Source organism: Pseudomonas sp. Irchel s3h14 (assembly GCF_900187425.1).
Classification (GTDB): Bacteria; Pseudomonadota; Gammaproteobacteria; order Pseudomonadales; family Pseudomonadaceae; genus Aquipseudomonas.
The window spans coordinates 1-98,093 of the sequence record NZ_FYDJ01000019.1 but is presented as its reverse complement, the minus strand read 5'-3'; the positions used below and the strand labels follow the sequence as shown (position 1 = coordinate 98,093).

Annotated in this window: 102 protein-coding genes and 3 pseudogenes; 54 read left to right on the top strand and 51 right to left on the bottom strand. The window is 59.3% G+C overall.

Features of this window, described 5'->3' with window-relative positions:
* A partial coding sequence (locus tag CKW16_RS25945; protein WP_256580549.1) for a DUF5801 repeats-in-toxin domain-containing protein occupies positions 1–3,427 on the bottom strand: 3,427 nt, incomplete at its 3' end.
* A 777-nt stretch (positions 3,428–4,204) separates the two neighbouring features.
* Here CKW16_RS25945 and CKW16_RS25935 point away from each other — a divergent pair.
* The 3 genes from CKW16_RS25935 (at position 4,205) to CKW16_RS25925 (ending at position 5,498) form a co-directional block, all read left to right on the top strand.
* The gene (locus tag CKW16_RS25935; RefSeq protein WP_095131804.1) at positions 4,205–4,645 is read left to right on the top strand and encodes a hypothetical protein; all 441 of its coding nucleotides are present in this window, start codon (positions 4,205–4,207) and stop codon (positions 4,643–4,645) included.
* A gap of 52 nt (positions 4,646–4,697) precedes the next feature.
* Complete coding sequence (locus CKW16_RS25930) at positions 4,698–4,937, top strand: hypothetical protein (RefSeq protein ID WP_095131800.1); 240 nt, start codon at positions 4,698–4,700, stop codon at positions 4,935–4,937.
* Positions 4,938–5,165: 228 nt separating this feature from the next.
* Positions 5,166–5,498 carry a hypothetical protein gene (locus CKW16_RS25925; RefSeq protein ID WP_095131797.1) on the top strand — a complete coding sequence of 111 codons (333 nt, stop codon included), beginning with the start codon at positions 5,166–5,168 and terminating at the stop codon, positions 5,496–5,498.
* Positions 5,499–5,834: 336 nt separating this feature from the next.
* On the opposite strand, the gene CKW16_RS25920 is transcribed toward CKW16_RS25925, so the two are convergent.
* Positions 5,835–7,136: a hypothetical protein gene (locus CKW16_RS25920; RefSeq protein ID WP_256580548.1), complete on the bottom strand. Its 1,302-nt coding sequence runs from the start codon at positions 7,134–7,136 to the stop codon at positions 5,835–5,837.
* Between the two features lie 453 nt (positions 7,137–7,589).
* On the opposite strand from CKW16_RS25920, the gene CKW16_RS25915 reads away from it, so the two are divergent.
* On the top strand, positions 7,590–7,934 hold the full coding sequence (locus CKW16_RS25915) for a cupin domain-containing protein (RefSeq protein WP_095131792.1): 345 nt from the start codon (positions 7,590–7,592) through the stop codon (positions 7,932–7,934).
* 11 nt (positions 7,935–7,945) lie between these two features.
* On the opposite strand, the gene CKW16_RS25910 is transcribed toward CKW16_RS25915, so the two are convergent.
* Entirely contained in the window at positions 7,946–8,584 is a 639-nt protein-coding gene (locus CKW16_RS25910) for an FMN-dependent NADH-azoreductase (RefSeq protein WP_095131790.1), read from the bottom strand.
* A 105-nt stretch (positions 8,585–8,689) separates the two neighbouring features.
* Here CKW16_RS25910 and CKW16_RS25905 point away from each other — a divergent pair, with 105 nt between their 5' ends.
* Positions 8,690–9,544, top strand: a complete 855-nt coding sequence (locus CKW16_RS25905; RefSeq protein WP_095131789.1) for a LysR substrate-binding domain-containing protein — start codon at positions 8,690–8,692, stop codon at positions 9,542–9,544.
* A gap of 139 nt (positions 9,545–9,683) precedes the next feature.
* Here the strand turns inward: CKW16_RS25905 and CKW16_RS25900 are convergent, their stop codons facing one another.
* The 4 genes from CKW16_RS25900 to CKW16_RS25885 all read right to left on the bottom strand — a co-directional run bounded on the left by CKW16_RS25900 (position 9,684) and on the right by CKW16_RS25885 (position 12,603).
* Positions 9,684–10,346 (bottom strand): hypothetical protein, encoded by a 663-nt coding sequence (locus CKW16_RS25900; protein ID WP_095131787.1) that lies wholly within the window; start codon positions 10,344–10,346, stop codon positions 9,684–9,686.
* A 54-nt stretch (positions 10,347–10,400) separates the two neighbouring features.
* On the bottom strand, positions 10,401–10,715 hold the full coding sequence (locus CKW16_RS25895) for a hypothetical protein (protein ID WP_095131821.1): 315 nt from the start codon (positions 10,713–10,715) through the stop codon (positions 10,401–10,403).
* Positions 10,716–10,903: 188 nt separating this feature from the next.
* Complete coding sequence (locus CKW16_RS25890) at positions 10,904–12,097, bottom strand: Fic family protein (RefSeq protein ID WP_095131785.1); 1,194 nt, start codon at positions 12,095–12,097, stop codon at positions 10,904–10,906.
* Positions 12,098–12,330: 233 nt separating this feature from the next.
* The gene (locus CKW16_RS25885) at positions 12,331–12,603 is read right to left on the bottom strand and encodes a hypothetical protein (RefSeq protein WP_095131784.1); all 273 of its coding nucleotides are present in this window, start codon (positions 12,601–12,603) and stop codon (positions 12,331–12,333) included.
* A gap of 673 nt (positions 12,604–13,276) precedes the next feature.
* Between CKW16_RS25885 and CKW16_RS25880 the strand changes: the two genes are divergently transcribed.
* The 4 genes from CKW16_RS25880 to CKW16_RS25865 all read left to right on the top strand — a co-directional run bounded on the left by CKW16_RS25880 (position 13,277) and on the right by CKW16_RS25865 (position 18,539).
* On the top strand, positions 13,277–14,086 hold the full coding sequence (locus CKW16_RS25880) for a hypothetical protein (protein WP_095131782.1): 810 nt from the start codon (positions 13,277–13,279) through the stop codon (positions 14,084–14,086).
* A gap of 856 nt (positions 14,087–14,942) precedes the next feature.
* A complete protein-coding gene (locus tag CKW16_RS25875; RefSeq protein WP_218244129.1) occupies positions 14,943–16,124 on the top strand; it encodes an LssY C-terminal domain-containing protein in 1,182 nt (393 codons plus the stop codon).
* Between the two features lie 239 nt (positions 16,125–16,363).
* Positions 16,364–17,401, top strand: a complete 1,038-nt coding sequence (locus CKW16_RS25870; protein WP_218244128.1) for an LssY C-terminal domain-containing protein — start codon at positions 16,364–16,366, stop codon at positions 17,399–17,401.
* The gene (locus CKW16_RS25865) at positions 17,388–18,539 is read left to right on the top strand and encodes a hypothetical protein (RefSeq protein ID WP_095131776.1); all 1,152 of its coding nucleotides are present in this window, start codon (positions 17,388–17,390) and stop codon (positions 18,537–18,539) included. The genes CKW16_RS25870 and CKW16_RS25865 overlap by 14 nt, the downstream gene beginning before the upstream one ends.
* Before the next feature lie 74 nt (positions 18,540–18,613).
* Here the strand turns inward: CKW16_RS25865 and CKW16_RS25860 are convergent, their stop codons facing one another.
* Entirely contained in the window at positions 18,614–19,288 is a 675-nt protein-coding gene (locus CKW16_RS25860; RefSeq protein ID WP_141232778.1) for a hypothetical protein, read from the bottom strand.
* A 289-nt stretch (positions 19,289–19,577) separates the two neighbouring features.
* Between CKW16_RS25860 and CKW16_RS25855 the strand changes: the two genes are divergently transcribed.
* The 5 genes from CKW16_RS25855 (at position 19,578) to CKW16_RS25835 (ending at position 24,852) form a co-directional block, all read left to right on the top strand.
* Positions 19,578–20,936, top strand: coding sequence for an MATE family efflux transporter (locus CKW16_RS25855; RefSeq protein ID WP_095131772.1), 1,359 nt, complete (start codon positions 19,578–19,580; stop codon positions 20,934–20,936).
* A 290-nt stretch (positions 20,937–21,226) separates the two neighbouring features.
* On the top strand, positions 21,227–22,111 hold the full coding sequence (locus CKW16_RS25850; protein WP_095131770.1) for a universal stress protein: 885 nt from the start codon (positions 21,227–21,229) through the stop codon (positions 22,109–22,111).
* A 104-nt stretch (positions 22,112–22,215) separates the two neighbouring features.
* A complete protein-coding gene (locus CKW16_RS25845; protein ID WP_095131768.1) occupies positions 22,216–22,911 on the top strand; it encodes a phosphoribosyltransferase in 696 nt (231 codons plus the stop codon).
* Positions 22,912–22,991: 80 nt separating this feature from the next.
* On the top strand, positions 22,992–23,732 hold the full coding sequence (locus tag CKW16_RS25840) for a transporter substrate-binding domain-containing protein (RefSeq protein ID WP_095131819.1): 741 nt from the start codon (positions 22,992–22,994) through the stop codon (positions 23,730–23,732).
* An 88-nt stretch (positions 23,733–23,820) separates the two neighbouring features.
* Positions 23,821–24,852 carry an NAD-dependent epimerase/dehydratase family protein gene (locus CKW16_RS25835; protein ID WP_095131766.1) on the top strand — a complete coding sequence of 344 codons (1,032 nt, stop codon included), beginning with the start codon at positions 23,821–23,823 and terminating at the stop codon, positions 24,850–24,852.
* Here CKW16_RS25835 and CKW16_RS25830 read toward each other — a convergent pair.
* Both CKW16_RS25830 and CKW16_RS25825 read right to left on the bottom strand, forming a co-directional pair.
* Complete coding sequence (locus CKW16_RS25830) at positions 24,779–25,186, bottom strand: MerR family transcriptional regulator (protein ID WP_095131764.1); 408 nt, start codon at positions 25,184–25,186, stop codon at positions 24,779–24,781. The two genes, CKW16_RS25835 and CKW16_RS25830, sit on opposite strands and share 74 nt — an antisense overlap.
* A 133-nt stretch (positions 25,187–25,319) precedes the next feature.
* Entirely contained in the window at positions 25,320–26,075 is a 756-nt protein-coding gene (locus CKW16_RS25825; protein WP_095131762.1) for an SDR family oxidoreductase, read from the bottom strand.
* A 205-nt stretch (positions 26,076–26,280) separates the two neighbouring features.
* Here CKW16_RS25825 and CKW16_RS25820 point away from each other — a divergent pair, with 205 nt between their 5' ends.
* On the top strand, positions 26,281–26,850 hold the full coding sequence (locus CKW16_RS25820) for a YceI family protein (RefSeq protein WP_095131760.1): 570 nt from the start codon (positions 26,281–26,283) through the stop codon (positions 26,848–26,850).
* A 246-nt stretch (positions 26,851–27,096) separates the two neighbouring features.
* Positions 27,097–27,819: a GNAT family N-acetyltransferase gene (locus CKW16_RS25815; RefSeq protein WP_095131759.1), complete on the top strand. Its 723-nt coding sequence runs from the start codon at positions 27,097–27,099 to the stop codon at positions 27,817–27,819.
* Positions 27,820–28,071: 252 nt separating this feature from the next.
* Here the strand turns inward: CKW16_RS25815 and CKW16_RS25810 are convergent, their stop codons facing one another.
* Positions 28,072–28,752, bottom strand: a complete 681-nt coding sequence (locus tag CKW16_RS25810) for a TetR/AcrR family transcriptional regulator (RefSeq protein WP_095131757.1) — start codon at positions 28,750–28,752, stop codon at positions 28,072–28,074.
* A gap of 86 nt (positions 28,753–28,838) precedes the next feature.
* Here CKW16_RS25810 and CKW16_RS25805 point away from each other — a divergent pair, with 86 nt between their 5' ends.
* Positions 28,839–29,489: an NAD(P)H-dependent oxidoreductase gene (locus tag CKW16_RS25805; RefSeq protein WP_095131755.1), complete on the top strand. Its 651-nt coding sequence runs from the start codon at positions 28,839–28,841 to the stop codon at positions 29,487–29,489.
* Here the strand turns inward: CKW16_RS25805 and CKW16_RS25800 are convergent.
* Both CKW16_RS25800 and CKW16_RS25795 read right to left on the bottom strand, forming a co-directional pair.
* Positions 29,446–30,567 carry a P1 family peptidase gene (locus CKW16_RS25800; RefSeq protein WP_095131753.1) on the bottom strand — a complete coding sequence of 374 codons (1,122 nt, stop codon included), beginning with the start codon at positions 30,565–30,567 and terminating at the stop codon, positions 29,446–29,448. The genes CKW16_RS25805 and CKW16_RS25800 overlap by 44 nt on opposite strands.
* Positions 30,568–30,779: 212 nt before the next feature.
* Positions 30,780–31,883 (bottom strand): extracellular solute-binding protein, encoded by a 1,104-nt coding sequence (locus CKW16_RS25795; RefSeq protein ID WP_095131751.1) that lies wholly within the window; start codon positions 31,881–31,883, stop codon positions 30,780–30,782.
* Positions 31,884–31,994: 111 nt separating this feature from the next.
* On the opposite strand from CKW16_RS25795, the gene CKW16_RS25790 reads away from it, so the two are divergent.
* Entirely contained in the window at positions 31,995–32,768 is a 774-nt protein-coding gene (locus tag CKW16_RS25790; RefSeq protein WP_095131749.1) for a helix-turn-helix transcriptional regulator, read from the top strand.
* Positions 32,769–32,899: 131 nt separating this feature from the next.
* Here CKW16_RS25790 and CKW16_RS25785 read toward each other — a convergent pair whose 3' ends face one another.
* Entirely contained in the window at positions 32,900–33,835 is a 936-nt protein-coding gene (locus CKW16_RS25785; protein WP_095131746.1) for a class I SAM-dependent methyltransferase, read from the bottom strand.
* A gap of 169 nt (positions 33,836–34,004) precedes the next feature.
* On the opposite strand from CKW16_RS25785, the gene CKW16_RS25780 reads away from it, so the two are divergent.
* The 6 genes from CKW16_RS25780 (at position 34,005) to CKW16_RS25755 (ending at position 37,533) form a co-directional block, all read left to right on the top strand.
* Positions 34,005–34,625: a cytochrome b/b6 domain-containing protein gene (locus tag CKW16_RS25780; protein WP_095131744.1), complete on the top strand. Its 621-nt coding sequence runs from the start codon at positions 34,005–34,007 to the stop codon at positions 34,623–34,625.
* Complete coding sequence (locus CKW16_RS25775; RefSeq protein WP_095131742.1) at positions 34,622–35,407, top strand: molybdopterin-dependent oxidoreductase; 786 nt, start codon at positions 34,622–34,624, stop codon at positions 35,405–35,407. Before CKW16_RS25780 ends, CKW16_RS25775 begins: the two co-directional genes overlap by 4 nt.
* A 71-nt stretch (positions 35,408–35,478) precedes the next feature.
* The gene (locus CKW16_RS25770) at positions 35,479–35,775 is read left to right on the top strand and encodes a pentapeptide MXKDX repeat protein (RefSeq protein WP_095131740.1); all 297 of its coding nucleotides are present in this window, start codon (positions 35,479–35,481) and stop codon (positions 35,773–35,775) included.
* Between the two features lie 182 nt (positions 35,776–35,957).
* Positions 35,958–36,365: a response regulator gene (locus CKW16_RS25765; RefSeq protein ID WP_095131738.1), complete on the top strand. Its 408-nt coding sequence runs from the start codon at positions 35,958–35,960 to the stop codon at positions 36,363–36,365.
* A gap of 174 nt (positions 36,366–36,539) precedes the next feature.
* Positions 36,540–36,752 (top strand): DUF1059 domain-containing protein, encoded by a 213-nt coding sequence (locus CKW16_RS25760; RefSeq protein ID WP_008156959.1) that lies wholly within the window; start codon positions 36,540–36,542, stop codon positions 36,750–36,752.
* A 112-nt stretch (positions 36,753–36,864) separates the two neighbouring features.
* The gene (locus CKW16_RS25755; protein WP_095131736.1) at positions 36,865–37,533 is read left to right on the top strand and encodes an HAD-IA family hydrolase; all 669 of its coding nucleotides are present in this window, start codon (positions 36,865–36,867) and stop codon (positions 37,531–37,533) included.
* Positions 37,534–37,639: 106 nt separating this feature from the next.
* Here the strand turns inward: CKW16_RS25755 and CKW16_RS25750 are convergent, their stop codons facing one another.
* The gene (locus tag CKW16_RS25750; protein WP_095131734.1) at positions 37,640–38,299 is read right to left on the bottom strand and encodes an isoprenylcysteine carboxylmethyltransferase family protein; all 660 of its coding nucleotides are present in this window, start codon (positions 38,297–38,299) and stop codon (positions 37,640–37,642) included.
* A 45-nt stretch (positions 38,300–38,344) separates the two neighbouring features.
* Complete coding sequence (locus tag CKW16_RS25745) at positions 38,345–39,292, bottom strand: GlxA family transcriptional regulator (protein ID WP_095131732.1); 948 nt, start codon at positions 39,290–39,292, stop codon at positions 38,345–38,347.
* A gap of 123 nt (positions 39,293–39,415) precedes the next feature.
* Between CKW16_RS25745 and CKW16_RS25740 the strand changes: the two genes are divergently transcribed.
* Together CKW16_RS25740 and CKW16_RS25735 are read left to right on the top strand one after the other, a co-directional pair.
* The gene (locus CKW16_RS25740; RefSeq protein ID WP_095131730.1) at positions 39,416–40,207 is read left to right on the top strand and encodes an SDR family oxidoreductase; all 792 of its coding nucleotides are present in this window, start codon (positions 39,416–39,418) and stop codon (positions 40,205–40,207) included.
* 67 nt (positions 40,208–40,274) lie between these two features.
* The gene (locus tag CKW16_RS25735) at positions 40,275–41,207 is read left to right on the top strand and encodes a pyridoxal-phosphate dependent enzyme (protein WP_095131728.1); all 933 of its coding nucleotides are present in this window, start codon (positions 40,275–40,277) and stop codon (positions 41,205–41,207) included.
* Positions 41,208–41,259: 52 nt separating this feature from the next.
* Here CKW16_RS25735 and CKW16_RS25730 read toward each other — a convergent pair whose 3' ends face one another.
* The 7 genes and pseudogenes from CKW16_RS25730 to CKW16_RS25695 all read right to left on the bottom strand — a co-directional run bounded on the left by CKW16_RS25730 (position 41,260) and on the right by CKW16_RS25695 (position 48,187).
* The gene (locus tag CKW16_RS25730) at positions 41,260–41,577 is read right to left on the bottom strand and encodes a DUF2388 domain-containing protein (RefSeq protein ID WP_095131817.1); all 318 of its coding nucleotides are present in this window, start codon (positions 41,575–41,577) and stop codon (positions 41,260–41,262) included.
* Between the two features lie 119 nt (positions 41,578–41,696).
* Positions 41,697–41,846: pseudogene (locus CKW16_RS25725) on the bottom strand (Rid family hydrolase); the annotation flags it as partial.
* A gap of 67 nt (positions 41,847–41,913) precedes the next feature.
* Positions 41,914–42,684: a hypothetical protein gene (locus CKW16_RS25720; RefSeq protein ID WP_095131726.1), complete on the bottom strand. Its 771-nt coding sequence runs from the start codon at positions 42,682–42,684 to the stop codon at positions 41,914–41,916.
* 36 nt (positions 42,685–42,720) lie between these two features.
* Entirely contained in the window at positions 42,721–43,074 is a 354-nt protein-coding gene (locus tag CKW16_RS25715) for a DUF2493 domain-containing protein (protein WP_095131724.1), read from the bottom strand.
* Complete coding sequence (locus CKW16_RS25710; RefSeq protein WP_095131722.1) at positions 43,062–44,711, bottom strand: Na/Pi cotransporter family protein; 1,650 nt, start codon at positions 44,709–44,711, stop codon at positions 43,062–43,064. Before CKW16_RS25710 ends, CKW16_RS25715 begins: the two co-directional genes overlap by 13 nt.
* Before the next feature lie 185 nt (positions 44,712–44,896).
* Positions 44,897–47,617, bottom strand: a complete 2,721-nt coding sequence (mgtA, locus tag CKW16_RS25700) for a magnesium-translocating P-type ATPase (protein WP_095131718.1) — start codon at positions 47,615–47,617, stop codon at positions 44,897–44,899.
* A gap of 273 nt (positions 47,618–47,890) precedes the next feature.
* Positions 47,891–48,187, bottom strand: a complete 297-nt coding sequence (locus tag CKW16_RS25695) for a hypothetical protein (protein ID WP_095131716.1) — start codon at positions 48,185–48,187, stop codon at positions 47,891–47,893.
* A 766-nt stretch (positions 48,188–48,953) separates the two neighbouring features.
* Between CKW16_RS25695 and CKW16_RS25690 the strand changes: the two genes are divergently transcribed.
* From CKW16_RS25690 to CKW16_RS25675, 4 genes are all read left to right on the top strand, one after another.
* Positions 48,954–49,322, top strand: coding sequence for a DUF6124 family protein (locus tag CKW16_RS25690; protein ID WP_056741873.1), 369 nt, complete (start codon positions 48,954–48,956; stop codon positions 49,320–49,322).
* A 205-nt stretch (positions 49,323–49,527) separates the two neighbouring features.
* Entirely contained in the window at positions 49,528–50,466 is a 939-nt protein-coding gene (locus CKW16_RS25685; RefSeq protein WP_095131714.1) for a cyclase family protein, read from the top strand.
* 182 nt (positions 50,467–50,648) lie between these two features.
* On the top strand, positions 50,649–51,767 hold the full coding sequence (locus CKW16_RS25680) for an NAD(P)/FAD-dependent oxidoreductase (RefSeq protein ID WP_095131712.1): 1,119 nt from the start codon (positions 50,649–50,651) through the stop codon (positions 51,765–51,767).
* A gap of 237 nt (positions 51,768–52,004) precedes the next feature.
* Positions 52,005–52,601, top strand: coding sequence for a DinB family protein (locus CKW16_RS25675; RefSeq protein ID WP_095131710.1), 597 nt, complete (start codon positions 52,005–52,007; stop codon positions 52,599–52,601).
* Here the strand turns inward: CKW16_RS25675 and CKW16_RS25670 are convergent.
* Positions 52,522–53,442: a LysR substrate-binding domain-containing protein gene (locus CKW16_RS25670; protein ID WP_095131709.1), complete on the bottom strand. Its 921-nt coding sequence runs from the start codon at positions 53,440–53,442 to the stop codon at positions 52,522–52,524. The two genes, CKW16_RS25675 and CKW16_RS25670, sit on opposite strands and share 80 nt — an antisense overlap.
* Before the next feature lie 186 nt (positions 53,443–53,628).
* A complete protein-coding gene (locus CKW16_RS25665) occupies positions 53,629–54,528 on the bottom strand; it encodes a LysR substrate-binding domain-containing protein (protein ID WP_095131707.1) in 900 nt (299 codons plus the stop codon).
* 118 nt (positions 54,529–54,646) lie between these two features.
* On the opposite strand from CKW16_RS25665, the gene CKW16_RS25660 reads away from it, so the two are divergent.
* From CKW16_RS25660 to CKW16_RS25650, 3 genes are read left to right on the top strand one after another with little or no spacing between them, the layout of a single operon-like run.
* Positions 54,647–55,663, top strand: coding sequence for an aldo/keto reductase (locus CKW16_RS25660; RefSeq protein WP_095131705.1), 1,017 nt, complete (start codon positions 54,647–54,649; stop codon positions 55,661–55,663).
* A gap of 2 nt (positions 55,664–55,665) precedes the next feature.
* Positions 55,666–56,463: an SDR family NAD(P)-dependent oxidoreductase gene (locus CKW16_RS25655; protein WP_095131703.1), complete on the top strand. Its 798-nt coding sequence runs from the start codon at positions 55,666–55,668 to the stop codon at positions 56,461–56,463.
* Positions 56,464–56,490: 27 nt separating this feature from the next.
* On the top strand, positions 56,491–56,901 hold the full coding sequence (locus CKW16_RS25650; RefSeq protein ID WP_095131701.1) for an SRPBCC family protein: 411 nt from the start codon (positions 56,491–56,493) through the stop codon (positions 56,899–56,901).
* 125 nt (positions 56,902–57,026) lie between these two features.
* Here the strand turns inward: CKW16_RS25650 and CKW16_RS25645 are convergent, their stop codons facing one another.
* Positions 57,027–58,328, bottom strand: a complete 1,302-nt coding sequence (locus CKW16_RS25645; RefSeq protein WP_046055802.1) for a HAMP domain-containing sensor histidine kinase — start codon at positions 58,326–58,328, stop codon at positions 57,027–57,029.
* Positions 58,325–59,065 (bottom strand): response regulator, encoded by a 741-nt coding sequence (locus CKW16_RS25640; RefSeq protein WP_033060285.1) that lies wholly within the window; start codon positions 59,063–59,065, stop codon positions 58,325–58,327. The genes CKW16_RS25645 and CKW16_RS25640 overlap by 4 nt, the downstream gene beginning before the upstream one ends.
* Positions 59,066–59,370: 305 nt before the next feature.
* On the opposite strand from CKW16_RS25640, the gene CKW16_RS25635 reads away from it, so the two are divergent.
* The 3 genes from CKW16_RS25635 (at position 59,371) to CKW16_RS25625 (ending at position 61,291) form a co-directional block, all read left to right on the top strand.
* Entirely contained in the window at positions 59,371–59,634 is a 264-nt protein-coding gene (locus CKW16_RS25635; RefSeq protein WP_095131699.1) for a DUF2790 domain-containing protein, read from the top strand.
* 48 nt (positions 59,635–59,682) lie between these two features.
* On the top strand, positions 59,683–59,871 hold the full coding sequence (locus tag CKW16_RS25630; RefSeq protein ID WP_095131696.1) for a hypothetical protein: 189 nt from the start codon (positions 59,683–59,685) through the stop codon (positions 59,869–59,871).
* Positions 59,872–60,061: 190 nt separating this feature from the next.
* Complete coding sequence (locus CKW16_RS25625) at positions 60,062–61,291, top strand: cytochrome c biogenesis protein DipZ (protein WP_095131694.1); 1,230 nt, start codon at positions 60,062–60,064, stop codon at positions 61,289–61,291.
* A gap of 9 nt (positions 61,292–61,300) precedes the next feature.
* Here CKW16_RS25625 and CKW16_RS25620 read toward each other — a convergent pair whose 3' ends face one another.
* Positions 61,301–62,293, bottom strand: coding sequence for an AraC family transcriptional regulator (locus CKW16_RS25620; protein WP_095131693.1), 993 nt, complete (start codon positions 62,291–62,293; stop codon positions 61,301–61,303).
* Positions 62,294–62,485: 192 nt separating this feature from the next.
* Here CKW16_RS25620 and CKW16_RS25615 point away from each other — a divergent pair, with 192 nt between their 5' ends.
* Together CKW16_RS25615 and CKW16_RS25610 are read left to right on the top strand one after the other, a co-directional pair.
* The gene (locus CKW16_RS25615; protein WP_095131691.1) at positions 62,486–62,755 is read left to right on the top strand and encodes a DUF4242 domain-containing protein; all 270 of its coding nucleotides are present in this window, start codon (positions 62,486–62,488) and stop codon (positions 62,753–62,755) included.
* Between the two features lie 38 nt (positions 62,756–62,793).
* Complete coding sequence (locus CKW16_RS25610; RefSeq protein ID WP_095131689.1) at positions 62,794–63,606, top strand: class I SAM-dependent methyltransferase; 813 nt, start codon at positions 62,794–62,796, stop codon at positions 63,604–63,606.
* 167 nt (positions 63,607–63,773) lie between these two features.
* Here CKW16_RS25610 and CKW16_RS25600 read toward each other — a convergent pair whose 3' ends face one another.
* The 6 genes from CKW16_RS25600 to CKW16_RS25575 form a co-directional block, all read right to left on the bottom strand.
* Entirely contained in the window at positions 63,774–64,700 is a 927-nt protein-coding gene (locus tag CKW16_RS25600; RefSeq protein WP_095131687.1) for a universal stress protein, read from the bottom strand.
* Between the two features lie 184 nt (positions 64,701–64,884).
* Positions 64,885–65,325 (bottom strand): hypothetical protein, encoded by a 441-nt coding sequence (locus CKW16_RS25595; protein ID WP_095131685.1) that lies wholly within the window; start codon positions 65,323–65,325, stop codon positions 64,885–64,887.
* 184 nt (positions 65,326–65,509) lie between these two features.
* A complete protein-coding gene (locus CKW16_RS25590) occupies positions 65,510–65,710 on the bottom strand; it encodes a hypothetical protein (RefSeq protein ID WP_095131814.1) in 201 nt (66 codons plus the stop codon).
* Between the two features lie 148 nt (positions 65,711–65,858).
* Complete coding sequence (locus CKW16_RS25585; protein WP_095131812.1) at positions 65,859–67,076, bottom strand: DUF3422 domain-containing protein; 1,218 nt, start codon at positions 67,074–67,076, stop codon at positions 65,859–65,861.
* A gap of 177 nt (positions 67,077–67,253) precedes the next feature.
* Positions 67,254–68,933: a thiamine pyrophosphate-binding protein gene (locus CKW16_RS25580; RefSeq protein ID WP_095131681.1), complete on the bottom strand. Its 1,680-nt coding sequence runs from the start codon at positions 68,931–68,933 to the stop codon at positions 67,254–67,256.
* A 202-nt stretch (positions 68,934–69,135) separates the two neighbouring features.
* Entirely contained in the window at positions 69,136–70,386 is a 1,251-nt protein-coding gene (locus CKW16_RS25575; RefSeq protein ID WP_095131679.1) for a CynX/NimT family MFS transporter, read from the bottom strand.
* A gap of 206 nt (positions 70,387–70,592) precedes the next feature.
* Between CKW16_RS25575 and CKW16_RS25570 the strand changes: the two genes are divergently transcribed.
* The 4 genes from CKW16_RS25570 to CKW16_RS25555 all read left to right on the top strand — a co-directional run bounded on the left by CKW16_RS25570 (position 70,593) and on the right by CKW16_RS25555 (position 73,364).
* Positions 70,593–71,063, top strand: a complete 471-nt coding sequence (locus CKW16_RS25570) for an Lrp/AsnC family transcriptional regulator (RefSeq protein WP_095131677.1) — start codon at positions 70,593–70,595, stop codon at positions 71,061–71,063.
* Positions 71,064–71,196: 133 nt separating this feature from the next.
* A complete protein-coding gene (locus tag CKW16_RS25565; protein WP_095131675.1) occupies positions 71,197–71,463 on the top strand; it encodes a ParD-like family protein in 267 nt (88 codons plus the stop codon).
* Complete coding sequence (gene map, locus CKW16_RS25560) at positions 71,460–72,251, top strand: type I methionyl aminopeptidase (RefSeq protein WP_095131673.1); 792 nt, start codon at positions 71,460–71,462, stop codon at positions 72,249–72,251. Before CKW16_RS25565 ends, map begins: the two co-directional genes overlap by 4 nt.
* 99 nt (positions 72,252–72,350) lie before the next feature.
* Positions 72,351–73,364 (top strand): GlxA family transcriptional regulator, encoded by a 1,014-nt coding sequence (locus CKW16_RS25555; protein WP_176471602.1) that lies wholly within the window; start codon positions 72,351–72,353, stop codon positions 73,362–73,364.
* Between the two features lie 68 nt (positions 73,365–73,432).
* On the opposite strand, the gene CKW16_RS25550 is transcribed toward CKW16_RS25555, so the two are convergent.
* Positions 73,433–74,533, bottom strand: a complete 1,101-nt coding sequence (locus CKW16_RS25550; protein WP_095131669.1) for an alkene reductase — start codon at positions 74,531–74,533, stop codon at positions 73,433–73,435.
* A 147-nt stretch (positions 74,534–74,680) separates the two neighbouring features.
* Between CKW16_RS25550 and CKW16_RS25545 the strand changes: the two genes are divergently transcribed.
* Both CKW16_RS25545 and CKW16_RS25540 read left to right on the top strand, forming a co-directional pair.
* Positions 74,681–75,565 (top strand): LysR family transcriptional regulator, encoded by an 885-nt coding sequence (locus CKW16_RS25545; RefSeq protein WP_095131667.1) that lies wholly within the window; start codon positions 74,681–74,683, stop codon positions 75,563–75,565.
* A 352-nt stretch (positions 75,566–75,917) separates the two neighbouring features.
* The gene (locus CKW16_RS25540) at positions 75,918–76,793 is read left to right on the top strand and encodes an alpha/beta fold hydrolase (protein ID WP_095131665.1); all 876 of its coding nucleotides are present in this window, start codon (positions 75,918–75,920) and stop codon (positions 76,791–76,793) included.
* On the opposite strand, the gene CKW16_RS25535 is transcribed toward CKW16_RS25540, so the two are convergent.
* Together CKW16_RS25535 and CKW16_RS25530 are read right to left on the bottom strand one after the other, a co-directional pair.
* The gene (locus CKW16_RS25535) at positions 76,767–77,534 is read right to left on the bottom strand and encodes a metallophosphoesterase (protein WP_095131663.1); all 768 of its coding nucleotides are present in this window, start codon (positions 77,532–77,534) and stop codon (positions 76,767–76,769) included. The two genes, CKW16_RS25540 and CKW16_RS25535, sit on opposite strands and share 27 nt — an antisense overlap.
* 68 nt (positions 77,535–77,602) lie before the next feature.
* On the bottom strand, positions 77,603–78,814 hold the full coding sequence (locus CKW16_RS25530; protein ID WP_095131661.1) for a diaminopropionate ammonia-lyase: 1,212 nt from the start codon (positions 78,812–78,814) through the stop codon (positions 77,603–77,605).
* A gap of 139 nt (positions 78,815–78,953) precedes the next feature.
* Between CKW16_RS25530 and CKW16_RS25525 the strand changes: the two genes are divergently transcribed.
* Positions 78,954–79,427, top strand: coding sequence for an Lrp/AsnC family transcriptional regulator (locus tag CKW16_RS25525; protein WP_095131659.1), 474 nt, complete (start codon positions 78,954–78,956; stop codon positions 79,425–79,427).
* A gap of 32 nt (positions 79,428–79,459) precedes the next feature.
* Here CKW16_RS25525 and CKW16_RS25520 read toward each other — a convergent pair whose 3' ends face one another.
* From CKW16_RS25520 to CKW16_RS25510, 3 genes are all read right to left on the bottom strand, one after another.
* Positions 79,460–79,846: a DUF488 domain-containing protein gene (locus tag CKW16_RS25520; RefSeq protein WP_095131657.1), complete on the bottom strand. Its 387-nt coding sequence runs from the start codon at positions 79,844–79,846 to the stop codon at positions 79,460–79,462.
* A 15-nt stretch (positions 79,847–79,861) separates the two neighbouring features.
* Entirely contained in the window at positions 79,862–80,581 is a 720-nt protein-coding gene (gene pcsA, locus CKW16_RS25515; protein WP_056741835.1) for a phosphatidylcholine synthase, read from the bottom strand.
* A gap of 248 nt (positions 80,582–80,829) precedes the next feature.
* Entirely contained in the window at positions 80,830–81,255 is a 426-nt protein-coding gene (locus tag CKW16_RS25510) for an N-acetyltransferase (RefSeq protein ID WP_095131655.1), read from the bottom strand.
* 171 nt (positions 81,256–81,426) lie between these two features.
* Here CKW16_RS25510 and CKW16_RS25505 point away from each other — a divergent pair, with 171 nt between their 5' ends.
* Positions 81,427–82,152 (top strand): tellurite resistance TerB family protein, encoded by a 726-nt coding sequence (locus tag CKW16_RS25505; protein ID WP_095131810.1) that lies wholly within the window; start codon positions 81,427–81,429, stop codon positions 82,150–82,152.
* A 129-nt stretch (positions 82,153–82,281) separates the two neighbouring features.
* On the opposite strand, the gene CKW16_RS25500 is transcribed toward CKW16_RS25505, so the two are convergent.
* The gene (locus CKW16_RS25500; RefSeq protein ID WP_095131653.1) at positions 82,282–82,734 is read right to left on the bottom strand and encodes a cupin domain-containing protein; all 453 of its coding nucleotides are present in this window, start codon (positions 82,732–82,734) and stop codon (positions 82,282–82,284) included.
* Positions 82,735–82,984: 250 nt separating this feature from the next.
* On the opposite strand from CKW16_RS25500, the gene CKW16_RS25495 reads away from it, so the two are divergent.
* A complete protein-coding gene (locus CKW16_RS25495) occupies positions 82,985–83,977 on the top strand; it encodes a class I SAM-dependent methyltransferase (protein ID WP_095131651.1) in 993 nt (330 codons plus the stop codon).
* A complete protein-coding gene (gene ligD, locus CKW16_RS25490) occupies positions 83,974–86,565 on the top strand; it encodes a DNA ligase D (protein ID WP_095131649.1) in 2,592 nt (863 codons plus the stop codon). Before CKW16_RS25495 ends, ligD begins: the two co-directional genes overlap by 4 nt.
* Before the next feature lie 94 nt (positions 86,566–86,659).
* Here ligD and CKW16_RS25485 read toward each other — a convergent pair whose 3' ends face one another.
* From CKW16_RS25485 to CKW16_RS25460, 6 genes are all read right to left on the bottom strand, one after another.
* The gene (locus CKW16_RS25485; RefSeq protein WP_095131647.1) at positions 86,660–87,334 is read right to left on the bottom strand and encodes a DUF3313 domain-containing protein; all 675 of its coding nucleotides are present in this window, start codon (positions 87,332–87,334) and stop codon (positions 86,660–86,662) included.
* Between the two features lie 48 nt (positions 87,335–87,382).
* A complete protein-coding gene (locus CKW16_RS25480; RefSeq protein WP_095131645.1) occupies positions 87,383–88,645 on the bottom strand; it encodes an OmpP1/FadL family transporter in 1,263 nt (420 codons plus the stop codon).
* A 69-nt stretch (positions 88,646–88,714) separates the two neighbouring features.
* Positions 88,715–90,331, bottom strand: coding sequence for an arylsulfatase (locus CKW16_RS25475; protein WP_095131643.1), 1,617 nt, complete (start codon positions 90,329–90,331; stop codon positions 88,715–88,717).
* A 289-nt stretch (positions 90,332–90,620) separates the two neighbouring features.
* Complete coding sequence (locus tag CKW16_RS25470) at positions 90,621–90,902, bottom strand: DUF3303 domain-containing protein (RefSeq protein WP_095131641.1); 282 nt, start codon at positions 90,900–90,902, stop codon at positions 90,621–90,623.
* A 208-nt stretch (positions 90,903–91,110) separates the two neighbouring features.
* Entirely contained in the window at positions 91,111–91,668 is a 558-nt protein-coding gene (locus tag CKW16_RS25465) for an HD domain-containing protein (RefSeq protein ID WP_256580547.1), read from the bottom strand.
* Positions 91,661–92,062, bottom strand: coding sequence for a hypothetical protein (locus CKW16_RS25460; protein WP_095131639.1), 402 nt, complete (start codon positions 92,060–92,062; stop codon positions 91,661–91,663). The genes CKW16_RS25465 and CKW16_RS25460 overlap by 8 nt, the downstream gene beginning before the upstream one ends.
* A 118-nt stretch (positions 92,063–92,180) precedes the next feature.
* On the opposite strand from CKW16_RS25460, the gene CKW16_RS25455 reads away from it, so the two are divergent.
* The 5 genes from CKW16_RS25455 to CKW16_RS25435 all read left to right on the top strand — a co-directional run bounded on the left by CKW16_RS25455 (position 92,181) and on the right by CKW16_RS25435 (position 94,920).
* The gene (locus CKW16_RS25455; protein WP_095131637.1) at positions 92,181–92,951 is read left to right on the top strand and encodes a DUF2092 domain-containing protein; all 771 of its coding nucleotides are present in this window, start codon (positions 92,181–92,183) and stop codon (positions 92,949–92,951) included.
* A gap of 1 nt (position 92,952) precedes the next feature.
* Entirely contained in the window at positions 92,953–93,546 is a 594-nt protein-coding gene (locus tag CKW16_RS25450) for a hypothetical protein (protein ID WP_095131635.1), read from the top strand.
* 47 nt (positions 93,547–93,593) lie between these two features.
* The gene (locus CKW16_RS25445) at positions 93,594–93,986 is read left to right on the top strand and encodes a GFA family protein (protein ID WP_095131633.1); all 393 of its coding nucleotides are present in this window, start codon (positions 93,594–93,596) and stop codon (positions 93,984–93,986) included.
* Between the two features lie 33 nt (positions 93,987–94,019).
* Entirely contained in the window at positions 94,020–94,478 is a 459-nt protein-coding gene (locus CKW16_RS25440; RefSeq protein WP_095131806.1) for a metallophosphoesterase family protein, read from the top strand.
* Positions 94,479–94,539: 61 nt separating this feature from the next.
* A complete protein-coding gene (locus CKW16_RS25435) occupies positions 94,540–94,920 on the top strand; it encodes a RidA family protein (RefSeq protein ID WP_095131631.1) in 381 nt (126 codons plus the stop codon).
* 24 nt (positions 94,921–94,944) lie between these two features.
* Here the strand turns inward: CKW16_RS25435 and CKW16_RS32735 are convergent.
* Positions 94,945–95,190: pseudogene (locus CKW16_RS32735) on the bottom strand (aldehyde dehydrogenase (NADP(+))); the annotation flags it as partial.
* Positions 95,191–95,231: 41 nt separating this feature from the next.
* On the opposite strand from CKW16_RS32735, the pseudogene CKW16_RS32730 reads away from it, so the two are divergent.
* Positions 95,232–95,402, top strand: a pseudogene (locus CKW16_RS32730) (transcriptional regulator); the annotation flags it as partial.
* Here the strand turns inward: CKW16_RS32730 and lipA are convergent.
* From lipA to CKW16_RS25410, 3 genes are all read right to left on the bottom strand, one after another.
* A complete protein-coding gene (gene lipA, locus CKW16_RS25420) occupies positions 95,377–96,393 on the bottom strand; it encodes a lipoyl synthase (protein WP_095131629.1) in 1,017 nt (338 codons plus the stop codon). The pseudogene CKW16_RS32730 and the gene lipA sit on opposite strands and share 26 nt — an antisense overlap.
* A gap of 50 nt (positions 96,394–96,443) precedes the next feature.
* Entirely contained in the window at positions 96,444–97,700 is a 1,257-nt protein-coding gene (gene glyA, locus CKW16_RS25415; protein WP_095131627.1) for a serine hydroxymethyltransferase, read from the bottom strand.
* A 139-nt stretch (positions 97,701–97,839) separates the two neighbouring features.
* The coding region (locus tag CKW16_RS25410; RefSeq protein ID WP_141232775.1) for a hypothetical protein at positions 97,840–98,093 on the bottom strand (254 nt) is incomplete at its 5' end.

Below are 98,093 nucleotides of genomic sequence, written 5' to 3'. Positions count from 1 at the left end.
AATCGCCGGTCAACGTCCCTGCGAATTGGTACGCGCCGTCGCCATCCGGTGAGGGCACCAGCTCGGTGAGCGTGCCGGTCCCGGTCGCGGTCGTGTTGTCTGGCCTGACGATGGTGAACTGGCCATTTACCAACGAGATATTCAGACCGGTCGCACCCAGCCCGTCGGCTCCGGCCGTATTGTTCCAGAACCCGTATTGCGCAAGGACGCTACCGGTCCCGATCAGGTTGCCGAACGAGAGTGTTGGGCCGTCGTCCTTGAACACCAGGTTCTGTCCGATGTTGAGCGTCGCCTGGGCACTGTCACCGTCGCCATCGGTCTTGGTTGCTATCAGCGTCACCAGGTTGTCCGCCGATAGAGTCTTCGAATCATCGGGATTGTTGGCGTCGGGATGCACCACGGCGCGGATCTGGTCGAGCGTGACGTTGCCATTGGCAGCGACGCTGACCGTGAACACCAGCAGGTTGGAGGTGGCCGTGCGGCCTTCAACCACGCCGGCGTTGAGCGACAGGTTCACCGCTTGGCCCGAGGCTGTGTCCACGAGCCCCGATGCACCGGCAATCACGCCCAGCGCATAGGTCAGTGTGCCGGCGCCATCGGCGCCAAACGCCGAGGTGAAGTTGGCGGCAAAGCTCTGGGTGGCGTTGGTTGTCAGGGTTGTCTCGTCCACCGTCAGCGTCGGCTCGGCGCCGGTGGTGCTGATGCTCGGCCCATCGTCCTTGAACACCAGGTTCGACCCGATGTTGAGCGTCGCCTGGGCGCTGTCGCCGTCGCCATCGGTTTTGGTCGCTATCAGCGTCACCAGATTGTCCGCCGATAGAGTCTTCGAATCATCGGGATTGGTGGTGTTGGGATGCACCACGGCGCGGATCTGGTCGAGCGTGACGTTGCCATTGGCAGCCACGCTCACCGTGAACACCAGCAGGTTAGAGGTGGCCGTGTGGCCTTCGACCACGCCGGCGTTGAGCGACAGGTTGACTGCCTCGCCGGTGGCCGTGTCCACGAGCCCGGAGGCGCCCGCCACCACGCCCAGCGCATAGGTCAGCGTGCCGGCGCCATCAGCGCCAAACGCCGAGCTGAAGTTGGCGGCAAAGCTCTGGGTGGCGTTGGTGCCCAGGATTGTCTCGTCCACCGTCAGCGTCGGCTCCGCGCCGGTGGTGCTGATGCTCGGTCCGTCGTCCTTAAACACCAGGTTCGACCCGATGTTGAGGGTCGCCTGGGCGCTGTCGCCGTCGCCATCGGTCTTGGTCGCCGTCAGCGTCACCAGATTGTCCGCCGACAGACTCTTCGAATCATCGGGATTGTTGGCGTCGGGATGCACCACGGCGCGGATCTGATCGAGCGTGACGTTGCCATTGGCGGCGACGCTCACCGTGAATACCAGCTCGTTGCTCGTGGCCGTGCGGCCTTCCACCACTGTGCCGTTGAGCGACAGGTTTACCGCCTGGCCGGTGGCCGTGTCGGTCAGCCCGGAGGCACCTGCCACCACGCCCAGCGCATAGGTCAGCGTGCCGGCGCCATCGGCGCCAAACGCCGAGCTGAAGTTGGCGGCAAAGCTCTGGGTGGCGTTGGTCGCCAGGACTGTTTCGTCCACTGTCAGCGTGGGCTCGGTGCCGGTAGTGCTGATGCTCGGCCCGTCGTCCTCGAACAGCATCTTGGAGCCGATTTCGGTTTTCGAAAGAGAGGCCTGGACCAGCGTGAAACCACCGATATCAAAATCGGCGTGGTCATTGCCCCTGGCGTCGAGGGCCGCCCCGTTCTCGACGAGCACGCGGTTGTGATCCGACGTTGTGGTGTATTCAATCTGGTAGCCGGCTTTAACGCCGGTGATGGTTGCAACCCCACCAGCAAAGCTGATGGTAATGCTCGTGTCATTCACCGATCCGTCTGAATTCTCGATCACCTGTCCGGTGCTGATGTTGAAGACGCGAACATTAGTGATGGCAACCGACGCATCGTTCGCATAGCCGTTGATGAAATTCACGTCAGGTTCAGCAGCGGTAGTGAATGCACTGACTTTTACGACAGCACTCTTGCCGCTTTGCAACTGCACGACGTCGAAACTGGCCTTCTTCGCATTGAAGACGTTGGTAAAGTCGATGTTGGCTTCAACATCTGCTTCGTTTTGACTGAGGTTGGGAATGGTCACATCCTGCCTGGCACCCGTGACGAACGAAAAGCGGATGCCTTCCTGTTCCGTAATCATCTGGCTGTTGGTGCCAAAGGTGGTCGGGTTAGCCGCCTGACTGGTAATGATCGTGTCGCCAGTGTTTATATTGGCGCCGCTTGACTGGTCTGCGGGGTCCTTCCCGGTGGCGATGATCGTGGGATCGGTGATCCGCAAGACACCACCGTCGTCGACAACTGTCGGGTTCGCTTTCGTGAACATCAGGAAGAGGTTCGCACCGGAGGGCACGCCGGCCAGACTGAATTCCAGGTCCTGACTGGCTCCGACGAACACCTTATTCAGCAGATTGAGCGAGTCATCGGCGTTCGCAGTATCTGGATGCTGGAGCGGTTGGTATTCCACGGTCCAGATTTTGCCGCCCGAGACCGGCGATCCGGTTTCTTCGATATAGGCAGCGAACACGATCGCGCCGGTCGAGCCACCGGCTCGGCCCAGAACGATGTTGTCGTTGTTCGTATCCGTATAGAGAAGGATGCTGGTGCCATTGAGGGTGTCCAGTCCGCTGTCCACGCCATTGAGCGGTGCACCAGCGCTGTCGACGAAGCTGATATTGGTAATGCTGGCTCCGGGGTCAGCGGTGAGGGTGAACGCATTGCTGCCCGTGTTGCCCACGGCACCGGTATAGCCACTCAAGGCCGCACCCGTTGCGGCACCTGCCCCAAGTGCGGTCAAGCGGGTAGAGAAGACCTCGGGCAGGGACGCTACCAGAATGTCGTTGTCGTCAGCGTCTCCCGCAGGGCTTGGAGTGGCGGTGCCGTTCTGCAACCCGGCCGTTTCGTCCAGCGTAACGTTCACGCCAGTCGCCACGACGCTCAGATCGCTGTCCGTAAACGACGTTGTCGCCACTGAGTCGTCACTAGTGCCGAACACACGATCGTCGCCCGCAGAGGCCGCGGTGAGCAGAAACGTCGCGCCTGCCGAGTCGTCGGGATTCACGTACCACGAGGTCGTGACGCTGCCGTTGACTTGGCCGTCGAGATCGCCGGCGCCGCCGTCGGTCACGTACCAGGGCTCGTGTCCCTCGCCGGTGTCGGTATCGAGCACGTCGTCGGGCGTGCCCCATAGGTTATCCGCACCGGCGCCGGTGGCGTGGTCCACTTCGAACTTCACGGTGCTGCCGGCGGCGAAGCCGCTGGCCGTGATGGTGGCAGTGCTGCCGGGTGCGTAGTCGCTCAAGTCGGTGGTGACGGTTGGAGTAGGATTGCTTGTTAGCGCTGAGTTTTTCTTGTTAATAGCCATGATTTTCTCCAGAGCAACTCGGGCCATTGAGGCCTGACCGTAGACTTTGTACTGCCATAGGCTGCAACTATGTGTAAGCGCCGGGGATTGCGCATCGGCTGATACTCCCAAGCGGGGTGGGAGTTTCAGACTACTTGGGAGGGGAAAATGGGGTGAGGACGCGAAGGAGCGGTGACGCATATTCCGCTTGTGAATGAGGACATGCTGCGGGTGCTCAAAGCCGCCCGGGCTTTAACCACCAGCGCGACGAGCTGAATTTGAGCCGGCTCAGGCGGCCGGGTGCGGGGGCACAGCATCTGGCGGGGCGCGGGCAACTGGTCGGCATGGCCGCGGGCCTGCATGGCGTGCTGCTGCCGGAACTTCGCGCTCAGGATGAGCCCCATTGCAGGCGGCCTCGCTCGAGCGCGGGGTACATCCGCTCTCGCCGCTGTTTGCCAGCCCTGTGTCGGCAGCGTACGAGCGAACCGCAGAGCTCATTATGGCTATGCAGGCCTGACGACGCAGGAGATACATGAGGGGCTCGTATACTCACGGTAGCGATTCGGGAGCTAATTGATGAACGTAGAACCAGGGCCGGATAAGTTACTCGTGTCCTGCTTACGAACATTGAGTCGCTCCTGGTTTCGTAGGTACGTCTGAATGACTGCTTCTGGCCGATTGCTGTCTGTTGCATCGACCGAGTCCACAACCCAAAGCGGACGCTCAAAGCAATTAGAACACCGGGTATGATTCGAATTGGGGGTGGGGAATCCACCTGAAGTCATTGCGGAGTTGAGGATGGAATTTTCCACCACGCTTTGGGAGTGGTATGGACAGGATGAGTACAAGCGAGTTCTTGCAGTGTGCGAGGCAATTCCGGGGCTTACCTTCTTGGCGATGAACGCCGACGCGCAGCGAGACGCAATCCCTTATTGTCCGGCGTGTGAGGCGTGGTCGGAAACGATGCTGCCTCTGAATGAGGCACTTACAGTCTGTGGAGCCGCGATGCCATGTGAAGTTCGGACTGGACTACAGCAGGTCTGGGACTTGTGCAATTCGCTGCCTGAGACAGCTTTTCATTGCGATGATTGGTGGATCTTCGATCAATATGAATGGCAGCCTCTGCGGGAGGCCGCTGAGCAGGCTCTGGATTTGGTTGAAGCGGTGAAAATAGCCCCTTATCTGGATGAATTGATTTTGGATTGTCGAAATGCAGTGCGTGGATTGAAGAGGCAGTAAGGCTGCTGAAGGAAGGTTTCATCAAGGTAATAAAATAAGCTGAGGGTTAGCAATGAAACTCGAACAATTAGCCGAATGCTTTTTTAAATACGCAATTGAACAGGGGAATCCGTACGATAGATATCCTTTAGGGATTGAGGTTGATGAGTTTGGGGGAGCATATATTGAAATTTCTGAATCTGGGAAACTGGCCATCGTTGCGAAAGACCGCGGTGAAGAATGTCTAAGGAAGGAAACGACGTCGCCGGAAGTGTTGGCTAAATGGGTGTATGAAATTTTCAATAGGGAATAACAAGGAACAATTAATGACGCAAAGGCACGTTTCTTAAGCATATCGAATGACCGCTTCTGGCCGACAGCTGCCCGCCATGATAGGCGGCAGATGGACAGACGCTGACGCTCGTCGGTATCTGCTGGCCCTTTACCACTTCAGGGCTGACCCCAGCGACGCTTTACTACAGAGTCCGGCCATCCTGATAGAATCGATCAGGTTATAGATCACACCCTTCTGAGAAATGGTATGAATACAGAATTGATGGAAGATGAGATGCGCCGGGCGCTATTCGGTGATTCTGAGCCCTCTGCGCCGGCAATTAACTCAGACGTGCAGGACACAGTCCCGGATGTTGTGATCGTGCAACCGGTGAAGGCAGCGAAGAAAAAGACAGTCTCAAAAGGCTTCACACCTAGGTTGAGAGTCACGCTCCGTGTGGGAAACGAATTTGAAGGCGAGATGCACGAGATGGTACATGAGGCCGATACGCTGAGCTCCCTAGTTGCAGAACAAGAAGCTACTAAGACGGCCAGAAAAAAATTCAGATTTGTGGAAGTGGTCTCGGTCAAGTCGATGTAAGTGGGTACTCTCACTTAGCTCGCCCGCCTGGCATTAAACCGCATTGGTTACCGCGGGTCACCCAGCAGGTTCGTCTCGATTGAAGCCTCAAACATTAGGGGGTGGTAGTCGTATCCCGGACTGGATTTAACACCATCACTCCATCCAACTCTCAATGTTTAACTGGTCGCCAGCCCCAAGCCCCATAGCTGAGGGTGGCGACGGGCAGAAATCGAAAGCAGCCGTTTCAACATTGGCCGACTGCTCGATTCAATAGCTGCCCAAGCCCCAGAATCCCGGCGATTCCGGGGCGTGTCGATCAGGCTGGTCGTGAAGGTAAACCTCCGGGGTTGCGCGCTATTCTGCCGCCTTGAGCGTTTTGACCTGGACCAGGAGCATGGAAATATCAGAGGTTTCCACGAACAGGTCATAGGCCTCCAGGTAGAGGTACACACTATCTGTCTTCAGCCCGTTGTTTGCGGCGCAAGAAACATTACGCGCCATCCCTTGCAGCGAAGTGACTTTTTGGGTGGCAGGAAAGGATTCACTCACCGTACATTTAAAATGTTGCACAAACGGTTTGCCAGCGTTGTCAGTAAAGCTTTTGTTGTAGGCAATAGCAGACCCAGGTTTGAGGTTTTGCCAATCGCCATCCAGGTCAATGCTGTTGAGAGTGCTTGACTGGCCAGTTTTTCCAGCGACCGGAGCGCCGCTCGTCGCGGCAAGCTCGATCAGCCCGCGCCAGCGGATGCTCACATACTCCTTGCCCAAGGCACCCGCCGCCTGTTCACGCCATAGTCCACGGGCCGGTCCCGGTTGCAGATACAGGTCCAATGGGCTGTCGTTGATCACGGCGCCTGGCACTATTGGAGAGGAAGCGCTGTATGTGAGTTGCAAATGGCTGAGCGTGTGGGTCGGTTGTCCCTGAGGCAGTTTGGTTACCTGTGCCAGCAGTGATGTCGGAACCTCAGGCGTGCGCATGGTAGGCGGTAGTTTTTTCCGGATGACTGGAGTGGCGAGTTGCGCCAGATTGACGGGTTCGGCGCACACAGCGTCGATCAATCGAATGCGTTGCGCGTTGTCCAATGCACTGTCAAGCGGCTGAACGGACGCTGGCAGCACACTCTGGCCACTTAAACGATAGGCCAAGCGGTTGCTGGCCTGGCGGGTAGCACAGTCGACCTCGACACGCTCCAACTGTCGGTCATAAGGCTTCCCTTCGTTTTCATCGAGGCGGGTGCGGCCATAGTCGATACCCGCCCATATGGCGCGTCGGGAGTTATCCATTCCGAGGGTGCCGGGGTCTAACAACAAGATGTCTTCGCTGTCGCCGAGCAGTTGCTTCCAGGCGCTATTTCGGACTGCTAGGCACATCTGCTGGGCGATGATCCGCGCGGGTTCGGTCGGCAGGAAATAAGGACTGCTCAAGTCCTTTGCACGTCGATAGGTCATGGATACTTTCGCCGAATCGCAGTCAGCGAATAGCCGGGTTTGGGTGGCTGGCGCGGCGTCTTCAGAGGGTACATTCACTGTTAACACGGCAGTTCGGCCGAGTCCGAAAGTGCTATCCAGCGGCAGCGAGAGGGATTTTATACGGTTTGTCATGGCTTTATTTTCTACTTCGCGCTCGGCAGCGACGCGTTTGTAGTAATCGGCCATCCCATTGCCTTGCAGGACACAACCAGTCAGGGACACGGCAAGGGCTGCGCCCGTCAGGCGAAATAGTAATCTCACAGCAATCAGCTCCTTGGCGCACCACGAATTCATCGCGATAGCGGGCGCGTACTTTGTAGGGTTATCGAGGTTTGGAGGTTATTGCGGCGTAGCCGAGACGGTGCTCCGTTGTCGTTGGAGGCTAAGGAATAGTGAGGAATCTGCATTTCCGGTTTTACGAGGGGAGTTCATGGACGGTCCTTCGTCGATTTTGAGTACAAGTTCATTTTGAATCGGCTTAACAACCAAAACCTTTAACGCAGGCAAATTCCAGCACCGGCCGGGCGTTCAGCTTTTTTGTTGGAGGGGCGGCAATCGACCCTTTGTCGCCTCCCGACTGATCACACCTTTTAGTGTCTCTACTTCTAGTTAGGCCCTGTATATACAGAGGGGAGCGCGATGAGCAACGAACAGGTGGCACCTGAGACGAAAGGGGTAACGGTGAAGTTACTGGCAACGATTGACCTGGGTCCTGAGATCGAGGGTATGGCAGGGCGCCAACTTAGGATGCGCAGGGTGACCATCGAGCCTGGAGGCGTCTTCGGGCCGATTCACAACCATGTAGACAGACCGGGCACCGTCTACATTCTGCAAGGAACGATCACTGACCATCGAAATGGAGTCGCCACGGATTACGGGCCGGGAGTGGGCTGGCCCGAGGACAGGAACACCACACACTGGCTTGAGAACAGAGGCACGATTGCGGCGGTGGAGATCTCGGTCGATATTGTCAGGCAAGAGTGAGTTCATTTACTTCACTTGAACTTGTCTGCCAGGCTCCTGGCCTGCTGAGTCGCGTCCTCACGCGCGCGCAGATCAACGTCTTCCCCCAGGATGGTTTTCTCCACAATCACCGAATGCACATCCGTGACGCCGATAAATTTCAGCCAGGCTTCCACGTAGGGCTTCTGGAAGTCGAAGCGCTCCGCCGGTGTGCTCGACTGCGCCGAAAAATCCAGGCCGCGGGCGTACATCACCACGGCGAGTTTGTTGTGCAGCATGCCTTCCAGACCGCGTTCCGGGTCAACGCTGAACAGGATGTCTTTCTGTGATACCAGGTCGATGAAGTGCTTGAGTTTGTACGGGATGCTGAAATTCCACAGCGGTACGGACATCACGAGTACATCCGCGCGATGCAGGTGACTAGCCAACTCTTTTAACGTGTTCCAGGCGTCTTGTTGTGCGGCGGTCAACGGCGTGCCATTGAGCCCGGCGTATTTGGCCTCCATGGCCAGATCATCGAATTCCGGCAGCGCCATGTTCCAGAGGTCGAGGGTGATGATTTCGGTGTCCGGGGTGTTTGCTTGATAACGCGCAATGAAGCTGCGGGCGACTTCAAGGGAAGCCGAACGCTGCTTGCGTGGAGAACACTGAATATGCAGAAGAGTCGTCATGGCACACCTTGAATGATGGGGGGCAGGGCAGGTGAGAGCATTGCAACATAGTTGTATTTGAAATATAAATCGTAAATTCCTACTCGATTGATCACGTATAAAACTATGTTCGATGCTCTGCTGCTCAAGACATTTGTCACCGTCGTCGATGAAGACGGCTTCAGTCGTGCCGCCCAAAAGTTGCACCTGACTCAGTCGGCGGTCAGTGGCCATGTGCGGCGATTGGAAGAACAGATTGGTAAACCCTTGTTGACGCGCACCACCCGTTCCCAGCAACTGACGGCCGATGGCGAGCGCCTGGTCTCTTATGCGCGCACGATCCTCGCGCTGAACCGTGATGCCTGGACAGACCTGACACGCACACCGTTTCACGGGCGACTGCGGATCGGGGTGTCCGAAGATTTTGTCGAGTCTCGATTGCTGCGCACTGTTCAGGATTTCGCGGCGCAGTACCCCGGGATGAAGATCGAGGTGCAGGTGAACATTCCGGGTACGTTACTGGCGCTGATGAAGCAAGGGCATCTGGAAGTGGTCATCGGTTCGCTGTGCGAAACCAGCGAAGCGGGGCTGTTGCTATGGCAAGAACCGCTGGTGTGGGCCTGGTCGGCGCAACCCGTCGCCCGGTTACCCACGCCGTTGCCGCTGGCCCTGTTCCCCGAGCCGTGCCCTTATCGCGAGGCCGCGCTGACGAGACTGGCGCAGGCGGGAATCGCCCAACGCACAGCGATGTTGTGCAGCAGCACCGCCGGGTTGCGGGCGGCGGCCCTGGCAGGCTTCGCGGTAGCGCCCATGCCACTGAGTCAGTTGGGGCAAGGATTGGCGGTGATTGGGGTAGAACAAGGGTTGCCGGATTTGCCGGATGCGCAATGTCGACTGTTCACCTCGCCTGACGCGGATCAGGCGATTGTGGTTGCGGTCACTCAGCTCATTGTGGAGTATTGCTCTACGCGCAGGGCTTGATTGTCAATGGCGTAGCGATATCCATTCGAGTCAGTGACTGCGGGCTCGAACGACAGCATCGTAGGGCTGCAGCCTGAAGAGCAAAGGGGCACGGATTGATTTATAAATAGATCTGAGACTCATCTGGCGAAATAGACAATCAGCGCATCCAGGCACGAAGAGCTTCGAACTCGATGGGGTTTGGATGTTGCAGCCTGGCAGCTAACGCGTCCTCTTCTTCTTGAGAAATGAAGGCTTTGACAGTTTTCGGGATACTTCTTGGCCCTGCCTTGTAGCTCTTGTCAACGCATTGCCGGCTGAACAAATCCTTAAGAAATTCATAGTCTGAGGGCAGTAGCGCTGCCTGGATCAATGCCACTTCACTTATCAGTGCTGCACTGAAATCCGCTTGAGGCGATAGCCAGGACAGATTTGTTGCAATGCGCACGTATTCCCTGGCCACGAATGACGAGATATCGGCATGGGCGAGTGAAGATGGCTGTGCAAAATGAACTATCCGAGCAATCCCCGAAGCGCCGTTTTCCAAACGTACCACGCAGTAAGGCTCTCCACCGCCAGTAGTCGCAAAGGGAAGAAAGGTTCGACCTTGTTGATCATTTGGATTGAGCCACTCATTGATTTCTCGCTCGGCCTCCTCGGCGTCAAGCCATAGAAAATCTTCAAGGCTACTTAGTGCTGCCGCTGCTGGAAGCGTATGCGCTATCCCCATGAGTGTCGCGAGGCGTTCTGGAAACTCAATGTCAATACTGCGTGCAAGCTTTTGAAAGGCTTCTACAACAGTAACGTCTTGTCCGTAATTCAAAGCGATAGGCTCTCCATATCAGATTGCAGGAATTAAATGGGGGACAGATCTATTTTACTGCGCACGTTTTATGGCAGTGGCGAGCGCTGCGGCTTCGCTGCGTAACGCATCAAATCTTGTGTTCAACTCGACATACCCGGGCTTCCAGGCCCAAACACCATCGACGTGGTGTTGCCCAAGGACCAGGTCATTGAGCGAACCCATTCCGCCAAGGGCTGACAGAAAGTATTCAACCCCGTAGTAATCAGAGTTCATCAAATGCGCCTTGGCCTTGCGCATCCACTGGCTCCAGTGAGTAGCTCCATCGCTTTCAAGCACGGTGGCGAGCTGATCCAGAACGTCGATCAATTGTTCAGTCATTTGACCCATTTTGAATTCATCCAGACTGTGGAACGATGGATTTTCGGCCATTGAGCAGTTGACCGTGCGATAACCTCCGCTTCAGCCATTTGCGCACACAATCCTTGATTTCGCTCGGAGCTGGCAAGCCCGCACCTCTTTGTTTGTGGACACAAAAAAATGGGCGCCTTGATGGCGCCCGTTTTCATTAATTCCAATTACTGAAACCGTCGATGCAAATCCGGAAAAATATCTTGGGCAAACCAAGCGGGCAGGCCGGGCGTGACGATCCGGGATTTAGGCGTTTGGCTTTCCACCAGGCCGACTTTGATTAACCGCGAAAGCTCATCGATTGCCGGGCGTGGTGTAAGGCCGGTGAAGGTCTTTATTTCGTTGCGCGGCAGGCTTCCTTGGGTGATTAGCGCAATGATTGCTGGCGCACTTTCCGGGCGAATGCCTTGTTGTTTAAGTTTTTCGTTGTAGTGAAACGCGCGTATCACGCGCTCTCGAAGCTGAGACGGGTCCACCGCTGCGGTCATGTAATCGACCTGATCGTGACAAACCTGCAGCATGAACTCGATGAATTCGAAATAGCGTCGCTGGGATAGCTGACCTCGTCCGTCCAGATCACCCTCTCTTGGGCGGTCGGCCATGGTCAGGGCGGTGTAGTAATTCTGGTGTTGCCTTGCAAGGCCGCGAGACAGTGACCATAACGTTGGCTTCAGCCCCAAACGCACCAACTGAAGATGCGTGACCAACCGAGCAACCCGACCATTCCCGTCGGCAAAGGGGTGAACCCAAGCGAGGCGATGATGGTAGGCAAGCGCAGAAATAAGCTGACGGCGGGAGTCTGTCTGTCGGCCAAAGCCTGCCTGAAGGTGTCGCAGCATTCCGTCCACAGCACAGGCGCCCGGTGCATCATGATTGCCAACGACAACGTTCTGACCTGTGACCGACCGCAGGATACCGGGCTGCATAATCGAGCCATCTGACAGTGTTCGTTCCGCGTCACTGGCACCGCGAAAAAGCCGTTTGTGTGCTGTGCTCACAAGCTCAGGTGCGAACATGTCACCCCAGGCAAACGGCGCACGCTGGCGCAACGCCCGTTCGAGCAACGCTTGCACCGCCATCTGTTCAACCGCCAGGTTTTTAAGCTGTTTGCGATCTTTGACCGGCGCCGCTTGTGCTTTTTGCATTTCGGCGGGCTCGGTGTATTGCCCTTCGATCAGGTTCGAGTAGTACGTATTGGTGATTTGCAGCAGACGGCCAAGACGTGTGGCGGTTTCAGGCGGAAGCCGCCCGGCTAAAAATTGCGTCTTGCGAGGCAATGCATCCGCAAGAGCGATGATGGAGGGTGGCAACGTCTCGGGCAGAATCGGATCGAGCCAGGACTTCGATGTGATCAGCGACATAGCGGTCTGTACCGTCTTAAATTCTTCACATTTTATTTCACATATTTAATCGTCTAACAACCCTTATTTTATTGGGCTAAATACGATTTTATAGCGGTTTTTGACCGAATCATCTTCACATTTATTTTCACATTTTTTTTGAGGGGCTCTGGAGCACATTCCCGATAGCAACGGGTACTCGTAGATAACCACCACAATACAAAACGGGCGCCCGAATGAGCGCCCGTTTTCATTTACTCCGTAGCCTGCGCTCGCAAGCGTCTACCGATCACATCCATCAAATCACAGCCATCGCGCAACGGAATGGCCAGCAGTTGAGAAAAGTCCTTCAAAACCACCGTGTCGCAACCGAGCTCGGCGCGGAAGGCGATGTTTTCCAGCACCTGCGTGACCGTGCGGATGCGGTAGTCAGCCATGGCTTGCAGGACGTCGAGTGGGGCTTGGGTGTCGATGAGCAGGGAGGCCGGGATCAGGTCGATTCCGGTGAGGGGCATGTATCTTTCCATAGATGAAACTCCGATCAAATCAAAGGTTGACTGCCCCTCAATCGTCGCCAAACGAATGGGTGGCAGCTGTACGCAGGTTGGCGAACCGGGATCGGGAAACCGGCAGACCCGAGGGTCTCCCGCGCACAGCTGCCATAAAAACAGCTTTGCGGGCATGCAAAAGCGTCTGCATTAAAGCACACCGCTTTTGCATACCGATCGATCAGGTCGCCAAACCCGACTCGCCATTTAGGCGACGTGACGAACTATAAGCTTCGTCGGAACGGCGGGGAAGGTTACGGATTCCGAGGTTTGTGTAGGATTTTTATGGTCGCCCTAGGACCGTTACGCTCCTTATGTGAGCGACTGCTATCGGCTGTGGATTCAACCGGTCGATGCAACAGACAGCTATCGGCCAGGAGCGGACAGATCTAACCCTACTCGGACTTGCCACCTTGGGGGCTGTCTCAGTGATTGACTGCTTGGGTTTGACTATAAAGCTTGGCACTACTCAAACCGGGGGAGACGTCGCCATCATGCAAAGCCCGGCCAGGTTAGACACCTAGACTCGCTCAGTGACGAGTTTCTTTTGGAATCAAACAAAAGCAGCCAAGCAGCCTGGCTGGAACTTTCTAGCGAATTGGTCTTGACTGAGAACGGGGGTTTCCACTTAAGAATTAAAGGTGGCTGGAGCATGAAAAACGCACTCCTCTTCATCTTCGCCACACTTACAGTTGCCTTTGCCTCGACGTCCTACGTGCTGTACACCAATCAGCAAGGCAAACCTATCGGCAGCCTACCAGATCAGTTGGCCAAAACTCCTCAATTTGCACCATCCGCCAAGACTTACCAAGGCCAAATATTTGTAGTTGCGCGGGGCGGTGAAAGCATCCCACTTGGGGGTCTCTTCGTGTCGTTTCATTCCCTGCAAGTGATCAAAGACTATGAACTTAGAATGTACCAGGCATTGGCCTCCGATGTAGCCAAACACTCTGAAAAATTTGAAAAACAGTATATGAAATATGCGGCCACCGAAGCTATATACAACGAAGTAGTAGAGAAACAGCAATACAAAAAATATAAAACAATTCGCGGAATGTTGGATGATGAAGAGAGGTACCTGCGATATGCCTACGAAAATCTACTCTATGTATCCGGTGCTAAGCCCTACGCTGAGGCAGCGCCGGAGTCGGCGATCACCACTCAGACCGATGCCAGCGGCAAATTCAGCCTGACACTTCCTGCAGATGAGCCACTTGTTGCCGCCACTTGCGCGTCGCGGGAGGTTTCGGATAAGACCGAACGGTACTGCTGGTTCATCAACATGGATGGCTCAAAAGCGGTACTGATGAACAACCACAACGTGCTGGGGAAACGCTCGGACGATTCCGCTATCAAAACTCCAGGCCTGCCCCTGGATTGCAAACAATGGCAGGAATGCGCCGCCGCCGTATATGCGGTCAAACAGGCTTATGCGCTATACGCCGTGACCGCAGCAAAGTAAAGCGAAGCAAAAATTTAAGGTTATTCGCGGACTCTGGGGGTACGAGCGAGTTGACCGTCTGGGAAGCAGGTAAATCGGCAGTCCCCAAACACACCCTTCACCTGCCCCTGCTGTCGCCGTGCATCCTATTGATCTTGCCGCTTTCTGGTCAGGCTACGAAGTCGTCGCCTCTCGCCCCGCTGCTGACAACACCCTGCTGATTGAGTTGGAACCCCAAGCCATGCGAGTGCCCCAGTGTAGGGGCTGTCGGCAGCCAACTCCTTTGATCCACGAACGACGCCTGTTGGCCGTTTTCTGCCTGTCGTGAAGGGCAGAAATCTGATTTGACCGGCACGCGTTGCAACCATGAACGGCAGAGAACGACACAAAGCTGACGGTTACGAAAGTCAGAAATCGACCCAGGCTGTGTGAAAACGCCCTAAATACTGTCGGGAGTTTCTTGCATGGCACTGGGAGGTCTCAGCGGTACCCGGCAGCAGCGTGCCGAGAGGGGCGGGGCGGGAAAGGGCAACCATCGACGGCGCTGGAGCCATCGGTGACGTATCACCTGCAGAGGCCGAAGCGGCCTGCAATCGATAGTTCGACTATTCTTCCATGGCGGCGAAACTCACCCCAAAAAGCCTGCGCAATTCCCGGGGCGGTTCCTGATGAAAAGCTGCGACGTAGAAACCAATGTCCGTAGTAGCTACGGATTACGTAGACGCGCCAGCGAAGATTGGTAAAGCTCAGTTGATGAGGTTACGCGATGCATCGCATGGTGAGACACGTTCTCTCAGCAACGGCCGTCGCAGCGGCGCTCGCTGGCTGCGCCTCTCAGCCTCCGCCAACGGCGAGCCTTGACTACAAGAGCCGCGCCGTGACGCGCAGCGATGGTGGCTTGCGCGTGTCGACCGCCGTACTCTCGGCCGCCGAAAGCGAGGCGGTCTACGGCGTGCCTCTGGCGAATAGATCGATACAGCCGGTCTGGGTCGAAGTCAAGAATCAGGAAGACCGCGCCTACTATCTGCTTTCGCCGGGCCTCGATCCAAATTTCTTCCCCGCATCCGAGGCGGCCGAAGCATTTTTCTCAGGGGCCCCGCAGGACGAGCGGACTGCGCTTGACCGGCACTTTCGTCGGCTGGCCTTTCGCAACCCTGTCGCATCTGGCGCGACAACCTCGGGCTTCGTGTTGACCAATCTCGACGAGGGGTTCAAGTTCGTTAACCTCGATCTGGTGGCAGACGGGCGGTCGAGGCATTTCTCTGTCCTGGCCATCGTTCCGGGCCTGCGCACCGATTACCACATCAGTGAAGTGTTCAGGCAGGGCATCTATCCGCCCCAGGACATTGTGAACTACACGGATGACGCCAGCTTCCAGGCGGCGCTGGAGGCTCTGCCGTGCTGCGTCACCAACGAGGAGGGTTCCAGGAACGGCGATCCGCTGAACCTCGTGGTCGTCGGCGGGCTCGATGATGCCTTTCCCGCATTCGCACGTCGCGGCTGGCGTGGGACCGAGGAGAAGTGGTCGGGGTCGATCATGAAAGTGGTCAATTCGGCGCTTTCCGGCGAGCGCTATCCCTATGCGCCGGTGAGCGATCTCTATCTGTTCGGGCGGGCTCAGGACCTTGCCTTGCAAAAGGCGCGTGACAACGTCCACCAGCGCAATCACCTGAGGCTGTGGCTGAGTCCGATGCAATATCACGGCAAGCAGGTGTGGGTCGGACAGATCAGCCGTGATATCGGCAGCCGGATGACCTTGCATACCGCGACGCTGACCACGCACAAGATCGACCCTGACGTCGACGAAGCGCGCAGTGCGCTGACACAGGATATGGCGTATTCGGTGACGCTGGCCAAATTCGGTTTTGTGAAGGGGGTGGGGGCCGCGCCCCAGAGCGCGCCGCGCGAGAACCTGACGACCGATCCTTACTACACGGATGGGTTGCGCTGTGTCCTGGTATTCGATCACACGCACACCTCCCTGGCGCAAATCGAATTCTTTCTATCACAGGGCATCTACGAGAATGGCGGACAACCACCGGGGCGGGTCAAGCCATGAGCCGCTTGCCATTCGCGCCTCGCGCCAGGGGTACTCTGCGATGTGCAATACGCTGCTTGTGCACCCTGAGTTGTGCAGCGACTCTTGCGCTCGCCGTTGCTTGTTCGACCTGGCAGGCGCCTGCCGATTTCAGTACCTCCGGATTGCGTGAACGTGCGCAGACGGCCACCAGGCACGAGATACGCGTCAGCGCCGCGGTGCTCAGTGCCGAAGACAGGCGGCGCATGCTGGGAGTAGAGTTGGACAAGACGCGCGTGCAGCCCGTGTGGGTCGAAGTCCAGAACCAGACTGCCGAACCGCTCTTGTTGCTGCGGCCGGGAACCGATCCCGACTATTTCTCGCCACTCGAAGTCGCCTGGTCCATGCACGGGACATTCACCCCGGCAGCGAACGCGCGCATCAATGATCACTTAGACCAACTGGGGTTCAAGAATCCCGTCCTGCCAGGCGAAACGAAAGCGGGCGTGCTGTTCATCAACCCGGAGCGCGCTACGCGGCTGCTGAATATCGATCTGCTGCAGAGAAAGACGCTGATCCCGTTCTCTCTCGTCTTGCGGGTGCCGGACGATGCCGGGGAAAAATGGTTTGCCGAAGGCTTGTTCCAGCCTCACGGTTCCGAGATCAAGGACTATGACGATCTGGCCGCGTTGCGTTCCGCGCTGGAGCGCCTTCCCTGCTGCGCCGCTGACGCGAACGGCAGGGCGAACGGCGATCCGTTCAATGCGATTCTCGTCGGCGAGTTCGCCGATATCGCCACCGCCTTTGTGCGTCGCGGCTACCGGCGTTCCACGCACCCCGCGGATGCGGTCGAGCGTGCATTCGGCCGCATGCCCGATGCCGTGGTGCGCAAGCAATCGCAAGCCGGAGCACCGGCGACCTGGGTGCGTGTGTGGATCACGCCAATGCGCTTCGACGGTCACTCCGTCTATCTCGCGCAGGTCGCACGACCGACCGGCGGACGCTTTGCATCGCGCGAGGCGCAAAACCTTGTCTTGCATGAGGACGTCGATGAGGCGAGGAATTTCCTGATCCAGGACATGATGTATTCGGCCGGTCTGGACAAGCTCGGGTTCGTCACCGGCGTCGGTCCCGTATCCCAGGCACAACCGCGAACGACGTTCAGCGGAGCCCATTACTTCAGCGACGGTCTGCGTGCGGTCATGTTCTTTGCGACGCGGCCGCTCAGCCTGTCGCAGGTGCAGATGCTCGATTGGGAACCGTATCTGGACTGGCGCCAATCGCCTGCACGCAAGGAGATCGACGATGCCCGCAAGTAACCTGTTCGGCCGGCAGGATGACTCGGCCGGCTGTTTGCGCGGTGCCCACCCGTTGTTGCGCAGCGCTGGCATGGCATGGCTGATGATCGCTGGCTGCCATGCACTCACCGCCTGCGCACCCGCGCCGCTGATGGCCTACTCGACGGACACACCGCCGCTGGTGCTGGTCCCTGCGTCGCAGGCCGGCGTGCAGGACAAGCGGGGGCGCTTTCGCGAGATTTTTTGCTCGATCCTCAATACGCGAGGAAGCGAACTTCCCGATAGCCGCCCTTGCGAGGAGGCATTGACGCGCGTCGGTAGCGAACCGGGTGGCACTGGCAAACCCGTCGAACTCGGTCAATCGAAACGCCGTCTGATCGGCGCTGTGGTGGCCGGCGTCGGCTACGAATGCTTCGAGCAATGGCTGCAAGCGCCCGGCAGCGTAGGGATTCATCTGCGTCAGTTCGGCTATGACCTGGTGCAGATGAAGGTCGACGCCTTATCGAGTTCCGCAAAGAACGCTCGGCAAATACGCGACGCGATCATGGCGATGCCAGCCGAAGCCGGACCGCCGCGCCTCGTCCTGATCGGTTATTCGAAGGGCGCGCCCGACATTCTCGAAGCGATGGTGAATTACCCGGAAATCCGCGGCCGCGTGGCGGCAGTGGTCAGCGCAGCCGGCTCGGTCGGCGGCTCGGCGCTGGCCAACGATGCCGAGCAGTACCAGGCGGACCTGTTGCGACACTTTCCCGGTGCGACCTGCGATTCGGGCGACGGTGGCGCGATCGACAGCCTGCGACCCGCAACGCGCAAGAACTGGCTGGCGCAGCACCGGCTGCCGTCCGAACTGAACTACTATTCGCTCGTTACCTTCCCGCAGCCGGATCACATCTCGGCCATACTGAAATCGAGTTACAACAAGCTGGCGAGCATCGATGCGCGCAACGACAGCCAGGTGATCTTCTACGATCAGATAGTCCCTGGCAGCCGCCTGATGGGCTATATCAACGCCGATCATTGGGCCCTGGCAGTGCCGATCGCCCGAACGCATTCGACCCTGGGTTCTCTATTGGTGACACAGAATGCCTATCCGCGCGAGGCGCTGGCGGAGGCGATGCTGCGCTTCGTCGAAGAGGATCTGGCGGCATCTTCGCGCTGATCCGTTCTCTCCCAAACGACCGCTTTTGGCTGTGGATTCAACCGGTCGATGCAATGACTCGATAGTCCGCACTCTTACTGCTCAGCTTGAGTAACGCGGTACTCAATGGAGTTCGCGGATGCAGCGAGCACCTCTATGACGTAGCCAGAGACTGGTAGGCGTTTCTCTCCTGGGGCGAGACGGATGGCAACAGTATCGCTAGGTACGGCAAGGTGATAGTCAGTTCCTGAACTGACGGTTGTGGACGACGCCATGGTCTGCGCCCAGCCTGAGAGGTGAGTTGTGTTGCCCATACTGCTCGCGGTACCAGAGCCTGTTGTTGTGGCTGAACCGGATGTAACGGACATTGGGGTCCGAGTGAGGGTCGTTTCGTTGCTGAGAATGTCCACATCCTTCCGGTGTAGAACGACAACTCCGGATGGCTCTATGCCCGCGAAGCGGATCTCCGAAAAACCTTCCTTCGTTTTACGGCCCCACATGTCTGCTTTGCCGACAACGTTTTCGAGATTGCGCTCACGATCTATTCGCAATACGACATCACCCCTACCTGCAAGAAGTACCTTGTCAATCGACTGCGATGGTGTTGATGTGTGCTCGATTGAGCTGCATGCGGTAAGACACAGTAAGAGAGCGACAAAACCGAACCTCATCATGGATAACAACCTCCTATTGCAAAGTGGGATACGTGTAGCAAGCGCAAGCTTCTGAATCAGTGTAGGTGGCGGATCAAATGCCAGCAATTTGTCCATTGGCCGCTTCTGGCCGAGGCTGTGTAAAAACGGTTTAGAGCAGGTTTGACAGTCAGAACCAGAACAAAAATCGCGTTCCTACGAAAATTTCAGCTCCGCTGATACACCAATCATTGGCAGATTTTACGTAGCTACGCAGGCTTCAAAACAGTGTCTGCGTTTTTACACAGCCTCGGCCGAAATCAGACATTACTCATGCTACCCAAGACTGCGAAATCGAATCGGGTGGTGCCCAGTCCCCTAGCGTAGAATTTCCAAAACACGAGCCCACACCCGAGACGGACCCTCAATGCAAACCCCCGCCACCCAACACCCCCTCTGGAAAACCTACCTCCTTTTCCTCGCCCCCATGGTCCTCTCCAATTTCCTCCAATCCATGTCGGGCACCATCAACAGCATCTACATCGGCCAAATGCTCGGCACCCAAGCCCTGGCTGCCGTGTCCGGCATGTTCCCCATCGTCTTCTTCTTCATCGCCCTGGTCATCGGCCTCGGCGCGGGTGCGGGCGTGCTCATCGGCCAAGCCTGGGGCGCGCGTGAGCCGCATCTGGTGAAAACCATCGCCGGCACAACCTTGCTGTTAGGCGCAATGATCGGCCTGACAGCGGCAGTACTCGGCAGCGTGTTCGCAAGGCCTGCTCTGGAAGGCTTGGGCACACCGGCCGACGTTATCGACGACGCCGTGTCTTACGCCCACGTGATGATGTGGATCATGCCGTCGCTCCTGGTCTACGTGCTCTTCACCCAACTGCTGCGCGGGGTGAGCGATACGGTGTCGCCGCTGATTGCGTTGGTGGTGTCGACGTGTATCGGGTTGGCGCTGACGCCGGCGTTGATTCGGGGTTGGTTCGGGTTGCCGATGATGGGGATTCAGAGTGCGGCGTATGCGGGGTTGGCGGGTAACTTGTCGGCGATGGGGTGGTTGGCGTGGCGGTTGATTCGCAAGGGGCATCCGTTGGCGCCGGATCGGGAGATGTTTGCGGCGATGCGGCTGGACCTGGTGATTCTCGGCAAGGTGTTGCGCATCGGGTTGCCGACCGGGTTGCAGATGGTGGTGTTGTCGGTGTCGGAGCTGGTGATTCTGGCGCTGGTGAATCAGCACGGTTCGCAGGCGACGGCGGCGTATGGGGCGGTGACGCAGATCGTCAATTACGTGCAGTTCCCGGCGCTGTCGATTGCGATCACGGCGTCGATCCTCGGTGCTCAGGCGATTGGGGCAGGGCGGCTTGAGCGCATGGGGTCGATTCTGCGCACGGGGCTGTTGATCAATGTGTGCCTGACCGGTGGCCTGGTGGTGTTGGGTTATCTGTTGTCGCACTGGTTGCTGGGGTTGTTCCTCACGGATGATTCCACCCGGGCGAAGGCGGAGCATCTGTTGCACATCATGCTGTGGAGTCTGTTGGTGTTCGGCTTCCAGGCGATTGTCGGCGGCATCATGCGCGCCAGCGGCTCGGTGCTGGTGCCAATGGCGATTTCGATTGTTTGTGTGGTCGGGGTGCAGTTGCCGGTGGCGTATGTGCTGGACGGGCACTTCGGGTTGCAGGGTGTGTGGATGGCGTTTCCGGTGGCGTATCTGGGGATGCTGGTGTTGCAGACGGCGTATTACAAAATGGTCTGGCAGCATCAGAAGATCGAGCGGTTGGTGTAGGCAGCCAAACAATGGGCTGCCGTTAACACGGCGGCCCATTTGCTTTCTGGATTGAATCGGTTTGCGATCAATCCGCGAGTTTACCCATCAAGTATTGAGCGTTTCGGACTCCCGGAATCAACGGATGTCTATGCTTCATACAAATATCTGATGTAGATCAATTGGCGGGGAATGCTGGAGGAGGAATCTGGATTAACGCGGGCACTCGATCCTGCGAGGACGCAACCACTGGCCTCGGCAACGGTCGATGGACAGCTCGCGTCGAAGACCCACCTGACTGGAGGAAAATCATGAGCCAGTATCAACGGTTGTTACTGATCATCAACCCGGCCCTGCGCCATTCCCAGGCAATAAACCATGCCGCAGCGCTGGCCTTGGCCTGCGGTGCGAGTTTGCATATCGCCGCCTTGATTCCATCGTTGGATATGTTGTCGCTGCTCGAAGAAGGCGACCGGGAAAAGGCTCGGGAGCGCTACCTGCAGGATCATGGCGACTGGCTCAAGGCTCAGGCAAAAAGTCTGCGTGGCAGGGGCATCGACGCCACTACAGAGGTGGCATGGGCCGATGATTTACGCGAAGCAATTCTTGATCACGTCATGGAAATGCAGCCCGACCTGTTGATCAAGGAAGTTCAGCATGAATCAGCGCTTAAACGTGCTTTTTTCACGCCTTTGGATTGGCACTTGCTGCGCCATTGTCCGATACAACTTTATCTGGTGGGCGGGAGCGGTTACGTGTTGCCACGCAAGGTCGTCGCAGCGGTGGAAGTGTCGGATGCCGCGTCTGCCGACAACACACTGAATGACCGGATCATCCAGCAAGCGTGCGGCCTCGCCATGCAGTGTGATGCCGAGTTGCATTTGCTGTACGCCTGCAATATTTCGGCCGCGTTCCTGGCGGACATGGGCGGTTTTACGCTGGCTGAGCTCACTAAATCGCTGCGCACAGACCTGGAAAAATCATTCCTCAAGTTGGCCGGTCGGTTCGGTGTGCCCTCTGATCGTCGACATTTCATTGAGGGACACCCCGTCACGGTCCTGAGCGAGTTCGCCAACGCGCATCAAGTGGATGTGATTGTGATGGGCAGAGTCCAGTCCCATGGGGTGGACAAGCTTTTGGGCAGCACAACCGAACATATTCTGTATCAGGTGCCTTGCAGCGTTCTGGCGGTCTAGAGGGCGTCGAGGCTGAACTTGATGTCAGCCACCGTCAGACCGACAATCCGTGGGTGACCGTGTGATGCGAACCGACAGGCGCGATCGCCTGAGGAGGTTTTCAAATGAGTCCCTCATCGCCCACCATCCTGCAGGACCGGGCAGCAGCCGGGCGACGTCTGGTGGAACCGCTGCTCGAATATGCTCATCGCCCCGATGTCATCGTCCTCGCCTTGCCCCGTGGCGGTGTGCCGGTGGCCTATGAAGTGGCCGCTGCACTGGACGTTCGTCTGGACCTGATGCTGGTGCGCAAGCTGGGCGTTCCGTCTCATCAGGAGTTCGCCATGGGCGCCATCGCCAGCGGCGGCATCCAAATCCTCAATGAACATGCGCTGCGGGTTCACCCGATTGACCCGGCCACGTTCGATGACGTGGTCGCCCGGGAAACCCGGGAGCTGTTACGCCGCGAGAAGGTTTACCGGGGAACGCGCGCACCTGTGCAACTCAAGGATCAGGTGGTGATCCTGATCGACGACGGCCTGGCGACAGGCGCCTCGATGATGGCGGCGATCCACGCGGTGCGTGCGCAAGCGCCGTCTCGTATCGTCGTCGCCGTGCCGGTGGCGCCGATTGAGACGGCGGAGGCGCTGCGCAGCGAGGTGGATGAGCTGATATGCCCGATCATTCCCGACTGGATGATGTCGATCAGTCGTTGGTACATGGACTTTACCCAGACCTCGGATGCCGAGGTCATCAAGCTGTTGCAGCGGGCATGGCAGCGAGAGTCCAGTTCCGCGCAGCAGCGCTCCGGTCATCGTTGACAAAGATCAGAGCCCTCACTGGATAACGCGTTGCCCGGCGTGCTTCACTCAGCGTTCTCGAGTCAAGGATTCTTAAAATGATGAGTGCTATCACCCCGGCAGTTCTTGAAGATCTCGCCCCGCAAGGCGTCCTTCGCGCCGCGATCAATTTCGGTAATCCGGTATTGGCTCAGCAGGGCCAGGATGGATCGCCACAAGGCGTCTCCGTCGCGTTGGCCAAAGCACTGGCGCAAGAGCTTGGCGTGCGTCTGGAGATGGTGACGTTCGACGCCGCCGGTAAAGTGTTTGCCGCGCTGGAGGAGGGGGCCTGGAACCTTGCGTTCCTTGCCATCGAGCCCGTGCGCGAGCAACAGATCGCGTTCAGTGCGCCCTACGTGATCATTGAAGGTACTTACCTGGTAGCGGCCGATTCGCCCTTTGTGGCCGTCGAAGATCTCGATCAGCCAGGGTTGCGGCTGGCGGTCGGCAAGGGCGCGGCCTATGACCTGTTCCTCGCGCGCACCTTGAAACACGCGCAACTGGCGCGGGCGGAAACCTCCGCCGCTGCGGTCGATTTGTTCTTCGACAAGGACCTGGATGCCGCGGCGGGCGTGCGCCAACCGTTGCAGAAAGTGGCCGATGCGGACCCGCGTTATCGCGTGCTTGAAGGGGCCTTCACGGCCATTCGCCAGGCGATGGCTGTGCCTCGAGATCGAGAGGCAGGTGCTGCGTATGTGAGGGCATTTGTGGAGCGCAAAAAGGCCGAAGGCTTCGTGCGCGCAGCCCTGAAGGCCAGCGGTCAGGCGGATGTCACGGTGGCGCCGCAGGCTGCGATCTTTTGATCCGCTGATATTGACTCTGTCCCAAGGGACAGAGGCTAAGGTCGTCCTCGCCAAAACGGATGTTTGTTCAAGCGAGGGGGACAGTTGTATGAGTCAGTTATGTCTGGTCACAGGGGCTAATGGGCATCTGGGCAATACCTTGGTCAGAGCCTTGCTCGATCAGGGTTACCGAGTCCGCGCCGGGGTTCGTGATGTGAACGATTCGGCAGCGTTCGAGGGGCTGGATTGCGAAAGGGTGTATGCCGAACTGCTCGATGAAGCGGCCATGCTCGAGGCGTTGAACGGGGTGGACGTGTTGTTTCAGGTCGCGGCGGTGTTCAAGCATTGGGCGAGGCATCCGCACGCCGAGATTATTGAGCCGAACGTGGAAGGAACACGTCGCGTTTTGCAGGCAGCGGCGAAGGCCAGGGTCAAGCGCGTGGTGTATGTCAGTTCCGTTGCGGCCATCGGTCAGAACGGGCAGGCGCTCGATGAAGAGCACTGGAATGACGAGGAGGAGAATGCCTATTACGCGTCCAAGATCCTGTCGGAGCAAATGGCCTGGCGCACGGCTCAGGCCCTGAACCTTTGGATGGTGTCGGTGTTGCCCTCGGCGATGATCGGCCCCAACGCGGCCAAGCTGACTGACACCATGAGGTTTGTCGATTCGGTCAGACGGCGGCAAATGCCTCTGGACCCAGGCTTTCATTTCAATTTTGTCGACGTGCGAGATGTCGCCCTGGGGATGATCCTCGCGGTAGAAAAAGGCCGGTCAGGGCAGCGCTACATTCTGGCGAATGAGCGGTCCTCTTCACTGGCCGAAATCATTGATGCAGCGAACGTGGTTTCACCGGGCTATCGCCCACCACCGCCGACACCCAAATGGCTGTTGGTCGCGGTGGCGTGGGTGCAGGAGCGTTGGGCCGGGTTGACCGGTCGGCCAGCTCAACTGTTGCTCAGTCAGGTGAGGATGTTCCACGGCGTCAAACAGGAATACGCCATCACCAAAGCCAGGACCGAATTAGGCTTCTGTCCACGAGCGCCACAAGTCGCCCTGCAATCGGCGTTCATCTATCTAGGCCAGCGCTTGACGCATCGCTATGAGGCGTTATCACTGCGCCCGGCTCAAAGAGTGAATTGATCTCGCTTTTGAGTTCGCTGAGGTGATCAACCAAGGCTAGCAAGTCGGCTATTTTCTCGAAGATCTGTTGGCGCTTGAGGTCGATCGCCTCGTTGACCAGTTCCACGGGAAAGGCTTTCAATGTGTTCTTGGCAGCGATGAGAGGCACCATTTCGGCGAGCTTGAAACCGGCGATCTGTGCCCGGCGGATCAGGCGCACGAGCGTGAGGTGATGTGAGGTGTAGACGCGATATCGACCCTGGCGATCCGGTTCCGGGATCAACCCCATCTGTTCGTACAGTCGAATGGCTTTCGGGGTGCAGCCGGTGAGCCCGGCGAGTCTTCCAATGAACATCAGCAATCCTTCTCGCCACGCGAGTCGCTATCGAAAATCCGGGCGTCATCCTATCGCAGCCCGAATTGCTTGCAAGCCGTTGCCTGTGAAGTGCTGATACCTGAGCCCGCTGATCATCATCGCCACTGGCGACTCAAGAGGGATGCGCGATCTCTAGCCAATCTTCAAACCGGATCGCTCCAACAATGGGGTTATCGCCAGGCGTGAGGGACTTGTCATTGATCGGGGCGCCGAAGTAAGGAACCGTGTCGTCCGAAACGGCTTCGCGCGGGTCCTTGGTGTGTTTCAGGTATTCACTTACGAACTCGACAATGGGGCGGCGATCCGGCCCGGCCACTTCCACGGTCTGATTGATCGGCGCTTTTTGAGCGATAGCCGTCAGTGCGGCCGCGACATCGACCGAGGCCACTGGTTGCAACGCGGCGGACGATAAATGGATGGTGTTGCCGTCCTCGCGGCCTGAGTAAGCAATGGCACCAATGAATTCGAAGAACTGCGTGGCTCGCAGGATGGTGTAGGGAACCCCCGACGCCTTGATGAGTTTTTCCTGGGCCATTTTGGCCCGGAAATAACCACTGTCGAGCATCCTTTCGGTACCCACGACTGACAGGGCGACATGGTGTTTGGTGCCGGCTACCTTCTCGGCAGCGAACAGGTTATGCCCGGCGGTCTCAAAGAAATGCAACGCCGCGTGATCCTCGAATGAGGGGGAGTTGGCCACGTCGACCACCACGTCGGCGCCCTTGAGCGCGTCCGCCAGGCCCTCGCCGGTGATGACGTTGATGCCGGTACTCGGTGACGCTGATATGACTTCATGCCCCAGATCCTGGAGGTTCTTGCAGACTTTGCTGCCGATCAGCCCGCTTCCTCCGATGATGACGAATTTCATGGCCGGTCTCCCGATGCGGTGAGTTGGGACAGTCATTAAACACCCGGACAGCGGCCCTATCGGGCGGCCATTGGCGTGGGCCGACAGGTGGTCGGAAGTCTGAGCGGCAGGTGGAATTAACGACGTTTGTTTGCTTTAGTCCACCTATCGCTGGCTCACGTGTGCGGCGCCTCAGCTCAAGACGGGAGCCCGACCGGAGAATCCCATGAAACACCGATTCCCGACCTGCGCCGTGCTGGTGGCCGCCCTTGCATTCGGCGCGTTGCCTTGCGCCCAGGCGGTCGAATACACACAGGTGAATGAAACCGCCAGCACGATCGCCTTCACGTTTAAACAGTTCTCTTCCCGTGTGTACGGTACGTTCCGCAAGTTCGAGGCCACGCTTGATTTCGACACGGCGAACCCGTCGGCAGGCCGGGCCGCGCTCACCATCCAGCTCGACAGCATCGATGCCGGAAGCAGCGACGCCAACAGCGAATTGCAAAAACCAGCCTGGTTCGATACGGCAACGTATCCAGTGGCGACGTTTGAGTCGACCGGCGTGAAGGTACTGGGCGACAACCGTTACTCGATCACCGGCAAACTCACGCTCAGAGGGATCACGCGTGAAGTGGAGGTACCGGTCCTCTTGAAGGCCGACAACGCCATCGGGATCTTCGATGGCCAGTTAACGCTCAAGCGCAGCGACTTCAAAGTCGGTGAGGGTGAATGGGCTAGTGGTGTTGTCTCTGACAAGATCAATATCCGGTTTCGGATGGTTGCGCCGCAGCAGTGATTCGGTCAGGGGAGCGCGTGACTCGGTTGAAATGTCTTGCGACCGACGATCGTTCCCACGCTCTGCGTGGGAATGCCTCAACGGACGCTCTGCGTTCGGCTTCGGAAGGGACGCGGAGCGTCCCGGGCTGCATTCCCACGCAGAGCGTGGGAACGATCGTTACGTCACCTTCGGTCACGTCAGCACGTTATGATAGGCACGCCCGCGAACACACTCTTCACGTCCGCCCCAGAGTCAGAGCCACGAATGCCCCAGATCACCCATTTCAAAACCCCGTGCCCAGAGCACATCAATAGCCAGATCCTGCAGATGGTGGTCGATTACCTGACCGACATCAGCATGGTCGCTATCGCGCCGAGCAACCTGTTGTACAACGTGTACCAGTACGCGATCGGCTACGAGGTTCACCTCTATCTGGAGGCGTTGAACGGGGCGAAAGGGATTGCGGTGGAGTTACTCGTCGCGACCGACGAAGACGACCCGGAGAAGGTCGTCGGCTTCTTGCTGTACCTGCCGGTCAAGGACGATCCCGATGCATGCGGGGTGGCGTATATGGCGGTGCAGGCCAGCCATCGACGTCAGGGTATCGCCCGAAAGATGCTGCGGGAGATGGTAGGCCGCTATCCGCATGCCGAGCTGACGTGCGCTGTCGCCAAGGTTCCGTATTTTGAGGCAATGGGGTTTCAGGTAGTGGGCGTGCGTAGCACTCAGGTGCTGATGAACACCCTTGACCACAGCACCGATGGTTTGATGGCGCTGTTGGATACGGCGTCGATCTACAGCTCGCTCGAGGTACGGCAGATTCATACGTACCTGCTGCAAAAACACGGCAAGCGGGCCATGCTCGATGCGGAAAAACAGCGTGACCGGCATCTGGACCAGATGACGCGCAAGGCGAATGAGTTTGTTCGGGAGCAACTGGGTGAAGGGGCGGTGCCAGCCCCGTCCCCTCGACTGCGGCTGGTCTAGTCGCTTCGACTCAACGCAAAAAAAGCCCTTGGTGCGGACAACGCGCCAAGGGCTTTTTAGTGTCTGGAAATCGTGCAGATAAAAAAGAGCCTCAAAGCTCTTTGATGGGGAGGAAGTAGAGCCCTTGAGGCTCAAGATGCGCATGAAACAAGTGATGAGCTTGTTGGGGGTTCAGTTCACTCACCACCTACGCAACGGCTTGAGCAAACAAGCGGCTGCGTAGAATCATCGTAGAAAGTTGGGGGTTGGCGCTCAAGTACCGCTAGTCGAATCCATCGGTCCGGCGTCAGTTTTCGCGATGTTTTCAGCGTCGCCACGGGCACTTCTTTCGACCATGGCGATGATGGTTTCGTACAGTTCGTCCTGTGCCTGCACGGCGCTGATTTCTCCATTCGCGGCGGCGTGTGACAAGGCTTCCGCCGCACCGAGCATCGCCCGCAATCCCGCTGCCTTGATCTCACCCGCGCCAGCGAAAGGGGCGAGGGCGGCTCGGCACTTGTTCAGGAAAATCGCTTCGTACTCGCGCTTGATCTTCTCCAGTTCCGGAGAGCTGGCCAGTGCCGCGATAACGCCGGGGATCTCGTTGCCCTGAAGCAGCACGCAGTCGACGTACGACGAAGCGATCACCCTGGCGGTGCCGGGTAAAGTCGGTTCGCTGCTCTGAAGCGCAGCATCCATCAGCGCTGTCTGCCGGGCATCGAAGTCTTGATAGAGCGCCGCCAACAGCCCGGGGCGCGTGGTGAAGTGATCGTACACCACCGGTTTGGTGATCCCGGCTAGCTCGGCAAGTCGCCCCAATGTCAGCGCGTCGGTGCCTTCTTCCCGAACGAGTTGCCAGGCGACGTCCAGCAACTGGCGTTGGCGGTCCTCTCGGGACATCCGTCGTCGCGGCTGTGGGCTGGAATCCTGCTCGATTGTTTCGGTGGTTGACATGGCTATGTACCAAAAGTAACTTACTGATCGTAACTTACCAAGAGTATATAAGGTCCGCCTTGTGCTCTCAATCAGGAGTTTCCAGCATGCACGCGCTTATTGTTGTGGCTCATCACGATCCTCGTTCGCTTACCCATAGCCTGGTGGCGCAAGTCGCTCAGGGCATCGCCCTGGACGATCCCGGTCATTCCTTTGAAATCGCCGACCTCTCGGCCGAAGGGTTCGAACCGCGGTTCAGCGTCGCTGATCTGGCGGTGCATCACCGGGAAGCGCCGCCCCCTGCCGATGTGGTTGCCGAGCAAGCGCGGATAGACCGCGCCGATGCGGTGGTGCTGGTTTATCCCGTTTACTGGTGGTCGATGCCGGCGCTGCTCAAGGGTTGGATTGATCGGGTGTTCGCCAACGGCTGGGCGTTTGATTTCACGGCGGATGCCCATCTGGAGAAGAAGCTTGGTCACCTGCGGGTTCACCTGATCGGTGTGGGCGGTGCCGACGCTGCCACCTACGCCCGGCACGGTTATGCCGAAGCCATGAAGACGCAGATTGACCATGGGATTTTTGATTATTGCGGTGCGCGGGTGGTGACGTCCGAGTTGCTGCTCGAATCAGAAATTCAGGATCCGGCTGTGCATCTGGACGCCGCGAAAAGCCTCGGTCGCGAGCTCTTTGCGGCCTCCAGGCGCCTCCATCCTGTTAGACCTGCTCTCCCGGCCAACCCGCCCGACGCATGGCGTTGAGCAACGTCCCGGCGTCCAGCCCCGGCACCGCATGGCCATTGCCTTCGGCGGTGTCGGAGGCCAGCAAGGCATTGATGATCGCTTCCTCCACTGCCTCGGTTGCGGCGAGGAACAACTCGCTGATGTGGTCGTTGTTGACCATGCTCAGGTTGTCGGTGGTCGGCGCACGCTTACTCTCGTAAGCGGCCGGCGGCACGTGTTGGTTGCCGGTGGCGAAGGCAATGAAGATGTCTCCGCTGTGGTCTTCATTACCGCCGCCGGTGCGGGCCAGGCCGAGGCTGGCGCGCTGCGCGAGGCGCGTGCACTGGTGCGGCAGCAACGGCGCATCGGTGGCCAGGCAGATGACGATCGAGCCCATGCCCGGATGCGGTAACGACGCTTTGAGGAACGGCGAGTCAGCCTTTTCCATATATCGCCCGACCGGGTAGCCATCGACGCGCAATTCGTTGCGGATGCCATGGTTGGCCTGGACGATGGCGCCGACGGTCCAGCCGCCCTGAGCACTGTTCAGACGTCGCGAAGCGGTGCCGATCCCACCCTTGAATTCGTGACAGATCATGCCGCTGCCGCCGCCGACGGCGCCTTCGGTCACTGGACCGCCCACCGCCGTGCGCAGGGCTTCGGCCACATGTTCAGGCTTCACATGGAAACCGTTGATGTCGTTGAGCAGACCGTCGAAGGTTTCCAGCACCACTGGCATGTTCCAGTAGAGTCGCCCGTCATCGGGTTGCTCCTGACGATCCAGCGTCACCAGCGCATCACGCACCACGCCCAGGCTGTGGGTGTTGGTGAAGGCGATCGGGCTGGTCAACAGGCCGGCTTCGCGAATCCACTCAAGACCCGTGGCGTCACCGTTGCCGTTGAGCACATGGACGCCGGCAAAGCACGGTTGCAGGCTGGTGGAACCGGCACGCGGCTCGATCACGGTTACGCCGGTCAGGATGTCGCGGCCGTTGGCGGTGCGTCCTCGCACATTGCTGTGGCCGACCCGGACGCCGGGGACATCGGTGATGGCGTTGAGCGGGCCGGGTTGCAGTTGGCCGAACTGGATGTTCAGGTCGCGGGCACGTGGTTTCATCGTTTCTCTCATCTTCAATTTATTCAAAAAAGTTACTGGCTAACGCAATCCCTGTAGCAGCTGTCGAGCTTGCGAGGCTGCGTTCGGCTGCGCAGCAGTCGTGAATCCGGTTAACGCGATCCCCCTGAAGCACCGCGTACTTAGACTTTGCGACTGCTTCGCAGCCGAACGCAGCCTCGCAAGCTCGACAGCTGCTACAGATCCCATCGGGCTCACTGGCCGTTTTTGACTTTGCTCCAGATCCGCGTCCGCACGCGCTCGGTGGCGGGCGGCAGAGGCTGGAGGGTGAATAACGTGGCCATGGCTTCGGCCGACGGATACACGGCAGGATTGTTGCGGGTCGCTTCGGCCATCAGTGGCGTCGCACTGCGGTTGCCGTTGGGGTAGGAGAGGTGATCGCTGACCGGCGCGATGACGTCGGGGCGCATCAGGTAGTCGATGAAGGCCAAACCCTGTTCCGGATGTGGCGCGTCCTTGAGCAACACCAGGGTGTCGAACCACACCGGCGCGCCTTCTTTCGGCAGGCTGTAGGCGATTTTCACGCCATTGTTCGCCTGCTCGGCATTGGTCTTGGCTTCCAGCATCGCGCCAGACCAACCCACCGCCACGCAGATGTTGCCGTTGGCCAGGTCGCTGATGAACTTGGACGAATTGAAGTAGGCAATGTGTGGACGCAGCTTGAGCAGCAGCGCTTCAGCCTTCTTGTAGTCTTCGGGGTTGGTGCTGTTGGGTGGCAGGCCGAGGTAGTGCAGGGCGACTGGCAGCATTTCGGCCGGTGAGTCGAGCATGGCCACGCCGCACTGGCCGAGTTTGGCCAGGTTTTCTTCGTTGAACACCAGGTCCCAGGAATCCACCGGCGCCTTGTCGCCCAGCGCCGCGCGGACTTTGTCGATGTTGTAACCGATGCCGTTGGTGCCCCACAGATAGGGCACGGCGTACTGGTTGCCCGGATCGTTGTTGGCCAGTTTCGCCAGCAGATCAGCGTCCATGTTTTTGAAATCTGGCATCTGAGCGTGGGGCAGAGGTGCAAGGGCACCGGCCTTGATCAGGGTCGGCAAGCTGAAGTTGCTGGCCACCACCACGTCGTATCCGCTGCGGCTGGTGAGCAATTTGCCCTCCAGTACTTCGGCGCTGTCGAAGGTGTCGTAGACCGGCGCGATCCCGGTGTCACGCTTGAAATCCTGCAGGGTCGTAGGGCCAATGTAGTCATACCAGTTGTAGACGTGAACCGTCGGGCCCTCGGCGGCAATTGCCGATAGCGAGACTGACAGACAGGCGCCCAGTCCAAGATTGATATACGAGCGGTGACGACTCATGATGCGGCACTCCTGGCCTGCTGCAGGCCGGTGATGAACAGGTGCTTGCAGCGTATCGACCGGGAGTGAACTCACCCATTCCCATCATGGGTTACTCAAAAGGGGTAGTGCGTGGACGCGTTGTTGAAAGAGTTACCCGTGCACCAAGGGCTGGCGCGGGTATTTGGTGCCGTGGGGCAGGACGGGTTCTGGCGTGCGCTGGTCGACACTCTGCGGCTGCTGGTGCCGCTGGATAATGCGTTGGTCGCGGTGATGCGGGCCGGGCGGGTGCCGCGTCTGCTGATCGACTTTGACTCAAAGAGCGGTGCTGCCGAGCAAGAAGAACTGGCAGATTACAGCGCCGGCATGTACCTGCTCGATCCGTTTTATCAGGCCGCCTGTGCCGGCATTGCCGACGGTTTGCACAGCCTCGAATCGGTGGCGCCCGACCAGTTCCAGCAGAGCGAGTATTACCTGAGCTACTTCCGCACTGTGGTGGGCGGTGACGAGTTGCAGTTCATGATCAACGTCGATGGCGCCGTGCTCGGTTTGTCGTTGGGACGCTCGACGCGATTCACGCTTGAGGAACAGGGGCGCCTGCTTTGCGTGCGCGATTGGGTGCTGGCGGCGATGCGCCGTCACCTGCAATTGATGCCGCCGGAAGGACCGGCCGCCGAGGCGGTGGCCGGGGATCTGGCGACCCTGCTGGATCGCTTCGACGCGCGTCTGTCAGTGCGGGAAATCGAAACGGCGCGCCTGATTCTTCAGGGCTTCTCAAGCAAGGCCATCGCCCAGCAGATGGGCATTTCCCCGGAGACGGTGAAGGTGCACCGGCGCAATCTCTATCACAAGCTCAATGTGAATGGGCATGGTGAGTTGTTTGCGCTGGTGTTGCAGCCGCGTTGACTGGGTACATCTGAGAGAGATTGATCGGCTTTCAGGCCCCCTTCGCGAGCAAGCCCGCTCCCACACTGGTTCTGTGAACGCCCGAGATCAAATGTGGGAGCGGGCTTGCTCGCGAAGGGGGCGACCCGGACTTACTGCCGAAACACCAACGCCTTCAACCCGCATTCAACATCGGCGTCCGGAAACTCCGGCGGATTGTCCAGCCGTTGCTCGAAACGTAGGCTCGGTGCTTCGCGGGTGACGCCGTCGATGAGGAAGTCTGCACCGAACGCCGGATCGTTCATGCACGCCAGCACCGTGCCCTGAGGGCTGAGCAATTCCGGCAGTCGGCGCAGCACGCGCTGGTAGTCCTTGGTCAGCAGAAAACTGCCTTTCTGAAACGACGGCGGGTCGATGATCACCAGGTCGTAAGGGCCCTTGCCGATCACCTTGCCCCAGGACTTGAACAGGTCATGACCGAGGAACGTCACCTTGCTCAGGTCGTGGCCGTTGAGCCGGTGATTGTCGCGGCCACGGCTCAGGGCCGGGCTGGACATGTCCAGATTGACCACGTGCGTCGCACCCCCCTCGATGGCTGCCACCGAGAATCCGCAGGTGTAGGCGAACAGATTCAGCACGCGCTTGCCCTGGGCATTGGCCCGCACCCAGTCGCGGCCATAACGCATGTCGAGGAACAGACCGGTGTTCTGTTTGCGGCCCAGGTCCACCCGATAATGCAGGCCGCCCTCGGTGATCGTCATCTCGTCGATTGCTTCCCCCAATAGCCACTCGGTGGTGCTTTGCAGCAGGTAGCGATGTTGCAGCAAGAGTGTATGCGCGCCGGATTGCGTCCACGCGGGCGATTGCGTGACGTCCATCAGCTTCTGTTTCAACGCCTCCAGCTGCGACGCTTCGGGTTCCTTGAACAGCGACACCAGCACCACGCCTTGCAACCAGTCCACGGTCAATTGCTCCAGCCCCGGCCAGCACCGGCCACGGCCGTGGAACAGCCGGCGGGTTTCGGCGGGGGCAGCCGCCAGAGCCGTCAGTAAATGGTCTTGGAGGGTGGAGAGAGCGTCAGCGTTCATCGGGCAGGGCCAGCAATTTGTTGGGGCGGCATTTTAACCACAATTGAGCCAAGGGCGGACCACAGGTTGTTGGGGGGTAGTTATCACGTTTAATTTAACTTTACGTGAGGATTTGGCGATCTGTCGGCTCGCATACTCGGCTCCAACGATCAACCGCCGGGAGCCGAACATGTCGCAGTTACCTGCTTCACCCACAGTCAGCACTCATCCTCGCTGGCTACGGCTGACCCATTGGCTGAACGCCCTGGCGGTGCTGGTCATGGTCACCAGCGGTTGGCGAATCTATAACGCGTCTCCGCTTTATGACTTCAGTTTTCCCAAGGCAATCACGTTGGGTGGCTGGCTCGGCGGCGCATTGCAATGGCATTTCGCGGCGATGTGGTTTCTGGCCGTCAACGGTCTTGTCTACCTGATCATCAACCTCGTCAGTGGTCGTCTGAAACGGCGCTTTTTCCCGGTTTCGCCTAAAGGTGTCCTGCATGACCTGTGGGCCGCGTTGAGAGGGCGATTGGGGCATGCCGACCTGAGTCATTACAACCAGGTGCAACGGGTGGCGTACCTGTTCGTGATGGTCGACATCACGCTGCTGGTGATTTCCGGGCTGGTGTTGTGGCAGTCCGTCCAGTTTCCGCTGTTGCGTGAGTTGATGGGCGGCTACGAAGGCGCGCGGCATGTGCACTTCATCGCGATGTCGCTGTTGGTGGCCTTTGTCGCGGTTCATCTGGTGATGGTCGCGCTGGTTCCAAAAACGTTGTGGGCCATGATTGTCGGTCGCAAGGAGGTTGTATGAAAAAGCGCATTCAAGGCTCAGGGCTGGACGAGTCGTCCATCCTGACAGACGCCAGAAAGATCCTCGCACCACAGATCGAGGACCGCTCACGGCGCTCGTTCCTGATGCGCAGCCTGACCCTCGGCGGCGTGGCCATGTTGTCCGGCTGCAACATCACCGACAACAAAAGCGTCGAAACCGCGCTGTCCTCGATGTCCCGCTTCAACGACAGGGTGCAGGGCTGGCTGTTCAATCCCAACGCCTTGGCACCGACCTATCCCGAGTCGATGATCACCCGGCCGTTTCCGTTCAATGCCTTCTACGGCATCGACGAGGCGCCGACGGTGGAGGAAGAGAGTTATCGACTGGAAGTGACCGGCATGGTCGCCGACAAGCGCAGCTGGCGCCTCGAAGAACTGCGTGCCATGGCCCAGACCGATCAGATCACCCGGCACATTTGCGTCGAAGGCTGGAGCGCGATCGGGCGCTGGGGCGGCGTGCGGTTCAGCGACTTCCTGAAGCGGGTCGGTGCCGACACGGATGCCAAATTTGTCGGCTTCAAATGCGCCGACGATTACTACACCAGCATCGACATGGCCACTGCGCTGCACTCGCAGACTTTGCTGGCGCTGACCTATGACGGCGCGGTGCTGCCGCGCGAATACGGCTTCCCGATGAAGCTGCGCATGCCCACCAAGCTGGGCTACAAGAATCCCAAACACATACAGGCGATTTTCGTCACCAACACCTATCCGGGTGGCTACTGGGAAGACCAGGGCTACAACTGGTTCGGTGGTAGTTGATGGCGCCTGGTCACTTCTCTGCGCAGCGTCCGCTGCGCTCATTCGCAACCTGTGCTTCAAGGAGTTTCATCATGAAAAAGTTAGCGACCACCGTACTGTCCATGTGCCTGGCGTTCGGCGCCGCGAGCGTGTTTGCCGCCGATGCAACAACCAGTAACAGCATGAGCAACGACAGCATGAGCAAGGATTCAATGTCTAAAGACGCCATGCACAAAGACACGATGAAAAAGGACGCCATGTCCAAGGATTCCATGAGCAAGGACGCGATGAAGAAAGACACCATGTCCAAGGACGCCATGAGCAAGGACGGAATGAAGAAGGACGCGATGTCCAAGGACACCATGAAAAAAGACGCGCCGTCGTACTGATCCGCACACTCTTCTTCGGGGCTAGACCCTGGTTTGCAGGCGCCCATACAGCGCTGTATGGCGCCTGATTTCATTGCCCGGTTGTATCAAAAATGAATTTCCGCCGAGTCCGCTGCTCATACCTGATAGGTAGCGGATTTAAGCGCGCGAAATCATTTAGGCAATCAGGGAGTGTCACGGTCATGAGTCCAGTATCGACGGCGGGCGATCATCTCCTTGGCGGGTTGATTCTTGTGGTTGAGGACGACCCGCTGATCCTGGAGTTTCTCTGCGAAATTCTTCAGGAAGAAGGCTTTGTGGTCGAACCGCAGATCAGCGCGGATGCCGCATCTGCGTACCTGGAGCAACATTCGGACGGCGTCCGTCTATTGCTCACGGACATCACCATGCCGGGCAAACTCAATGGCGCGGACCTGGCCAATCTGTTTGGCGACCGCTGGCCCGACAAACCGATCATGATCATGTCCGGTTACGAAACGCCGGAAAGCGCCGGGGTCAGGCATTCGGTGTCGTTCATCAAGAAACCATGGGCGCTTGGGCAGTTGCTGGACTGTGTGGAAGGTGCCTTGAAGTCGAAACGTACCCTGTAAATCTGCGGCACATCAGACCACCACAACCTGTCACGATGCGCCTTGTGGCGGGCCTATACTTCAAGAGTCGGCACACTCGGTGCGACCTGCAAGCGTGTTTGATGTATGGGGTGGCGCGTCGAGTGATCGTTCACGCAGGCCACGGCCTGCCTTCGTCGTAGGGAAGAGAAGATCATGGCGCGTAAATACATCGACTGCCGCGAGTTTCCAAGCGATGCCAAATGCTCGGTCGCACTGTCCGCAGACTCTGAAAACGAACTGCTCGAGGCCGCCGCACAGCATGCGGTCAGTGTTCACAAGCACACTGATTCACCGGAACTGCGTGCTCAACTGAAGACGATGTTTCACGACGGCACCCCGCCTGTTGAAGCACCGCGTCCTGCTTAGCAAGGAAATCCTCTGCAGGAGTTGCCGAAGGCTCGGGCCGCGTTCGGCAGCTCCTCGCAAATGCTACATTGTTCGGCGAACCCGCCTGGCACTTGCGAGAGGAAGCTCCCCCTTGTCTGCTCAAAAATCTGTCTTCAACACCCCGCACCGCGCTTTTCTGTTCGACATGGACGGCACCGTCCTCAATTCCATTGCCGCTGCCGAGCGGATCTGGGCGGCCTGGGCCTTGCGCCACGGCGTCGATGTCGAATCCTTCCTGCCCACCATCCATGGCGTTCGCGCCATCGACACCATCAATCGTCTGGCGTTGCCCGGGGTGGATGCCGAGGCTGAAGCGGCGTTCATCACCGAGGCGGAAATCGAGGATGTCGAGGGGATCATCGAAGTGCCTGGCGCGGCGAATTTCCTGAAGTCGCTGCCCGCCAACAAGTGGGCCATCGTCACCTCGGCGCCGAAGGCATTGGCGCTGCGGCGGATGGCCGCGGCGGGTATCCCGCAGCCTTTGGTGATGGTCACTGCCGAAGACGTCAGTGCCGGCAAACCCGATCCCGCGGGCTATCGACTGGCGGCCAAGCGCTTGGGCGTTGAACCGGCCGATTGCCTGATTTTCGAAGACGCCACCGTGGGCATTCTCGCCGCCGAGGCAGCGGGTGCGAACCTGATCGTGGTGACCGCGACCCACGACCATCCGCTCCAGACTCCGCACGCCACATTGGCCAGCTACGACTCGGTCGAGGCCCGGAAAGACGCCGACGGTCTCATCCGTCTAATGAAGATCTAATGTGGGAGCGGGCTTGCTCGCGAAGGGGTCAGCACATTCAGCATTGATGTCAACTGATCCACCGCTTTCGCGAGCAAGCCCGCTCCCACATTGGGGTTGTGTTGTTTTAGTAAACCCCGGGAATCAACCGCCAACTGCGGGCGCAATAAGCCTCGTATTCGCTGCCGAACTGCGCCCTTAACAGCCCTTCTTCGGAGTGAATGCGAGCGATCAGCGGGATCAGCGTCACCGCGGCCAGCAACAGGCCAACGCCGGAGCGAAAGGCCAGTGCCCAACCCACCGCAGTGATCATCAACCCCAGATAACTGGGGTTGCGCAAGGTGCGATAAATCCCGTCGGTGACCAGCGTGTGCCCCGGCTGAATCGCCACCAGTCCACTGAAACGCTTGCCCAGCACAAACACCGGCCACAGCCGCAGCGTGCCGCCGATGATGAACAACAACGCCCCGAGCCAGCGCACACCTTCGCCACCAAAGGTCCAGAAGTCGATTCGGTCGGTATAGGCCGGCAAATACCCGCTCAATAAACCGATCACCCCGAACGCAGGCAGCACCCAACGATTGGCCCGATCTTCACGTTCGCCGGAACTCAGGTTGACCTCAGTGAACAAAGATGCGATGGCCATCACCAAAGTGGCAAACACAATGACCACCAACGGTGCATGAGAGAAAAACGCCGAGAATCCGCCAAGCCCCCACACCGCGAGCCCAAGGTAGGCGAGGGTGGAAACAACGGCGAAAAACGCCAGTTTGGCCGAGATTTTCATAAGCACCTCGTGCTGATTCTTTTCAGTTTAGAGGCCCGGCGCCCCTCACGCGTTCAACCCGGCCCTGGCATTACGCCGAATCACCTGCGGCGGCTGTCCGAATGCCCGCAGGAAGGCTTCGCGCATGCGGCGGCAGTCGCTGAAGCCGGATTCTTCGGCGATCTGATCGAGGGTCAGGCGACCGCGTTCCAGCATCTGCCGTGCCGTTTCCAGGCGCAGGTTCTCGATGGCTTTGGCCGGTGATTGACCGGTTTCCGCCCGAAAGGCCCGGCTGAACTGCCGAGGGCTGAGGCGCGCGACGTCCGCCAGTTGCTCCACCGACAACGTCTCGGTGAGGTGTTCTCGCGCATAACCGAGGACGGTTTGAATCCGGTCGGATTTCGCTTCCAGTTCCAGCAGCGCCGAGTGCTGCGACTGGCCGCCCGCGCGGCGGTGGTACATCACCAGTTTTTGCGCCACGGAACGGGCCAGCGCGGCGCCGTGATCCTTTTCCACCATGGCCAGCGCCAGGTCGATGCCGGCGGTCATCCCGGCGGAGGTCCAGATCGATCCGTCGACGACGTAGATGCGATCTTCTTCAACCTTGATCGACGGAAACCGCGCTTGCAGCTCCCGGGCATAAGCCCAATGGGTGGTGGCGCGCCGTCCGTCGAGCAAACCGGCCTGGGCCAGGACGAACGCCCCGGAGCAGATCGACGCCGTGCGCCGAGCGGTTTTAACGTTTTCGCGCAGGTAGTTCAGTACGCCCTCGGGTGCCTGCTCGAGGATGGCATCGCCGCCGACCACGATCACCGTGTCGAACACCCGCTCACCAAAGGCCTCGGTGCCGACGTTCAGCCCACCGGAAGCGCGCAATGTTCGGCCGTCTTCGGACACCACGCTCACCTCATAAAGCGCCTCGCCAGCGCTGAAATTGGCGTACTCGAACACTGGCATGGCCGCCAGCGCCATGGACTGGAACCCTTCAAACACTACAAATGCCACGGAAGTCATCGAGATGTCCTCAAAAGGTCATGTCTGAAAAACGTACTTTAAACGTCATTTGAGACGAGCGTTAGACCCTTTATAACGGTTCACACCCGGCGACGTTATCGCCTCACTGTGAAGGAAATCGACATGGCCCTCTCATCCAAAGGTACCGCTCTGATCACTGGCGCTTCTTCGGGCATCGGCGCGGTGTATGCCGACCGTCTGGCCCGGCAGGGTTACGACCTGATTCTGGTCGCCCGCAGCCAGGCGAAACTGAACGCCCTGGCCAGCCACCTGAGTAACGAAACCGGCCGCGCCGTGGAAGTGGTCGCCGCGGATCTGAAAGACAAGGCCGACGTGCGGCGGGTCGAAGAAATTCTACGCTCCGACGCCAGTATCACCCTGTTGGTCAACAACGCCGGGGTCGGCGCCGTCATGCCGCTGCTCGGTAGCCCGGTGGATGACATGGAAGACATGATCACCCTCAACGTGACCGCTTTGATGCGTCTGGCTTACGCGGTGGTGCCTGGCTTCGTCGCTCGCGGCACAGGAACTGTGATCAATATCTCCTCGATCGTTGCCATCGCCCCGGAAATTCTCAACGGCGTGTATGGCGGGACCAAGGCGTTTGTCCTCGGCCTGAGCCAATCCATGCACCGCGAATTGGCGGACAAAGGCATTCGGATCCAGGCCGTGCTGCCCGGCGCTACCGCCACCGACTTCTGGAGCGAGGCCGGAAACCCGGTGGAAAATCTGCCGCAAGAGATCGTGATGTCTGCCCAGGACATGGTCGATGCCGCGCTGACGGGCCTGGCGCAAGGCGAAGTGGTGACCATTCCGGGCCTGCACCAAGGCAACCAGTGGGACGCCTACGAAGCTCAGCGCCAGACGCTGTCAGGCTTGTTTGGCAACTCCACGGCAGCACCGCGTTATCGCTGAAGCGGTAGCCGCCAGGCAGGGTGAACTAAGCTTGGATAAGGACCGTTCACCCTTAAGGAGCACCACCATGCTTCATATCAGAACGCCCTTGATTCTGCATCCAGACCTGTCGACCCCAGCCCGACGAATCTGGCTCAAGCTGGAAAACCTGCAACCCAGCGGCTCATTCAAACTTCGCGGTATTGGGCTCTTGTGCAGTCAGGCGGCGCAGCAGGGTAAGCGTAAAGTGATCTGTCCTTCCGGCGGCAATGCCGGGTTCGCCACCGCCGTGGCTGCCGCCAGACTGGGGTTGAAAGCCTGCATTGTGGTGCCGAGCACCACGCCGGAAACCACCCGCGCACGGATCAGGAAAACCGGTGCCGAGGTGATCGTCCATGGCAAGGTCTGGGACGAAGCCAATCTACGGGCCAAGGAACTCGCGCAGGGCGCGGACACCGAATACGTGCCTGCCTTCGATCACCCGGTGCTGTGGGAAGGGCACAGCACGATGGTCGATGAAATCCTCGAGGATTGCCCTCAGGCCGATGCGCTCGTGATGTCGGTAGGGGGCGGAGGTTTGCTGGCGGGGATTCTCACCGGATTGATCCGTCACCATCGCATGGACTGCCGGATCATCGCGTGTGAAACCCAGGGTTCTGCGTCTTTTGCCGCCGCTGTCAGTGCCGGACATCCGGTCAAATTTCCCCGAATCGATACGGTCGCCAAGTCGCTCGGCGCGACGCAGGTGGCCGCCTGGCCGGTGCAGCATATCCTCGATTTCCCCCACGAGTGCGTGGTGCTCAGCGATGACGAGGCGATCATGGGCGTGGTCCGTTACGCCAACGACCTGCGTCAGTTGGTCGAACCAGCGTGCGGCGTTTCGTTGGCAATTGGATACCTGGACCATCCGGCGATTGCCGGTGCCCATGATGTGGTGATTGTGGTGTGCGGCGGCGTGAGCATCAGCGCGCAACTGGTGGCGGGTTGGGCGCGATTATCCACGGGTGCTGAAACAAGGTAGGGCTGCAAACGCTATCCTTGCGCCGCAAGCCCCACCGCTACTTTTTCAGCCTTTATTTGCCTGCAGCTACGCCTTCCTGGACGAGGATTGCTCTGGCCAGGTCTTCGTCGCTGGCGTTGAGGCCGGGATTTTCCAGACGAACCTGCTTTAAGTACGACTCCAGATAAACACCACGAATCGCGCCGCCACTGGCAACGAAGCTGGAGGCGTCATCCCGAGCCGGAATCACCCGTTTGTCATCCTTGAACGTCGAGTACAGCGATGCGGATACCCCGGCTGACGTGGCGACATCGCCCGCATCCACATCGGCCATAGCGGAGCCGAAGGGTAAACACAGCAAAAGGGAAGAGATGATAGTCAGACGGCGCATGACGGTGTCCTCTGAAAGCGAGTAGCAAAAAAGGAAGTACCACATCTGTAGGATGCGTGGCGGTCGTCAGGAGTTCCCTGTCGATGCGTGATCAGTCCAATGCCTGCGCCTGAAAAAGCTCAACCCCTCGCAGCACACACGATGATCTTCACCAGTAGCGCTGGATCAGCCAGCTTTGCTTCGCCGCAAGCGCGGGCCGGAGCATGGCCTGCCGGTACCCAGGCATCCCACACGGCCTTCATCGCCTCGAAGTCCGCCATGTCGGTGAGCGTCTACTTCAGCCTGACCGAAATCGGTGTTCAGTTCAGTTCGTTCCAGGCGTCAACCCCGCCGCTTTCAAAACTGCAGTGTCGCCCCGGTCGTCAGCCACTGATCCCGCTCGCCAGTCAGATTGCGCCCCAGCACCAGATCGACGTCGATCCGCTCGCCAATGTGCAGCCGTGGCCCGGCCTGCCACGCCTGTTCGCCGCCTTGTTGTCCGTAGCGTTCGGCGATCAACGTCAGGGAGCGGGCGAGGTCGTATTCCACGCCGGTGCCCCAGGTCCAGCGATGGTTCTGTTCACCGTCATCATAGGCGTGGGCCCAGCCGGCATTGAGGTTCAGGCGCAGGGTTTCCAGCGGTTGGTAGGTCAACGGCAGGTTCAGCTCACCGCCGTCGAAGGCATGGGCGCGATTGACGGCAACGTGCGCGGTGCCGGCCAGCGCCAGGGCAAGGCCGAGGTCGTCCCAAGCAAACAGCTGCGCCTTGAATTGCGGGCTCAGTTGGGTTTGCGCTTCCCCATCCTCGCGGCTGTGCTGTACGGCGGCACCGAGTTGCACAGAGGGCAGGCCTTTGAACGTGCAGTCCTGGGACACCACGCTGTTGCTGGATGAACTGTGCCGGCCATTCTGATACCAGGCGTCGATGTTGCATTCGCCGGGGGCGTTGATGGCCGCGTCATCCACGGTATACGAACCGCCGGCGGCGCGAGCGTTGGACAGGGTGGTCAGCAGTGTGATCGCGCTCAGAGTGAGGCTGATGAACAGCAGATTGCGTCGTAGTGTCCGCCCCAGGGAGGGCGGCAAGTCGCGCACGAAAGAGGAGAACAAGCGTGTTGGCTTTTGCATGAAAATGGTCTCGAAAATTGTGTTGGCAGGCGCGACTTAGTCGCGATCCTCTACCGTTAAGGTTTGCAAGCCGCACGTCCGGGCCTGTGCGACCAGTTCTTCAGTGTCTTCACCGCCGGGCAGGGCGATGACCACGTCGGGGCGGCTGTCGTGCAGCATGAAGTGGTTGCGCAGGCGTTCGGCCAGTTTGCCGTGGCGTTGCCAGTTGGGCGGGTAGCGCACGATGTCGGCGCCGTGTTCACGGGCCCATTCCTCGATGTCGGCGCCCAGGTATTGATTGCCGCCATGGATCAGCACCTGCACCGGGTGCAGGCGCTGGAAGGCGTCGAGCACGCTGCGGCATTGGCGGCTGTCGGCGTAATGGCGGCCGGCACAAATCAGGACGCGCATGGCGAGGCCTCCTTGGCCTGATCATCGCCCAACGGCTCACCCGCCCGTTCCAGCAGCGGATAGGCGAGGGCGGCGATGTGGTGGTGTACCCGACGATAGTCACGAAGCACGCGCTGAAAGATGTCGCCGGATTCAGCCCAGGTGTTTTTGTCCTCCTGCAGTTTGCGAAAATGCTGACGGCTGGCGTCGGCTTCGAGTCGCCGGACGCTCTCCTTGCGGCTGATCAACTGGTGCGCGGTGGCAATGTCTTCGCGCAGGAACACGGTGATCGCCAGGCTCAGGCTTTCCAGCAGCGCCTCGTGCAACGGCGCAATGTTGCGCAACTCGAACACCGAAAAGTGTTCGCCGCGGCGCAAGCGGCGCATGGCCAACTGCGTGAGGCTGCTGGAAAGAATGTCCGCGGCGTGTTCGAGGTTGATCACAAACGTGAGGATTTCCTGGGCGCGATCGGCATCGCTGTCGCTGATGCCTTCCTGGCCAATGTCCGCCAGATAGGCGCGAATCGCCGCGCTCAACAGGTCCGTGGATTGATCGATGCGCCGCACCTCATCGGCACAGGCCGGCGCCGAGGTATGGAACAGCTGCAGCGTGCGCTCAAGCATTGCCGAGAGCATGTCGGCGATGCGCAGGGCTTCGCGGGCGGCGTTGGACAGGCCGATGTTGGCCACCTCCAGCCCGGCTTCGTCGAGGTAGCGCGGCATGCCCGGATCGACATCCCGCGCCGGCTCCGGCAACAGGCGAGTCAGCAGTCTGGCCATGGGCTCGGTGAAACCGATGAACACCAGCGCCAGCAAAAGGTTGAAGCCGGTGTGCAGGTAAACCACCAGCGCCGCCGGATCGAGATTCAGCGATGCCAGCCACCCGGCCAAGGGCAACACCACCGCCGCACCCAAGGCCCGCACCAGCAGATTGCCGAGGGGCAGGCGCCGGCCGACGTTCGAGCCGGCATTGATCACCGACGGTAACGCACCGCCAATGTTCACCCCGAGCACCAGCGCGACGATGGTCGATGCCGAGAGCATTCCGGTGGCGGCCAGGGACACGATCAGCAGCACCACGGCCACGCCCGAATGGCAGAGCCAGGTAAGGATCAGCGCTACCAGCAGCGCAATCAGCAGGTCGCCGTCGAGGCTTTGCATGATCAGCTGGAACACGGGCGTGCCTTCCACGTCGGCCAGTGTCGAGCCGAGCATATGCAGGGCCATCAGCATCAGCCCCAGGCCGATCAATGCACAGCCGACGCTCTCGAAACGCGAGTCATCCCGCAGCCTGAAGACGGTCAGGCCTGTCAGTAAAACGATGGGTGTAAGGATCGAAATGTCAGCGCTCAGCAGCTGCACCACCAGGGTCGAACCGATGTTGGCGCCGAGCATCATCGCCAGCGCCGGGGCCAGGCCCAGGGTGCCGGCGGCGGTGAACGAGGTGGCCATCAGGCTGACGGCGGTGCTGCTTTGCAAGACGCCGGTGATGCCGATGCCCGCTAGCAGGGCCAGCCAGCGGTGGTTGAGGTGCCGGCCCATCCAGTGGCGCAGTGGCGTGCCGAAGCCGCGCAACAGCGCCGAAGAAATCATGTGCGTGCCCCACAGCAACAATGCAATGGCGCCCGCGAGGTTGATCAGTAGAGTCGTTCCCGACATGAGAACTCTCCTTTATTTCGTGTTGCATTGATCGAATTGCTGAACACAAAACCCTGTGGGAGCGGGCTTGCTCGCGAAAGCGGTGGGTCAGTCAACATCAATGCCGAATGTCATACCGTATTCGCGAGCAAGCCCGCTCCCACATGGATGGCGGTGTTCAATCCATTTGGGCTTGTCTTACGCCATCAAAACCACTGCTTGAACCGGCGGATGTAGATCGTCTTCATGGTCTGCGCCACCACGCAGTAGCTGAGCAAAGTACCCACCAGCCAAGGGAAGTATTCCCATGGCAACGGCACCAGGCCGACCAGCGCGCCCAGCGGCGAGAACGGGATGTAGATGCCCAGGCAGATCACTACGCCGGTCGCGAGAATCACCGGCAATGCAGCCGTGCTCTGGAAGAACGGAATCTTCTGAGTGCGCAGCATGTGCACCACCAGCGTCTGCGACAGCAATCCTTCGATGAACCAGCCAGACTGAAACAGGCTCTGCATTTCCACGCTGTTGGCGGCGAACACGTACCACATCAGGGCAAACGTGGTGATGTCGAAGATCGACGAGGTCGGCCCGATCCACAGCATGAAGCGGCCGATGTTCTTCGCATCCCACTTGCGCGGTTTGCGCAGGAACTCTTTGTCCATCTTGTCCCACGGCAACGCCAGCTGAGAGATGTCGTACATGAGGTTTTGCAGCAGCAGGTGGATCGACAGCATCGGCAAAAATGGAATGAACGCACTGGCCACCAGCACTGAGAACACGTTGCCGAAATTGGAGCTGGCGGTCATGTTCAGGTACTTCATGATATTGCCGAAGGTTTCGCGGCCCTTGAGCACGCCTTCTTCGAGCACCATCAGGCTCTTTTCCAGGAGGATGATGTCCGCCGATTCCTTGGCGATGTCCGTGCCGCTGTCCACCGAGATCCCGACGTCGGCATCGCGTAGCGCCGGGGCGTCGTTGATGCCGTCGCCGAGGAAACCCACGGTGTGACCGTTGCCTTGCAGTGCCTTGAGCACCCGGGATTTTTGCAGCGGTGTCAGCTTGGCGAACACCGTGCGTTCTTCGACCCGCAGCTTGAGGGTGGTGTCGTCCATGTGCTCGATGTCTTGGCCGAGCAGCGGCGAGCCTGGATCGAGGCCGACTTCACGGCAGATCTTGCAGGTGACCACGGCGTTGTCGCCGGTCAGCACCTTGACCGTCACGCCCATGTCGCGCAGTGCGGCAATGGCCGGGCCGGCAGTTTCCTTTGGCGGGTCGAGGAAGGTCAGGAAGCCGCGAATCACCAGGTCGCGCTCATCGGCGGTTTTGTACTGGTTTTTGCTTTGGGTTTTCGGGATTTCGCGGGTGGCAACCAGCAGTACCCTGAAACCGTCCTCGTTGTACTCGTTGGCCAGGGCCAGCAAGTCTTTGCGTCGCTGTGCATCCAGCGCGACCACCTGGCCGCTTTCATTGATGTGGCTGGCGATGCTGAGCATTTCCTCGACCGCGCCCTTGCACACCATCAGGTGATCGTCGCGGCTGTCCTTGACGATGATCGACAGGCGCCGACGGACGAAGTCGAACGGCAATTCGTCGACTTTGCTGTAGGCGAACGGCACACGGAACGTTGGATTAGCGTTGGCGAATTGCACCACGGCCTGGTCCATCAGATTCTTCAGACCACTCTGGTGATGGCTATTGAGCCACGCCAGTTCGAGGATCGAATCGTCGCGCCGGCCGTGGCTGTCGACGTGGTGCTCGAGGATGATCTTGTCCTGGGTCAGGGTGCCAGTCTTGTCGGTGCACAGCACGTCCATCGAACCGAAGTTCTGGATCGCATTGAGGCGCTTGACCACCACTTTTCGCTTGGCCATAGCCATGGCGCCTTTGGCCAGGTTGGCGCTGACGATCATCGGCAGCATTTCCGGGGTCAGGCCAACGGCAACGGCCAGGGCAAACAGGAACGCATCGCCCCAGTCACCCTTGGAGAAGCCGTTGAGCAGGAACACAATCGGTACCATCACCAGCATGAAGCGGATCAGCAACCAACTGACGCTGTTCACCCCACGGTCGAACGCGGTTTGCGCCCGCGAGCCGACGATGGCTTTGGCCAGTGAGCCGAAGTAAGTCCGAGCCCCGGTAGCCACCACCACAGCCTTGGCCGTGCCGCTGACCACGTTGGTGCCCATGAAACAGATGTTCGGCAGGTCCAGCAGGTTCGACTGATCTGGCGCGCTGCTGTTGGCGGACTTTTGCGCCACATTGCCCAGGGTGTCGTACTTCTCGACCGGCAAGGCTTCACCGGTCAGCACAGCCTGGCTGATAAACAGGTCGCGGGATTCGATCAGGCGGATGTCGGCCGGGATCATGTCGCCAGCGCTCAACTGAACGATATCGCCGGCCACCAGATCGCGCATCGGCACTTCACGCAGCACCGATTTTCCGTCCTTGTGCTCGCGACGCAGCACGGTAGCGGTGGTGCGCACCATCGCCTTGAGGGCTTCGGCGGACTTGGCCGAGCGGTATTCCTGCCAGAACCGCAGCAGGCTGCTGAGGCTGACCATGGTCATGATAATGATGACCTTGGTCAGGTCGGCGTCATCCGCTTCACCGTTGCTGATCGGCAGCCAGTAGTCAGTGAAGAAACTGATGCCGGCCAGGGTCAGCAGCACATAGATGAAGGGATTGTTCAGGGCTTTGAGCAGTTGGATGAGGGCGTGAGGCGGCTTGTCGTGGGCCACTTCGTTGTGACCGTTGCGTGCGAGGCGGCCCTGGGCTTCGAGTTCGGTCAGGCCGTCAGCGGTGGCGTTGAGGTTGGTCAGCGTGATGGCCAGGCCGTTCTGCGCTTCCCGTGCGGCGCGCATCGACAGCTTGGCGTTGTCGTTGCTGGCGCCTTGGGCGGTTTTCTTTGCGGTTTTTACAAGGGTCATTGCTGTGCTCCTGCCGCCGGCTCGCGGCACGACACACAGGCACCTCAGCTAATTAAAGACGAGCGCACGTATGTCGAGCCGCCAATAAGCGATCGATACTGATAGTTGCGTTTTTAATATTTGGTGTTCGCTGTCCGTCGATTGGAAAGTGACGGGCAGCGAACCGTCTACTGGCTTCGTCCATAACTAACTCACTATTTAACAGGCAATAAGAAGTTGCCGAATTCCTTGATAAGGAAAACGTTAATGAAGGACTTTTAAAGTGCCTTCAGCTCAATTGAAAGTGCGCGCCCCGAGGAACAGGCCGAACATCAGGCCGGCCTGGTGGAACAGGTGCGCGATGCGCCGACTCGGTGGTTCCTGGCTATCGTCGAGGCTCCAGCGTTGCTGAAGCTGACCCGTCATCGGGCAGACGCGCCAGTTGGCACGCAGTTGCGCCTTGGCAGGGGAGGAAGGGCTGGAAAATGGTGCGCTGGACCGGGCTGTGGCAGGACGCTCACGGCAGAGCTTGACCCGCATGGTCGAGGCAAAGGCGTGTACGCCGGGTATTACAGTGGATTTGAAATTCATAACATACCTCTGGACCGGACTGACGCCGGCGAGGCAAGTTACGGTGGAGCATCAAGCTCTAGCGCAGCTCACCCGACCGAAAAGTCGAGTCCCGTCATGTTCTGGGTTATGTGCCAGAGCCTGCGAATTCGCAGTCACCCGGCAGCGACTAGATGCTGTGTCCATTGGATTCTTTTGTGAGTTGAAAAAAGGCCTGTGAAACCGGCCCGCGCAATTTACTCAGGCAGGTGGGTGAAGTCAACCTTCAATAGTTCGTTAAAGCGCAATTGAATGGAAAAACCTCGGATCCGGTTATTGAAGTTAGAACTTGTTCAGGTAAATGACAGTTAATTGTCATTTTTATGATGCACACTGTAGGAGCAAAGCTTGCTCGCGATGGCGTCGGATCTGGCGCAGTACATAAACATGTTTAACGACGTCTGTTTAACGACACTCGGTGTTACGTCATAAGCGGCTACAACACCTTGCGTCGTTACCTACGCGTACGCCAGAATCCGCCGGCTTGTGCGGCTATGGGGCAGGCTATATCGTTTCCCGGTCACTGCAAAACAGTGATCGGGTTTGGTAGCCCGCTACGAAGTCGCATGGCAACACCTTATGCAGTCTCTTTTCGGGACTCTGCTTTTATGGTGGTCATGCGTGGGGCTCCATTGTGAGCGCCGGGTTTTCCCAACTTCGACCGGTCTACCAACCCACGTATGGCCGCCACCCTTCGTTTGGTAGCGAGGGTGATGGCTCCTCAATATTGCAAGTTGGAGCTTCATCTATGTTCAAAGTTACGCCCAACCCCCCGAATACCGGTCCGATACCCTACGACGCCTTTATTGATCTTGACCCCAAGAAAATGAAAGAGGCGGCCGACCGCGCACTCAGCTTCTACCTCAACCCCGGGGCGTCGAAAACGCAGATACCGCCCCGCAAACCCAGCACCATTTTCACCATCGACGCAGCGGTGGATGACGAAACGTTGCTCGTCGAGGCCTGTGAATCGTTGGCATCAGCCAGTGCCATGGTCAACGATCTCGCCGACGTAACGGACGGCCCGCGACGGCAAACGGTGCTGGTGCTGCAACGGGTGATCATGTTGGGTGAGTTAGCGGTCAATCGGGTTTTGGATAACCACAAGCCTGGGTAGCAGCCAGGCACTGTAGGAGCAAAGCTTGCTCGCGATGGCGTCAGGCCTGACACGCCGCGTCATCGTTCATCGCGGGCAAGCCTCGCTCCTACAGCACTCGCATCACTCGTGACAATCCAGAACAAATGTATTGCCCATTCCTGTCTGTTTCCCCACAGACGGGCTGGGTACCTTGGGTCCACTGCAACCTCACAAGGACCCCCTCATGCTGAACCGATTGGTACTGCCGTTTGCCCTGTTGTTCACCCTCAATGCCGCCCTCGCCGCGGATGCCGAGAAATGGTATCCGTCAAAATACGGCGCCAACGATGAAATCGGCGCGCTGAATCTGCTCAACGCCGAGTCGGTGATCAACGCCTCGAAACTGATCAAGACCGGCAAAACCTACCCCTTGGCCGTGCCCATCGACAAGACCCTCCCGGCTTTTCGCCATCGCAGCTTCAACCTGACCAACATCCAGCCGGGCGAGGCCGGTGGCACGACCATGGGCCCGAACAAATTCACCTTCAACGATGAACTGGTGGTGGGCTGGACCGGCGTCGGCACTCAGCTCAACGGCATCGGCCACATCGGCATCGACAACGTTTATTACAACGGCAATCGCGCCGCCGATTTCGTGACCGTCGAAGGGGTCAAAAAGCTCGGCATCGAAAAGGTCCCGCCCATCGTCACCCGAGGCGTGGTGCTGGACATGACTGCGGTGTACGGCAGCGCCATCGTGCCGGAGAAAACCGAGTTCAGCGTTGCCGACATTCAGAAGGCTTTGGACCTGCAAGGCATCAGCATTCAGAAGGGCGATGTGGTGCTGTTCAACACCGGTTGGCTGGAGCTGCTGGGCAAGGACAACGAGAAATTTCTCGCCGTGGAACCGGGCATCGGCATGGACGCGGCCAAGTGGCTGGTGGACAAACAGATCGTCGCGTTCGGCGGTGACACCTGGGCTTCGGAAATCTACCCGGCGAAAGATGGCCAGGAGTTCCCGGTCAACCAATTCATGCTGGCGAAAAACGGCATCTACAACCTTGAGTTGATCGACAGCCGAGCGCTGGTGAAAGACAAGGCCTGGGAGTTCATGTTTGTCCTCGGCCAGCCGCTGTACAAGGGTTCGACCCAGGTCAACATCAACCCGGTCGCCATTCGCTGACAGGTCTGTAGGAGCATGGCTTGCCCGCGATGGCGTTCTTGAGATCGCCATCGCGGGCAAGCCATGCTCCTACGAAAAACAACGTCCTTTGAATCGAGAACACACGGACATGCTGCTGGCGATATTCTCCAGCCTGATCGATTATCGGGAACGAGGGCTGGCGTGAAAGGAGCGGAGGGCAGGTGAGCGTCGATATCGAATGCGTGGTGGTCGGGGCCGGTGTGGTCGGGCTGGCGGTCGCCAGAGCCCTGGCCCGCAGCGGGCGGGAAGTGATCCTGGTCGAGGCGGGCGAGGGGATTGGTGCGGGCATCAGTTCGCGCAATTCGGAAGTGATCCACGCCGGCATTTACTACCCGAGCGGCAGCCTTAAGGCGCAATTGTGCGTGGAGGGTAAGCAACGCCTTTACGCTTATTGCGATGAGCGCGGCGTCGATTATCGGCGCCTGGGCAAGCTGATCGTGGCCACGGATGACGGTCAGTGCGCGGCCTTGCAGAAGTTGTTGGCGCAGGGTCGCAGTAATGGCGTCGATGACCTGCAATGGCTGGACGCCGAACAGGCGCGGGAACTTGAACCTGCAGTGTCCTGCGTCGCTGCGCTCTGGTCGCCGTCCACCGGGATCGTCGATTCCCATGCCTTGATGCTGGCGCTTCAGGCGGATGCCGAGGCCAGCGGCACGTCGCTGGTTTTTCATACGCCACTGGCGTCGGCCCGTTGCACCGAGCAAGGTTTCGAACTGCAGATGGGCGGCGACCAACCGATGGCCTTGAGCTGCCGCGAGTTGATCAATTGCGCCGGACTGTTCGCGCCTGAGGTGGCGAGCCGGATTGAGGGCCTGCCATCTCAGTACGTTCCCGAGGCACGATTGTGCAAGGGCAGCTATTTCAGTTTCAGCGGCCGGGCGCCGTTCCGGCATTTGGTATATCCGGCACCGGAGAGCGCGGGGCTGGGGGTGCACATGACGCTGGATCTGGGCGGTCAGGCGCGCTTCGGGCCGGACGTCGAATGGGTCGATCAGGTCGATTATCGTGTGGATCCACGCCGAGCCGATGGCTTCTACGAGGCGATTCGGCGCTACTGGCCGGCGTTGCCCGATAACAGCCTGCAACCGGCCTACAGCGGCATCCGCCCGAAAATCACCGGACCGACCGAACCGGCGGCCGACTTCGTCATTAGTGGCCCGGCTGAGCATGGTGTGCCGGGGCTGGTGAACCTGTTCGGTATCGAGTCACCGGGCTTGACCAGTTGCCTGGCGCTGGCTGATCGGGTGACGACGATATTAGCCACACCACGACCGGTGTAGCAGCTGTCGAGCAACGCGAGGCTGCGTTCGGCTGCGTAGCAGTCGCCAATTCAGACTCCGCGGTCTATCAGGTAAACCGCGTGTGCAGGATTTACGACTGCTTCGCCGCCGAACGCAGCCTCGCGTTGCTCGACAGCTGCTACACAGGTCACGGAGCTACCGGTAATCAGCGTTTGCAATGCCGCTCGCCCTGAGGGCTATGCTTGGCAGTGCGCCCATCACAATGGGAGACCTCCAATGATCAACGTACGCACTGCCCGCATGCTTGCCGATTACAAACGCTGGGCCAATCAACGCCTCTTTGACAGCCTGGCCGCACTGCCACCGGGTGAGGTCAATAAAGAGCGCGTGTCGGTGTTCAAGAACATGATCGGCACCCTGAACCACATCTACGTGGTGGACTGCATCTGGCGGGCCCACCTCGAAGGCCGAGGGCACGGCTTTAAAACTTCACACGATCTGCTGCATCCCGACCTCGCTGAGTTGCGCCTGGCGCAAAAGGACATCGATCACTGGTACTGCGACTGGAGCGAACGGCAGACCGATGCTTCGCTGGATAAACCCGTCGAGTTCAGTTTTGTCTCGGGGGAAAGCGGCATCATGAGCGCCGGCGCGATACTGATGCATGTGGTCAATCACGCCAGTTATCACCGCGGCTGGGTGATCCAGATGTATTTCGAGATCCCGGTCATGCCACCGGTCACTGACTTGCCGGTGTACCTGCGTGAGACCGACCCCGCATCTTTCCAATCGATCAGTGCCCCGGCAGCGGCGCCGACATGTGTTGGGAAATTCGCGAGCGCAACCAACGTTCTGCCGGATCGTTATCGTTGACCCCGTTCCAGACCATGGACAGTTCGGACGGCACGATGTCAAACGGCGGGTCGTCGGCCCGCAGCTGGCTGCTGCCTTCGATCAGCGCGCACGCCGCGTAGTCCGGCACCGTGGCGAGCATGTCGGTGCCGGCCAGCAAGGCGCGCAGACCGGCGAATTGCGGCACCGCCAGCACCACCCGACGCGAGCGGCCGATACGTGCGAGGTCGTTGTCGATGGCCCCGGTCAAATCCCCGGAAAACGACACCAGCGCGTGCGGACGTTCGCAGTATTCATCCAGGGTCAGGGTGCCGGGACGATTGTCGCCGCGCAGGATCTTCACGCTCAGGTCACGCAACTTCTTGCGCTTGGCGTTGGCCGGCAGCTCCGTGGTGTAGCTGATCCCGACGGAAATCTCCCCGGTGGAGAGCATCGACGACATCAGCAGGAAATTCACCCGACGCACCACCACCACGACGTTCTGCGCCTCTTCGCGTATTTGCTTGAGCAGCGGCGGAAACAGACCGAACTCGGCGTCGTCGGACAGGCCGATGCGAAACACATCGCGGCTGGTGGACGGGTCGAAATCCTTGGCCCGGCTGACCGCGCCGGAGATGGTGTCCATCGCCGGCTGCAATTCCTTGAGGATCGCCAGGGCCCGCTGTGTCGGCTCCAGCACGCGACCGTTACGCACCAGCAACGGGTCGTCGAACAGGTCGCGCAACTTGGCCAATGAGGCGCTGACGGCGGGCTGACCGAGAAACAGCTTCTCCCCGGCCCGGGTCAGGTTCTTTTCGAACATCAGGGTTTCGAAAATCACCAGCAGGTTCATGTCGACGCGGCGCAGGTCGTTGCGGTTCATGCGGGCTTCTCGCTGGGTTTCGGGATCTTTTCAGTAAAGCACCAAACCCAAGTGAGCAAATAAACGACGATGTTCGATCGTTCCCACGCTCTGCGTGGGAATGCCTCAAGGGACGCTCTGCGTTCCAGCTCGCGAAAGGGACGCGGAGCGTCCCGGGCTGCATTCCCACGCAGAGCGTGGGAACGATCATGTGGCCGGGCCCGGCTCGGTCAGCACTTTCCTGAACGTTTCCACCAGCGGTCGCAAATTGATCCGGTGCCACGCGGCCCACAGCGGTGTGGTGAAGGAAATCCACGGCACTTCCCGCAGCACCACGCCCGGCGGTGCGTTGCGGCTCAGGCCTTTCTGGATCATGGCGATGCCCAGCCCCGATGCCACCAATCCCAACGCGGTAAACGGTTCAGTGGCTTCCATACGAATGTCCGGGGTGAAACCGGCGCGGATGCAGGCGCTGACGAAGTCGTCGCGGCTGGCGGCGTCCTGGCGGGGTTGCACGCCGATCCATTCCTGATCGGCCAGGTCTGCCGGGGTCAGTGTTGGGTTGTTCGCCAAAGGATGATGTTCGGGCAGGGCCAGCAGCATCGGATCGTCCAGCACCTGGAAACCCAGCAGGTCCGGGTCGTCGGCGACGGGCGGTTCGCTGACCAGCGCGATATCCAGACTACGCTGACGCAGGCCTTCGAGTTGTTCGGAGGAATTCAGGTTGTACAGCGCGACGTGCACGTTCGGTCGGTCGACCCGCAGCACCCGCAAGGCATTGGGCAAGACGCCGGCGTGCATGGCGTTTTCGATGTAGCCGATGCACAAGCCGCCTTCTTCGCCACGACCGAGGCGCTTGCCCAGGGATTCCAGGCGATTGGCGTGGGTCAGCAGGGCACGGGTTTCGGCCAGAAAAGTCTGGCCATCGCGGGTCAGGCGAATGCGTTGCTGGCTGCGTTCAAACAGGGTCAGCCCCAGGCGCTCTTCGAGTTGGGCGATCTGCCGGCTAAGCGGTGACTGGGAAATGTGCAGGCGTTCGGCGGCGCGACCGACGTGTTCTTCTTCGGCGACGGCGACGAAGTAGCGCAATTGGCGGATGTCGATCATGTCAGACCTCTGGGGACTCAAGTGCTGCGTATTATGTCTTGGACGGTCCGATCATCGCAATCTAGGATCTGCTCAACGGTCACCTCTGATGACCCCTGACACTCAAGAGGAAAAACCCATGAGCTTGAAAGACAAATTGCCTGGCACCCTCGGTTTCGGCACCGCCCCATTGGGCAACATGTTCCGTGCCATACCTGAAGAAGAGGCGATGGCCACCGTCCACGCTGCCTGGGATGCCGGAGTGCGTTACTTCGACACCGCGCCGTTTTACGGTTCGGGCCTGTCGGAAATTCGTCTGGGCGCCGCGCTGGCCCAGTACAACCGCGATGACTATGTGCTGAGCAGCAAAGTCGGCCGAGTGATTCTTGATGAAGTTGAAGATGCGGCGGCCCGTGACTTGGGCGAAAAAAGCGGTGTGTTCGAACACGGTCGCCCGAACAAGATCGTCAACGACTACAGCGCCGACGCCACGCTGCGCTCCATCGAAGACAGCCTCAAGCGCCTGCAAACCGATCGTCTGGACATCGTCTGGGTGCATGACATCGCCCAGGACTTCTACGGCGATCAATGGCTGGAATACTTCAATCAGGCCCGCACCGGCGCCTTCAAAGTACTGACCCGTTTGCGCGAAGAAGGCGTGATCAAGGGCTGGGGCCTGGGCGTGAACAAGGTCGAACCTTGCGAACTGACCCTTGATCTGACCGAAGCCCAGCCGGACGGTTTTCTGCTGGCGGGTCGCTACACGCTGCTCGACCACGATCGTGCCTTGCAGCGTTTGATGGACGCCGCGTTGGCACAGAATGTCGAGATTGTGGTCGGTGGTCCTTACAGCTCGGGCATTTTGGCCGGCGGTGCACACTTCGAGTACCAGAAAGCCAGCCCGGCGATCATCAACAAAGTCGAGCAGATCAAACGCATCGCTGCTGCACATGCTGTCGACATCAAGGCGGCTGCGTTGCAGTTCTCCCTGGCTAACCCGGCCGTGGCGGCGGTGATTCCAGGTTCCAGCCGTCCGGACCGGATTGCTGAAGACGTTGCGGCGATGTCGGCCGTCATTCCCGCCGCTTTCTGGCAGGCGATGCGCGACGCGAAACTGGTGTCCGAACGTGCGCCATTGCCGATTATTGGAGGTTGAGCATGAAAATCGATCTGACTGGAAAACTCGCCATTGTCAGCGGTAGCACCGCCGGTATTGGCCTGGGCATCAGCAAGGCGCTGGCCGAATCCGGCGCTACGGTGGTGGTGATCGGCCGCGAAACGGCCAAGGTCGAACAAGCGCTGGCGAGCATTCGCCAGAGCGTGCCGGACGCGCAGTTGCGTGGCCTGACCGCAGACCTCGGCACGGCCGAAGGCGCCGAGTTGTTGTTCGCCGCCGAACCACGGGCGGACATTCTGGTGAACAACCTCGGGATCTTCAACGACGTGGATTTCTTCGACGCCCCGGACAGCGAGTGGACGCGCTTCTATGAGGTCAACGTGATCTCTGGTGTGCGCCTGTCACGGCATTACGTGCCGGACATGGTCAAGCAGGGCTGGGGCCGGGTGATTTTCCTGTCCTCGGAATCCGGGGTCGCAACACCGGCCGACATGATCAACTACGGCGTGACCAAAAGCGCCAACCTGGCGGTGTCCCATGGTCTGGCCAAGCGGCTGGCGGGCACCGGGGTGACGGTCAACGCGATCTTGCCGGGCCCGACGTTGACCGATGGCCTGGAGCAGATGCTCAAGGACGCCACCGCCGAATCCGGGCGCAGCGTTCGGGAAGAAGCTGACGCCTTCGTGCGCAAGGCCCGGCCGAGTTCGATCATCCAGCGGGTGGCGGATGTCGAGGAAGTCGCGAATCTGGTGGCCTACATCGCCTCGCCGCTGTCGTCGGCCACCACCGGCGCGGCTTTGCGTGTCGACGGCGGCGTTGTCGACAGCTTGGCGATCTGAACCTTATTGATTGAGAGAGAATATTTCATGGCTACAACAACAGCATTCATCGACATCCCGGCGACCGCCGACCAGGTTTGGCAATTGATTGGCGGCTTTAACTCGCTGCCGGACTGGCTGCCGTTTATTCCCAAAAGCGAGCTGAGTGAAGGCGGCCGGGTGCGTAGCTTGCAAACGGCGGATGGGGCGGTGGTGGTTGAGCGGTTGGAGGCGTTTGATAACGCTGGGAAGACTTACAGTTATTCGATTTTGCAGGCGCCGTTTCCGGCTACTGACTATCTGGCGACCATCAGTGTTGAAGCACAGGGGCAGGGCACGCGAGTGACCTGGTCTGGGCGATTTGCACCTGTTGGGGTGAGTGATAAAGAGGTTGAGGAGTTGTTTGCCGGGATCTACCAGGGCGGTCTTGAAGCCCTGCGGGCCAACTACCCGGCCTGATTGACTGCCGATCGTTCCCACGCTCTGCGTGGGAATGCCTCTAGGGACGCTCCGCGTTCCAGCTCTCGAAAGGGACGCGGAGCGTCCCGGGCTGCATTCCCACGCGGAGCGTGGGAACGATCATGTTACTGAGCCGGCAATCTAAGCTCCGCGCACAACCCACCTCCCTCACGATTACTCAACGTCAACGATCCCCCGATCGCCAACGCCAACTGCTGTGCAATTGCCAACCCCAACCCGGTCCCGCCGGTACTGCGGTTACGCGAATTCTCCACGCGATAAAACGGTTCCATCACCTGAGCCAATTCTTCCTCGGCAATCCCCGGACCACGGTCCATCACCTTCACCGACAAACTGCCGTCAGCCTTCGCTTCCACCCACAACTCGGCGGCGCCAGCGAACTTCAATGCGTTGTCCGTCAGGTTCACCAGCACTCGCCGCAAGGCGTGCGGCCGGGTGTTGATCACCGCGTCACTTTTACCGCCCAACTGAACGTCTTTGCCCATGTCCTGATAGTCGAACACCAGGCTGTCGAGGAACGAATCCAGATTGGTGCGGCGACTTTCCTCGGTGGCGCCATGCACGCTGCGGGCATAGGCCACGCCTTCGCGCACCAGGTGTTCTATCTCGCCAAGATCATTCCAGAGTTTGTCCTTCTCGGCGGAGTCGTCCATGAATTCGGCGCGCAGTTTCATGCGGGTGATCGGGGTTTGCAGGTCGTGGGAAATCGCCGCCAGTAGTTGCATGCGTTCCTTGAGGTAAGCGGCGATGCGCGCCTGCATCGAATTGAACGCCATGGCGGCATGGGCGACTTCGGTCGGGCCTTTTTCGTCCAGGTGCACCGCATGGGTGTTGGGGTCCAGGGTCTCTACCGCTTGGGCGAGGCGGGTGAGGGGGCGGATGGCGATTCTGACGGCCAGCCAGGTGCAGATGAGCATCAGTGCCAGTTGCCCGAGCAACACGATGGGTAACCACGGCGACAACGGCACCATCGAGGGGCGCACGTCGATGGTCACCGGGCTGCCGTCCGCCAGTTTCAGGTGGACCTGAAAATGTTTATCCGGCCCGGGGATGTCGGTCACCGTCATCGGGTAATCCTTGCCGATGGCTTCTTTGATCGACGTCATCGCTATGGGCGAATCGCTCATGGGCATGCCCGGCGAGCCTTCGTTCAACAAATAGCGGTAGTTACGTCGATCCAGTTGCTGCAGCCAGCTCATGCGTTCTTCGGCCGGCAAGCGGTCGAGAATGGCGATGGAGGTTGAGACGTCGGTTTCCAGATTGCCCAGCATGGTGTTCTTCGTGCTTTCGTAGCGCTCGTAGTATTGCGCGCCGAAAGACAGCGCCTGCGCGAGAATCAAGCCGATCAGGAAGATCAGCGACAGCCGCGAGGCGAGGGTGCGAGGCCAGCGCATCGAGAGATTCATGAGGGCGCCCCGAGGACTTCCACCGGCAGCGAAAATACATAGCCTTCGCTGCGCACGGTTTTGATGTAGGCCGGTTCGCGGGCATCGTCCAGCAAGCGCTGGCGCAAGCGGCTGACCAGCAAGTCGATGGAGCGGTCGAACAGGTCGGCATCGCGGCCTTGGGTCAGGTTCAGCAATTGATCGCGATTGAGCACCCGCTGCGGGTGATCGAGGAATACCCGCAGCAACCGATATTCCGCACCACTGAGCGCGACCATCGTGCCGTCTTCATCGAGCAAGTGCCGGGCCGAGGTGTCCAGGCGCCAGCGCCCGAAGGCCAGCAAGCGACCGCTTTCGGTGACCACCAGGTTGGGCGGCAGCATCCGTGTGCGGCGCAATACGGCGTTGATTCGGGCGAGCAGTTCACGGGCAGCGAACGGCTTGACCAGATAATCGTCGGCGCCCATTTCCAGGCCGATGATGCGGTCGGTTTCATCGTTGCGCGCGGTGAGCATCAGCACCGGCGTGGCCTTGTGTTTGCCGGCGCGCAACTCACGGCACAGCATCAGGCCATCGTCGCCCGGCATCATGATGTCGAGCACGATCAGGTCCACCGGCGTGGATTCCAGGAACGTGCGCATTTGCCGTCCATCCGCCACGACGGTGGTGCGCAGGCCGTTTTTCTTGAGGTAGTTGCCTACCAGTTCCCGGATCTCGCGGTCATCGTCCACGATGAGAATGTGATCGACGTGTTCCATTTGGCCAGGCCTCTGTAGGTGGGGGATATCGCGCAGTCTATCGAGCCTTGGCCCGCTCGCCCGCAGTCCTTTGTATTGCAGTGTATCTGGCCTGTCGGCGGATACACATGGACGCAAAAACACCCATTTTCAGGGCATTTGTATCGCTCTGTATCCCGGCCCGGTTTTGATACGTACCGATTTACACGCGCCTGTTCCCGACACAGTCGGGATACCTCGCGAGCTTCTAATAGGTTCCATCGAGGCAAGCCAAGTCGCCTCGGCCCAATCAACGATTGCCCTATTGAAGCCTTGAGGAAACCACCATGAACACCAAAGCCGTCTACGCCGCTTGCCTGTTTGCCGCCCTGAACATCTGCACCTTGTCGGCCCGCGCCGAAGCCGATGTCTCCGCTAAAACCTACACCTACGGCTCGCACCTGGACATCAAGAAAGTGCTGTCGCTGAAACAGGACGCCTCGACTTCCTGTGGGGTTGTGGATGCCCAGCTGACTTACCTGGATTCCCATAACAAAACCCAGGTTCTGGACTATCGCAAATTTGCTGATGGCTGCAACTCGGAAAACTGAGTCCTGCGCTGACCCATTGTCCATCCCAATTGAAACAGGAAGAACATCATGAACAACGTCACCCGCTTTTTGACTGCCATTGCCTTCTCCGCGGCTGGCGCCGCTGCCCATGCCAACGCTGCTGTTGAACAGAAAAGCTGCGGCAGCGCGACTTGCTTCCAGCTGACGCCGTTGGGGGAGAAGGGTGGGAACGCTTTTCTGGCAGAGGATGGTTCGGGCCGTACGCCGCAGGGGTAGCAATTGGAAAACCAGACGGCCTGAAGCCCGAGCACGGTTTTGTGAACACCACCGATCCAGTGTGGGAGCGGGCTTGCTCGCGAAAGCGGAGTGTCAGTCGACATGAATGTTGAATGTACTGACCTCTTCGCGAGCAAGCCCGCTCCCACAGGGAATGGTGAGTCGCCCTCTATAATTTCAAGGTGATCCCATGTTTCTCATCGCTTTCCTGGGCGGCATATTGACCGTCCTCAGCCCTTGCATCCTCCCGGTCGTGCCGTTCCTGTTCGCCGGTGTCAAACGCACACGTTCCTCGGTCCTGCTCACCCTCGGCGGCATGGTCCTGACCTTCGCCCTGATCTCCAGCCTGGCCGTGGTCAGCAGCGAGTGGGTGATACAAGCCAACAACACCGGTCGCCACGTAGCGCTGATCGTGATGGCGGTGTTCGCCCTGTCGCTGATTTCCGCCCGTGTCGGTGACTGGCTGGCCCGTCCCTTCGTGGCGCTGGGCAACCGCCTCGATCCGGACACCCGTAAAATGTCCGGTCCGCTGGGCTCGGTCATGATCGGAGTTGCTACCGGTCTGCTCTGGGCACCGTGCGCCGGACCGATCCTCGGGGTCATCCTCACGGGCGCCATGCTGCAAGGTGCAAACGCTCAAACCAGCCTGTTGCTGGTGGCGTACGGCCTGGGCAGTGCATTGTCCCTGGGCACCTTGATCTTCGCCGGTCGCGGCCTGGTCAATCGCTTGAAAACGTCGATCCCGGTCACCGGTTGGCTGCGTCGTGGTACGGGTGTTGCGGTGCTGGCAGCGGCGGTGGTGATTTCCACCGGTGCCGACAAAACAATGCTGGCCGGCACTTCGTCCGAAGGCGTGACGACGGTTGAGCAACGTGTGTTGGAAACCGTGCCGAAAGTCGTCGATTACTTCATCAGCAAGGTCAAGGCAGACTCGTCCATGGACAACGCCAAAGGCCCTATGCCGTCACTGTCCGGTGCGGTCGAATGGATCAACTCGCCGGCGCTGAGCAACGATTCGCTGAAAGGCAAAGTGGTGCTGGTGGACTTCTGGACCTACGACTGCATCAACTGCCAGCACACCTTGCCCTACGTGAAGGACTGGGCGAAGAAATACGAGAAGGATGGCCTGGTGGTGATCGGCGTGCACACCCCTGAATACGGTTTCGAGCGCATCATCGACAACGTAAAAGATCAGGTGAAAAAGCTCGGCATCACCTACCCGGTGGCCATCGACAACAACTACGCGATCTGGCGCAATTTCGACAACCAGTACTGGCCGGCTCACTACCTGATCGACGCCAAGGGCCAGGTGCGTTTCACCCATTTCGGTGAAGGCCGCTACGAGACTCAGGAAAAGATGATTCAGCAGTTGCTGGAAGAGGCCAAGGCCGACGCCAAAGCCCCCGCACCCGCGGCATAAACCTTCACATCAATGGCTCACAGGCTGCACGCCGTGGGCCATTGGTTTTTTCTCCTGACTGCGCCGCCACGCTGCGGGTGGCGCTCCATACTCTCGACGAAACGCCCGACTGAACGCCGTGTCGGTCTGGTAGCCCACCTCTTCGGCGATGCGCATCAATGAACTGTTACTGCTGCGTAACAGGTTGGCCGCCAGCAACATCCGCCATTGCGTCAGGTACTGCATCGGCGAACTCCCCACCAATTGCTGAAAGCGCTCAGCCAACACCGACCTTGAAGTGCCGGCCGTGCGTGCCAGTTCATCCAGCGTCCAGGCGTGACAAGGTTTTTTGTGCAACGCGTTGAGGGCAGCGCCGACAATCCGGTCGCTCACACCCGCCAGCCAACCGGTGCGACCTTCGCCCTGTTCGTGCATGTACAGGCGCAGCACCTCGATGAACAACACCTCGGCCAGTTTCGCCAGCACACCTTCGCCGCCGGGGCGGGGCGAGCGCGCTTCCGCCAGCGCATACCGGACCGACGATTCCAGCCAGATACCGGCATTCGAGCCGCGTACATTGACCCGGACCACCGCTGGCAACCCGGTCAGCAACATCCCCGCCAGACGGGTATCACACGCCAGATAGCCGCACACCAACCGTGTTACCGCGCCGCCACCGCCATAGCTCAGTTGCCGTGGACGGCGTGCCAGCACCACGTCCAGCCGCGCTCCCGTGGCGGGCGCGAGCCCCGGGTTAGAGCTCATGCGGTGGGCGTCTCCCTGCGGGAAAACCACCACATCGCCGGCCGTCAGCAGGAGCGGGGGATCATCACCCAGTTCGACATAACACTCGCCTTCGGTGATCAAGTGGAAGATCACCACGCGTTCGGCGCCGGGCTCCAGAAACGGTGCCGCCGTGTCGGCGCTCGGCGATTGGTAGCACCAGGGTGCAGTGAACCTGGCATTGATAAAAATCGCGCCGACCAAGCGGACGACGCGCAGCGTCTGGGACAGGGCGTCCATGGGGTTTTTCCGTGTGGGCGGCTGCTTTGGGGGGTGAGCTTGATTGTGAGCCTGTCGCCGCAAACCGTGAAATCTCCGGACGATCGGACAGGGTTGGCCGACGATCGGGCAGGACGCCAGCGTTGCCCGGCGCGATAGTTGGCACACAGGGTCTGCCGACCCTGTCATCAATAACAAAAATGAGAGGTTGCCATGCCGAAGTTCGTTATAGAACGCGAGATTCCGGGCGCTGGAACACTGTCAGAAAGGGATTTGAAAGCCATCTCGCAAAAGTCCTGCAGGGTCCTGCGCGATCTGCCAGAGGTGCAGTGGCTTCAGAGTTACGTCACCGGTGACAAGCTCTACTGCGTGTACATCGCGCCGGACGCAGAGCTCATCCGGGAACACGCCAGGCTGGGTGGTTTCCCTGCCAACAGCGTTTCCCAGGTCATGAACATTATCGATCCCACGACGGCCGAATAAGCCGGGCCTGCATTCCAACCCGCAACGGAGCGGAATTCATGAGTACACCCATTGATCTTACTGCCTTGAAAAACCGTCAGATGGCCGCTTGGGCCAGCGGCGACTATGCCGTGATCGGCACCAAGTTGCAGATCGTCGGCGAAGAGCTCGCCGAAGCCTGCGACCTGCTCTGCGATGAACGCGTGCTCGATGTGGCCGCCGGTAACGGCAATGCGACACTCGCTGCCGCGCGCCGTGGATGCCACGTCACCTCCACCGACTATGTGGCCGCGCTGCTGGAGCGCGGCGAGGACCGGGCCAAGGCAGAGCACCTGGAAGTCACCTTCCAGGTGGCCGACGCCGAGGCGCTGCCCTTTGAGGACGCCAGCTTCGATGTCGTACTGTCGACCTTCGGTGTGATGTTTACGCCGGACCAACCCAAGGCCGCCGCGGAACTGGCGCGAGTCTGTCGACCCGGAGGCCGGATCGGCCTGGCCAACTGGACACCCGAAGGGTTTGTCGGCCAGATGTTCAAGACCCTCGGCCGCCACCTGCCGCCACCGCCGGGCGCACAACCGCCTTCGCAGTGGGGCACCGAAGCCTGGCTGCACTCGCAATTCGACGAGCGCAACTTCCTGGTCCAGGTCACTCGCAAGCACTTCAACTTCCGCTACCGCTCGGCCGCGCACTTCATCGACACGTTCCGCACCTGGTACGGCCCGGTCCATAAGGCGTTCCTGGCGCTGCCTCCCGAGGGTGCCGAGGCCCTGGAAAAGGACCTGACCGAACTGTTGAACCGCTTGAACCGGGCGGGAGACAAGTCGCTGGTGGTGCCGAGTGAATACCTTGAGGTGGTGATAACCCGGCGTTGACCTGAACGAGCTTAATGACAATGCAAAACCCCTGTGGGAGCGGGCTTGCTCGCGAAGGCGGAGTGTCAGTCGACAATGATGTTGCCTGACACTCCGCCTTCGCGAGCAAGTCGAATCGTCGCACCGCCGCTCCCACATTAGATTTGTGGTGTTTTGACGGGGGGCAATCACTCATCCAGTCGCTCGGTGTACACCACCCAAACGCTGCACGGCATTTTGTACAGCAGATGCTCCACCGTACTGCCGATCAGTCGGCCCAGGCCGCGATGGCCGATCCGGCCCATGACAATCACGTCAACGTCATAGGCATCGGCATAGCGGGTGAGGACCTTGGCCGGGTTGCCAATGATCATGTGCCGCTGCTCCGGCGCGATGCCGTTGCGCTCGGCCAAGTCGTTGAAGGCATCCTCCTGGTAATCGAACACGGTCTTGGCTTTACCCGACGAGAAGAACGCCGACCCGTTGTCGAAGCCGAATTCGTCGGCGCTGATGGATGAAAGGTCATAGGCGTAGACCACATCGAGCTCGGCATTACAGGCGCTCGCCAGTTTTACCGCCTCGTGAAGGATCCGGTCGTTGAAGGTTTTGTAATGGTCATCGCGATGAAAAGGGTCGACCGCCGCGACGATCTTTCGCGGCAAGGCGTTCACGGCGTGGCTGACGAAATGCAGCGGCACCGGGCATTCGCGCAGCAAATGCACATCGAGCGGGGTAAATATCAGTCGCGACAGCCGCGATTCGTGCTCCAGCGCCTTGATCAGCACGTCCATCGGCTGCTCTTTGAGGTGAATCAGGATTTCCTCCAATGGGCGTTCGACCCAGGCCACTTCGGTGGTGACGTGCACCCCGATTTTGCGCAAGGGGCGGGCCTGTTCCTCAAGCCATTGGCGGTGGCGCTCGACGTAGCCCACGCGCATCTGTTCCAGGGCCTTTTCGTTGACCAGACTGGCGGTCGCCAGGCCTTCCAGATAATCGAAGGCGACGATGTGCAACGCGGCGTCTTCGGCCTTGGCCAGCGCAGCGGCCCTGTCGAAAGCGGGGCTGTGCTCCATCAGCGGTGATGCAACCAGCATGAAGCGGGATTGACCAGACATGACGAACCTCCCGTGGATTAGCCGCCCGACGTGCGGCTCGTGCGACGTACATCCAGTCTCTAAGTATTGACCATGATCAACCTCCCGTCCGTAAACCGGGGGTGGATGAAGGTTCGGCAGCCGAGCTGGCCGCGCGCGCGGATATCCAGAGCTATTACTTGGGGGGGTAGGGCACTGTTGAATACTAACTGCACCTGACGCTAACGGCCTTCGCGGCACGTTGCAGTTCTTGTTTAACGTCGACCGGTATCCGCTGTTTCACGAGTCGTTGTTCGAGGAATGTCTGATCGCCTCGGGTATCAACCTGAGCGTCAATAGCCGCATCCACCGCTTCTATGGTGGCAGCGTGAGCCTCTATGACCGAGTCGACCTCAGCGTCGCTCTTGGCGGCGTCGAGCGCACCAATGAGTGTCGCCACTTCGTCTTCTTCAGCCTTGCCATAGTCTTCTACGGACAATCCGGCAGCCAACGCCCGCGCCCGGATCTCCACGCCTTTCAGCGTCTGCTTGGCCTCTCCGCACAGAAGGTCGTGCTTGTGGCTTTCGACGATTTTCCATTGGAAAAATCCATACGTCATCGTGCCGATAATCGCTACGGTGATTCCACCGATCAGGATTCGTTTCATGGGCTAACGTCGTGAAAGTCTGGGGATTGTGAGTTCGGTGAACATCGCTTCATTCTCTATTCGAGGAAATAAAAGCGTAGCACCGGAACCGGTCCAGCCCCGTCCAAAGTCAATGCAAATGCATTGACTTTGGAGAGGAACGGCATGTCTTCAAGATTATAGCCTCACGGGCCTCGGCGTCTTGCTAGTTACCGTCCGCCACTTTGCGTTCTATCTCCGCTATTTTCCGACTGAGCTCCTCAGCTTCCTGCTCCCGGGTTCGAGTTGGAGAGGGCGTAACGGTTTGATCCACGTCTTTGGCGTCAGGGTCCGTGTCCTCAAGATCTCTTTCGGCGTTGGACGTTTCATATGATTTGACGTCATTAACACTGTTATCGCTGTTCATATCGCTGACCTCCATTGACCTGAACATTGGATTCAATGTCATGGCTTGAGTTCGAGATTTTTTGTTGGCGTCGATCAGCTTGGGCAACGAAACGTACCGGTGGTCAGACTGCCTGAATGGTGATGGCGCCTCCCTGCGATTCACCGTATCAGTGCTCTTTGACCTTCTTGATGCGGAAAATAATCAGCGCAAGGATCGCGATCGCGAGGGGCGTCATCGCCAGCATCGCCTCTCGCGGGGCCACCTCGACGCCGAGCAGATGCAACCCTGAGTAGCCAAGCTTGAGCAGGCTCAGCAGGTAATAAGTAATGGCGATAATCGACAGACCTTCCACCGCGCGCTGGATCTTGATCTGAGCATCGGCGCGGGCGTTCAGGCTTTTGAGAATTTCCGAGTTCTGTTCTTCCATTTCCACCTGAACCCGGGCCTGCAACAGGTCGCCCAGGTTGGCCACGCTTTTGGCCAGGTGCTCCAGGCGTTGTTCAGTGGCGGTGCAATACCTGACGGTGGGTTTGAAGCGGCGTTCGATGAACACGCCGAGACGCTGGCAATCGCCGACGTGACTTTCTCGCAATTCGCCCAGGCGCTCGTACACGAGTTGCGCATAGGCCTGGGTGGCACTGAAGCGGTGGCGGGTTTTCGCGGTACTGCTGACCACTTGGGCGGACAGGTTGGAGATGTCCGCCAGCAGGGCTTTCGCGTTGCCGCTGTCAGCGCCGGCGTTACGCTCGGAGAGGGTGACCAAGGTCTTGTCAAAGACATCGAGTTGCGCGCTCAAGGTCTTGGCCGTGGTCAAAGACAGCGAGGCCATCATGCGGTAGGTCTCGATTTCCAGCAGACGGCGGATCATCCGCCCTTGGCGGTAAGCGTTGAGGCGCCGGTTGACGAACAGGATGTGGTTGTTGCCGTCCTCGCTGAGACGAAAATCGCTCCAGACCACCGCATCACCACCGCCCACGCAGGAACCGCACGGGTCCTTGAAGCCGTAGCCGGCCAGGTCCAGGCCGGCTTCGCCACGCACGACGATCTGCACCGAGTTGATCAGCTGCGGCAAATACACTTCGAGCTTCTGCGCCAGCACTTCGGGCAGCGATGTCCAGGACAGGTCATCGCTGGATGAAGTGACCACCAGGGTCAGGGTGAAGAACTCGGCGTGGCGTTCCCATTTCAGGGCGTGGCCATCGAGTTGGGTGATGCCTTGGGCAGCATGAGGATCGATCGGAATAGGGCAGCAGCGCTCCAGCAGCGCATTGCACTCCGGCTCCCCGCCAAGGAAGGCCAGATGAAACACATGGGCCGGCTCGTCGAAATACAGTGACGGACGCGCGTGCAGTTCGTTGTGCAGGGTTTGTCTTTGCGGATGCATGCTGTTCAGGCCATTGATCGACTGCTGTTGTAGGTGGGACAGGTCGATGAACTCACGAGTCACAAGCGGCTTTGCGCTGAAGTGGTCATGTAACGCGGTCGACAATGGCGAGCTAGGACGAATCAGAAAAGGCGCCTTGTAAATCGTGAGTCAGGCGCCCAAAACTGAGTAAACGGGTTACTTCTTGCTTGATTGCTCTCTGATCTGAGTCAGGCTAAGTCGAGGGGTCAATGCTTCAGGGTCGACTCTGACCTCAATCAAGGATGGCCGGGACATACCAAGGCAGCGTTCAAACGCTGGCGCAAAGTCGGACGTGGCGGTTACCACCTCGCCATGCAGTCCATAGGCTTGGGCAAGTGCGGCGAAATCAGGGTTGCGCAATTCAGTGCCTGACACGCGTCCAGGGTAATTGCGTTCCTGGTGCATTCTGATGGTTCCGTACATTCCGTTGTTGATCACAACGAAAATCACATTGGCGCCATATTGCGCTGCAGTCGCTATCTCCTGGCCGTTCATCAAGAAGCAGCCATCCCCTGAAAACGAAACCACCACTCGGTCCGGGCAAGTCAGTTTGGCGGCCACAGCAGCGGGAACGCCGTAGCCCATGGAGCCATTGGTAGGGCCTAGCTGGGTGCGGTATTGGCGGAACTGATAGAAGCGTTGAAGCCAGACGGCATAGTTTCCAGCGCCATTGGTCAGGATCGCGTCGTCCGCAAGTCTGCGATTCAACCACTCAATGATTTCGGCCATCTGGACGTCGCCTGGGGAGGGCGAATGTTGCAGATTTTCGCGGTAGTTTTTGTTGAGGGTGCGCGTCCATTCACTCTTTACCGGGCTGGTCGCCGCCGGAAGTTGTGCGGCTGATTTGGCAAAGGTCGACATGCTGCTGTTGATCGCTAACGCAGGTTGGTAAACCCGCCCCAGTTCCTCGATACCTTGATGAACATGGATCAAGGTTTGCTTCGGTACCGGGATGTCCAAGGCCGCATATCCGCCCGTTGAAACCTCACCCATTCTGGAGCCCACGACCAGCAGCAGGTCGGCGTTTTTTACCGCTGAGGACAGCTGCGCTGACGCGGCGAAACCAAGATCGCCGACATAGTTCGGGTGTCGATTGTCGAACAGGTCCTGGCAGCGAAAGGAGGCGGCAACCGGGATATTTTGCTGTTCAGCAAAAAGCCGAATGTCGTGCACCGACTCGGTATCCCAACCGCTGCCCCCCAGCACCATCAATGGCCGCTCTGACCGCTCAAGCAGTTGCTGCATGGCGGCCATTTGCTCGGCTGCCGGGGTCATCAATACACGTTTGAACGGCCCGGCATCACTGACTTCCGCCATTTCGGTCAGCATGTCTTCCGGCAGTGCGACCACTACAGGTCCAGGCCGGCCATTGACTGCTCGGTGGAACGCCTGGCTGATCAGTTCGGGAATTCTGCGGGTGTCGTCTATTTGCACGACCCATTTCGCCAAGGGGCCAAACATCTGGCGAAAATCAACTTCCTGAAAGGCTTCGCGATACTGCTGATCGCGAGCGACCTGGCCGATGAACAGAATCATCGGCGATGAATCCTGGAACGCAGTGTGAACGCCAACCGAGGCGTTCGTTGCACCCGGGCCTCGGGTCACGAAACAGATGCCCGGCTCTCCAGTGAGCTTGCCGTAGGCTTCTGCCATATAGGCCGCCCCACCTTCCTGACGGCACACCACCAGATCGATTTCTTCTGGCACGTCATGCAATGCGTCGAGAACCGCGAGGTAGCTTTCTCCCGGAACACAAAAAGCTCTTTTGACGCCATGGATGCGTAAGGCATCCACCAATATCTGACCTCCGCTACGACGAGAAATGGTTTTATTCATTGTTATCTCCTGAGTCGAATGGTGCGGTGTGAAAGGGTGAATCGCTCTCTTTCTGACAGGTACTGACTCGATCAATTGGAAGAACAACGGCTAACGTCTGCGCCACGAATTCTGAGCATCATCGAGTAGGGGTACAAACGATGATTGCTCAGCACTTCATTCCCTCAGCTATTGAAGTCCCTAGGGTAGGCGCACAGCCACTTCAGTTGCCGGAACGCAAGGTTTCAGGCTCTGGCATAGATGGAACGTAATCGTCTTGTGCCAAGCCAGCCGCAAGTAGCAGGCCAATCAACGATGCCAGTCCTGACGCCAACCAGGTCCAATGCCATCCACCCGCCCAACCGGCCAACTTGGCCAGCAGTGGCGGCATGACAAACATGCCCATTGATGAAATCTGCTGCACCCAACCCACAGCCGTCGACACGGTTCGTTCACTGGGCGCAACGCTCACGGCGATCATGAATAGCGTCCCCGGGATGACGCCGCCGACGGCAGAAAAGACCAGTACGGCGCCATAACGCACGACAGGCATGCCTTGAGTGAACTGGCCGAAAGCGAACAGCGTCGTGATGGCCATGCACATGTATCCGACCAACAACAGCCGCCTGGCACTGATACCCCGATGCAGCAACAGCGCTGCCGAGGTACTTCCACTGATATTGACGAACGCGGCCAGCGCCGTCAGCGCACCTGCCATCGGCACCGACAAACCGGTGTCGGCATAGATCGATGGCAGAAAGCCAATGACGGCAATCCACTGCCCCGCGTACATGGCAAAGGCGATGCCTACGCGCCAAGGGCCGCTCGCCTTCAGCGTTGTCCATAGTCGATGTGTCCAGGCTTCACTGGGCGCCGCTGTGCACCGCGCAGAAGCAGTCTCAGGTGGAAGGCGCTGTCGATCGGACGGCACGGCTCGCACAAGCCAGATAATCATCGCGGCCGAACAGATGGCCGGAACGCCCCACCACCCTTGCCATCCCACCGTTTCTATCAATGTGGGGCCGGCGATAAAAGCAATGGAAGTACCGATCGCTACGTAGCATCCCCACAGCCCCAGATGTAAAGCCAGGCGCTCGCGAGAAACCAGTTGTCGGATCAATCCAGGTGTCGGCAATGTTGTGAGCAAGAAGCCCAAGCCCTCCAGGGCTCGAAGCATCAGCAGCTCATCGGGCTGCCGCGCCCCCATACCAATGACACTGGCGACGCACAGGATCATCTGACCGCTAATGATACTTCTGCGCAGCCCCAGGCCATCGCTGAATACACCGATCATAACGCCGGCAAGCATACCCGCCAGTTGCGTCAGCGATAGCAGGAACCCTGCCTGCACCATCGTCAGGTTCAACGAGGCCTGGAGAGCGGGAATGGCCGGGGAAACCTTACCCAAGTGCAGGGCTGCGACCACGCCCGACAGGATGACGATGCCGGCCGGGGAGAAACTGATTTTCTGCATGAGATCTCCACCACGACAGCGCGCACGAGCCTAGGCGCGGAGCACTTTGCGGTTCGCGTTCCTACCGAGGCAGATCGCCTGGTTTGGAGGGAAAAGAGTGACGGACAAACTGAGTGGCTAGTTTGCCGACTGACGCAGAAATTGTTTGATCAGTATTTCGTGGTAGTGCACTACTATGAAATTCTGAATTCACAAGTAGGCTTAAAATGGACAAAACCATTCAGCTCGATAATCTGGACCGACGTATCCTTCGTACCTTGCAGTCCGATGCCAGCCTCAATGGAACAGCGCTGGCTGAAGCCGTATCCAGTTCGCCAGCCTCCTGCTGGCGAAGAGTCCGGGCATTGGAAGAGGCAGGCATCCTTGGGGCTACCGTTCGTTTGATTGATCGACGGGCAGTCAATCGCGATGTCGATGTGATCTGCTCGCTGCGGCTCAAGTCCCACGGCGAGCAGGATGCCGAAGCCTTCGAACGCTTCGTTGCAGATCAGGAGAACATTCTCGAGTGCTATACCTTATCGGGTGAATGGGATTATCTGCTTCGGATCGTCGCGGCTGATATTCGAGACTACGAGCAGTTCTTGATGCACACCCTGTTGCGACATCCCTCTGTCGCGAATGCCAGCTCACAGTTCGCGCTATCGCGGGTGAAGTACACCACTCGCGTGCCGGTCTGAACCCGATCACCATCGGCTGCACCTGACCCGCCTTCAATCCACGCTGCCTCAGCGCGTTCTGTCCGTGAAATTGCAATTTCACACAACTACCGACTAATATACGATCCATATACATTTCATATTGGATTTGACAGTGGGTATCGTAAAAATTTCAGAAGCCATGCACGAGAATCTGCGCGTCGCCAGCGATGCGTTGAGTCGCTCGATCAACGCCCAAGCCGAGCACTGGATGCGCATCGGGATGCTTGCGGAGTTACATCCCAACCTGGACCACAGCGACATCTGCCGCGTGCTGATTCGTGCCGAACTGGCTGGCGGCCTCGATGTAAAACAGCTGTGCGCACTCGCCGATCTTTCGCAAAGCGCCCAGGTTGATGCAGCATCAGGAGCCAAGCAATGAAGGCCAATGTAAAGCTCAATACCCCGGCGGAAATAGCCATGTCTCGGGCTGCGGGCACGCTGGCCGCCGAGGTCCTGGCCATGATTGCTCCGCATGTCAAAGCGGGGGTCACTACCGACGAACTGGATCAGCTCTGTCATGACTACATCGTCAATGTGCAGAAAGCCATTCCGGGGAATGTCGGCTATCACGGCTTCCCGAAAACCGTGTGTGCATCGGTCAACCAAGTGGTCTGCCATGGCATTCCTTCGGCCACGCCACTCAAGGATGGCGACATCGTCAATATCGACATTGCCGTTATCAAGGAGGGTTGGTACGGCGACACCAGCCGCATGTACTTCGTGGGAGAGCCCGGCCCGGAAGCCCGACGTCTGGCAGAGACGACCTATGAAGCGATGTGTGCCGGTATTCGCGTCGTCCGCCCCGGCGCTACCCTGGGTGACATTGGCCATGCCATTCAGACTGTGGCAGAAAGAGACGGATTCAGCGTCGTGCGCGAATACTGCGGTCACGGTATCGGCAAGATTTATCACGATGAGCCTCAGGTCCTTCACTACGGCTTCCCAGGCCAGGGCCTGAAACTGAAAGCCGGCATGATCTTCACCATTGAACCCATGTTGAACGCTGGCAAACGCCATGTGAAAACGCTGGCTGATGGCTGGACCGTGGTCACCAAGGATCACTCACTCTCGGCTCAGTGGGAGCATATGGTCGCGGTCACTGACGACGGCTTCGAGGTTCTGACCCGTTGGCCCGACAGTGTCGATGGGTATGCCGCCATCGTTTAGGCGCAGCTGGCCTGATCAATCGCAAAATGGCGCTAGTGGTTTTGAAACTTCTACAGTTAGCATTGAGGTTTATCAACGCGTAACCGAGTAGGCCGAACATTGATCGAGCGACGCCAATTCAGCGGAGGCATGAAGGGGAAAAATCTCCGCTATCTGAATGAGAACCCCAACGAGAAGACTCAAATGGTCCGGGCAGGATTTCTGTTGCTTGAGCATTTCTCGTTGCCCGCATTCACGCAAGCACTGGATACGATTGTCACCGCGAATCTTCTGCGCCCCGGGTTGTTCTCGTCCCGTACGTTCGGCTTGACCGATGAGGAGGTCATCAGTGACCTGGGTCTGGTCATTCGGCCAGATGCCCGTTTCGATTGTTCAGCGATCCAGGACCTGGATCTTCTGGTCATTTGTGGCGGCTACAGGACAGAACTCAAAGCGACGGACGAACTCATCTCCCTGTTGAGGGCTGCATCAGACCAGGGTGTCAGTCTGGCCGGGTTGTGGAATGGCGCATGGTTCCTGGGAAGGGCAGGCTTGCTTGACGGGTATCGCTGCGCGATTCACCCCGAACATCGCCCCGCGCTCGCGGAAATCTCCAAGGCGACGCATGTCACCAGTGAGCCCTACGTCATTGATCGAGACCGGCTCACGGCTTCCAGTCCCTCGGGGGCATTCCACATGGCGCTGGACTGGATCAAAGGCTTGCACGACAAAGCCCTCGTCGAGGGGATTGAGGACATCCTGGCTTTCGAGGAGTCGCGTTATCGGCGGATAAAACCGACTGAAAATGTCTGCGTGAGTGCGCCATTACGCGAGGTGGTGAAGCTGATGGATGCCAACCTCGAAGAGCCTCTGGAGTTGGAGCAGTTGGCGGTATACGCAGGCCGTTCGCGTCGACAACTTGAGCGTTTGTTCAAGGAGCAACTGGGCACAACGCCGCAACGGTATTACATGGAGCTGCGAATTACCGAGGCGCGTCGACTGCTCCAGCACACAGAGCTGTCCCAGGTGGACGTGTTGGTTGCGTGTGGCTTTGTATCGCCCAGCCACTTCAGCAAGTGTTATAGCTCGTACTTCGGATACAGGCCTTCCAAGGAAACGCGACTCGTCAAATAGTCCCCCTGAAGATGGAGCTTTTGGACAGCTGGGGTACTACGACCCCCAGTTGCCAGCGGTGCTGATTGTCATGCTGCTTCGGTATGGAAAGGATAGTCCGTGTAACCCACTTCGGTGCCACCGAAGAACGTCTCGCGGTCGTACGGGTTCAGCGGCCAGCCCTTGCGCAGGCGCTCTGGCAAGTCAGGGTTGGCGATGAAGTGGCGGCCAAAAGCGACCAGGTCGGCATCGCCGGCTTCAAGGATCGCCTTCGCCGATTCACCGGAAAAACCGCCCGCCGCGATAAGGGTGCCCTTGTAGTGCTGGCGGATGAGTTGGGACGCCACCGGATTCTGGTCCCGGCGCTCGTCCTCGGCGACACCTAAAATGCGCGGCTCGATCAGATGCAGATAGGCGAGGTCCAGCTTGTTCAGCTCGCACGCGACATAGGTGAACAGGCCAACGGGATCGCTGTCGGACATATCGCCGAAATTGCCGCTTGGCCCCAGACGCACCGCCACCCGATTGCTGCCCCAGACGGAGATCACCGCTTCTACTGCTTCCAGCAGGAACCGGCTGCGGTTCTCGAACGAGCCACCGTAGATATCCGTACGTTTGTTGCTGCCGTCCTGGAGGAATTGATCGAACAGGTAGCCGTTGGCCGAGTGCAACTCCACGCCGTCGAATCCGGCTGCGATACCGCGTTCGGCCGCAGTGCGGAAGCTGTCTACCAACCCGCGGATTTCAGCGATGGTCAGTTCGCGCGCCGGGCTGCCGGGGGTCCAGCCGTTCTCGGTGAAGGCGAGGCCGCCGTGGTCCACAACGGAAGGGGCCACTGGCTGGGCGCCGTCCGGCTGCAGCAGGCTATTGGACTGGCGCCCGGCATGGTAAAGCTGCAGGAAGATTTTCCCGCCCTTGGCATGAACGGCGTCGGTCACAAGTTTCCAGCCAGCGATCTGGCTGTCGTCATACAGACCGGGAGCACCGAGGTATCCATTGCCATTGGGTGCGGCGATAGTGGCTTCGCCAATCAACAGCCCGCCAGCGGTTGTACGCTGGGCGTAGTACTCGGCCATCAACTGGCCGGGGATGGCGCCCGGCTCGGCACGCATACGGGTAAGTGGCGCCAGAACGACGCGATGGGCAATTTGGTAGGGGCCAATTTGGATGCTCGTATGCAGTTTGGACATGACATCGATACCTGGCAGTGGTGGGATGGGCGCAATGTAGGCGTAAAATTCGTGGAGAAAAATATCCCGCGATGCCGAACATTTCGGATGGTTTTTCCGTAATCCCGCCTTGTAGGTTGGGTTGTACCGGGGCAAGCAGGAACAGCGATGGAAAGTCTGAGTGGCATCTCAATGTTCGTGCAGGTTGCCGAAACGCGCAGCTTTACCGAGGCCGCCCGCCAGTTAGGGGTGTCGTCCTCGACCGTGGGCAAAACCATCGCTCGGATGGAGGAACGCTTGCATGTACGGCTGTTTCATCGCAGTACACGCAGCATCACGCTGACGGCCGAGGGGACTCTGTTCCTTGAGCGATGCCGCCGCATCCTCAGCGAGGTCAGCGCTGCCGAGTCCGAGCTGTCAGGCCTGGCTGGCAGTCCACGTGGGCGGCTTCGCGTGGGCACACCTCTACTGGGCGACCTGATGATGCCGGCCTTTGACGGGTTCATGGAGCAGTATCCGGAAGTCGAACTGGATATCGATTTTTGCGATCGCATGGTCGATGTGATCGAGGAGGGGTTCGATGCGGTGATTCGGACCGGCGAGCAAACCGATTCTCGCTTGACCGCGCGCCGCTTGGGTTCCTGTGCACATGTGCTGGTGGCGTCGCCGACCTATCTCAAGCGACATGGTGTACCCGCTAATCCGCGTGAACTGGAACGCCATTCATGCCTGCAACACAAATTCCCCGCAACGGGAAAGCTGGAGCGTTGGCCGCTGCGGCTCGAAGCCTCCGAGGCTGAATTGGTTCTGCCCGCCACGATGACGTCGAACACGATCGAGCCTCTTGCCTATGCCGCAATCCAGGGCAGAGGCATTGCCTTTCTGCCTACCTTCCTGGTGCGCGAAGCGCTGGAAAGCGGCCAACTGGTCACCGTGCTGGATGATTACTTGGACCGCCAAGTCGTCTTCTGGATGCTGTGGCCAGCCAGCCGTTATGCCTCGCCCAAGCTGCGCGTTTTCATTGACTACATGAGTGCGCACCTGCGTATCTGATTCCTCACGCCTCCAGCCTCACGCCTCCAGCCTTAGCTTGCGATTCGACGCAATAACTCATCTGCGTTCTTGCAGACGAGAAAATCCCTGCTTAACTCTGAACATATGGTCAGTCAGTGACTCATTGGTCACGGCAGCCATCCGAGCACCCTCGCGCTGTTGTTGCTTGTCCGTGTTGCCAGATTAAGCCCGAGGAGGCCTATGCGTTGACGCTTGAAAACAACCCTGAGTTATTGATGTATTGGCCTGGCACTTCGCTGTCAGGTCCACGTGTTCTGCTGTCTGCGATAGGGCCCTGTGGGCATCCCTCGCGCTGTGCGCTTAGTCCAATGGGTTCAAGGAAGTAAATGTCATGATGCCGAAAACTGCCATCGTCGAGATCTGCGGGAAGTACAAGGTTTATACCGAGCACTATCTCAACACTGCCGCTGACAAAACCATCATTCTGGTCAACGGCTCACTGGCAACGACCGCATCTTTTGCCCAAACGGTGCGTTACCTGCAGCCGCGATTCAATGTGGTTCTCTACGACCAGCCCTACGCCGGTCAGTCGAAGGAACACAACCTCCACGGCCAACCGATCCGAAAGGAAGACGAGGCAGCGATACTGCTGGATTTAATCGAACACTTTGGTGCGCACCACGTGCTGTCCTTTTCCTGGGGCGGTGCGGCCACCTTGTTGGCGCTGGCCCAGCGGCCGCGACGAATCGAGAAGGCGGTGATCAATTCATTCGCAGCGCGGATCAATACGCCGATGCGCGATTACCTGGAGAGCGGCCTGAACCATCTCCAGGCTTGCGACCGCCTCAATGTCGGTCGCTTGATCAACAGCACAATCGGCAAGCACCTGCCATCGCTGTTCAAGCGCTTTAATGACCGCCATGTCAGAAGCCTGGCCGAACACGAGTACAGGCAGATGCATTTCCACGTCAATGAGGTGCTGACCCAAGACACCCATTGCTATGTCGCCTGTGCCGCTGCCATCGAAATACCGCTGCTGTTTGTCAACGGCGAATGGGATGAGTACACCTCGGTTGAAGACGCCCGGCTGTTCGCCGATCATGCGTCGCAGTCCCGGTTCCATACCATCAAGAACGCCGGGCACTTCCTCGATATGGAACATGCGGCGGCCTGGCAAGACACCCGGCAGGCCTTGCTCGGTTTTCTGGACCCGGCTTCCAGGAGGCAGGGCCGCGTTGCCTCAGATATCCAGGTCAATCACGTATGAGCGATTAAATTCCGGATTTTCATTAATGCCATTTTTTGCATAGCCCCGGGCGTTGCAAATGACGCGAGTTTTGCCCACCTGGTAGTCAAAGCTCCCATGGGTATGGCCATGCAGCCAAAGTGCCGGCTGCCAGACCTTGATCCGGTCTTCGAGGTCTGAAACAAAACTCGCGTTAATCGGCGAACTCTCAAATAGCGGGCTTATGCTCAACCGTGTCGGTGCAAAATGCGAAACCACCACCGTGGGAGTGGTTCTGTCGCGGGTGAAGCAGTCTTCCAGCCAGGCGACGGTCTGTAAAAAAATCAGTTGGGAAACCGCCGGGCTGAACAGGTCTGGAAAATCGGGCGAGATTTTTATGTGGGTGAAGTCCCGCATGAGCTTCGTAGCCAGATCAACACCCTGTGCCCGATGCTCAGCAGAATCGAAAAGACGATAGTCAGACCACAGCGTGCAACCCAAAAACCGCACGCCGTTGTGGAGATACTCCGAGAGTTCCAATACGTGGATCTGTGTGCCTTGCGACAACCTGTTCAAATGTTCGTAGGTAGAGATCAAGTCACTGCCATAAAACTCGTGATTCCCTGCCACGTACACGATCGGAACAGGGCACGATTTGGCCCACTCAATGGCCGCAGCCGGTCGGGAGATGTCTCCCGCGAGGACGACAATATCGGCATCTACATCGGGAAAAGGTAACGCGTTGACGGACAAATGGATGTCTGACAGCAAGGCGATGCGCATCGATCAACTCCTGCCTGTTTTGAATGGCAGCCCATTCTACTGACAAGTTGATAACCTCCTGCCACACCTTATTTTTGTTGCAGCCAGAGGTGCTGGCGTTGCAGAACCGATTGAGCCGTCTCTCCCACCAGTTCGCTGTAAATGGCAGGAGCAGTGGCGCCTTCGGTGCTGATGAGCAGAACCCGTGAGCACTCATCAATGCCCACTTCCGCGGCCAGGTGGGGCGACTTGAGCAACTGGATCAACCCCGCGAGCCCGGCCACCGCCGATTCACCGGCCACCAGCGGAACGTCCCGATCACTGCCCCTCGCCAGCATGCGCATGGCGTTGACGGCGTCCTCGTCTTCAATCGTCATGAAATGGTCGATGCTGGTCTGCAGGAACTTCCAGGCCAGGGGCGAGGTTTCACCGCAGGCCAGCCCGGCCATCACTGAGTCCACCGAGCCTTGGGTTTTCGCCGCATGGCCGGCGAGGGCGCTTTGGAACAGGCAGTCGGCCTGTTGCGGTTCAACGACGATCATCGCCGGTCGTGCTGTGCCATAAAGCTCCCAGAAGTAACTGGCGAGGCCAGCCGCCAGACCACCCACGCCGCCCTGAAGGAACACGTGAGTGAAGGCTTGGCCATCGGCCTGCTCAACGACTTCCGCTGCAATAGTGCCGTAGCCTTGCATCACATCCCGGGGAATGTCTTCGTAGCCCTCGTAGGAGGTGTCGGACACCACCTGCCAGTTGTGCTCGACGGCCCGCGCGGCGGCTTCTTCAACCGATTCATCGTAGTTGCCGGGGACTCGCACGATCTGCGCACCATAGGCGGCGATGGCCTGTTCCCGTTCGATGCTAACGTTGGCGTGCAGCACGATGACGCAACGGCAACCGACGCTTTGTGCCGCCGCGGCGAGGGCACGGCCGTGGTTGCCGTCGGTGGCGCTGATCACCGTAAAGTCCTTCAAGGCGTCGCCGTAGTCGCCCATCAGCAGGCCCCGGGGTTCGAAAGGGTGTTCGGGAAACAGCCGCAGGATTAACCGCACCAGGGCAACCGGTGCGCCCAGCGCTTTGAAACTGCCCAGCTGCGAACGGCTCGACTCATCCTTGACCAGAAGCTCGTCGACACCGAGATGGGCGGCCAGGTCGGGCAGGCTGAACAAGGGTGTGCCGGCGCGGTTAAGTGTGTTCCAGTTCGCCAGCCAGATGCGGCTTTCGGCGGCTGTCTGAATGTTCAGGATGGCCTTGAGGTCATCGGGATAGATATCACGGCTGGCATTGGGGTTGGCGATCAGCATCGTCGGCTCCAGGTGGTGGGCAGCGGAGTGAAATAATATCTCGCAACTGTCACACTCATTTCTTGAAATTGGCGCCGTCGTCGTACTTCCATTACTCATTCATGCGGTTTACATCAATTTTATTGCGAGCCCCTTCTCTATGAGTCTCGATGCCTTCGATCTGAAGCTGATTGCAGAAGTCCAGCAAGACGCTGGCCTGTCCCAAAGCGAATTGGGTGCTCGGGTCAATTTGTCTTCAGCCGCCGTTAACCGCCGCCTTAAACGCCTGACTCAGGATGGCTTCATCAAAGGCACTATGGCAGTGGTGGATCAGGAGAAGCTCGGCTACCCGCTGACCATCGTCGCCCAAGTCGAAGTGGAGAGTGAGCGTCTGGATTTGCTGGACGCCATGAAGCGCAGCTTCGCCAATTGCCCGCAGGTGCAGCAGTGTTACTACGTCGCCGGGGAGTGGGACTTCGTGCTGGTGTTGGCGGTGCGCAACATGGAGCAGTACACAGAGTTGACGCGTGAGTTGTTTTTCGAGAACAACAACGTCAAGCGCTTCAAGACGCTGGTTTCCATGAGCAACGTCAAGGTGGGGTTGCAGGTGCCGGTGGAGGTAGCCCGATCTTGAGTAGTCAATGTCGGAGTAACCTGCGCCAGCTACTAACTGAGCTGCGCACCACGCGCCTCTAACAACTCCCGCAATACCGACCGATGGCAATGCGCTTCATCTTCGCAATAACAGCCAATGGCCAGTGACGTTTGATGGGACAACGCTGCCAACAAATCGAGCAATTGGCTGGGCGCCGGGTGGTTCATTTCAGTCTTGAACTTGCGCTTGAAGGCTTCCCACGCCTTGGCGTCTTCCGCTGCTTTGGCTTCTGCGACCAGTTCTGCACTGGGAGACAGCAGCGGCTGCCACACGTCATAAAAATCCCGGCTGGCAAACTCGGTCTTCGGCACGCCACGCGGCGGGCGCCGCACCGTGCCCAGGCGCAGGCCTTCATCGGCGGCGCGCGGTGAACCGAGGCGCACGATATGGATGGGCATGGTCGATGTGTTCCCTTATCCCCGCGAGTTTTCGAACCACTCCAGCGCTGTGCGCCAGATGCAGATCCCCAGGAAGTAAGCCGACATCAACAGCCAAAGCCCCATCACCAGCGGGTTGATCACCGGATGGTTGACCACCAGCGACAAGCTGCACAGCAGCCAGATGGCCGTTACCGCGATGTTGATCGGCATGAATTTGCGCACGCGGAACGGGTGGAGAAACTTCATCCGGGTCACGGTCAACAGGGCCAGGCCGATGATGGTGAGAAAAGTGATCCACGGCGACGGGGCGATGATGTACAGGCACAAGGCGACCACGTTCCAGGCGGCGGGGAAGCCCTGGAAGTAGTTGTCCTTGCTCTTCATGTTGACGTTGCAGAAGCAAAACAGCGACGAGACCAGAATCAGCGACACGGACAGCAGCAGCGTGTAGTCCGGAAGGGGGATGTAACGATAAATGAACAGCGCGGGGATAAACACATACGTCAGGTAGTCGATGACCAGATCGAGGATCGAGCCATCGAAACTTGGCAGTACCGACTGGACATTGACCTTGCGTGCCAACGCGCCATCCAGCCCATCGACGATCAGGGCGACGCCCAGCCACAGCAGGCAGTTTGTGGCCTGGTTTTCCAGCAGGGCGAGGGTCGCGAGGAAGGCAGTGACCACGCCGGTGGCGGTAAAACCATGGGCGCCCCAAGCTTTGAGCCTGGCGATGTGTAGGGTCGATATCACGGGGGCGTTCTCCAGAAAGTGAAGCAAGCCTGTTATCACCCCCTTCAATTGGGGGTGTCGGCAAACCAAGTCAGGTTGCATGTATCGACCGGGTATCCGGGGATAAGGTTCACCCTCTGTAAATCTTAGCTGGGCCGCAAAAAAATACCCCGGGTAAATCCGGGGTATTAAATGAAGCATCGGCGCAGGGCGATACGTTTTACTCAAACGCAGTGATCGGCGGGTTGATCGGGTCCAGACAGGCTCAATCACAACGCCTTGCTCATGAACACCCGACTTGTGCCTGGCGGGTCGCAAGGCACTTCCCCGAAGCGCTGCCAGCCGTGCTTTTCATAGAACTGCGGGGCCTGGAAACTGAGGGTATAGAGCACCGCCGAGCGGCAACCGCGACGACGGCCTTCGTCCTCGTACGCTTTGAGTAGTCGAGACCCGAGCCCGGAGCCGCGCAGTGACTCGGGCAAGTAGAAAAGATCAAGAAATAGCAGACCGAGCGACGTACGCCCGGTAATACCGCCCAGCACCTGATGGGTATCCGGATCGCGGACCGTGACCGCCAGCGACTGGCGGTCGTTGATGCCGGTCATCTGATCATTGAAGGCACTCAGCCCGGCGCTGAGTACGTGCTCGACTTCAGGTTCGATGACGTCGCTGACGACAATCAGGTGGCGGTCCATGTGTTCGTTGATCCTGTGGGCATCGGGTTTGCGAGGGTAGAACACTTGCAGCCGATGGTCATCAGGGTCAAGGGCAATAAGGGTTTCACGTCAGCCAAACGGTGGTGGCGCATTTGCCGGCGAGGACTATCGTTGCCTGACTGGATCACTCCGATCGATGAGGACATCGTCATGAACACCAGCGATCTGCTCGAACAATTATTAAGGGCCGGCCAAGGCTCAATGTCGCAACAGGGTGGCGGTGGCGCGTCGGCCCAAGGTGGTCTCGGCGGTCTCGGTGGATTGCTCGGTGGCCTGTTGGGCGGTGGTGCCGGTTCAAGCGCAGGGGGCGGTGGCCTGGGTGGTTTGCTCGGTGGTCTGCTGGGCGGTGGCTCAACCATGGGCGGTTCGACCCAGACCCGCTCGGGTGGCGGCACCAACTACGCGGCGCTGGCTTCGCTCGGAATGATGGCATTCCAGGCCTATCAAGCCTGGCAACGCAGCCAGGCCTCGGCGCCGCAACAGGCACCGCGCACTGTCGACCTGTTGTCCGGCCCGGAAGTCGAGGACCACAGCCACGCGATCCTTCGTGCATTGATTGCAGCGGCGAAGGCCGATGGCCGGATTGATGATGCCGAGAAACAGATGATCAGCACCGAAATCGGTCGCCACACCGACGACCCAGAGCTTCAGCAATGGCTGGACGATGAAGTCGCGAGGCCGCTGGACGCTGCCGATGTGGCGCAGTCGGCCACGGATTCCGGCATGGCGGCGGAGATGTACCTGGCCAGTGTGATGCTGGTGGACGATCAGCAGGACGCCGAACGTAGCTATCTGGATGAACTGGCTGCGGCGCTGAGTATCGATCCGGAGCTGCAGGTGCATCTGGAGCAACAGGCCAAAGGTGGCGTGGCCTGATGATCGTTCCCACGCTCTGCGTCACTAAGATGCCAGGCATGGCTCTGGCTTCGTGGAAGGAACGCGGAGCGTCCCGAGAGGCATTCCCACGCGGAGCGTGGGAACGATCATGAAAAAACGGTCTGGCCTCTACCGGGACTCAGGTGCTTTCGGCACCAGAAACGTAACGCCGAAACTCTCGGCGATTGCCAGGATCCGCGGCAAATCCTGCGGCACTTTGAGCTGATCCACCGCGGTAAAGAACTGACCACCGCGCGGATCAGACACCACGCCGATCATCTTCGCCGTCGCGCTGATGTTCTTGTAAGCATGAACAGTCCCAGCAGGAATATGCACATAACCGCCGGGGAAAATGGTGGTGGCATTGCCCGCAACCGTCACTTCCACCTGCCCGTCAATGACGTAGAACGCTTCGTCCCAAGGGTGAAAGTGCGGAGGTGGCCCGCCGCCTTGCACGCCTTCCTGGATATGCATTTCAAAAGGCTTGCTCAGATCCCCGCCCGCAAGAATGGTGATGGCCTCACCCACAACACTGACCGGGTCGGGGGTTTTTTCGGGCTCGATGACATGAACCGTTCGCATGATTGCTCTCCGAAGGATGAGTCCACACCCGCTGAGTATATTCACTTGTCTGGCGCCGGGTGCCGAGCCACAAGCCCGTCTGTCCGGGCGATTTCAACGCCGATGGAATTTTCTTCCGGGGGTGTCGCTCTGCTGATGTAGAGACGTGCTGATTGAGCCCCGCCAATGACCCGGATGTCCAATGCCTGCACGCTACACTTAAAGGGCTTGCCGCCGACGAGCAAATCCGGTTTTCGATAGGGAGCCCTTCATGAATCAGGAAGCACAGCTTAGCGCCGCCGATCTGGCCTTGTTGCAACTGGGGCGCCGCTTGCAGGCCGACGGTTACCGTTTCATCACGCCAACGCCGCTGACCCATCAGCGGGTCAATGATCGCGTCTTCGGGCAAAGCGCCCGGACCCTGCGCGAAGTATTTGGCTGGTCGCGGTGGTTTGAGCCCGGTCTGTTGTCGGTGGATGAGCAGCGGCAGTTGCAACAGGCAGGCGTCCTCGAGGAATGCAATGGTCGATTGAAAAGTCATGTGCGCTGGTCAAGCCTCGATGACCTGTTGTTCGTGCATTCGGGTTACCCCACTGATGCCGCTGATGCGGTGTTCTTCGGCCCCGACACTTATCGTTTTGCACAACTGATTCACGCTCATCTGCAACAGAGCTTCGCACCGATCAGGCGCGCCGTGGACATTGGTTGCGGGGCGGGTGTCGGAGCGATTGTGATTGCCCGCGCCCGCCATGAGGCCGAAGTGCTGGCCGTCGACATCAACCCGTTGGCGTTACGCATGACGGCGGTCAACGTCGCGCTCGCCGAGGTGGCCAATGTCAGCATCGAGGCCAGCGACGTGCTGCAGGACGTCGACGGCCACTTCGACTTGATCGTCGCCAATCCGCCCTACATGGCCGACCCGACCGAGCGCGCTTACCGGCATGGCGGCGGCGCGCTGGGGGCGCAATTGTCGTTGCGCATTGTCGAGCAAGCCCTGTATCGCTTGGCCCCCGGTGGCTCCCTGGTGCTGTACACCGGCGCGGCGATGATCGATGGTCTCGACCCGTTTCTGGATGCGGTGACTCCGTATCTGGAATCGCCGATGTTCGGCTGGACCTACCACGAACTCGACCCTGACGTGTTCGGTGAAGAACTGTTGACCCCTGGCTATCAGCGGGTGGAACGAATTGCCGTCGTCGCCCTGATTGTCACGCGTATCGGCCCAGGCATCGGAGGCACCGTTACGTCAGCCGGTGCGCCATGAGCAGGAGCCTGGACGATTACAATCGCATGCGCGATTTCTCGGCGACCTCGGAACCGGCCGCCGATAAACGTTCGGGCAAAAAAACTGCGAAAGACCATGCCTTGCAGTTCTGCATCCAGAAGCACGACGCCTCGCGCCTGCATTACGACTTTCGCCTGGAGCTCGATGGCGCGCTGAAAAGCTGGGCAGTGCCCAAAGGCCCGTCACTGGACCCCAAGGTCAAGCGCCTGGCGGTGCATGTCGAGGACCATCCGATGGATTACGCCACCTTCGAGGGCAGCATTCCCGAAGGGCACTACGGCGCCGGCGAGGTGATTGTCTGGGACCGTGGGGTATGGATTCCTCAGGGCGATCCGGCCGAGGCTTACGCCAAGGGCAAACTCAAATTCGAGCTAAAAGGCGAGAAGCTCGGCGGCCTGTGGAACCTGGTGCGCACGCACATGCCGGGCAAGCAGGAGCAATGGTTTCTGATCAAGCATCAGGACGGCGCGGCCAAACCCGAAAGCGATTACGACGTGGTCGCCGCCGAGCCCGACAGCGTGCTCAGTGACCGGACCATCGTTGCCAAAAAGGCGAAGACCGCTGCCAAACCAAAACCCGTCAAAAAAACCGCCACCCCGGCGCGCAAGGAAAAGTCGGCGCCATTGACGGGCGCCCGCAAAGCCAAATTGCCTGAGCTGCTCAAACCGGAACTGGCGACGCTGGTCGAAAAGGCCCCGGGCGGCGAGTGGAGCTATGAGATCAAGTTCGATGGCTATCGGATCATGGCGCGCATCGACCACGACGAAGTCAAACTCTTCACCCGCAACGGCCACGACTGGACCCACAAACTGCCCGGACAAGCCGAGGCGTTGGCGGCGCTAGGCCTCGAATCCGCCTGGCTCGACGGGGAAATGGTGGTCGCCGACGAGCAGGGCGTGCCGGACTTTCAGGCCTTGCAAAACGCCTTCGACTCGGGCCGCAGCGGCAACATCGTCTACTACCTGTTCGACATGCCTTACCTCAACGGCGTGGACCTGCGCGAGGTGCCGGTCGAGGAGCGAAGGGTGGCGCTGTCGACCGTGCTCAACTCCAACAAAGACCCGTTGCTGCGCTTCTCCGATGCCTTTAGCGAAGAACCGGAAGCGCTGCTCAACAGTGCCTGCCAAATGCAGATGGAAGGGCTGATCGGCAAGCGTCTGGGCTCGCCTTACGTGTCGCGGCGCAGCAGCGACTGGATCAAGCTCAAGTGCAAGCATCGGCAGGAATTTGTGGTCGTCGGTTTCACCGACCCGAAAGGCTCGCGCAATGCCTTCGGTGCGCTGCTGCTGGGATTGCATGACCGCGACAGCGGTGAGTTGCGTTACGCGGGCAAGGTCGGCACCGGGTTCAACGAGACGACGCTCAAGCGCATCTACGAGCAACTGAAACCGTTGCAGACCAAAAAGAGTTCAGTGGTCAACCCGCCGAGCGGGTTTGACGCCAAGGGTGTGCACTGGCTCAAGCCCACGTTGCTGGCTGAGGTCGCTTTTGCCGAAATGACCAAGGAAGGTTCAGTCCGACATGCGGTGTTCCATGGTCTGCGTGACGACAAACTGGCCGAAGACATTACCGAGGAGCGTCCGAAAGCCGTGAAGACTTCAGCCGCGAAAAAAATCACTGTCGAAAACCCTTCCACCGCTGTGAAAAAGAAAGCCGCGCCCGCGCCCTCACAAATCGGCCTGGGCGAGGGCAAGGTCCGCATCACTCACCCGGACCGGGTGATCGACGCCAGCAGCGGCACCACCAAAGTGCAACTGGCCGAGTACTACGCCAGCGTCACCGAATGGATTTTACCCGAACTCAAGGACCGGCCCGTGGCGCTGGTGCGCGCCCCGGACGGCATCGCCGGCGAACTGTTTTTCCAGAAGAACGCCGAGCGCCTGGCCATTCCGGAAATCACCACCCTGGACAAGGCACTCACCGGCCAACCGGTGATGATCATCAACAACGCCGAAGCGCTGATCGGCGCCGTGCAGATGAGTACCGTCGAGTTGCACACCTGGAACGCCACCTCGGACAACCTCGACAAACCCGACCGCTTCGTCCTCGACCTCGACCCGGACCCGGCGCTGCCCTGGAAAAGCATGGTCGAGGCGACCCAACTGACCCTGTCGGTACTCGATGAACTGGGGCTCAAGGCGTTCCTCAAGACCAGCGGCGGCAAAGGGATTCACCTGGTGGTACCGCTGACCCGCAAGCTGGGTTGGGATGAGGTGAAAGACTTCAGCCACGCGATCGTCAGCCACATGGCCAAGTTGCTGCCGGAGCGTTTTTCCGCTGTGTCAGGACCGAAGAACCGGGTAGGGCGGATCTTCATCGATTACCTGCGCAACGGCCTCGGCGCCACGACCATCTGTGCCTACGCCGTGCGCACCCGCGAAGGGTTGCCGGTGTCGGTGCCGATCTTTCGCGAAGAGGTGGGCGAGCTCAAGGGCGGCAATCAGTGGAACGTGCACACTGTGCATGAACGCCTGGCCGAGGTCGGTGATGAACCTTGGGCGGACCTGAAGAAAACCCGGCAGTCGATCACCGCCGAGATGCGGCGGCGGGTCGGGATGAAGAAGTAGCCATACACACCCTTGTAAGAGCACGGCTTGCCGGCGATAGCGCCCTTGAGAGCGCCATCGCCGGCAAGCCGTGCTCCTACAAAAAGCAATCGGACTATTTGATAAACGCCTGTAGGTCACTGGTCAGCTTGTCGATCGCCACTTTGAAATCCTTGGTGGTGATCTTCTGGCTCTCGTTCGACAGTTGGCTGCCAAATACCTTGCGCACCACTTTGGCCACAGTTTGATTGGTTCTTGCGTCGATGAACTCAGCCTCGATGAACAGGTTGGTGTCCTGATCCCGGTGACCGGTGGCGGCCTGTGTAGCTCCGACTACAGCCGCGATCGGCACCACTTCGTACCATTTCATGCCTTCGTTGGAGGCACTCACTCCGGTGATCGCCGCGCGCAGGATCAGGGGTTTTGAACCGGCCGGCGCTGATTTCGCGCTCGACACCACCCGATATCTCTGGCCCAGCACGCCTTTGGCCTTGCTGGTCATGTAGCTCTGCAACTCGTCCAGGGTTTGCTGGTTCACCCGCTCAGTGGGCTTGGGCGCCGGGTACAGCTCCAGCTTGTTGAAGGCCACGGTGTCATACGCATTCGGGTTCCATGACGGGCTCACCCAGCGCATGGCTTTCTCGCCACTGGTGGTCGTCACTTCTTCCAGGTTGTTGTAGTTGGACAGGAAACCGGAATACTGCTCGCGCTCGGTGACTTTCGAGGTGCAACCGCCGAGCAGCAGGCTGGCCAGCGCAGCGCCAATAAACAGTTTTCGGGACACGTTCATAGTGGTGTTTGCTCCATGGATTAAATCGTTTTTTTCAGTAGCAGGGCATCAGAAGCGCCAGGTCATGTTGCCGGTCAGGGCCTGAATCCAGGCATTGTCGAACTCGCCGGAGGTTCGAATACCCGACGTGGATTTGGTCTGGTCCACTGGCATATCGCCCAACCAGACCATGGCCCAGCTGACATTAATGTCCGTGATCTTGTTCAGAGCATAGGTGGCTCCGGCCGCAATGCGCCAGGATTCGCCCATGGGAACGGTAAAAGTTCGGTTTGCGTCCGAAACGGCGCTGCTGTCATACGCCACACCGACGTTCCACAGCAGTTGCGGTGTGGCCTGATACTGCGCGCCGAGCGCCAGTTGCCAGGTGTCTTTGAAATGGGCGTCGACCGTCGTCGATTGAGCGCCAAACGCGGTGGTGTCGACTTGCACCGCGATATCGCCAAGCTCTGACCAGTCCTGCCAGTTGACCGAGGCCAGCAAGGCCCATTGCGGGTCGAGTTGCTGGAACAGACTCAGTGTTGCCGTTTGCGGCACGGTCATGTCGAGCTGGGTGTTCAGGCCATCCAGGCGATCCAGAGCGGGCCCGTCGCCTTTGACGTCCAACCCGTCCTCGAACTCCAGATCGACCTTGCTGGTGTAGGCAAGGCCGATGCGCGTGCCGGGTTGCGGGGCATAGATCACCCCCACATTCGCGCCGAAACCCCAATCGTTGTCCTTGTATTTGAATTGGCCGTCGCTGCGGTCGGTGAAGCCGAAAGGCGAGCGGTCGATCGCGGTTTGGTCTTGCAGCATGCCATACATGGCTTTCACGCCGACGCCCACCGACCATTGCTCGTTGAAGCGGTAAGCCACGCTGGGCACGAAAGACAAACCGGCGAGACTGGCGTTTTGCGCGAAGTAGCGCCCGGACCATTCGTTGTCGTAATTGACCGCCAGGCCAAAGTCAGCGTACTGGCCGAAGCCAATGCTCCAGTGGTCGTCGAACTGATGGCTGACGAAGAAGCTGCCACCGGGAATCGGGTCGAGGGCGTTGCCACTGCCAGTGCCGTTGGTGTTTGAGTCGCGATCGAAGCTCAGGTCGCCGTAGAGAACCTGCAAACCACCGGTGATCTGTGTGCCGGGCAGATAACTCATGCCGGCCGGGTTACTGGCGATGGTCGAGGGGCCTTGAGCACGGGCGGCGGCACCGGCGTTGGCCAGGCCGGCGTTATCGGTGCCGATTTCATAGAGCATGATGCCGCCGGCGTAAGCGTGCTGACTGCACAGGGCACACAGGGTAATGGCGGGCAGGGCGGATGTTTTTATCTGCATGGGGTCACCTCAGCAAATGTCCGTCATGAACGCGGGTGGTGAACGCTGGCCACCCGCGAATTCAACTGCTTACTTGCCCATGGCCGCCCGGGCCGCTTCGATCTTGGCTTTGACGGCCTCGAGGTTGAAGCTCGCACCTTTTTGCATGGGCGGGAACTCAACCGCTGTTTCAGCCAGTTTGACCACCTGCTGCTGCACAAACACGAAGCGCCAGAACTGGAATTTGAACCACTCGAAATACTCCAGCGAGCCATTGGCCGCCATGTTTTCCGGCCATCCGGCGCGTTCGAACGGGTCGAGGCGCAGGTTGGTAAGCATCGGCACGTCCAGCGTGGTTTTTGCCCCTAGCCAGCCACCAGGCTGGTCAATGAAGCGGTACTTGAAGTCATCGATACGGATAGCGCCCAACGTGCTTTCGCCGAAGTAGAAGATCTCATGGCGATTCGATGGACCTTTGCCGGTAATCATCGGTGTCTGGTCATAGCCGTCCAGGTGCACTTTGTAAGTGGTATCGCCCAGTTGTTTGCCCTTGAGCAATTCTGCGGTGATGTTCGGGTTGCCCGCCGCCGCGACCAGGGTCGGGAACCAGTCCATGCCTGACATGATGCCGTTGGCCACCTGGTTAGCAGGTACCTTGCCCGGCCAGCGAATGATCGCCGGAGCCCGGAAACCACCCTCCATCACCGTGCCTTTACCCATGGCAAACGGCGTGGTGCCGCCATCCGGCCAGGTAAAGTTTTCAGCGCCGTTGTCCGTGGTGAAAATCACGATGGTGTTGTCATCCATGCCGTCTTTTTTCAGCTTGGCCATCACGTCGCCGACGATGTCGTCGATCTGCGCCATGCCGGCTTCCTGTTCCGACCAGCCGTTTTGCGCATTGCGCATGGCTTGGTACTTGTCGGAGAGGTGCGTGACGATGTGCATGCGGGTCGGGTTGAGCCACAGGAAGAACGGTTTGTTGTCCTGCTTGGCCTTGTCGATGAAGGTGAAGGCTTTGTCGCGAATTTCGTCGTCGACGGTTTTCATCCGCTCCGGATAGAGGGTGCCGGCGTCTTCGATTTTCTGTTTGCCGACCTTGCCCCAGCGCGGCATCACGGTCGTGTCGTCAGTCGTCGTGGCCCAGCTGTGAACCATGTTCCGTGGGCCGACGGTGGATAGAAGATTTTGCGGATAATTGGGGTGCGCCGGATCTTCCATGGCGTCCAGGTGATAGAGGTAGCCGAAGAACTCGTCGAAACCATGCACGGTCGGCAGGAATTCGTTCAAGTCGCCCAAGTGGTTCTTGCCGAACTGGCCGGTGGCGTAACCCATGGACTTGAGTGTGGTGGCGATGGTGACGGCTTCGGCGGGAATACCAATGGGAGAACCGGCCTGCCCGACAGTCGTCATCCCGGTACGGATCGGCAGTTCGCCGGTAATGAAGTTGGCGCGCCCAGCGGTACAACTGGCCTCGGCGTAGTAGTCGGTGAAACGCATGCCTTCGGCAGCGAGCTGGTCGAGGTTGGGTGTTCGACCGGCCATCATGCCCTGGTTGTAGACACCGATATTGGACCAGCCAATATCGTCGCCCATGATCACCACAATGTTGGGGGCTGTTTTGTCGGCGGCTTGAGTGATGACGGGGAGAACCATTGCAGACAGAAATAAGGGGACGGCGAACACCGAGGATAGCTTTGTCCGGTTCATATCGAGCTCCTGCGCACTAGCGTTGGTACTCTGAGACGAGCCCCCGGCCGCCCAGGAAATTTTGGATCCCCCGCGAAGAGCGTAGGTAAGAATTGTGAAATTTCCAGTAATTGGTTATTCGGCCGAAGGCCTTGTTTCATGGGCTTTACAGCTTGTCGTGGATTCGGATGATTGCTGACACTTCAACCAGACGAATTCCTCAAATCCGTGCCTGGACCGGCCATAGGGGATGTGTTGTTCGAAGTGCGGGAGGGCATGAGGCGGCGAGCCCGGCTCGCCGCCCCAACGACTATTGCTTGCCGACAGCGCCCGCCAGCAGCGGCGCTATCTGTTCATCGGTCAGTGCCGCCTTGACCTCCATGGTCATGAGGTCGCTCCATTCCAGCACCCACTTCTGAATGGCTGCCGGATCACTGGCCTCTGCCACGCCAAAACCGGATGCACCACCGACGGCGTGCCAGCGTCCCAGCATTTTGACGCCAGCGGGTGGAGCACCCCCGGTCTTGAGGAAACGCTCGATCGCGCTGTTACGATTTACCGAGCTGATAGACCAATTGACTATGAATAACATTTGCCACCTCCTGCTACGGATTGGCACCTGTTGCTCTTCGCGCACCTGGCGGGTGCCGGAACCACGGTCACGCTTGAGTGTCCAGCTTCATCCCTGACTGGCTTGAAAACATTGCTCCCATGAGAAGGCATAGCAGCAGGCCAGACTCTGCGTATGACCGCTGATCCTGTTTCGTTGCCTTTGTATCAGTCCGTGGATGACACCTGTTTCACCAACGAAACATCGGCAGTGGCCGTAGGGGAGAACGAAGGAATTGCCGCGCAGTCAGCCTGATCAGCATCCTGTGAAACCCATGATTGGGAAACGTCGACTTCACCGTTTTGATGAATTCCCGTGGCAGGCCGAATGTCACCGCGCCGAGGGTTACATCAATGACATCGGCTCGCCGGAAGGGCTCGACGCTCAGTGCATGGGCGGCACCATAGGGCCGTACTTTGTGGTGTTCCTGGATCAGTGCCGTGACTTCGCTGCTCAGGTGCGACAGTTGCCGGTCGGCGAGATAACCCTCAGCCAGGCGAACCGACGGTTCCAGGTAGTCGAGGGTCCGGTCGGTCCAGATGCCCAGATCATGAAAGGCCGCCGCGATCTGCACGGTTTCGGACGGCAGACCGGCGATGCCGCTGATCGCGATATAGAAGTTCAGCACCCGATAAATGTGATTGCGATAGCCCTGCAGATCAGAGCCGATCACCAGCGCGAATGACGTCAGTATGTCGTCCGTGACGGGGAATTCGAGGGCGATGTTCATGGGGTTGAGTTCACGCATCGCGCAACAGGTCGTTGGCGTTGAGCAGCGCGTAGGCAATCTCCGGGCGCTTCTCCAGTGCGCGACGAATCGCGGCCGGGATCGACTGACGGGTTTTGCGGCATAGCCCCGGTTGTTCGCCGACGTTGATACCGATACCGCGCATGGTGCGTACTTCGTTGAAGCTGGGGGCGATGTCCACGCGGATGCCCAACTGCTCATACATTCGCTGTTGCAGGCGCTCGAGGTCACTCAGGCTCTGGAGGTTTTCCAGGCGTTCGACCAGGCGCTTTTCTTCCGAACGGGTCAGAAACAGGATGCGCACGTCCGCCCCCGGTGTTTCCAGCAGCGGGTCACGACCGCAGTCGCAGGCGCCGGGCGGGCAGGGTTGGCGGATCGGAGGCGTGGTGGTCATGGGGTTCAATCATAGAGTGCTGCAATCGGGTTTGCCCATAGGGTTTTGAGCCCTTCTGGCGAACGGGTTACGCCGGGTCTAGGCTTAAGAGTCGTGCACAGGCCAAGGAGCGGGATCAATGAAAGCCAACGCAAGTGTTTTCTGCCTGTTGTTCACCCTTGCGCTGGCCCCGGGCGCTCGTGCCGAGGATCCGCCAACACCGGACGTCACCCCGACGATCAACCCGCAAGTGGTCGATAAACTCATCGATATGGGCAACCACCTGCGCGGCTTGCCGACGTTTCAGGTCGACGCCGAAGTGACCCGGGATATCGTTCTGGAGTCTGGCCAGAAGATCAAGACCGAGGCCTCTACTGTCTTGAAAGTGGTGGGTCACGATCGGATGTATGCCAAGACGGAAGGCGATATTCGAACGCGAGAGTTCTTCTACAACGGCAAGAAACTGACCCAGTATTCACCGTTTCTCAAGTACTACACCACCGTGGATGCACCGCCTGAAGTCTCCGATACGCTGCACTTGATAGAAAACCATTACGGGATTCAGGTGCCCATGGAGGACCTGTTTCTGTTTGGCAGCGATCAGGCGCAGATCGATGCGCTGAAAGAGGCGCTGTACGTCGGACCGTCGACGATCAAGGGGCAATTGTGTGATCACCTGGCCTTTCGGCAGGAGGGCGTTGACTGGCAGTTGTGGATCACCCGATCCGACAAGCCGCTGCCGTGCAAACTGGTGATCACTACCACCGATGAGCCGGGTTTTCCGGAATACAGCGCGGTGTATCGCTGGAACCTGAAGCCGGGCATCAAGGACTCGATCTTCACCTTCGCACCGCGTAAGGACGATGTGGCGATTCCTTTGAAGAAAGCCAGTGATCAGGGAGGGGAATGACATGAACAGGACGATGTCGTGGAGCCTGTTGTTATCGCTCGTAACCACCTCGGTACTGACGCTGAGCCTGGTCACTTATGTGGATGCCCGACCCCAGCGCGCCCAAGGGCACGCCAGGGCATCGGTCAATCGTGCGCCACCGCCCAGTGCCCAAAGGGCTCAGCGCGTCAACACCGGCAATACCGCGCAACGCGCTACCAACGTCAACGCGGGCAATCGGGCCAATGCCGGCAACACAGTCAATTCTGGTAATCGGGCCAATACCGGAAACACGGTCGGCAACCGAACCAACGTCAACAACAGCAACCGTAACGTCAACATCGACAACAGTCGCGACGTGGACATCGACGTAGACGGGAATGGCCGCTATGGCTACGACGATCACTACCATCCGATCGCCACGGCGGCGGCCGTCACCGCAACGGTCGCGGTGACAGCAGCGGTGGTCGGGTCGATCTTCACGCCTGCGCAATTGCCCTCCAGTTGCGTGCAAGTCATCCAGTACGGCACGGCTTACATGCAGTGCGGCTCAACCTGGTATCAACCGCAGTATCAGGGTAGCGATGTGACCTATGTCGTGGTTAATGCGCCTTGAGTCGGAGGGATCACGTTCCGACTGCTTGATTTTAGAGGAGACGCAACATGGAGCGATTCACGGGTGGTTGCCTGTGCGGCAACGTCCGAATTGAGGCGTCGGGACTCCCGTATCGGGTCGGCCTTTGTCATTGTCTCGACTGCCGCAAGCATCATGGGGCGCTTTTTCAAGCTTGCGCGATATTCCCTCAGAGTGCGGTGACGATCGAAGGCGAAACACGCGACTACGCCGGGCGGTTTTTCTGTCCCCGCTGCGGCTCGTCCGTTTTTGCGCGCACCGACGACGAAATCGAAGTGAACCTGGGATCCCTGGATGCCCCTGACCAACTGATGCCAACCTACGAAAGCTGGATCGTGCGTCGCGAGTCCTGGTTGCCGCCGTTTCCGCTCACTAGACGATACGAGCGCGACCGTGACGCCACCGGTCGCTTTGAGGAGTAGGTGCCGATGCTTGAACCGGGTCTGGAGCGCTGCATGAAAGTCGGCGTGATTTCCGATACCCATGGCTTGCTCCGCGCTGAAGCCCTTGCTGCACTGCAGGGTTGTGAACGGATTATTCACGCGGGCGACATCGGCAACCCCGAAATCCTCGATCAACTGGCATCAATAGCCCCGCTGCACGTGGTCCGCGGGAACAATGATCTGGACGCCCCTTGGGCAGAAAATCTCGCCGACTGCTTATGTTTCGACCTGAACGGATGGCAGACCTTGCTGGTACATGACAGTGCCGATGTCCCAGCCGTGCTTGATGCAGGCATAAGGCTGGTGATCACCGGCCACTCGCACAAGCCCCGCATAGAATGGCGCGGCGAACAGCTCTATCTCAATCCCGGCAGCGCGGGACGCCGGCGCTTCAAGCTGCCGGTGACGCTGGCTCTGCTTGAGGTGTTTGAGACCTCAATTGAGCCGCGCCTGGTCTCGCTGCTGGAATGACCTTTCCCTGGGTGCCGCTATATACTCGACAGCCCCTTCACCCCTCAAGCAAGAGACACCCATGGCAAACCACGACCTCACCTTTCTCCCCGATCCTGATCCAGAATCCATCTCCTCGGATGTCGCCGGTTTCGGCGGCCTGCTGGTCTCCACTCAGATCCCCACCCGCGCCGACGGCAGCCTGGAACTGGGCGACATCACCCTGCAAAGCGAATGCACCCTGCAGGCACTCAAGGTAGCGCTGGAGCACGCCGGCAGTTCCATGGACCGGGTTCTGCATCTGACCATCTACCTCACCGACATGTCCGACCGCGCCGCCTTCAACGAGGTCTACCAGCGCTTCTTCGCCAAGCCCTGGCCGGTTCGGGCCGCCGTTGGCGTGGCCTCCCTGGCGGTTGAAGGCATGCGCGTGGAAGTCACCGCGATGGTGGCCAAGGGCTGAGTCCGCGGGCTTGAAGGATGGCTTTTATTGGCCGTCTACGAGGCGAGGCAGCCCCAAGGGATTAACCTCGCGCAATGACTCAGGCAATAGCGCATCAGGAAAACCCTGGTAGGACACCGGGCGCAAAAAGCGTTCAATCGAGGTCATGCCAACCGAGGTGAAGCGGCTGTCCGACGTTGCCGGAAACGGTCCACCGTGGATGGTGGCGAAAGACACCTCCTGAGGATGCGCGAAGGCGTTGACAACGATTCGCCCGGTGCGCCGCTCCATTTCCCGCGTGCGAAGTAATGCATGTGCATGACCTTGCATTGGTCGTTTACACCCACAAAGCCTGTGGCCAACCCGCAGGGCTAGGGCCGCTTTGCGAACATTGCGGCGAACTCTTGCGCCGTGAAGAGCTGATCAGCGAGCCGAGCGCTGCCTACACAGAAGAGCGCAACTCACGGCGTGAGGCTTTCAAAGGGGGGCGAATCCAGCAGTAAGGAGGGAATCCACAGTGTTCGTTGCTCCCTGAACTTGTTGGTCCGCATGGTAGGACGAGCGCACCAGAGGACCGGACGCAACGTTCTTGAAGCCCATCCGCGTACCTTCCTCGGCGAACCAGGCGAACACGTCCGGGTGCACGAAACGCTGGACCGGCAAGTGGCTGCGAGACGGTTGCAGGTATTGGCCGAGGGTGAGCATGTCGACATCGTGCTCACGCATGCGCTGCATGACTTCGATGACTTCCTCGTCGGTCTCGCCAAGGCCCAGCATCAGGCCGGATTTGGTGGGTACACGCGGGACCATTAGCTTGAATTTCTGCAGCAGATCCAGTGACCACTCGAAATCCGAACCCGGCCGCGCGGCTTTGTACAGGCGCGGGACGGTCTCCAGATTATGGTTGAACACATCGGGTGGCTCAGTGGCGGTAATCGTCAGGGCGACGTCCATCCGGCCACGGTAATCCGGCACCAGGGTTTCCAGTTGCACGCCCGGCGACAGCTTGCGGATTTCGCGCAGGCAATCGACGAAATGCTGGGCGCCGCCGTCGCGCAAGTCGTCGCGGTCCACCGAGGTGATCACCACGTACTTCAGGCGCAGGTCGGCGATGGCCACGGCGAGGTTCATCGGCTCGTCGGCATCCAGCGGTTTTGGCCGGCCGTGGCCGACATCGCAGAACGGGCAACGGCGGGTACAGATGTCACCCATGATCATGAAGGTCGCCGTGCCACCGGAAAAACACTCGCCGAGGTTCGGGCAGGAGGCTTCTTCACAGACGCTGTGCAGCTTGTGTTTGCGCAGCAGCTGTTTGATCCGGTCGACCTCGGGGGAGATCGGAATGCGTACGCGAATCCAGTCGGGTTTGCGTGGGAACTCATCGGTCGGGATGATCTTCACCGGAATTCGCGCGACCTTTTCTGCACCGCGCAGTTTGACCCCGACTTGCATTTTTACCGGTGCTTTGCCGGTCGATTCCACCACTTCGCTCATGTCATTTTTCCTTTGGCGCGAGCGGGAGGGGTTGACCCTCCCGCTGCGGATCAGTCGCGGTAGACAGGGAAATCAGAGCACATCGCAGCAGCCTGGCTGGCGACGTGGGCCTCGACATCGGCATCGCCGAGGTGATCGAGAATGTCGCAGATCCAGCCCGCCAGCTCGATGCTCTGGGCTTCCTTGAAACCACGGCTGGTGATCGCCGGCGTGCCGATGCGCAGGCCGGAGGTCACGAATGGCGATTGCGGATCGTTCGGTACGGCGTTCTTGTTCACGGTGATACCGGCACGGCCGAGGGCTGCGTCGGCGTCTTTGCCGGTCAGGCCTTGACGAATCAGGCTGACCAGGAACAGGTGGTTGTCGGTACCGCCGGACACCACGTCGTAGCCACGGTCGATAAAGACTTTAGCCATCGCCTGGGCGTTGCGGATCACTTGCGCCTGATAGGCCTTGAACGCTGGTTCCAGCGCTTCTTTGAAGCACACCGCCTTGGCGGCGATCACGTGCATCAGCGGGCCACCCTGACCGCCGGGGAATACCGCGGAGTTGAGTTTTTTCTCCAGTTCCGGATTGGCCTTGGCCAGGATCAGGCCGCCGCGCGGACCGCGCAGGGTTTTGTGGGTTGTGGTGGTGACGACATCGGCAAAAGGAATTGGGTTCGGGTACAGACCGGTCGCCACCAGCCCGGCAACGTGGGCCATATCAACAAACAGGTAAGCGCCGACCTTGTCGGCAATCGCCCGGAAGCGCGGGAAGTCCAGGGTCTTCGAGTAAGCGGAGAAGCCGGCGATGATCATTTTCGGTTGGTGCTCGACGGCCAGGCGTTCGACTTCGTCGTAGTCGATCAGCCCGGTCGCAGTGTCGATGCCGTACTGAACGGCGTTATACAACTTGCCGGAAAAGCTGACTTTGGCGCCGTGGGTCAGGTGACCGCCGTGGGCCAGGCTCATGCCCAACACGGTGTCGCCGGCTTGCAGCAACGCCAGATAGACCGCTGCGTTGGCCTGGCTGCCGGAGTGCGGCTGGACGTTGGCATAATCGGCGCCGAACAGCTGTTTGGCGCGGTCGATGGCCAATTGTTCGACCACGTCGACGTGTTCACAACCGCCGTAGTAGCGCTTGCCCGGATAGCCTTCGGCGTACTTGTTGGTCAGGCCGCTGCCTTGCGCTTCCATCACCCGTTGGCTGGTGTAGTTTTCCGAAGCGATCAGCTCGATGTGGTGTTCTTGCCGTGCGTCTTCGGCGTTCATCGCCGCCAGCAGTTCGTCGTCGTAGCCTTTGATCTGGTCGTGCTTGCTGAACATGGTGGAGTCCTCTGTTGTTCTCTGGATGAGCTGACCTGTAGGAGCAAAGCTTGCTCGCGATGAACGATGACGCGGTTCATCAGGCGGACCGTGTAACGGCTATCGCGAGCAAGCTTTGCTCCTACAGGGGGTGTTGTTTTTAGGCGTCCTGGTAGTCGGCAATCGACGGGCAGGCGCAGATCAGGTTGCGATCACCAAACACGTTGTCGACCCGACCGACCGGCGGCCAGTATTTGGCGTCCATCAAGGTTTCGAGTGGGTAAACGGCTTGCTCACGGCTGTACGGATGCGTCCACTCGCCGACGATTTCCGCCGCGGTGTGCGGGGCGTTTTTCAGCGGGTTGTCGTCCTTGTCCAGGGTGCCGTTTTCCACTGCGCGGATTTCTTCGCGGA

Coding starts and splice junctions, on each gene's coding strand:
- CKW16_RS25935 (WP_095131804.1), top strand. CDS start 4,205: ATGGAATTTTCCACCACGCTTTGGGAGTGGTATGGACAGGATGAGTAC.
- CKW16_RS25930 (WP_095131800.1), top strand. CDS start 4,698: ATGAAACTCGAACAATTAGCCGAATGCTTTTTTAAATACGCAATTGAA.
- CKW16_RS25925 (WP_095131797.1), top strand. CDS start 5,166: ATGAATACAGAATTGATGGAAGATGAGATGCGCCGGGCGCTATTCGGT.
- CKW16_RS25920 (WP_256580548.1), bottom strand. CDS start 7,136: ATGGCCGATTACTACAAACGCGTCGCTGCCGAGCGCGAAGTAGAAAAT.
- CKW16_RS25915 (WP_095131792.1), top strand. CDS start 7,590: ATGAGCAACGAACAGGTGGCACCTGAGACGAAAGGGGTAACGGTGAAG.
- CKW16_RS25910 (WP_095131790.1), bottom strand. CDS start 8,584: ATGACGACTCTTCTGCATATTCAGTGTTCTCCACGCAAGCAGCGTTCG.
- CKW16_RS25905 (WP_095131789.1), top strand. CDS start 8,690: ATGTTCGATGCTCTGCTGCTCAAGACATTTGTCACCGTCGTCGATGAA.
- CKW16_RS25895 (WP_095131821.1), bottom strand. CDS start 10,715: ATGGGTCAAATGACTGAACAATTGATCGACGTTCTGGATCAGCTCGCC.
- CKW16_RS25890 (WP_095131785.1), bottom strand. CDS start 12,097: ATGTCGCTGATCACATCGAAGTCCTGGCTCGATCCGATTCTGCCCGAG.
- CKW16_RS25885 (WP_095131784.1), bottom strand. CDS start 12,603: ATGGAAAGATACATGCCCCTCACCGGAATCGACCTGATCCCGGCCTCC.
- CKW16_RS25880 (WP_095131782.1), top strand. CDS start 13,277: ATGAAAAACGCACTCCTCTTCATCTTCGCCACACTTACAGTTGCCTTT.
- CKW16_RS25865 (WP_095131776.1), top strand. CDS start 17,388: ATGCCCGCAAGTAACCTGTTCGGCCGGCAGGATGACTCGGCCGGCTGT.
- CKW16_RS25860 (WP_141232778.1), bottom strand. CDS start 19,288: ATGGACAAATTGCTGGCATTTGATCCGCCACCTACACTGATTCAGAAG.
- CKW16_RS25855 (WP_095131772.1), top strand. CDS start 19,578: ATGCAAACCCCCGCCACCCAACACCCCCTCTGGAAAACCTACCTCCTT.
- CKW16_RS25850 (WP_095131770.1), top strand. CDS start 21,227: ATGAGCCAGTATCAACGGTTGTTACTGATCATCAACCCGGCCCTGCGC.
- CKW16_RS25845 (WP_095131768.1), top strand. CDS start 22,216: ATGAGTCCCTCATCGCCCACCATCCTGCAGGACCGGGCAGCAGCCGGG.
- CKW16_RS25840 (WP_095131819.1), top strand. CDS start 22,992: ATGAGTGCTATCACCCCGGCAGTTCTTGAAGATCTCGCCCCGCAAGGC.
- CKW16_RS25835 (WP_095131766.1), top strand. CDS start 23,821: ATGAGTCAGTTATGTCTGGTCACAGGGGCTAATGGGCATCTGGGCAAT.
- CKW16_RS25830 (WP_095131764.1), bottom strand. CDS start 25,186: ATGTTCATTGGAAGACTCGCCGGGCTCACCGGCTGCACCCCGAAAGCC.
- CKW16_RS25825 (WP_095131762.1), bottom strand. CDS start 26,075: ATGAAATTCGTCATCATCGGAGGAAGCGGGCTGATCGGCAGCAAAGTC.
- CKW16_RS25820 (WP_095131760.1), top strand. CDS start 26,281: ATGAAACACCGATTCCCGACCTGCGCCGTGCTGGTGGCCGCCCTTGCA.
- CKW16_RS25815 (WP_095131759.1), top strand. CDS start 27,097: ATGCCCCAGATCACCCATTTCAAAACCCCGTGCCCAGAGCACATCAAT.
- CKW16_RS25810 (WP_095131757.1), bottom strand. CDS start 28,752: ATGTCAACCACCGAAACAATCGAGCAGGATTCCAGCCCACAGCCGCGA.
- CKW16_RS25805 (WP_095131755.1), top strand. CDS start 28,839: ATGCACGCGCTTATTGTTGTGGCTCATCACGATCCTCGTTCGCTTACC.
- CKW16_RS25800 (WP_095131753.1), bottom strand. CDS start 30,567: ATGAAACCACGTGCCCGCGACCTGAACATCCAGTTCGGCCAACTGCAA.
- CKW16_RS25795 (WP_095131751.1), bottom strand. CDS start 31,883: ATGAGTCGTCACCGCTCGTATATCAATCTTGGACTGGGCGCCTGTCTG.
- CKW16_RS25785 (WP_095131746.1), bottom strand. CDS start 33,835: ATGAACGCTGACGCTCTCTCCACCCTCCAAGACCATTTACTGACGGCT.
- CKW16_RS25780 (WP_095131744.1), top strand. CDS start 34,005: ATGTCGCAGTTACCTGCTTCACCCACAGTCAGCACTCATCCTCGCTGG.
- CKW16_RS25775 (WP_095131742.1), top strand. CDS start 34,622: ATGAAAAAGCGCATTCAAGGCTCAGGGCTGGACGAGTCGTCCATCCTG.
- CKW16_RS25770 (WP_095131740.1), top strand. CDS start 35,479: ATGAAAAAGTTAGCGACCACCGTACTGTCCATGTGCCTGGCGTTCGGC.
- CKW16_RS25765 (WP_095131738.1), top strand. CDS start 35,958: ATGAGTCCAGTATCGACGGCGGGCGATCATCTCCTTGGCGGGTTGATT.
- CKW16_RS25760 (WP_008156959.1), top strand. CDS start 36,540: ATGGCGCGTAAATACATCGACTGCCGCGAGTTTCCAAGCGATGCCAAA.
- CKW16_RS25750 (WP_095131734.1), bottom strand. CDS start 38,299: ATGAAAATCTCGGCCAAACTGGCGTTTTTCGCCGTTGTTTCCACCCTC.
- CKW16_RS25745 (WP_095131732.1), bottom strand. CDS start 39,292: ATGACTTCCGTGGCATTTGTAGTGTTTGAAGGGTTCCAGTCCATGGCG.
- CKW16_RS25740 (WP_095131730.1), top strand. CDS start 39,416: ATGGCCCTCTCATCCAAAGGTACCGCTCTGATCACTGGCGCTTCTTCG.
- CKW16_RS25735 (WP_095131728.1), top strand. CDS start 40,275: ATGCTTCATATCAGAACGCCCTTGATTCTGCATCCAGACCTGTCGACC.
- CKW16_RS25730 (WP_095131817.1), bottom strand. CDS start 41,577: ATGCGCCGTCTGACTATCATCTCTTCCCTTTTGCTGTGTTTACCCTTC.
- CKW16_RS25720 (WP_095131726.1), bottom strand. CDS start 42,684: ATGCAAAAGCCAACACGCTTGTTCTCCTCTTTCGTGCGCGACTTGCCG.
- CKW16_RS25715 (WP_095131724.1), bottom strand. CDS start 43,074: ATGCGCGTCCTGATTTGTGCCGGCCGCCATTACGCCGACAGCCGCCAA.
- CKW16_RS25710 (WP_095131722.1), bottom strand. CDS start 44,711: ATGTCGGGAACGACTCTACTGATCAACCTCGCGGGCGCCATTGCATTG.
- mgtA (WP_095131718.1), bottom strand. CDS start 47,617: ATGACCCTTGTAAAAACCGCAAAGAAAACCGCCCAAGGCGCCAGCAAC.
- CKW16_RS25695 (WP_095131716.1), bottom strand. CDS start 48,187: ATGAATTTCAAATCCACTGTAATACCCGGCGTACACGCCTTTGCCTCG.
- CKW16_RS25690 (WP_056741873.1), top strand. CDS start 48,954: ATGTTCAAAGTTACGCCCAACCCCCCGAATACCGGTCCGATACCCTAC.
- CKW16_RS25685 (WP_095131714.1), top strand. CDS start 49,528: ATGCTGAACCGATTGGTACTGCCGTTTGCCCTGTTGTTCACCCTCAAT.
- CKW16_RS25675 (WP_095131710.1), top strand. CDS start 52,005: ATGATCAACGTACGCACTGCCCGCATGCTTGCCGATTACAAACGCTGG.
- CKW16_RS25670 (WP_095131709.1), bottom strand. CDS start 53,442: ATGAACCGCAACGACCTGCGCCGCGTCGACATGAACCTGCTGGTGATT.
- CKW16_RS25665 (WP_095131707.1), bottom strand. CDS start 54,528: ATGATCGACATCCGCCAATTGCGCTACTTCGTCGCCGTCGCCGAAGAA.
- CKW16_RS25660 (WP_095131705.1), top strand. CDS start 54,647: ATGAGCTTGAAAGACAAATTGCCTGGCACCCTCGGTTTCGGCACCGCC.
- CKW16_RS25655 (WP_095131703.1), top strand. CDS start 55,666: ATGAAAATCGATCTGACTGGAAAACTCGCCATTGTCAGCGGTAGCACC.
- CKW16_RS25650 (WP_095131701.1), top strand. CDS start 56,491: ATGGCTACAACAACAGCATTCATCGACATCCCGGCGACCGCCGACCAG.
- CKW16_RS25645 (WP_046055802.1), bottom strand. CDS start 58,328: ATGAATCTCTCGATGCGCTGGCCTCGCACCCTCGCCTCGCGGCTGTCG.
- CKW16_RS25640 (WP_033060285.1), bottom strand. CDS start 59,065: ATGGAACACGTCGATCACATTCTCATCGTGGACGATGACCGCGAGATC.
- CKW16_RS25635 (WP_095131699.1), top strand. CDS start 59,371: ATGAACACCAAAGCCGTCTACGCCGCTTGCCTGTTTGCCGCCCTGAAC.
- CKW16_RS25630 (WP_095131696.1), top strand. CDS start 59,683: ATGAACAACGTCACCCGCTTTTTGACTGCCATTGCCTTCTCCGCGGCT.
- CKW16_RS25625 (WP_095131694.1), top strand. CDS start 60,062: ATGTTTCTCATCGCTTTCCTGGGCGGCATATTGACCGTCCTCAGCCCT.
- CKW16_RS25620 (WP_095131693.1), bottom strand. CDS start 62,293: ATGGACGCCCTGTCCCAGACGCTGCGCGTCGTCCGCTTGGTCGGCGCG.
- CKW16_RS25615 (WP_095131691.1), top strand. CDS start 62,486: ATGCCGAAGTTCGTTATAGAACGCGAGATTCCGGGCGCTGGAACACTG.
- CKW16_RS25610 (WP_095131689.1), top strand. CDS start 62,794: ATGAGTACACCCATTGATCTTACTGCCTTGAAAAACCGTCAGATGGCC.
- CKW16_RS25600 (WP_095131687.1), bottom strand. CDS start 64,700: ATGTCTGGTCAATCCCGCTTCATGCTGGTTGCATCACCGCTGATGGAG.
- CKW16_RS25595 (WP_095131685.1), bottom strand. CDS start 65,325: ATGAAACGAATCCTGATCGGTGGAATCACCGTAGCGATTATCGGCACG.
- CKW16_RS25590 (WP_095131814.1), bottom strand. CDS start 65,710: ATGAACAGCGATAACAGTGTTAATGACGTCAAATCATATGAAACGTCC.
- CKW16_RS25585 (WP_095131812.1), bottom strand. CDS start 67,076: ATGCATCCGCAAAGACAAACCCTGCACAACGAACTGCACGCGCGTCCG.
- CKW16_RS25580 (WP_095131681.1), bottom strand. CDS start 68,933: ATGAATAAAACCATTTCTCGTCGTAGCGGAGGTCAGATATTGGTGGAT.
- CKW16_RS25575 (WP_095131679.1), bottom strand. CDS start 70,386: ATGCAGAAAATCAGTTTCTCCCCGGCCGGCATCGTCATCCTGTCGGGC.
- CKW16_RS25570 (WP_095131677.1), top strand. CDS start 70,593: ATGGACAAAACCATTCAGCTCGATAATCTGGACCGACGTATCCTTCGT.
- map (WP_095131673.1), top strand. CDS start 71,460: ATGAAGGCCAATGTAAAGCTCAATACCCCGGCGGAAATAGCCATGTCT.
- CKW16_RS25550 (WP_095131669.1), bottom strand. CDS start 74,533: ATGTCCAAACTGCATACGAGCATCCAAATTGGCCCCTACCAAATTGCC.
- CKW16_RS25545 (WP_095131667.1), top strand. CDS start 74,681: ATGGAAAGTCTGAGTGGCATCTCAATGTTCGTGCAGGTTGCCGAAACG.
- CKW16_RS25540 (WP_095131665.1), top strand. CDS start 75,918: ATGATGCCGAAAACTGCCATCGTCGAGATCTGCGGGAAGTACAAGGTT.
- CKW16_RS25535 (WP_095131663.1), bottom strand. CDS start 77,534: ATGCGCATCGCCTTGCTGTCAGACATCCATTTGTCCGTCAACGCGTTA.
- CKW16_RS25530 (WP_095131661.1), bottom strand. CDS start 78,814: ATGCTGATCGCCAACCCCAATGCCAGCCGTGATATCTATCCCGATGAC.
- CKW16_RS25525 (WP_095131659.1), top strand. CDS start 78,954: ATGAGTCTCGATGCCTTCGATCTGAAGCTGATTGCAGAAGTCCAGCAA.
- CKW16_RS25520 (WP_095131657.1), bottom strand. CDS start 79,846: ATGCCCATCCATATCGTGCGCCTCGGTTCACCGCGCGCCGCCGATGAA.
- CKW16_RS25510 (WP_095131655.1), bottom strand. CDS start 81,255: ATGGACCGCCACCTGATTGTCGTCAGCGACGTCATCGAACCTGAAGTC.
- CKW16_RS25505 (WP_095131810.1), top strand. CDS start 81,427: ATGAACACCAGCGATCTGCTCGAACAATTATTAAGGGCCGGCCAAGGC.
- CKW16_RS25500 (WP_095131653.1), bottom strand. CDS start 82,734: ATGCGAACGGTTCATGTCATCGAGCCCGAAAAAACCCCCGACCCGGTC.
- CKW16_RS25495 (WP_095131651.1), top strand. CDS start 82,985: ATGAATCAGGAAGCACAGCTTAGCGCCGCCGATCTGGCCTTGTTGCAA.
- ligD (WP_095131649.1), top strand. CDS start 83,974: ATGAGCAGGAGCCTGGACGATTACAATCGCATGCGCGATTTCTCGGCG.
- CKW16_RS25485 (WP_095131647.1), bottom strand. CDS start 87,334: ATGAACGTGTCCCGAAAACTGTTTATTGGCGCTGCGCTGGCCAGCCTG.
- CKW16_RS25480 (WP_095131645.1), bottom strand. CDS start 88,645: ATGCAGATAAAAACATCCGCCCTGCCCGCCATTACCCTGTGTGCCCTG.
- CKW16_RS25475 (WP_095131643.1), bottom strand. CDS start 90,331: ATGAACCGGACAAAGCTATCCTCGGTGTTCGCCGTCCCCTTATTTCTG.
- CKW16_RS25470 (WP_095131641.1), bottom strand. CDS start 90,902: ATGTTATTCATAGTCAATTGGTCTATCAGCTCGGTAAATCGTAACAGC.
- CKW16_RS25465 (WP_256580547.1), bottom strand. CDS start 91,668: ATGCGTGAACTCAACCCCATGAACATCGCCCTCGAATTCCCCGTCACG.
- CKW16_RS25460 (WP_095131639.1), bottom strand. CDS start 92,062: ATGACCACCACGCCTCCGATCCGCCAACCCTGCCCGCCCGGCGCCTGC.
- CKW16_RS25455 (WP_095131637.1), top strand. CDS start 92,181: ATGAAAGCCAACGCAAGTGTTTTCTGCCTGTTGTTCACCCTTGCGCTG.
- CKW16_RS25450 (WP_095131635.1), top strand. CDS start 92,953: ATGAACAGGACGATGTCGTGGAGCCTGTTGTTATCGCTCGTAACCACC.
- CKW16_RS25445 (WP_095131633.1), top strand. CDS start 93,594: ATGGAGCGATTCACGGGTGGTTGCCTGTGCGGCAACGTCCGAATTGAG.
- CKW16_RS25440 (WP_095131806.1), top strand. CDS start 94,020: ATGAAAGTCGGCGTGATTTCCGATACCCATGGCTTGCTCCGCGCTGAA.
- CKW16_RS25435 (WP_095131631.1), top strand. CDS start 94,540: ATGGCAAACCACGACCTCACCTTTCTCCCCGATCCTGATCCAGAATCC.
- lipA (WP_095131629.1), bottom strand. CDS start 96,393: ATGAGCGAAGTGGTGGAATCGACCGGCAAAGCACCGGTAAAAATGCAA.
- glyA (WP_095131627.1), bottom strand. CDS start 97,700: ATGTTCAGCAAGCACGACCAGATCAAAGGCTACGACGACGAACTGCTG.